Annotated in this window: 97 protein-coding genes and 1 rRNA gene; 41 read left to right on the plus strand and 57 right to left on the minus strand. The window is 55.1% G+C overall.

The window, feature by feature from the left end; genetic code table 11:
- Positions 1-426 precede the first annotated feature (426 nt).
- From GS12_RS06920 to GS12_RS06945, 7 genes are all read right to left on the minus strand, one after another.
- Positions 427-897 carry a DUF943 family protein gene (locus GS12_RS06920; protein WP_052118377.1) on the minus strand — a complete coding sequence of 157 codons (471 nt, stop codon included), beginning with the start codon at positions 895-897 and terminating at the stop codon, positions 427-429.
- 13 nt (positions 898-910) lie between these two features.
- On the minus strand, positions 911-1750 hold the full coding sequence (locus GS12_RS06925; RefSeq protein ID WP_034945273.1) for a DUF3289 family protein: 840 nt from the start codon (positions 1748-1750) through the stop codon (positions 911-913).
- A gap of 303 nt (positions 1751-2053) precedes the next feature.
- On the minus strand, positions 2054-2536 hold the full coding sequence (locus GS12_RS06930; RefSeq protein ID WP_034945276.1) for a DUF943 family protein: 483 nt from the start codon (positions 2534-2536) through the stop codon (positions 2054-2056).
- A complete protein-coding gene (locus GS12_RS23210) occupies positions 2523-3038 on the minus strand; it encodes a DUF3289 family protein (RefSeq protein WP_160279909.1) in 516 nt (171 codons plus the stop codon). Before GS12_RS23210 ends, GS12_RS06930 begins: the two co-directional genes overlap by 14 nt.
- A complete protein-coding gene (locus GS12_RS25115) occupies positions 2996-3376 on the minus strand; it encodes a DUF3289 family protein (RefSeq protein WP_052118379.1) in 381 nt (126 codons plus the stop codon). Before GS12_RS25115 ends, GS12_RS23210 begins: the two co-directional genes overlap by 43 nt.
- 238 nt (positions 3377-3614) lie before the next feature.
- Entirely contained in the window at positions 3615-4586 is a 972-nt protein-coding gene (locus tag GS12_RS06940; protein ID WP_034945278.1) for a hypothetical protein, read from the minus strand.
- Between the two features lie 3 nt (positions 4587-4589).
- Positions 4590-5021 (minus strand): CesT family type III secretion system chaperone, encoded by a 432-nt coding sequence (locus tag GS12_RS06945; protein ID WP_034945281.1) that lies wholly within the window; start codon positions 5019-5021, stop codon positions 4590-4592.
- Between the two features lie 240 nt (positions 5022-5261).
- On the opposite strand from GS12_RS06945, the gene GS12_RS06950 reads away from it, so the two are divergent.
- The 4 genes from GS12_RS06950 to ghrB are packed head-to-tail and all read left to right on the plus strand — an operon-like array spanning position 5262 to position 9250.
- Positions 5262-5993: a sugar phosphate isomerase/epimerase family protein gene (locus tag GS12_RS06950; protein WP_034945424.1), complete on the plus strand. Its 732-nt coding sequence runs from the start codon at positions 5262-5264 to the stop codon at positions 5991-5993.
- Between the two features lie 2 nt (positions 5994-5995).
- Positions 5996-6952: a sugar kinase gene (locus tag GS12_RS06955; RefSeq protein WP_034945284.1), complete on the plus strand. Its 957-nt coding sequence runs from the start codon at positions 5996-5998 to the stop codon at positions 6950-6952.
- A gap of 2 nt (positions 6953-6954) precedes the next feature.
- On the plus strand, positions 6955-8235 hold the full coding sequence (locus GS12_RS06960; RefSeq protein ID WP_034945286.1) for an MFS transporter: 1281 nt from the start codon (positions 6955-6957) through the stop codon (positions 8233-8235).
- A 40-nt stretch (positions 8236-8275) separates the two neighbouring features.
- A complete protein-coding gene (gene ghrB / locus GS12_RS06965) occupies positions 8276-9250 on the plus strand; it encodes a glyoxylate/hydroxypyruvate reductase GhrB (RefSeq protein WP_034945289.1) in 975 nt (324 codons plus the stop codon).
- A gap of 117 nt (positions 9251-9367) precedes the next feature.
- On the opposite strand, the gene kduD is transcribed toward ghrB, so the two are convergent.
- From kduD to GS12_RS06985, 4 genes are all read right to left on the minus strand, one after another.
- On the minus strand, positions 9368-10129 hold the full coding sequence (kduD, locus tag GS12_RS06970; protein WP_034945291.1) for a 2-dehydro-3-deoxy-D-gluconate 5-dehydrogenase KduD: 762 nt from the start codon (positions 10127-10129) through the stop codon (positions 9368-9370).
- A 44-nt stretch (positions 10130-10173) separates the two neighbouring features.
- On the minus strand, positions 10174-11010 hold the full coding sequence (kduI, locus tag GS12_RS06975) for a 5-dehydro-4-deoxy-D-glucuronate isomerase (protein ID WP_034945294.1): 837 nt from the start codon (positions 11008-11010) through the stop codon (positions 10174-10176).
- Positions 11011-11059: 49 nt separating this feature from the next.
- Positions 11060-12061, minus strand: coding sequence for a 2-keto-3-deoxygluconate transporter (gene kdgT, locus GS12_RS06980; protein ID WP_034945427.1), 1002 nt, complete (start codon positions 12059-12061; stop codon positions 11060-11062).
- Between the two features lie 87 nt (positions 12062-12148).
- Complete coding sequence (locus tag GS12_RS06985) at positions 12149-12622, minus strand: YhcH/YjgK/YiaL family protein (protein ID WP_052118380.1); 474 nt, start codon at positions 12620-12622, stop codon at positions 12149-12151.
- Positions 12623-12950: 328 nt separating this feature from the next.
- Here GS12_RS06985 and GS12_RS06990 point away from each other — a divergent pair, with 328 nt between their 5' ends.
- Positions 12951-14201 (plus strand): valine--pyruvate transaminase, encoded by a 1251-nt coding sequence (locus GS12_RS06990; RefSeq protein WP_034945297.1) that lies wholly within the window; start codon positions 12951-12953, stop codon positions 14199-14201.
- 42 nt (positions 14202-14243) lie between these two features.
- Here GS12_RS06990 and GS12_RS06995 read toward each other — a convergent pair whose 3' ends face one another.
- The 5 genes from GS12_RS06995 to ibpA form a co-directional block, all read right to left on the minus strand.
- Positions 14244-14912: an amino acid ABC transporter permease gene (locus GS12_RS06995; protein WP_034918117.1), complete on the minus strand. Its 669-nt coding sequence runs from the start codon at positions 14910-14912 to the stop codon at positions 14244-14246.
- Between the two features lies 1 nt (position 14913).
- Positions 14914-15639 (minus strand): amino acid ABC transporter ATP-binding protein, encoded by a 726-nt coding sequence (locus GS12_RS07000; protein WP_034945300.1) that lies wholly within the window; start codon positions 15637-15639, stop codon positions 14914-14916.
- Positions 15617-16318, minus strand: a complete 702-nt coding sequence (locus GS12_RS07005; RefSeq protein ID WP_034945303.1) for an amino acid ABC transporter permease — start codon at positions 16316-16318, stop codon at positions 15617-15619. Before GS12_RS07005 ends, GS12_RS07000 begins: the two co-directional genes overlap by 23 nt.
- A 5-nt stretch (positions 16319-16323) precedes the next feature.
- A complete protein-coding gene (locus GS12_RS07010) occupies positions 16324-17082 on the minus strand; it encodes a transporter substrate-binding domain-containing protein (protein ID WP_034945306.1) in 759 nt (252 codons plus the stop codon).
- Positions 17083-17394: 312 nt separating this feature from the next.
- On the minus strand, positions 17395-17811 hold the full coding sequence (gene ibpA, locus GS12_RS07015) for a small heat shock chaperone IbpA (protein WP_034918126.1): 417 nt from the start codon (positions 17809-17811) through the stop codon (positions 17395-17397).
- 288 nt (positions 17812-18099) lie between these two features.
- On the opposite strand from ibpA, the gene GS12_RS07020 reads away from it, so the two are divergent.
- Positions 18100-18447 carry a YceK/YidQ family lipoprotein gene (locus GS12_RS07020; RefSeq protein WP_034919568.1) on the plus strand — a complete coding sequence of 116 codons (348 nt, stop codon included), beginning with the start codon at positions 18100-18102 and terminating at the stop codon, positions 18445-18447.
- Here GS12_RS07020 and GS12_RS07025 read toward each other — a convergent pair.
- Positions 18444-19715, minus strand: a complete 1272-nt coding sequence (locus GS12_RS07025) for a DUF3748 domain-containing protein (RefSeq protein WP_152601372.1) — start codon at positions 19713-19715, stop codon at positions 18444-18446. The two genes, GS12_RS07020 and GS12_RS07025, sit on opposite strands and share 4 nt — an antisense overlap.
- Before the next feature lie 448 nt (positions 19716-20163).
- Here GS12_RS07025 and GS12_RS07030 point away from each other — a divergent pair, with 448 nt between their 5' ends.
- A complete protein-coding gene (locus GS12_RS07030) occupies positions 20164-20394 on the plus strand; it encodes a hypothetical protein (RefSeq protein WP_034945312.1) in 231 nt (76 codons plus the stop codon).
- Positions 20395-20646: 252 nt separating this feature from the next.
- Here the strand turns inward: GS12_RS07030 and yidA are convergent, their stop codons facing one another.
- A complete protein-coding gene (yidA, locus tag GS12_RS07035; protein ID WP_034945315.1) occupies positions 20647-21456 on the minus strand; it encodes a sugar-phosphatase in 810 nt (269 codons plus the stop codon).
- Positions 21457-21813: 357 nt separating this feature from the next.
- Here yidA and GS12_RS22965 point away from each other — a divergent pair, with 357 nt between their 5' ends.
- Positions 21814-22416: a helix-turn-helix transcriptional regulator gene (locus GS12_RS22965; RefSeq protein WP_052118381.1), complete on the plus strand. Its 603-nt coding sequence runs from the start codon at positions 21814-21816 to the stop codon at positions 22414-22416.
- Between the two features lie 58 nt (positions 22417-22474).
- Here GS12_RS22965 and gyrB read toward each other — a convergent pair whose 3' ends face one another.
- From gyrB to dnaA, 4 genes are all read right to left on the minus strand, one after another.
- Entirely contained in the window at positions 22475-24883 is a 2409-nt protein-coding gene (gene gyrB / locus GS12_RS07045; protein WP_034945318.1) for a DNA topoisomerase (ATP-hydrolyzing) subunit B, read from the minus strand.
- Between the two features lie 17 nt (positions 24884-24900).
- Complete coding sequence (gene recF, locus GS12_RS07050; RefSeq protein ID WP_034945320.1) at positions 24901-25986, minus strand: DNA replication/repair protein RecF; 1086 nt, start codon at positions 25984-25986, stop codon at positions 24901-24903.
- Between the two features lie 161 nt (positions 25987-26147).
- The gene (dnaN, locus tag GS12_RS07055) at positions 26148-27248 is read right to left on the minus strand and encodes a DNA polymerase III subunit beta (protein WP_034918148.1); all 1101 of its coding nucleotides are present in this window, start codon (positions 27246-27248) and stop codon (positions 26148-26150) included.
- Positions 27249-27252: 4 nt separating this feature from the next.
- Entirely contained in the window at positions 27253-28641 is a 1389-nt protein-coding gene (gene dnaA / locus GS12_RS07060; protein WP_034945322.1) for a chromosomal replication initiator protein DnaA, read from the minus strand.
- Between the two features lie 598 nt (positions 28642-29239).
- On the opposite strand from dnaA, the gene rpmH reads away from it, so the two are divergent.
- The 12 genes from rpmH (at position 29240) to GS12_RS07110 (ending at position 38735) form a co-directional block, all read left to right on the plus strand.
- The gene (gene rpmH / locus GS12_RS23215; protein WP_000831330.1) at positions 29240-29380 is read left to right on the plus strand and encodes a 50S ribosomal protein L34; all 141 of its coding nucleotides are present in this window, start codon (positions 29240-29242) and stop codon (positions 29378-29380) included.
- 17 nt (positions 29381-29397) lie between these two features.
- Positions 29398-29757: a ribonuclease P protein component gene (rnpA, locus tag GS12_RS07065; protein ID WP_034918154.1), complete on the plus strand. Its 360-nt coding sequence runs from the start codon at positions 29398-29400 to the stop codon at positions 29755-29757.
- Positions 29721-29978: a membrane protein insertion efficiency factor YidD gene (gene yidD, locus GS12_RS23220; RefSeq protein WP_072016849.1), complete on the plus strand. Its 258-nt coding sequence runs from the start codon at positions 29721-29723 to the stop codon at positions 29976-29978. Before rnpA ends, yidD begins: the two co-directional genes overlap by 37 nt.
- A gap of 2 nt (positions 29979-29980) precedes the next feature.
- Complete coding sequence (yidC, locus tag GS12_RS07070) at positions 29981-31618, plus strand: membrane protein insertase YidC (RefSeq protein WP_034945325.1); 1638 nt, start codon at positions 29981-29983, stop codon at positions 31616-31618.
- 74 nt (positions 31619-31692) lie between these two features.
- Entirely contained in the window at positions 31693-33054 is a 1362-nt protein-coding gene (gene mnmE, locus GS12_RS07075) for a tRNA uridine-5-carboxymethylaminomethyl(34) synthesis GTPase MnmE (RefSeq protein WP_034945328.1), read from the plus strand.
- Between the two features lie 216 nt (positions 33055-33270).
- On the plus strand, positions 33271-34281 hold the full coding sequence (cuyA, locus tag GS12_RS07080; RefSeq protein WP_034945331.1) for a D-cysteate sulfo-lyase: 1011 nt from the start codon (positions 33271-33273) through the stop codon (positions 34279-34281).
- Entirely contained in the window at positions 34274-34996 is a 723-nt protein-coding gene (gene cuyB, locus GS12_RS07085) for a cysteate racemase (RefSeq protein WP_034945334.1), read from the plus strand. Before cuyA ends, cuyB begins: the two co-directional genes overlap by 8 nt.
- 127 nt (positions 34997-35123) lie before the next feature.
- Positions 35124-36134, plus strand: a complete 1011-nt coding sequence (locus tag GS12_RS07090; RefSeq protein ID WP_034945337.1) for a taurine ABC transporter substrate-binding protein — start codon at positions 35124-35126, stop codon at positions 36132-36134.
- Positions 36131-36901: an ABC transporter permease gene (locus GS12_RS07095; RefSeq protein WP_034945340.1), complete on the plus strand. Its 771-nt coding sequence runs from the start codon at positions 36131-36133 to the stop codon at positions 36899-36901. The genes GS12_RS07090 and GS12_RS07095 overlap by 4 nt, the downstream gene beginning before the upstream one ends.
- On the plus strand, positions 36901-37689 hold the full coding sequence (locus GS12_RS07100) for an ABC transporter ATP-binding protein (protein ID WP_034945343.1): 789 nt from the start codon (positions 36901-36903) through the stop codon (positions 37687-37689). The genes GS12_RS07095 and GS12_RS07100 overlap by 1 nt, the downstream gene beginning before the upstream one ends.
- A gap of 108 nt (positions 37690-37797) precedes the next feature.
- Complete coding sequence (locus GS12_RS07105; protein WP_052118382.1) at positions 37798-37986, plus strand: hypothetical protein; 189 nt, start codon at positions 37798-37800, stop codon at positions 37984-37986.
- Positions 37986-38735, plus strand: coding sequence for an SDR family oxidoreductase (locus GS12_RS07110; protein ID WP_034945346.1), 750 nt, complete (start codon positions 37986-37988; stop codon positions 38733-38735). Before GS12_RS07105 ends, GS12_RS07110 begins: the two co-directional genes overlap by 1 nt.
- Positions 38736-38763: 28 nt before the next feature.
- Here the strand turns inward: GS12_RS07110 and GS12_RS07115 are convergent, their stop codons facing one another.
- Positions 38764-40077: an NCS2 family permease gene (locus tag GS12_RS07115; protein WP_034918170.1), complete on the minus strand. Its 1314-nt coding sequence runs from the start codon at positions 40075-40077 to the stop codon at positions 38764-38766.
- Between the two features lie 180 nt (positions 40078-40257).
- Here GS12_RS07115 and yieH point away from each other — a divergent pair, with 180 nt between their 5' ends.
- On the plus strand, positions 40258-40920 hold the full coding sequence (gene yieH, locus GS12_RS07120; protein WP_034945349.1) for a 6-phosphogluconate phosphatase: 663 nt from the start codon (positions 40258-40260) through the stop codon (positions 40918-40920).
- Here yieH and GS12_RS07125 read toward each other — a convergent pair whose 3' ends face one another.
- The 6 genes from GS12_RS07125 to pstS all read right to left on the minus strand — a co-directional run bounded on the left by GS12_RS07125 (position 40921) and on the right by pstS (position 46791).
- Positions 40921-42150, minus strand: a complete 1230-nt coding sequence (locus GS12_RS07125) for an MFS transporter (RefSeq protein ID WP_034945353.1) — start codon at positions 42148-42150, stop codon at positions 40921-40923.
- Between the two features lie 114 nt (positions 42151-42264).
- On the minus strand, positions 42265-42999 hold the full coding sequence (gene phoU, locus GS12_RS07130) for a phosphate signaling complex protein PhoU (protein WP_034918177.1): 735 nt from the start codon (positions 42997-42999) through the stop codon (positions 42265-42267).
- A gap of 17 nt (positions 43000-43016) precedes the next feature.
- Positions 43017-43784, minus strand: coding sequence for a phosphate ABC transporter ATP-binding protein PstB (pstB, locus tag GS12_RS07135; protein ID WP_034918179.1), 768 nt, complete (start codon positions 43782-43784; stop codon positions 43017-43019).
- A gap of 43 nt (positions 43785-43827) precedes the next feature.
- Positions 43828-44715: a phosphate ABC transporter permease PstA gene (gene pstA, locus GS12_RS07140; RefSeq protein WP_034945355.1), complete on the minus strand. Its 888-nt coding sequence runs from the start codon at positions 44713-44715 to the stop codon at positions 43828-43830.
- Positions 44712-45674 (minus strand): phosphate ABC transporter permease PstC, encoded by a 963-nt coding sequence (gene pstC / locus GS12_RS07145; RefSeq protein ID WP_034918184.1) that lies wholly within the window; start codon positions 45672-45674, stop codon positions 44712-44714. Before pstC ends, pstA begins: the two co-directional genes overlap by 4 nt.
- A 76-nt stretch (positions 45675-45750) precedes the next feature.
- A complete protein-coding gene (pstS, locus tag GS12_RS07150) occupies positions 45751-46791 on the minus strand; it encodes a phosphate ABC transporter substrate-binding protein PstS (protein WP_034945358.1) in 1041 nt (346 codons plus the stop codon).
- 300 nt (positions 46792-47091) lie between these two features.
- On the opposite strand from pstS, the gene rhaT reads away from it, so the two are divergent.
- On the plus strand, positions 47092-48126 hold the full coding sequence (rhaT, locus tag GS12_RS07155) for an L-rhamnose/proton symporter RhaT (RefSeq protein ID WP_034945361.1): 1035 nt from the start codon (positions 47092-47094) through the stop codon (positions 48124-48126).
- A gap of 1 nt (position 48127) precedes the next feature.
- On the opposite strand, the gene rhaR is transcribed toward rhaT, so the two are convergent.
- Positions 48128-48976: an HTH-type transcriptional activator RhaR gene (gene rhaR, locus GS12_RS07160; protein WP_034945364.1), complete on the minus strand. Its 849-nt coding sequence runs from the start codon at positions 48974-48976 to the stop codon at positions 48128-48130.
- Positions 48977-49048: 72 nt separating this feature from the next.
- Positions 49049-49885, minus strand: coding sequence for an HTH-type transcriptional activator RhaS (gene rhaS / locus GS12_RS07165; RefSeq protein WP_034945367.1), 837 nt, complete (start codon positions 49883-49885; stop codon positions 49049-49051).
- On the opposite strand from rhaS, the gene GS12_RS24255 reads away from it, so the two are divergent.
- The 6 genes from GS12_RS24255 to rhaM all read left to right on the plus strand — a co-directional run bounded on the left by GS12_RS24255 (position 49871) and on the right by rhaM (position 55257).
- Positions 49871-50149: a hypothetical protein gene (locus GS12_RS24255; RefSeq protein ID WP_152601373.1), complete on the plus strand. Its 279-nt coding sequence runs from the start codon at positions 49871-49873 to the stop codon at positions 50147-50149. The two genes, rhaS and GS12_RS24255, sit on opposite strands and share 15 nt — an antisense overlap.
- Before the next feature lie 78 nt (positions 50150-50227).
- Complete coding sequence (rhaB, locus tag GS12_RS07170) at positions 50228-51700, plus strand: rhamnulokinase (RefSeq protein WP_034945370.1); 1473 nt, start codon at positions 50228-50230, stop codon at positions 51698-51700.
- Complete coding sequence (locus GS12_RS07175) at positions 51697-52953, plus strand: L-rhamnose isomerase (RefSeq protein WP_034945372.1); 1257 nt, start codon at positions 51697-51699, stop codon at positions 52951-52953. The genes rhaB and GS12_RS07175 overlap by 4 nt, the downstream gene beginning before the upstream one ends.
- Positions 52954-52962: 9 nt before the next feature.
- Positions 52963-53787 carry a rhamnulose-1-phosphate aldolase gene (gene rhaD / locus GS12_RS07180; RefSeq protein WP_034945373.1) on the plus strand — a complete coding sequence of 275 codons (825 nt, stop codon included), beginning with the start codon at positions 52963-52965 and terminating at the stop codon, positions 53785-53787.
- 10 nt (positions 53788-53797) lie between these two features.
- Complete coding sequence (gene fucO, locus GS12_RS07185; protein ID WP_034945375.1) at positions 53798-54946, plus strand: lactaldehyde reductase; 1149 nt, start codon at positions 53798-53800, stop codon at positions 54944-54946.
- Positions 54943-55257: an L-rhamnose mutarotase gene (rhaM, locus tag GS12_RS07190; protein ID WP_034945377.1), complete on the plus strand. Its 315-nt coding sequence runs from the start codon at positions 54943-54945 to the stop codon at positions 55255-55257. Before fucO ends, rhaM begins: the two co-directional genes overlap by 4 nt.
- A 106-nt stretch (positions 55258-55363) precedes the next feature.
- Here rhaM and GS12_RS07195 read toward each other — a convergent pair whose 3' ends face one another.
- The 5 genes from GS12_RS07195 to GS12_RS07210 form a co-directional block, all read right to left on the minus strand.
- Entirely contained in the window at positions 55364-55546 is a 183-nt protein-coding gene (locus GS12_RS07195; RefSeq protein WP_152601374.1) for a hypothetical protein, read from the minus strand.
- Positions 55547-55799: 253 nt separating this feature from the next.
- The gene (locus GS12_RS24260) at positions 55800-55979 is read right to left on the minus strand and encodes a hypothetical protein (RefSeq protein ID WP_152601375.1); all 180 of its coding nucleotides are present in this window, start codon (positions 55977-55979) and stop codon (positions 55800-55802) included.
- 50 nt (positions 55980-56029) lie between these two features.
- Positions 56030-57859, minus strand: coding sequence for a glutamine--fructose-6-phosphate transaminase (isomerizing) (gene glmS, locus GS12_RS07200; protein WP_034945382.1), 1830 nt, complete (start codon positions 57857-57859; stop codon positions 56030-56032).
- Between the two features lie 163 nt (positions 57860-58022).
- Complete coding sequence (gene glmU, locus GS12_RS07205) at positions 58023-59393, minus strand: bifunctional UDP-N-acetylglucosamine diphosphorylase/glucosamine-1-phosphate N-acetyltransferase GlmU (protein WP_034945385.1); 1371 nt, start codon at positions 59391-59393, stop codon at positions 58023-58025.
- Positions 59394-59563: 170 nt separating this feature from the next.
- Positions 59564-60142: a TetR/AcrR family transcriptional regulator gene (locus GS12_RS07210; RefSeq protein ID WP_034918206.1), complete on the minus strand. Its 579-nt coding sequence runs from the start codon at positions 60140-60142 to the stop codon at positions 59564-59566.
- A gap of 153 nt (positions 60143-60295) precedes the next feature.
- On the opposite strand from GS12_RS07210, the gene GS12_RS07215 reads away from it, so the two are divergent.
- Positions 60296-60787: a nuclear transport factor 2 family protein gene (locus GS12_RS07215; RefSeq protein ID WP_160279910.1), complete on the plus strand. Its 492-nt coding sequence runs from the start codon at positions 60296-60298 to the stop codon at positions 60785-60787.
- 173 nt (positions 60788-60960) lie between these two features.
- Here GS12_RS07215 and GS12_RS07220 read toward each other — a convergent pair whose 3' ends face one another.
- The 17 genes from GS12_RS07220 to ravA all read right to left on the minus strand — a co-directional run bounded on the left by GS12_RS07220 (position 60961) and on the right by ravA (position 81456).
- Positions 60961-61380 (minus strand): F0F1 ATP synthase subunit epsilon, encoded by a 420-nt coding sequence (locus tag GS12_RS07220; RefSeq protein WP_034918211.1) that lies wholly within the window; start codon positions 61378-61380, stop codon positions 60961-60963.
- Positions 61381-61404: 24 nt separating this feature from the next.
- Positions 61405-62787: a F0F1 ATP synthase subunit beta gene (atpD, locus tag GS12_RS07225; protein WP_034945391.1), complete on the minus strand. Its 1383-nt coding sequence runs from the start codon at positions 62785-62787 to the stop codon at positions 61405-61407.
- 74 nt (positions 62788-62861) lie between these two features.
- Positions 62862-63728, minus strand: a complete 867-nt coding sequence (gene atpG / locus GS12_RS07230; RefSeq protein ID WP_034918215.1) for a F0F1 ATP synthase subunit gamma — start codon at positions 63726-63728, stop codon at positions 62862-62864.
- A 52-nt stretch (positions 63729-63780) separates the two neighbouring features.
- Entirely contained in the window at positions 63781-65322 is a 1542-nt protein-coding gene (gene atpA / locus GS12_RS07235) for a F0F1 ATP synthase subunit alpha (RefSeq protein ID WP_034945394.1), read from the minus strand.
- A gap of 14 nt (positions 65323-65336) precedes the next feature.
- Entirely contained in the window at positions 65337-65870 is a 534-nt protein-coding gene (gene atpH / locus GS12_RS07240) for a F0F1 ATP synthase subunit delta (protein WP_034918219.1), read from the minus strand.
- Between the two features lie 14 nt (positions 65871-65884).
- A complete protein-coding gene (atpF, locus tag GS12_RS07245) occupies positions 65885-66355 on the minus strand; it encodes a F0F1 ATP synthase subunit B (RefSeq protein ID WP_034918222.1) in 471 nt (156 codons plus the stop codon).
- Between the two features lie 96 nt (positions 66356-66451).
- A complete protein-coding gene (gene atpE, locus GS12_RS07250) occupies positions 66452-66691 on the minus strand; it encodes a F0F1 ATP synthase subunit C (protein WP_003849523.1) in 240 nt (79 codons plus the stop codon).
- Between the two features lie 51 nt (positions 66692-66742).
- Positions 66743-67561 (minus strand): F0F1 ATP synthase subunit A, encoded by an 819-nt coding sequence (gene atpB, locus GS12_RS07255; RefSeq protein ID WP_034918225.1) that lies wholly within the window; start codon positions 67559-67561, stop codon positions 66743-66745.
- 8 nt (positions 67562-67569) lie between these two features.
- Positions 67570-67950 (minus strand): F0F1 ATP synthase subunit I, encoded by a 381-nt coding sequence (atpI, locus tag GS12_RS07260; protein WP_034945397.1) that lies wholly within the window; start codon positions 67948-67950, stop codon positions 67570-67572.
- Between the two features lie 658 nt (positions 67951-68608).
- Positions 68609-69247, minus strand: a complete 639-nt coding sequence (gene rsmG, locus GS12_RS07265) for a 16S rRNA (guanine(527)-N(7))-methyltransferase RsmG (protein WP_034918230.1) — start codon at positions 69245-69247, stop codon at positions 68609-68611.
- Positions 69248-69303: 56 nt separating this feature from the next.
- On the minus strand, positions 69304-71193 hold the full coding sequence (gene mnmG / locus GS12_RS07270; protein ID WP_034945400.1) for a tRNA uridine-5-carboxymethylaminomethyl(34) synthesis enzyme MnmG: 1890 nt from the start codon (positions 71191-71193) through the stop codon (positions 69304-69306).
- Positions 71194-71627: 434 nt separating this feature from the next.
- Positions 71628-72071, minus strand: a complete 444-nt coding sequence (gene mioC / locus GS12_RS07275) for an FMN-binding protein MioC (RefSeq protein ID WP_034918233.1) — start codon at positions 72069-72071, stop codon at positions 71628-71630.
- A gap of 168 nt (positions 72072-72239) precedes the next feature.
- Positions 72240-72701 carry a transcriptional regulator AsnC gene (gene asnC, locus GS12_RS07280; protein ID WP_034918236.1) on the minus strand — a complete coding sequence of 154 codons (462 nt, stop codon included), beginning with the start codon at positions 72699-72701 and terminating at the stop codon, positions 72240-72242.
- A 99-nt stretch (positions 72702-72800) separates the two neighbouring features.
- Positions 72801-74924, minus strand: a complete 2124-nt coding sequence (gene ovoA, locus GS12_RS07285) for a 5-histidylcysteine sulfoxide synthase (RefSeq protein WP_034945402.1) — start codon at positions 74922-74924, stop codon at positions 72801-72803.
- A gap of 74 nt (positions 74925-74998) precedes the next feature.
- Positions 74999-78298, minus strand: coding sequence for an autotransporter outer membrane beta-barrel domain-containing protein (locus tag GS12_RS07290; protein ID WP_034945405.1), 3300 nt, complete (start codon positions 78296-78298; stop codon positions 74999-75001).
- Between the two features lie 207 nt (positions 78299-78505).
- Positions 78506-79969, minus strand: a complete 1464-nt coding sequence (viaA, locus tag GS12_RS07295) for an ATPase RavA stimulator ViaA (protein ID WP_034918243.1) — start codon at positions 79967-79969, stop codon at positions 78506-78508.
- Positions 79966-81456, minus strand: a complete 1491-nt coding sequence (gene ravA / locus GS12_RS07300) for an ATPase RavA (protein WP_034918246.1) — start codon at positions 81454-81456, stop codon at positions 79966-79968. Before ravA ends, viaA begins: the two co-directional genes overlap by 4 nt.
- Positions 81457-81709: 253 nt before the next feature.
- On the opposite strand from ravA, the gene kup reads away from it, so the two are divergent.
- Positions 81710-83578, plus strand: coding sequence for a low affinity potassium transporter Kup (gene kup / locus GS12_RS07305; RefSeq protein ID WP_034918248.1), 1869 nt, complete (start codon positions 81710-81712; stop codon positions 83576-83578).
- A gap of 17 nt (positions 83579-83595) precedes the next feature.
- On the opposite strand, the gene qseC is transcribed toward kup, so the two are convergent.
- Positions 83596-84933: a quorum sensing histidine kinase QseC gene (qseC, locus tag GS12_RS07310; protein WP_034945408.1), complete on the minus strand. Its 1338-nt coding sequence runs from the start codon at positions 84931-84933 to the stop codon at positions 83596-83598.
- The gene (gene qseB / locus GS12_RS07315) at positions 84930-85592 is read right to left on the minus strand and encodes a quorum sensing response regulator transcription factor QseB (RefSeq protein ID WP_034918254.1); all 663 of its coding nucleotides are present in this window, start codon (positions 85590-85592) and stop codon (positions 84930-84932) included. Before qseB ends, qseC begins: the two co-directional genes overlap by 4 nt.
- 182 nt (positions 85593-85774) lie before the next feature.
- Between qseB and GS12_RS07320 the strand changes: the two genes are divergently transcribed.
- Complete coding sequence (locus GS12_RS07320; RefSeq protein WP_034945409.1) at positions 85775-86173, plus strand: YgiW/YdeI family stress tolerance OB fold protein; 399 nt, start codon at positions 85775-85777, stop codon at positions 86171-86173.
- Positions 86174-86190: 17 nt separating this feature from the next.
- Here the strand turns inward: GS12_RS07320 and GS12_RS07325 are convergent, their stop codons facing one another.
- Positions 86191-87084, minus strand: coding sequence for a LysR family transcriptional regulator (locus GS12_RS07325; RefSeq protein WP_034945410.1), 894 nt, complete (start codon positions 87082-87084; stop codon positions 86191-86193).
- 103 nt (positions 87085-87187) lie between these two features.
- Between GS12_RS07325 and budA the strand changes: the two genes are divergently transcribed.
- The 9 genes from budA (at position 87188) to rbsR (ending at position 96450) form a co-directional block, all read left to right on the plus strand.
- Entirely contained in the window at positions 87188-87970 is a 783-nt protein-coding gene (budA, locus tag GS12_RS07330) for an acetolactate decarboxylase (protein ID WP_034945411.1), read from the plus strand.
- Positions 87971-87987: 17 nt separating this feature from the next.
- The gene (alsS, locus tag GS12_RS07335; RefSeq protein WP_034945412.1) at positions 87988-89667 is read left to right on the plus strand and encodes an acetolactate synthase AlsS; all 1680 of its coding nucleotides are present in this window, start codon (positions 87988-87990) and stop codon (positions 89665-89667) included.
- 19 nt (positions 89668-89686) lie between these two features.
- Complete coding sequence (locus GS12_RS07340) at positions 89687-90460, plus strand: (S)-acetoin forming diacetyl reductase (protein ID WP_034945413.1); 774 nt, start codon at positions 89687-89689, stop codon at positions 90458-90460.
- 194 nt (positions 90461-90654) lie between these two features.
- Entirely contained in the window at positions 90655-91074 is a 420-nt protein-coding gene (rbsD, locus tag GS12_RS07345) for a D-ribose pyranase (protein WP_034945414.1), read from the plus strand.
- A gap of 7 nt (positions 91075-91081) precedes the next feature.
- Positions 91082-92590, plus strand: coding sequence for a ribose ABC transporter ATP-binding protein RbsA (rbsA, locus tag GS12_RS07350; RefSeq protein WP_034945415.1), 1509 nt, complete (start codon positions 91082-91084; stop codon positions 92588-92590).
- Complete coding sequence (gene rbsC, locus GS12_RS07355) at positions 92590-93558, plus strand: ribose ABC transporter permease (RefSeq protein WP_034945416.1); 969 nt, start codon at positions 92590-92592, stop codon at positions 93556-93558. Before rbsA ends, rbsC begins: the two co-directional genes overlap by 1 nt.
- A gap of 21 nt (positions 93559-93579) precedes the next feature.
- Complete coding sequence (rbsB, locus tag GS12_RS07360; protein WP_407637852.1) at positions 93580-94461, plus strand: ribose ABC transporter substrate-binding protein RbsB; 882 nt, start codon at positions 93580-93582, stop codon at positions 94459-94461.
- A gap of 54 nt (positions 94462-94515) precedes the next feature.
- Positions 94516-95445 (plus strand): ribokinase, encoded by a 930-nt coding sequence (gene rbsK, locus GS12_RS07365; RefSeq protein WP_034945417.1) that lies wholly within the window; start codon positions 94516-94518, stop codon positions 95443-95445.
- A 3-nt stretch (positions 95446-95448) separates the two neighbouring features.
- A complete protein-coding gene (rbsR, locus tag GS12_RS07370) occupies positions 95449-96450 on the plus strand; it encodes a ribose operon transcriptional repressor RbsR (RefSeq protein WP_034918281.1) in 1002 nt (333 codons plus the stop codon).
- Here the strand turns inward: rbsR and mdtD are convergent.
- The gene (gene mdtD, locus GS12_RS07375; RefSeq protein WP_034945418.1) at positions 96447-97853 is read right to left on the minus strand and encodes a multidrug transporter subunit MdtD; all 1407 of its coding nucleotides are present in this window, start codon (positions 97851-97853) and stop codon (positions 96447-96449) included. The two genes, rbsR and mdtD, sit on opposite strands and share 4 nt — an antisense overlap.
- 543 nt (positions 97854-98396) lie before the next feature.
- On the opposite strand from mdtD, the gene GS12_RS07380 reads away from it, so the two are divergent.
- Positions 98397-98561: ribosomal RNA gene (locus GS12_RS07380) — 16S ribosomal RNA — on the plus strand; the annotation flags it as partial.

The following is a 98561-nucleotide window of genomic DNA, read 5'->3' on the forward strand; positions in this document are numbered from 1 at the left end:
GTCGGCAAAGTAGTCATCCATACGTTTTTGGCTGCGAAAAAGGGTACAGGGAAGGCGTACTGCGCCGGTGTCAGACATGGCTAATTCCTTTTAGCATTGCGGGCGTCACTGCCCTTTGCCTGCTCAGCATAAGCAGGCATCTGCGCATCGTCTTTCTGTTTAACCGTTTTAGTGCGGAAAATTGCTCACAGCGTGAAGGCGCTCATAAAACCCTGAGCGCTTTTTAACGTTAAAAACGGATGTTGCTAAACATTTTATTTACATCATGCCACACTGGAAAAGGTCATCGCACGCATAGAGAACGATCGCACGCCGCCTGACAAGCAGATCTTCTCGGGCGAACTGGTGGTGCGGGGTTCGACAGCGTTAACTTAATAATGCGTTTAACATCTAAAAAACGTTAATTAAACGCAGGCACAGGATTCATCAATCTTTTATTTCTGTGAGTTTTCCATCGCCTTCATCCATATAGTATTTATATAGCGTATCAAAATAGGTTACGCCGTAAGCGTTTTTATGGATCCTGAATAAAAGATTCTTTTCGATGCAGTTTTCTTTTACGCTCATATCATCAAAACAGAGTAAATCTGCTGTTTCAGAACTTAAGCGCGGCACGCTCTTCGGCATTTCTTTATAACCTTTATCAAAATCTAAAAAGCTAACGTGATAACTGCCATCTGTTTTTGTTAAGGGCACATAATAAGAATTTTTTAATAATCCTTTATTTTCCTTCCACCAGTCAATTTTTCCTCTGGTTGTAAGAGGAAAGTTTTTTACCAGGATCATACTGAAGTTATCTTTTTTATGAACCGCAACAATGATAACTGGCTGGGATATTTTATAGAAAAAAAAACACCCCAAATCATTAACAGGAGAGAAGTTGTTACAATAGTCCACTTGTTAATAACCATTACTTTCTCCTCCCCATAACTTTTATTGTTGCATTCATATTAACCATAAATGGCTTATACGCCATTTTATTCCAGCGTTGTAAAGTAAACCAGATACGAAAAAGCGGCATATTATGATAAGGCTGCGTCATGATATCATTGTCGTCAAGACCAAAATGGTCCTGAGCCTTATAGTTTAAGATAACCGTATAATTTTCATCCTCGATTTGAAGCGACTTAAGCGTTATACATGTGGCATGAATAGCATGGACTGAAATACCTAAGCCGTTAATTCTATCAATCCAGCGATCAAAGCGCGGCAAATATGATTCATTTAATAGCATTCTTATCTCATTTATTTTATCTGGCGGTAAAATTTTCCTTTCCCAGTCTATAAACTCTCTAAGATTATCATTTATTACTTTAAAAGTACTTTTCTCGCTCCTGTCATTTCTGATCTGCTGCTCATAAGCAAAATTCAGCGTCGAATCGCTGAATGGCATGCCGTTGCCGTGTTGCATAGGGTTAACCATTCTGAGAAAAAGCTCCCGGTGACCAAAAAACGAGACCAGCCATGAATGCTGGCGCATTTCATCAAAAAGCTGATTCGCCACCTCCTGATAGTTGATGCGTTCTTTTATCGTTGCCGGACGCGCAAAAGCATAATTACCGAAAGGATAACGCAACCGTTCGCCACTCCACGGATCGATGGTTTCAGAAACGTTCTTCAGCGCGTATTGCGCTTTCAAAATCTGCTCGCTGAGATCGCCGCAGCGCATATCGTCGGCAAAGTAGTCATCCATACGTCTCTGGCTGCGAAAAAGGGTACAGGGAAGGCGAACTGCGCCGGTGTCAGACATGGCTAATTCCTTTTAGCATTGCGGGCGTCACTGCCCTTTGCCTGCTCAGCATAAGCAGGCATCTGCGCATCGTCTTTCTGTTTAACCGTTTTAGTGCGGAAAATTGCTCACAGCGTGAAGGCGCTCATAAAACCCTGAGCGCCTTTTAACGTTAAAAACGGATGTTGTTAAACATTTTATTTACATCACGGCGCGCCGGAAAAGGTCATCGCGCGCATAGAGGGCGATCGCACGCCGCCTGAAAAGCAGGTTTTCTCCGGCGAAGGGGTGGTGCGGGGTTCGACAAAGAGAATTATAACGGGACTATTCAATTTTCACGATTTCGCCACCAGAACGCTGTAGATATGTTCCGTTATACACGGTAAAGTAAATATTACCTTCGCGATCCCGACTTACGGTGAACAGTAATTTTTTACTGATGCATTTTTTTTCTGATTTAATATCATCGAAGCAAAGAAGATCGCTGTCTTCTGAACTCAGGCGAAGATCACTCTTTGGCATTTTTTTATAGTTACCATCGAAAGCCCAAAAGCTGACCGAATACGTTCCGTTTTTACCCACAACAGGTAAATCATATTTTTCTGCCAAAAATTTATTATTTTCCAACCACCACGCTAACTTTCCATTATCAGAAAGGGGAAAGTTTTTCACCAATAAACTACTAAAATTCTCATCCTGATGTATAGCGTATATTTTAACAGGCAAAGTAAAACAATATATTAAAATCATTAAAATAAACGTCATAAAAAATAAAAAAACGGCCTTTCGTCTTTTACTTATTTTCATATTTTAATTTTACTCCGGATATTTCAATTGTGGCTTCCATATTTACCATAAATGGCTTAAAAGCCATTTTCTGCCAGCGCTGTAGAATAAACCAGACACGAAAGAGTGGCATGTTATGATAAGGCTGAGACATAATATCCCTGTCATCTAAACCGAAATGATCTTGCCCCTGGAAGTGAATCAAAGCAACGTAAGCACCTTCACTCACATTTAAAGATCTCAACGTAATAGTCGTTGCATGAATACCATGAACTGATATTCCCAACCCGTTTATTCTGTCTCTCCATCGGTCAAATTGAGGAAGTACAGACTGCTTAATCGACCTTCCAATATCACTTATACCATCCATATCAATATTTTTATCATTAAAATTAATTGACTTTGATAGAGTGTTTTTAATTTTTATCAAAGCGCTTTCATCAGTTCGGTCATTTCTGATCTGCTGCTCATAAGCAAAATTCAGCGTCGAATCGCTGAACGGCATACCGTTGCCGTGCTGCATATGGTTAACCATTCTGAGAAAAAGCTCCCGGTGACCAAAAACGAGACCAGCCATGAATGCTGGCGCATTTCATCAAAAAGCTGATTCGCCACCTCCTGATAGTTGATGCGTTCTTTTATCGTTGCCGGACGCGAAAAAGCATAATTACCGAAAGGATAACGCAACCGTTCGCCGCTCCACGGATCGATGGTTTCAGAAACGTTTTTCAGCGCGTATTGCGCTTTCAAAATCTGCTCGCTGAGATCGCCGCAGCGCATATCGTCGGCAAAGTAGTCATCCATACGTTTTTGGCTGCGAAAAAGGGTACAGGGAAGGCGTACTGCGCCGGTGTCAGACATGGCTAATTCCTTTTAGCATTGCGGGCGTCACTGCCCTTTGCCTGCTCAGCATAAGCAGGCATCTGCGCATCGTCTTTCTGTTTAACCGTTTTAGTGCGGAAAATTGCTCACAGCGTGAAGGCGCTCATAAAACCCTGAGCGCCTTTTAACGTTAAAAACGGATGTTATTAAACATTTTATTTACATCACGGCGCCGTGAGAATGGGTGATGACGTCATACGCTGATTGCTCAGCGCAATTAAAAACGCTTAGCATTCCCGTAACCATCCGGGTCTTCTGCCGCTGCGCGATCGTATTTTTCAATATCACGCCGTGCTCTGGACAACGATGAGCCCGACATTTTATCGAAAGATTTACCTGAACGACTGGGATCGTCGGTAAAGCGGGTGCTGGGATCTTTCGCCAGCGAGCGCACATCATAACGCCCCGGTTCTCTTCCTCGATGGCTCTCCACCATGTGGTTAACGAACTCCTTGCCAATGCGCGGATAGGTGGTGGCGGTGAGAATTCCTTCAATTTCATTCAGGTTCATGGTGCGCACATGCCGCAGCGCCCACTGCGCATGCGGATCGGGACGCGCATCGTTGCGCTGCTGAAAAACGTCGAGCCTGCCGGGATCGAGCACGCTGTTATCCAACGTGGTGACAATGGGCAGATGCTGCCACGCATCCAGCACCACCGGATCCTCCTGACGTTTATCACCCAGCAGCACCACGACATGGTCGTTGTTGTAAAGCGCATTCATTACGGGTTTATTTACGCCCTTTGCGGCCAGTTTTGTATAGGCCAGATCGGAAAACTCCTGACAATGTCCGCCTTCCACCCTTAACCCAACGTGCGCCTGAGCATAAGCTCTGTCCATACTGGCTGCGGGTTGGTGAAAACGGTGTTTATATTCAGCACGTACCTGATTACCAAAACGCTCCGTGGCGCGTACCGCCATGATACCGCGCATTGCGCTTTCCCCTTTGTCTGCGACAAGCGGCAGCCACTGATTTCCGCCACGGCCCAATTGCGCACGCACTTCCTGTTGAGTCTGCGCGGCCAGGTTCATGCTTTGTAGCGTTTGCGGAGAAACCAGCCTGACCTGATGCTGAAAGGGGCCGGTCGCATGCATTTGCGCGGCGGTCAGCCCTTCGTGGGCGGATTGCGAAGAAGACTGGCTGTGCTGAGTCTGACGGCTATTGCCGATGTTAAATATGCGCATCATAAATCAGGCTCCCTTGGTTTCTACAGGATCGGGCTGGCTCACCACGCCCAGACGACGACCCAGTGTATGGGTATAAAATGCCATTCTTTCGTACAGTGCAATCAGGGCCTGAGGCTCTGCGGCACCTATCGGCAAACGCGACCATACAACAATTTCTTCACTGTTCGCCGAGGCCGCCAGCACGATGGGAGGAGACAACTCATCCATCAAATTAACCTGTAACAGTTCCCAGAGAGTGTTTGCAGCGGTTTCTTCGTCTGCCCGAAAGGAGATCATGCAACTCAGCGTGATGTGATCGTCAGGATAATGCAGGATGCGAAGCGACAGATCTGACCACATCACCAGTTCGAATGCCTGCTCATCTCCCCGGATCTCATTTCCGGTCTTAAGATAGCTAAATAATGGGTGAAGAAGATCGCTAAACGGGTTCGACACAAACTCTCCTTGCGTTACGGAATTATAGGTGAGACTCAATATGGAATACTCTGTGGCCCCTGCTCCTGCTTTGTTCCGCCGCCTGCCGAAAACATAAACTCTGCTTATCTTCTCCCGATTTAGTCTGAAAAATTCCCCACAGCGTGAAGGCGATCATAAAACGCTGAGCGCGTTCTTTCTTTTGGAACCGGTTCCATCTACCGTTTTATGGATATTACGCCGACGTTCAGCGAGGAAAAGATGAAAAGAGAAGTGATCGTGGTTGCCAACGCCTATAACAAAGAGCGGCTTGCACGACCCGGCGGCCAACAGGCGTTGTTACCGATCGTCGCCGCAGCGGGCGCAGACGGCATTGAGATCCGCCGTGAACTGTTCGACGACGCGGCGCTGCGCCAGTTGTCAGAAACCGGCGCGACGATACGCGAGCACGGGCTTATCGCTTTCTATTCCGTGCCCGACACGCTGTTTAACGCCGGGGGCGCGCTGAATCCTAACCTTGCGCGCTTTTTCAACGAGGCAGAGCAGCTTGGCGCGCGCCAGCTAAAATTCTCATTAGGCCATTTTTCACCCGGCACGGACTGCCAGCAGCTTCGTGCAATAGTCGATGCCAGCGATGTGCGTCTTTTGGTCGAAAACGACCAGACCGATTGCGGCCGCATGGCGGCGCTGGAGGCCTGGTTTGAGGACGGCGGCACGGCATACAGCGGCATGACCTTCGATACCGGTAACTGGCTGTGGGTGTCTGAAAATCCGCTTGAGGCCGCCGCGCGTCTTGGCAAGTTTGTCAGCTATATCCATGTTAAAGCAGTAAAAGAGGGCCGCGCCGTTGCGCCGGATGGCGCCGACGATCTCTGGCGCAGAGCGCTGGCGGCGCTGCCCGACAATGTGCCGCGCGGCATCGAATTTCCGCTGGAAGGCAGCGACCCGATCGCCGTTACCCGCCACTATGTTGACCTGCTGCGTGAGGTGTAACGATGCGTATTAATGCAAATGCCGCGCTGGACGTCGTTACCTTCGGCGAAGCCATGGCGATGTTCGTCGCCGGTGAAACCGGCGATCTGGCTGCCGTCGAACGATTTACTAAACGTGTTGCCGGTGCCGAGCTGAATGTCGCGACGGGCCTTGCGCGACTGGGCTTGAAAGTGGGTTGGGTCAGCCGCGTCGGAAACGACAGCTTCGGGCGCTTCGTTTGCCAGCAGTTAGAAAAAGAAGGCATCGATCGCCGTGGGGTGGTGACCGACGCGCGCTATCCGACCGGTTTTCAACTGAAGTCGAAGGTGGAAGATGGCACCGATCCGCAGGTGGAGTATTTTCGCAAAGGTTCCGCCGCCAGCCACCTGTCGGTCGCCGATTTTAAGCGGGACTATTTTAGTCAGGCCCGCCATCTGCACCTGAGCGGCGTGGCGGCAGCGCTTTCGCCCTCGTCGCTGGCGCTGTCGCGCCACGCGGCGCAGGAGATGAAGCAGATGGGCAAAACGGTTTCCTTTGATCCGAATCTGCGTCCGGTGCTGTGGCCCGATGAGGCAGAAATGATTAAACAGATTAACGCGCTGGCAGGCTTCGCTGACTGGGTGCTGCCGGGCCTTGGCGAAGGCAGGATATTAACCGGTCACGATACCCCGGAGGCGATTGCTGATTTTTATCTGTCGATGGGCGTCAGCGCAGTGGTGATCAAAACCGGCGGCGACGGGGCCTGGTACAAGACAGCGCAGGGCGAGAAGGGCCAGGTCGCGCCATTTCTGACCAAAAACGTTGTGGATACGGTGGGCGCGGGCGATGGTTTCGCCGTTGGCCTGATCAGCGCGTTGCTTGAAGGAAAAGCGTTGCCGCAGGCTGTCAGGCGCGGCAACAAAATTGGCTCACTGGCGATTCAGGCCATTGGCGACAGCGAAGGGTTACCGACCCGCGCGCAGCTTGATGAAGAGGATTAACCATGAATACGCACACAATTGCGCCAAAACGCTGGTGGTACATCATGCCCATCGTGTTTATCACCTACAGTCTGGCGTATCTCGACAGAGCCAACTTCAGTTTTGCTTCTGCCGCCGGGATCAATGAGGATTTAGGCATCACCAAAGGCATGTCTTCGCTGCTGGGCGCGCTGTTTTTCCTCGGCTACTTCTTCTTTCAAATCCCCGGCGCTATCTATGCCGAACGTCGTAGCGTGAAAAAACTGGTGTTTATTTGCCTGCTGCTGTGGGGCGTTTGCGCCTCGCTGACCGGCGTGGTCAGTAATATTCCGATGCTGGCGGCGATCCGTTTCGTGCTCGGCGTGGTTGAGGCGGCGGTGATGCCCGCCATGCTTATTTATATCAGTAACTGGTTTACCAAATCAGAACGCTCCAGAGCCAATACTTTTCTGATCCTCGGTAATCCGGTCACCGTTTTGTGGATGTCGGTGGTGTCCGGCTATCTGATTGACGCCTTCGGCTGGCGCGAGATGTTCATTTTTGAAGGATTTCCGGCGGTGATTTGGGCGGTGGCCTGGTGGTTTATGGTGCAGGACAAACCAGCGCAGGCAAGATGGCTGAGTAACGAGGAGAAAGCGGCGCTTCAGGCGCAGTTGGAGAAAGAGCAGGAGAACATCAAAGCAGTGCGCAACTATGGTGAGGCTTTTCGCTCGCGCAATGTGATTATCCTGTGCGCTCAGTACTTTACGTGGAGCATTGGCGTATACGGCTTCGTGCTCTGGCTTCCTTCAATCCTGCGCAACGGCAGCCAGATGGGAATGGTCGAAGCGGGCTGGCTTTCCGCTGTGCCCTATCTTGCCGCCACGGTAGCGATGATCGTCGTCTCTTTTTTGTCGGACAAGCTGCAAAATCGCAAGCTGTTTGTCTGGCCGCTGCTGCTGGTTGGCGCGCTGGCGTTTTTAGGATCGTATCTGGTGGGTGCCGGAAATTTCTGGCTGTCATTTACGCTGCTGACCATTGCCGGTGCGGCGATGTACGCGCCCTATGGCCCATTTTTCGCCATCATTCCCGAGATGCTGCCGCGTAACGTGGCCGGTGGCGCGATGGCGTTGATTAACGCGATGGGCGCGCTGGGTTCTTTCCTCGGCTCATGGGTGGTAGGTTATCTGAACGGCGCCACCGGCAACCCTTCAGCGTCGTATATCTTTATGGGTGCGTCGCTGCTGATTTCCGTCTGGCTAACGCTTATCGTCAGGCCCGCTAAAAACCACCAGCCTGTCGTTCCCCATGAAGCGACACGATAAGGCTGACGCCTTTCCTCTAATTGACCAACAGGGAGATAACATGAAACCTTCTGTGGTGCTGTATAAAGCGTTACCCGACGATTTGCGTGCGCGGCTGGATGCGCATTTTACCGTGACTGAAATCAGCGCACTGACGCCGGAAACGCTGAGCCAGCACGCCGATCTGTTCCGCGAGGCCGAAGGTATTTTAGGCTCCGGCGGCAAAGTTGATGGCGCATTTCTGGAAAAGGCGCCAAAGCTGCGCGCCGCCTCCACCGTGTCCGTTGGCTTTGATAATTTTGATGTCGATGCGCTGAACAACCGCGGCGTGGTGCTGATGCACACGCCGACCGTGCTGACCGACACCGTCGCCGACACCATGATGGCGCTGGTGCTTGCTACCGCGCGCCGCGTGGTGGAATCGGCCGATCGGGTCCGGGCGGGCGAATGGCAGGGCAGCATCAGTGACGACTGGTTCGGCATTGACGTGCACCATAAAAAAATGGGCATTCTTGGCATGGGCCGCATCGGCCTGGCGCTGGCGCAGCGTGCGCACTTCGGCTTCAACATGCCCATTCTCTATAATGCCCGTAAGCATCATGAAGAGGCGGAGCAGCGCTTTGATGCGCAGTATTGCGATCTGGATACGCTGCTGAAAGAGTCTGATTTTCTCTGTATCAGTCTGCCGCTGACCAATCAGACGCACCATCTGATTGGTCGCGAAGAACTGGCAAAAATGAAACGCAGCGCGGTGCTGATCAATGCCGGTCGCGGACCGGTGGTTGATGAAGAGGCACTCATCGCCGCGTTGAAGGATCGCACGATTTACGCCGCCGGGCTGGATGTATTTGAGAAGGAGCCGCTGCCGGTTGATTCACCGTTATTGACGATGCCGCAGGTTGTGGCGCTGCCGCATATCGGCTCCGCAACGCATGAAACCCGCTACGGCATGGCAAAGGATGCGGTGGAAAACCTGATTGCCGCACTGACGGGCAAGGTAGAGAAAAACTGTGTGAATCCGCAGGTGCTTAAATAGCAGCAAGGTCGGGGAAGGCAGGCCGATCGTAAGACGCAAAAAAGTCATCCATGAAGGCCCGTCACGCGGCCTCCCTGCGCGTGACGTTTTGCGCTACCTTCCACCGGCCGTTATCCTTTAGCGCGCCAGCCAGCCGCCGTCGACCGCCACGGTGTAGCCGTTGATGTAGTCAGAAGCGGAAGACGCCAGGAACACCACCGGGCCTTTCAGATCCTCCGGCAGGCCCCAGCGCCCGGCAGGAATACGCTCCAGAATCGCCGCGCTGCGTTCTTCATCAGCCCGAAGCTGTTGCGTATTGTTGGTCGCCATGTAGCCAGGCGCTATAGCGTTGACGTTAATGCCGTGCTGCGCCCACTCGTTGGCCAGCAAACGCGTCACGCCCATTACCGCGCTTTTCGATGCGGTGTAGGAAGGAACGCGAATACCGCCCTGATAGGAGAGCATCGAGGCAATATTGATGATTTTCCCGCCCGTTCCCTGCTTAATGAACTGCTTTGCCACCGCCTGCGACATAAAGAATACCGATTTGATATTCAGATTCATGACGTCGTCCCAGTTCTTCTCGCTGAACTCAATGGCATCCTCCCGGCGAATAATGCCTGCGTTATTCACCAGGATATCGATGTTGCCACACTCAGCAACCGCCCGCTCAAGCAGGCCGGGGATGACATCTGTCTTGCTGAGATCCGCGGTCAGGCTGAGGAAGCGGCGGCCCAGAGCGGTCACACGCTCAATCGTTTCCACCGGCTCCACAATATTGATGCCGACGATGTCGCAGCCTGCTTCCGCCAGACCCACCGCCATACCCTGACCTAAACCGGTGTCGCAACCGGTCACCACGGCCACGCGTCCCTGTAGTTCAAATGCGTTTAAAATCATAAAAAGCTCCTTAAATCAGCAGATTAATGTCAAAGGGAGAAGCCTTAGCGAATATCGCTGACTTTTACATGATCCATGTCGTCGAAGACCTGGTTTTCGCCCACCATGCCCCAAATAAAGGTGTAGTTCTTTGTACCGACGCCAGTGTGAATCGACCAGCTTGGTGAAATGACGGCCTGCTCGTTATGCACCAGCAGATGACGCGTTTCCTGCGGTTGTCCCATCATGTGGAACACGGCGGTTTCATCATCCATATTGAAGTAGAAGTACACTTCCATGCGGCGGTCGTGGGTATGACACGGCATGGTGTTCCACAGGTTGCCTTCCGCCAGTTCCGTCAGGCCCATTGTTAACTGGCAGGTGGTGAGCACGTCGGGCACCAGGTATTTATTAATGGTGCGCAGGTTGCTGGTTTGCGGGCTGCCCAGCGTTTGCGGCGAAACCCGATCGCGGGTTACCAGGGTAGTGGGATACGTGGTGTGCGCCGGTGCGCTGTTGTAGTAAAACTTCGCCGGCTGCGCTGCGCTGGTGCTGCTGAACACCACCTCTTCCGCGCCTTTGCCCACGTACAGCGCCTCTTTATTGCCCACTTCGTAGCAGTGACCGTCAACGGTTATCGCGCCCGGCCCGCCGATGTTGATCACCCCTAACTCACGACGCTCCAGGAAGTAGCTCACGCCAAACGCTTTGCCGGCGTCCGCCGCCAGCGCGACGGTTGTGCTGACCGGCATCACACCGCCGATAACGATGCGATCGATATGGCTGTAGGTCATGGTGTAAGTATCAGCGTCGAAGATTTTTTCGATCAGGAACTCACTGCGCAGCCCTTGGGTATCGAGACGTTTTGCGTGATCGCTGTGAATGCTTTGACGAACTTGCATAGTGTTACCTTTTTGTCAGGGACGGCAGCCGCCGTCCGTTACGAATACGTTAGCGCTTGCCGCTCTGCGTGGCGTTAACGATCACCACACGCTTGTCATGCTGCGGCGCGCTACAGTGTTTTGACCACAGGGCGGTGAAGATCGGCACCAGCACCGAGGTGACGATAACCGAGGTGGCGACCAGCGCCGTGGCGGCCGGCGCCATCGGACTGAAGTGCGGCACCATCTCTGCAATCAGCACCGGCGTGGCCACGGCAGCGCCTGCCGAACTGGAGGCCGCCACGCCCGCCGTACCGTTACCGCCACCGATAAGCTTGTCGGCGATAATCAGCGGAATACCGGTCACGATGATGACGCCCAGGCCCAGCAGGCAGCCCAGCAGGCCGGTATCCAGAATCACGCCCAGGTTGATGGTGTTGCCCAGTGCGAAGCCAAAGAAAGGGATCAGCGTTTGCACGGCTTTGCTGAAGAACTCGCGCAGATCCTCATCCAGATTGCCCAGCGCGAAACCCGCGAGGAAAGGCAGCACCGCACCAACAAAGACGTGCGGTTCAAAGGAAGCGATGCCTGCCGTGCCGAGGATCACCATCGTCATCAGCGGACCAGACTCAATCGACATCAGTACAAAGGCGCCCGCTTCTTCTTTGCTGCCGTACTGCTGCATCAGCGAGGCATACAGGCCGCCGTTGGTCATATCCATGGCAGCGACAATCGCCAGCGTGGACAAACCGGCAAAGAAGCCGACCTCCACGCCGTTTTCGGGAATAACGCGCGATGCTATCGCCGCCACGACCCAGGCGGTGGCGATCTTCGTCACCACCAGCGTGCCGGACTTACGCAGCACGGTGCCGGTCGCCTTCAGTTTGATCGAGGCGCCCATGCACAAAAACCAGACGGCGAGGATCGGCACCGTGCCGCTCATCAGTCCGTTGGTGAACGATCCGAAATATTTGCCCGAACCGGGCGCCAGCGTATGAATAATTGCACCAAGGAACAGAGGAACCAGCATCATCCCGCCAGGGATTTTTTCAATGCTTTGTTTGATTTTCATAATCATTTCACCCGGTTTAATTTTTTGGCGTAGGGGAATACCGCCACGTATGTGGTTTAAAGAGAAAAGCCTGAGTAATAGGGCTGTTTATTCGAGAATAGTCATTCTGACTTTTAAGACGGCTTTTTTAATTTTCTCTGAGGTGTCGTTTACGGCACATAACGGACGGTGTAATTCATGCGGGAAAAACACCACAAAGTTGCCGGGCCGCATCGTTAAAAACTGCTCGCCGGGAATATGCTGAAAGAAAGCGATATCCTGCTCCTCAAGGCGATCGTCATCCGCTGCCTCAACGCACTGCGTCAGGCCAAACCCCATCTTCTCCGTGCCTTCTAACAGGATTTGCACATCCAGGTACTGATGATGAAGCTCCGCCGCTCGCGCCGCCTGCGGCTCAGTCATCGGGCTGGAGACAAGCAGGAAAACGTCATCACCCTCAATCTGATAGCGTCCATCGGCGGGACGGGTCTCAATGACGCTGAGCGCCTGCTCAACGAAATGCTTAAGTTTTTCAGAAAGTCCCTTTACCTGCTGATAATCCAGAATACTGGCCGCTATCATCGTTTTCTTTCCGCAGAGAAGTTAATCCCAACAAGCGATACGGCTGGCTTGCCCTTATTTTCTGCTGCCAACTATAGCGAAACCACCCACAGGAAAAACGTGATCGTTGTCGAACAAAATATATTTACGGTACATTATTTTTATAAAAATAAAACATTGTTTCATTTTTACATTCATTTGTTGTTAAAAACAAAGATTTAGATTAACAACGCTTTTACAGATTAAAAGCGCAGCATTAACAGCGCCCGGCATTGGCCCGGGTTTGCATCATCACCGGCCTGACGCTAAGGTGAGCGTCTGGATAACATTAACAGGCTGTTGACACGCTATGAGCTTTTCCGCCTTCGGTGACAAATTTACGCGGCATACGGGCATTACTCGCCTGATGGAAGATATGGGTGAAGGACTACGCACGCCGGGCGCGGTGATGCTTGGCGGCGGAAATCCCGCGCAGATCCCTGAAATGAATGCCTATTTTCAGCAGTTGTTACAGGAGATGCAGCAAGACGGCTCGCTGACGGAGGCGCTTTGTAACTATGACGGGCCGCGCGGCAAATCTACGTTACTGGTCTCGCTTGCCAGGCTGCTGCGCGACGAGCTGGGCTGGGAAGTCAGCCCGCAGAACATCGCCCTGACCAACGGCAGCCAGAGCGCCTTCTTTTATCTTTTTAATCTTTACGCCGGCCGACGTGCCGACGGCAGCAGAAAGCGCGTGCTGTTCCCGCTGGCACCGGAGTACCTTGGCTATGCCGATGCCGGGCTGGATGAGGAGCTGTTCGTCTCCGTCAGGCCGGATATCGAAATGCTGCCGCACGGGCAGTTCAAATATCACGTGGATTTTGAACATCTGCATATCACCGACGATATCGGGCTGGTCTGCGTTTCCCGCCCGACCAACCCGACCGGCAACGTCATCACCGATGAAGAACTGATGAAGCTGGACGTGCTGGCGCAGCAGCATGACGTTCCCCTGCTGATTGATAATGCCTATGGCGTTCCCTTTCCCGGCATTATCTTCAGCGAGGCGCGGCCGCTGTGGAACCCCAATATTATTCTCTGCATGAGCCTGTCCAAACTGGGCCTGCCCGGCACGCGCTGCGGCATTGTGATTGCAGATGAAAAGATCATTAACGCAATCAGCAATATGAACGGCATTATCAGCCTGGCGCCGGGCAGCATTGGCCCGGCGATTGCCCATCAGATGATCCAGCGCGGCGATCTGCTGCGGCTGTCGGAAACGGTGATCCGCCCGTTTTACCAACAGCGAGTGAATGAAACCATTGCGCTAATCCGTCGCTATCTGCCGGAAGATCGCTGCCTGATACATAAACCGGAAGGCGCGATTTTTCTCTGGCTCTGGTTCAAAGATCTGCCAATTACCACGGAAGTGCTTTATCAGCGTCTTAAAAAGCGTGGCGTGCTGATGGTGCCGGGCCACTTCTTCTTTCCGGGGCTGGAGCATGAATGGCCGCACACGCATCAGTGTATGCGCATGAACTACGTGCCGGACAGCGACATCATTGAGAAAGGCATCGCGATACTGGCCGCGGAGATTGCGAACGCGCATCGTGAAGGATAAAAAAAGGCCGCTGATGCGGCCTTTTTTTGCGGTTCCAGCCCGTTACTGCTGATAAAGCAGCCGACGCTCAACCGTTCTGGCCAGTATCACAACCACGGTGATAATCGCCAGATAGACCAGTGCGGCAAACAGATAGGCTTTAAAAAACTCGAAGTTTGCAGAGGCCACCTCCTGAATACGCGCAAAAAATTCAGGATATTGAATAAGAAAGGCGATGGTGCTGTCTTTAATATTATTAATGATCTGATTGGTCAAGGCGGGTACAGAGGTGATCAGCACCTGCGGCAATAAAATTAAGCGAAAACACTGCCAGCGGCTGAATCCCTGTACCGTCGCGGCTTCGGCCTCTGAAGGGCTCAATGAGTTAAAGGCGGTTGTCATATAGGCCGCATTATAGGCGCCTACGTTGAGGGTGAAACCGACCAGCGCCACGGTGAAAGAAGAGAGAAACAGACCGGCCTGAGGCAGGCCGTAGTAAATAACAAACAAAATAATAATCAGCGGCGTCCCGATAAAAAAATCCATGTAGAACGCCGTCAGCTTTTTAATAAGCGGTCGCGGGCTGAGGCTCAGGAAAAAAATAATAATTCCCCAAAAAAAACCGGTCACTGAAACCGCGACGGCCAGTTTCAGCGTTTCTTTCACACCGTCCAGCACCAGCGGAAATTGCTCTTTCAGCTCACTGAAAAAATCCACCCATCCGGCCAGCATATTACTCGCCCCCAAAAAAACGGCGAATGTCCGCATCCGATCCGGATGATGAGAGTTGTTTAAACGAACCTTCGGCAGCGATGCGGCCATGATTAAGGAAAGTGACCCGGTCAGAGAGTTGCTCAGCAAGTCTTACGTCGTGCGTTACGCATAAAATGGTCACTTTTCGCCCGTGCAGGCTGCCAATCAGCGATCCCACCTCACGCGTCATCAGCGGATCGAGTGCCGAAGTGGGTTCGTCAAAAACGATAACTTCGGGATCGGTTGCCAGGGCACGGCTCAGCGCCACACGCTGCTGTTGCCCGCCGGAAAGCTGAGAAGGATATTTTTTACTGTGGGGCGCCATTCCCAGTTTCTCCAGTTCATCCAGCGCCTTATCTCTGGCGCGGGCAGGCGACATATTAAACACTTTCCGCAGCGCCAGCGTAATATTATCGGTGACGTTCAGATGCCGATAGAGCGCATAATTCTGGAAAACAAAGCCAACTTTTTTTCTGAATTCAAGCGTATTAAAATTTTTGTCGTGGATGTTTTTTTGGTGAAAAAGGATGTCGCCTGCATCCGGCTTATCGAGTTTCGCCAGGCAGCGCAGGAGCGTGGTTTTGCCGCACCCTGACGGGCCCATGATGATTTTCACCTCGCCAGCTTCGATGGTTAAACTAATGCTGTCGAGTATTTTTTTATTGCCCAGTGTCTTACTGACGTTATTCAGTTCTACCAGCGCCATAGGTTTTTACCTTAATATCTTTCAGTTCCTCATCGGTCATATGTAATTTATTTTCAATCATTCTTGTTACAGACGCCGAGAGTTTATAAATAATGAAATAGAGTATGCCGGCCAGCGTATAGATCTCGAGCCCACTCATGGTCACGGCCGTAAGGTTCATTGCCTGTTTGGTCATTTCCGGCATACCGACGGTATAGGCGAAAGGAGACGCTTTTAATACGGATGAAAATTCGTTGAGGATGCCAGGAATAGCAAAACGGAACATCTGAGGCAGCTCAATATATTTTATTATCTGGAACTTACTCATGCCTGATGTCTGCGCGGCTGCAATTTCTGAACGCTCAACCAGCTGAAGCGCGCCGCGAAAGACTTCCGCAAGATAGCTGCCGCTGATTAAACCAATACTGATATTGAGTGCAAGCAGAGGTGAAATGGTCAGGCCCGTCGAGGGAAGACCAAAGTAGACGAGGAAAACAGCGATCAGGACCGGAATACTGCGAAAAATGTAGACCAGCGCATTCATTAACGCCGTGAGCGGCGCAAAATCAAGTCGCCGTAAAACGGCGACGATAACGCCAATAATCAGGGCTGAAGTAAAACACGTGAACGTCACAATCAGCGTGTTAACCAGCCCTTCAGCCAGTAAACTCAGCACGTTAAGCATGGTGGACAACTGCATAAGTGCTATTTCATCCATTTATCCACAACGGCCGCGATCTTCGCTTCACCCTGTTCATTTAGCCATGCATTAAAATCATCACGCACGGGCGATCCTTTTTTGAAAGCAAAGCCAAGATGGTCGACGCCTTTGAAAACATAGCGGCTTTCAATCGGCAATTTTTGCTTATTTTTATAATTGAAATAGACCGGATCTTCGATGAAAGCCAGATCCAGGTTGCCGTTTTTCAGATCGGTAATCGTTTCATTATAGGATGGATAAAGTTTTACTTTACTCAGGGTGTAATACCCTTTTGGCTCAAGATCTGACTTAATCAAATCAGCATATGCCATGCCGCGAGGATAGCCGACAGAGTATTTCTTTAATTCTTTCAGGTCGTCCAGGTTAATTTTACGATCTGACATGCTGACAAGATTAAACGAGTTAACATAATAGGGTGCGGAGAAGTCCATCACTTTTTTACGTTTGTCCGTTATGGATATACCTGAAAAAGCGACATCTGACTGCCCGCTGGCCACCGCGCCTAACATACCATCCCACGAATATTCAGTGATTTTCAGCTGACAGTGTCGCTCTTTACAGTAGGCGGAGAAAAGCTCGAGATCGATACCCTCTATTTTACCGTCGGCGCTTTTAAACAACATCGGCGGCGACGCAGGCGAAACGGCAATATTCAGGGTTTTTCCATCGACCGGGTTAGCCGCAAAGGCCGCGCTGGACGATACTGCCAGCAGGATCGCCAGGGAGATTTTTTTAAAAAACATTGGATACTCCGGATGTTAATTATCAGAGGTAACGATAATACCGCCACAGGTATGAATCAGAGATGCCCTGCTCCTGACCGCACGGTTCTTGAGAGCATGACGACGCTGTTTCTCATGTTTTATCTTTCTGCTAAAAAAGTAACAGCTATGTGGCAAGTTTTTCAGGGAAGTTCCATACGATTTTATTATGAAGTGTAGCTGAAAATAAAAGCGCTGAGGATAGGGTGATGGCGAAACGATTAATGCAGACCTGGCGGAGAATATTTTGGCGGGGCGGAAAAAGTCGGGCCGCACAATGCGGCCCGACATCAATTATTTAACGATCTCAATACGGCGCGGCTTGTTCGCTTCCGGCACCACGCGCTCCAAATCAATATAGAGCAGGCCGTTTTCCAGACGGGCGTCGCGAATATTCACGTGCTCAGCTAACTGGAATTTCCGCTCAAAGTTGCGTTCGGCAATGCCCTGATACAGGTAAGTGCGCTCCTGTTGCTCTTCGGGGTGCGCGCCGCGAACGGTCAGCAGGTTGTCATGGGCGGTGATTTCCAGCTCTTCCTGAGCGAAACCGGCCACGGCAATGGTAATACGGTACTGGTTCTCTGCTACCAGCTCGACGTTATACGGAGGGTAGCCGCCATTGCTCTGATTCTGGTTGGATTCCAGCAGGTTGATAAGGCGGTCAAAACCAATTGATGAACGATAAAGTGGGGCAAGATCGAAATTACGCATTGTAACGACTCCTGAGTTTCAGCGAGAAGATGATTCAGACCCTCCACAATGGACGGGTCACCGGCCCCAAAGCGGTACCCTGTCGGCGTACGCTGTGTGACCTGATAAGTAAAATGGTGACGGGTAAGCCGCTTTCAAGAGGCGCAAATGCAATTTTTTTTACCCTCGCAGCGTGGATGACATACACTCAGAGAAGAATTTGCCGGGCCTCTGCATAAATCACCAAAGAGTGACCGTCCGGTAATCATAATCAGACCGGCGCCTGCCGTGACTGAAGGGATGATGAATATGATAGCTTTCAAAACGTGCCGTCTCGCCGGGCTTTTGGCCTGCCTTTCCGTAACCAGCTGCGCCAGCGTTATGTCCCACACCGGGCCGGATCAGGGATATTATCCCGGCACCCGCGCCAGTGCAGCAACGGTTGCCGACAGCAACAGCGGCTGGGTGATGCGTCCGCTTGCCGCCATCGATCTTCCTTTTTCCGCCGTTCTCGATACGCTGCTGCTGCCGTGGGATTACTATCGTTCCGACAGCGACAGAGCGAATGATTCACCGCGTGCGCGCGTGCTGCGCAGCGAAAAACTGAATCATACCGATGAAGGCCTGGCGCAGTCGGCACCGTTTCCGAAGCATTAACGCCCCGTATCGGCAGTAAAGATTTGCTGCCAGCCGTTGATGTTGCGCAGGTAGGCCACCTTCCTTCCATCCGGCGAGCACACCACCGCATCCGCCAGCGGTGCTTCCGCCGTACGAGCGGTAAGCCGCTGCATCTCGCCGTCAGCAACGTGGCAAAGCATCACGCTGTTATCCTGAATCAACGCGACGGCCGTTCCTTCCGGGTGCCAGCTAAAGGCGGACTGAATATCGCTCTTCACCTGTGAAACCTGCCGCGGCTCGCCGCCGTTAGGCGATATCGTCCAGAGCTGTACCACGCCATGTTCATCTTTCATCAAAAAAGCGATGGCGCTGCCGTCGGGAGCGCTGCGTAGCCAGTAGCGCGGCGTCTGTGCCAGCCCCGGAAAGACGCGCGAGTGGGTGAACGTCAGCCTGCGCTGCTGCACGCCCTTCGGCGGTGCGGGAAGCTGGCTTTCGGTGCCCTCCAGCGGCCTGCCGCCCGCCAGCGCATAGTCAGCCATCTCTTCCGGCAGATCGACAATAAACACCTCCGGCACCTTTTCGCCCTTCTCCGACAGCGTATCGCCAATAAACGCCAGCGCCCAGCGCTGCCGCTGGCCGTCGGCGCGCAGATAGCCGGTCTGACCTGTCCAGCCCTCTTCATAAGCGCGGTTGATCTCATCACTGCCCTGACGAGGCGAAGACGTTGTCTGGCTGACCAGCACGCAGAAATGGCTGCCGTCGTACTCGCGAGGATGCTGTTTGGGCGGGCACACCGCACGCAGCGGCACCGCCACGCCAACGTTGCGCAGATCTTCGCGGGTGTCGCGCTCGTGCATGACGTGATCGTTATAGGTGAAGCTCAGCCGCGAACCGTCAGGGCTGAAGACGTGAACGTGTGAACCGCCTCGCAGCGCGCCCGGGGTAAAGGGCGGCGTGATATCACAGGCATCAAGATTTTCCGCCCGGCCCTGCCGGATAATCACGCCGCGACGGTGGTGGAAATCGTACGTCCAGCCCGCGTCGGGATGTTCCGGGCCGTGAATACAGACGTAGCGCGGCGGCAGATCGGGGCTGACGGTAACCACGCCGACGTGCGCGCCGTCTTTCGCCTGCCAGATCGTCTCCGTCTGGCCGCTGGCGACGTTAACGCGCTCAACGGTCAGACTGGTGAATGAGGCGCCGGAAGGTCGCAGATCGTAAACCAGCCATTCGCTGTCGGCGGTCCAGATATTGATATTGGTGAGTTGATGATGACGCTCATCAAAGGTGATTTGTTTCATAACGATAAACCCTGACGCGGTTGAATAGCATCAGGGTAAATCATTCAGGGTTATTCGCCTACCCGCTCCACTTTACCGACCAGGTGATTGAGGCGAAGCCGTTGCCGAAAAAGGCCAGCGCCAGCAGCGCCCCCGAACAGTGAGCGTCTCGCCAAACGGTTTCCGCCTGTCGCAGTCAGCCAGGAACCAGCACCCAACCCATGCTCAGCATTGTTAGCTGATGGAATTACGCGGCATAAAGGGGGAAAAATCAGGATTTTATTTTCACAAAATGATGAATAAGTGGAATGTTGATTAATTTTTTTACCACTCACGGCAATCTTGAGTTGAGAAAGGTATATCGGTCATTGAGGTAAGCCAATGGTTTTCCTGAGTGGCCTGAATCGGTTTGCATTATTTATCAGGAGAATCAAAGAGGCGCGCTCAAGGGCAGGCTGGCATCGGAGGAGAAGGCTTGTCTGGCTGGGGCACTGACGCCAGACGAAAATGGCTCATCGTCAGGCCTAACAGCGGCGATCCCGGAGAGGATGTAAACCACAACGGAGACAAAAATCTTTGGGCACGCCTCCAGGCAGATGACGATAAGAATATTGTCTCTTTGAGGGCGGAAAATAACAGAGGCGAGAAGAACTTCGATAGGGAAATTGCAGTGAACGGCCTCCCTGATGCGCTTGATTTTAGCTGACCGCCCGGGAACATTCCTGCTGGCGCACTCTTCGGGAGAGGTAAACGGCCTTATCACCCTGGAGGAGAGCGTTATCAGGTGATGTCTTAACAGCCCCGACAAATCTGTGGTGGTACATCCCGGACGGGCGTATTGAGCCCAGCGGTCTGCATTTTGCCCGTTCAGGCGCATCAGGGACACTGAGCCAAAAATTGCCCCTACGTATCGCTCGTTACGCGATGCATCAGCAGGGATAATTTTTAAGGTATGGCCTTACAACACAAACTTCTCGATGGCGTGCGCCACGCCATCTTCACTATTGGTTTTAGTGACAAACTGCGCCACGGCCTTCACGCTGTCAATCGCATTGCCCATGGCAACGCCCGTACCGGCAAATTCGAGCATCGCGATATCGTTTTCCTGATCGCCAAGCGTCATCACCTGATCGCGCGTCAGTCCCAGCTTTTCTGCCAGCGCCTTCACGCCCGCGCCTTTATTAACGCGTTTATCCATAATTTCAAGGTAATAAGGCGAGCTTTTCATAATGGTATAGCGTTCGCGCGCCGCCTGTGGGATACGGGGTATCGCCTCGTCCAGCTTTTGCGGGGGATCGATCATCATCACTTTGGGAAACGTCATGGCCGGGTCCATCTCTTCAACGGCGCGATAACGCAGCGGAATACCCGTAATGGCCGATTCGTGTACGGTATATTCGCTGATATCCTTGTTCGCGGTGAACAGCAGGGATTTGGTCAGCGCCTGAAAATGAATGCCAAGGTCGCGTGCCAGCTTTTCAAAATAGAGGTAGTCGTCAAAGGTCAGGGAGATATCCGCCACGCATTCGCCGTTGGCCGCTTGCTGAACCAGCGCGCCGTTATTGGTGATGCAAAACTGCCCTTCCTGCTGTAAATCAAGCTCCATCAGATAACGCTGCACGCCAATAAACGGACGCCCGGTCGCTAATACAATCGCCACGCCTTTGTCGCGCGCGGCACCAATTGCCTGCTTCACGCGCGGGCTTATCTCATGCTGTGGGTTAAGCAGCGTCCCATCCATATCAATCGCAATCAGTTTTACTGCCATAGTTTCCTCGCCAGCCCGATAATTTGTTTCATGCTAACGCGATTCAGCGCGCATTGACCAGCGCGATTGCCGCCGCACTTTATCCGACAGGCGGTGGCGAGAGTAAATTTTTCCGGGAAATTGTGGCGTAATCAGCAGCTTTGCGCGTAAAGTAACCTGTGTGACAATCATCGAAGGAAATTTCTTTGCTTTCCTGATATCGGGTTGATTCCCGGTGAATCAGGTCGCTATTACGTCAAACAACATCCATTAACGATCGACATTTCACACCGGTAGCTCTACAGGATCCGTTACAGCGGACCGGCAAAACGCAGGAAAGCGTAAAACGTAGAGAAGACTATTTCATGGAGGAAAGTAATGAATATTCTGATCGTCAGCAGAAATAATTTTTTCATTTCAGGTGCCATCGCGTTGATTTCTAAAGCGTGGCCGACCAGTGTTGCTTCCGGCCTGGTTTTTATGGTTTCCACAGACGATCGCGCGCCGCTCGAACCGGACATCATTATTCGCGACGTCTGTATCCCGCCGGCGGTGCCCTTGCCCGCCGCCAACGCTGCTCGCCAGAAACTATTGTCAAACAGAACCACGTTAACCTGGGTAACCCTTTTTTTTGCGAAACAGTGTTCGGAAAAGCATGGCGCTCACTGTCCGCTCCACTATTTTTATCTGGAGAAAAGCGAATCGGCCAACGGCCTGCTGACGTTATTCAGGCGGCGGCATCCGGCGCTGGCCAGCCATGCCGTGCAGCACTGTGGTCAGCGGACGCTTCCGCTCAGCAAGCAGCAGGCAATGGTGGTCAGATACACCAGAGAAGGCATGTCGTTGACCGATATTTCACGCATGACGCACCTGAGCGTTAAAACTATCAGCACGCATAAGCGCGCAGTCATGCGGAAGCTTGGAATAAAAAATAACAGCGAATTTTATCAATTTGCGCTGGCCGGTTACGTTCAGCGATAGGCTGAAACCATAAAAAAAGGCAAATCATCAGATTTGCCTTTTTTGCGTTTCCGCTGCGTTAAATATCGATGTTCGCCGCTCTCAGGGCATTTTCCTCGATAAAGGCGCGGCGCGGTTCAACCGCATCACCCATCAGCGTAGTGAATAGCTGATCGGCGGCGATAGCATCTTTTACCGTTACCCGCAGCATACGGCGGCTGTCGGGATCCATCGTCGTTTCCCACAGCTGTTCCGGGTTCATTTCGCCCAGACCTTTATAGCGCTGCACAGAGAGGCCACGACGCGACTCTTTCACCAGCCACTCAATTGCCTGTTCGAAGCTGGCGATCGGCTGACGACGCTCGCCGCGCTCGATAAAGGCGTCTTCCTCAATCAGGCCGCGCAGCTTCTCGCCCAGCGAACAGATTTTTCGATATTCACCCGCCACCAGAAACTCATTTTCCAGTGGATAATCAGTATCGACGCCGTGTGTGCGTACGCGCAGAACCGGTTCGAAAATGTTCAGCTCACGGTTTTCACGCACCAGGCCGTTATAGGTGCTGCCATGCTGTTCGTTCTCATTGAGGCGAACAACCAGCCCATCCAGCCACTGTTGAACCGGCGCTTCGGCGCTGATATCGCTCAGCGTCGCGTGGTAAATCAGCGCGTTAAGCAACGCCACAGGATAGCGACGCTCCATGCGTTTGATCATTTTGCGCGTGCTGTTGAATTCAGAGACCAGTTTTTCCAGCGGTTCGCCGCCGAGCGCAGGCGCGCTGGCGTTAGTGTGCAGCGTTGCGCCGTCCAGCGCGATGGCAATCTGATACTGATCCATCGCTTCGTCATCTTTAATGTACTGCTCCTGCTTGCCTTTTTTCACTTTATACAGCGGCGGCTGGGCAATATAGACGTGGCCGCGCTCAATGATTTCCGGCATCTGACGGTAGAAAAAGGTCAGCAGCAGCGTACGGATATGCGAGCCATCCACGTCGGCATCGGTCATGATAATGATGCTGTGGTAACGCAGCTTGTCCGGGTTGTACTCGTCGCGACCAATGCCGCAGCCCAGCGCGGTAATCAACGTGGCGACTTCCTGCGAAGCGAGCATCTTGTCGAAGCGCGCTTTTTCAACGTTAAGGATTTTACCCTTCAGCGGCAGGATGGCCTGATTTTTACGGTTACGCCCCTGTTTGGCTGAACCGCCTGCGGAGTCACCCTCCACCAGGTAGATTTCAGACATCGCGGGATCGCGCTCCTGACAATCTGCCAACTTGCCCGGCAGCCCGGCCAGATCCAGGGCGCCTTTACGGCGTGTCATTTCACGCGCGCGGCGGGCCGCTTCACGGGCGCGCGCCGCATCAATGATTTTGCCCACGACGATTTTTGCGTCGCTGGGGTTTTCCAGCAGGTATTCCGCCAGCAGTTCGTTCATCTGCTGCTCAACCGCTGATTTCACCTCGGAAGAGACCAGTTTGTCCTTGGTCTGTGAGGAAAATTTAGGGTCCGGCACTTTTACCGACACCACCGCAATCAGACCTTCGCGGGCATCATCGCCGGTTGCGCTGACCTTGGCTTTTTTGCTGTAGCCTTCTTTGTCCATATAAGCGTTCAGCGTACGGGTCATCGCGGTGCGGAAACCCACCAGATGCGTGCCGCCGTCGCGCTGCGGAATGTTGTTGGTGAAGCAGTAGATGTTTTCCTGGAAACCATCGTTCCATTGCAGCGCCACTTCCACGCCAATGCCGTCTTTTTCCGTAGAAAAGTAGAAGACGTTGGGATGAATAGGCGTTTTGTTCTTATTCAGGTATTCAACGAAAGCCTTGATGCCGCCTTCGTAATGGTAGTGATCGTTTTTGCCGTCGCGCTTGTCTTCCAGCTTGATCGAGACGCCGGAGTTCAGAAACGAGAGTTCACGCAGGCGCTTTGCCAGGATCTCATACTCAAAATCGGTGACGTTGGTAAAGGTTTCATGGCTGGGCCAGAAGCGCACGCGCGTGCCGGTTATATCGGTTTCACCGGTCACGCTCAGCGGGGCCTGTGGCACACCGTGAACGTAAATCTGCTGATGAACCTTGCCTTCACGACGGATCGTCAATTCCAGCTTTTCGGACAGCGCATTAACCACGGAAACGCCCACGCCGTGCAGGCCGCCGGACACTTTATAGGAGTTGTCGTCAAATTTACCGCCCGCGTGCAGTACGGTCATGATGACTTCTGCGGCGGAAACGCCTTCTTCTTCATGAATACCGGTAGGAATACCACGCCCATCATCCTGCACGGAGACAGAGTTATCGGCGTGAATGGTCACGAGGATATCTTTACAGTGACCGGCGAGTGCTTCGTCAATGGCGTTATCCACAACCTCGAATACCATGTGATGCAGACCGGTGCCGTCATCCGTATCGCCGATATACATACCGGGGCGTTTGCGTACCGCATCCAGCCCTTTTAGAACTTTGATACTTGAGGAGTCATAAGAATTCGACATCAACGTTTCTCGCTCGTTTAATCTTCAGGTTGAACCGCTATTTTACCCTGTTCTACGTGGAACATCTTGCCCTTTTCGTCAGCCATATCGATCACATGTTCGGCGCCGATGGCGCTGACGAAAACCTGGGCCTGCGTGGCCTTCAGGCGGGAAGCAAGCAGCTGACGACGCGTCTCGTCAAGCTCAGAGGCAAAATCATCTATCAGATACAGGCAACGTCGCCCGCTCTGTCGGGTAAGGAACTCACCCTGCGCCAGTCTCAGGGCGCACATCAAAAGTTTTAACTGGCCGCGTGAGAGCAAATCCTCCACCGGCGTGCCGTCGGCGCGGATGCGAAAATCCGCCTTGTGCGGCCCGCTGGCGGTGTAGGTCAGCGCGCGATCGCGCTCGAACTGCCGTTCGAGCAGTTCGAAGTAATCCGTTTCTTTATCCCAGCCGCGTTGAAAGGAGAAACTGAGGGAAAACTCCGGTAAAAACCGGGCGCAGGTGGCAGTAATATCCCGCGCAATCGCTTCGCTGTAGGCCGCGCGCCAGCGGCTGATCTGTTCTGCCAGCGGCGCCAGCTCCTGATCCCAGGCGCGAAGCTGCTGGTAGCGCGACACCTGCCGCAGCGCGGCGTTACGCTGCTTCAACAAGCGGCGGAGATTGCTCCAGGCGTTGAAAAAAGCAGGTTCGTTGTGAAAGCAGCCCCAGTCGATATAGGCACGTCGATATTTAGGGCCGCCGTTTAATAACGTAAAACCTTCCGGCGTAATTAGCTGCATCGGCAACATCTGCGCCAGCTCGGCAACTTTATGGCCGTCGCTGCCATCGATGCGCACTTTGCTGTCGCCCGCACGATTTTTGGTCAGGCCGACAGATATTTCCCGCTCCGCGCCCTGAATGCGGCCATGCAGCACAAAGGCATCCTGCTCGTGACGAATAACGCGCCCCGCCTGCAAACTGCGAAAGGCGCGCCCGTGGCCCAGCGTGTAGATCGCCTCCAGCACGCTGGTCTTGCCGCTGCCGTTGGCGCCAACTAAAAAGTTGAAACCGGGCGCCAGGGCCAGATCCGCGTTTTCAATGTTTCGGAAGTCTTTGATCAGAAGGCGGGTTAAAGCCATAAATATGAATTATCCAGTGCGGCAGACGGCATCATCACCAGGGCGTTATCGGCGCAGCCAGTTTGGGTGCGTCCAGCGCGCAAAAACCGGAACGTACTGAAGTACGTGAGGATTTTGAGCACTGCCCAATCCCAAAATGGCAAGCAAGATAGCCCGATAAACTACAACCTCATCGGCATGACGACATAGGCGGCACTTTGACTGGCCGCATCTTCGATCTGCACGCTCGACACGGAATCCGTTAGCAGCAGACGCACGTTCTCGCACTTCAGCGCGTTAAGCACGTCGAGCACGTAGCTGACGTTGAAGCCGATCTCCAGATCGGTGCCGCCGTAGGTAACATCAAGGATCTCTTCCGCCTCTTCCTGTTCAGGATTATTGGCGGTGATCTTGAGCTGATTTTCGCTGACATAGAGGCGAACGCCGCGAAACTTCTCGTTAGAGAGAATGGCCGCGCGAGCGAAAGCCTGCTTCAGCAAATCGCAGCCTGCATCCAGCGTTTTGTCGGGGTTCTTCGGCAATACGCGGCGATAATCGGGGAAACGGCCATCGACTAACTTGGAGGTAAAGATAAAGTCGCCCACGTGGGCGCGAATGTTGTTGCTGCCAATCTGCACCCGCAACGGCGTGTCGCCGCCGTCCAGCAGGCGAACCAGTTCAATCACGCCTTTACGCGGCACAATCACCGAATGACTGGGCAGCGCAACGCCCACCGGCATCGAGCACACCGCCAGACGGTGGCCGTCGGTCGCCACGGTACGCAGCTCTTCGCCTTCGGTTTCAAACAGCATGCCGTTAAGGTAGTAACGCACGTCCTGATGCGCCATTGAAAACTGCGTGGCTTCAATCAGGCGCTTCATGGTCGCCTGGGGCAGGGTGAATTCGACTTCGCTCTGCCAGTCGTCCAGATTGGGAAAATCGCTGGCAGGCAGGGTGGAGAGTGAAAAACGGCTGCGCCCGGAGCGCACCAGCATTCTCTCACCGTCGAGGATCACCGTGATTTCGGCGCCTTCGGGCAAACCACGGCAGATATCAAAAAATTTGCGGGCCGGTACGGTGGTGGCGCCGGGTTCATGATCCTGCGTCAGCGCGACGCGGGCCACCATCTCCATTTCTAAATCGGTGCCGGTCAGCAGCAGATTGCCGTCATTCACCTGGACAAGCAAATTGCCAAGAATTGGCAGCGTCGGGCGACCGCCCAGCGGGCCGCTGACCTGCTGTAAGGGCTTCAGTAAATGCTCACGTTCTACAATAAATTTCATAGCGTCAGGAGGATAATGTTCTGATTAAATTAGAGAAATCTTCTTTAATATCGTGACTTTCTTCACGCAGCTGCTCGATTTTACGGCAGGCGTGAAGCACGGTTGTGTGGTCACGACCCCCAAAAGCGTCACCGATTTCCGGCAGGCTGTGATTCGTCAACTCTTTCGCCAGCGCCATCGCCATCTGACGAGGACGGGCAACCGAGCGCGAACGGCGCTTTGACAACAGGTCAGCCACCTTGATTTTATAATATTCAGCGACCGTTTTCTGAATATTATCAATAGTGACCAGCTTCTCCTGAAGCGCCAGCAGATCGCGCAACGCCTCGCGCACAAAATCGATAGTGATGGCGCGTCCGGTAAAATTGGCGTTGGCAATGACGCGGTTCAGCGCGCCTTCCAGTTCGCGCACGTTGGAACGCAGGCGCTTGGCAATAAAAAACGCCACTTCGCCCGGCAGACGAATATCGTTTTCATCGGCCTTTTTCATCAGGATCGCCACGCGGGTTTCCAGCTCCGGCGGCTCAATCGCCACCGTCAGGCCCCAGCCAAAGCGCGACTTCAGGCGATCTTCCACGCCGTTGATCTCTTTCGGATAGCGATCCGACGTCAAAATGATCTGCTGATTGCCTTCCAGCAGCGCATTAAAGGTGTGAAAAAACTCTTCCTGCGAGCGCTCTTTATTCGCAAAAAACTGAATGTCATCGATTAACAGCGCGTCAACCGATCGATAATAGCGTTTGAACTCTTCAATGGCGTTATTTTGCAGCGCCTTAACCATGTCCTGCACGAAGCGCTCGGAGTGCATGTACACCACTTTGGCGTTGGGCTTGCGTGCCATAATGCCGTTGCCTACCGCATGCAGCAGGTGGGTTTTGCCGAGGCCGGTGCCGCCATAAAGGAAGAGCGGGTTATAGGCGCCGCCAGGGTTGTCCGCGACCTGACGCGCCGCCGCGCGGGCCAGCTGGTTCGATTTACCCTCAACGAAGTTGTCGAAGTTATGCTTGGTATTCACGTTGGAGCGGTAGGAGAGTTCTGCCGGGGCAGGCAGGTTATCCCAGCTTGGACGCGAAGGCGCAGGGCGAGCCGGTGCGGCGCTGGTCTGCGCGCTGGCCGCCATGGCGGGCTGGCTTATCTGCCTTGTTACGGGCTTGCTGCCCACTTCAAAACGCAGCAGCGGCGTGTCGTTGCCGCAAAAATCATTTAGTAGCGCATTGATATTATTAAGATATTTATCGCGAACCCAGTCGAGCACGAAACGGTTTGGCGCATACAGGGCAAGCGTATTGTCGTTTAATTCGGCCTGCAACGGACGTATCCACATGCTGAATTCAGTGGCAGGAAGTTCATCCTGCAAACGGGCAAGGCACTGTTGCCAAAGCGTAAGTGACACGGCGGACTCCACTCGAAAAAATTCGACAAGAAAAAAGGCGCTGAAGCGATAAATTCATCATTGTTGACGCATGCAGATGGGTAGCATACGAACCGCTGTCTGCGGTTTCTCCGCCGCTGTCTGACCCGAAGGATCGCAAACGGAAGGGCGGATCATAGCGTAAAGCGCGGCAGAGATCTTCACTTTCTACACAGTTTTGATCCAATTTATCCACAGGCAATGAAAGCCGGGATAAGTTTACGCTTTCACGGGTAAAAGGCATTCAGGATCGTCCGTATTCGTTTAAAATTCACGGCGCCATCACGTTCTCGTTGGAAATTTATGTAAGGGGATCGCGAGAAGATCCCGGCGATCCTTGCGCTTTATCCCGCACGCCGTATAATCCTCACCCCGGCGTATTGCGCGCTGGCCCTTATCGACTGTTTTACGGTTGAATGGGATACCCGGTCGCGACTTTAACGCGAAGTAAATTGACTCTGGACTGTACAATTATTACAATCCCGCCTCTTTATCAAAGACACACTTGAGGCGTCGGTTGGTTTACTGACCATGAAACGCGTCATCCAGTGAAATTTTTCAAGTTTAGGTAGAAATCGCCATGAAACGCACTTTTCAACCGTCCGTACTGAAGCGCAACCGTTCACACGGTTTCCGTGCTCGTATGGCAACAAAAAATGGTCGTCAGGTTCTGGCACGTCGTCGTGCTAAAGGCCGCGCTCGTCTGACCGTTTCTAAGTAATAAAAGCTAACCGCTGAGTGGTTAAGCTCGCATTTCCCAGGGAGTTACGTTTGTTAACTCCCACTCAATTCACTTTCGTCTTCCAGCAGCCACAAAGAGCTGGCACGCCGCAAATGACAATTCTCGGCCGCCTGAACTCGCTGGGACATCCCCGCATCGGTCTTACCGTCGCCAAAAAACACGTCAAGCGCGCACACGAACGCAACCGGATCAAGCGACTGACCCGCGAAAGCTTTCGTCTGCGTCAACATGAACTGCCCGCAATGGATTTTGTGGTGGTGGCGAAAAAAGGGGTTGCCGACCTGGATAACCAGGCGCTAACGGAAGCGTTGGAGAAAATATGGCGTCGACACTGTCGCCTGGCTCGCGGCTCCTGATTGGGCTGATTCGCGTCTATCAGCGCGTTATCAGCCCGCTCTTAGGACCTCACTGTCGCTTCCATCCAACCTGTTCTCAATACGGAATTGAGGCATTGCGCAGGTTTGGTGTGATAAAAGGCAGTTGGTTGACGATAAAACGCGTATTAAAATGCCACCCTTTGAACCCGGGTGGCGACGATCCGGTGCCGCCAAATAACATTGATACCAGAGAACATTAACGATGGATTCGCAACGCAATCTCTTTCTCATCGCTTTTCTGTTCGTGTCTTTTATGATCTGGCAAGCCTGGCAGACGGACCATGCTCCGCAGCCTGTGCAGACTCAGACCACACAAAACACGACCGGCGATGCCGCAAATCAGGCCGTGCCTGCCAGCGGACAGGGCAAAACGATCACCGTGAAGACAGACGTTCTGTCTTTGAATATCAATACCCGCGGCGGTGATATCGAGCAGGCCAGACTGCTGGCGCATCCGGACGAACTGGGTTCGACGCAGCCGTTCCAGCTGCTGGAAACCAAACCGAACTTCCTTTATCAGGCGCAGAGCGGCCTGACCGGACGTAACGGCCCGGACAATCCGGCCAACGGTTCGCGTCCGCTGTTTACCACCGCGCAGGATAGCTTTGAGCTCTCCAACGACCAGAGCGAACTGCGTATTCCGCTGACGTTCACCGCTGAAAACGGCGTGATCTGGACCAAAACCTTCGTGCTGAAGCGCGGCGAATACGCCATCGGCGTTGAGTATCAGGTTAATAACACCACCCAGCAGCCGCTGGAAGTGGCGATGTTCGGCCAGCTCAAGCAGACCATCGATCTGCCGAAGCATCGCGATACCGGCAGCAATAACTTTGCGCTGCATACGTTCCGTGGCGCGGCTTACTCCAGCAGTGAGACCAACTACGAAAAATATAAGTTCGACAAAATCAGCGATAACGAAAACCTGAACGTCACCACCGGCAACGGCTGGGTAGCGATGCTTCAGCAGTATTTCGCTACCGCGTGGGTGCCTCGCACCGCGGGCAATAACACGCTGTACACCAGCAACCTGGGCAACGGCGTGGCGGCAATTGGCTATAAGTCTGCGCCGGTGACCGTTGCGCCAGGCAGCCAGCAGAACCTGGCCGCGACGCTGTGGGTTGGCCCGGAAATCCAGGACAAGATGGCTGCCGTGGCGCCCCATCTGGATCTGACGGTGGATTACGGCTGGCTGTGGTTTATCTCGCAGCCGCTGTTTAAGCTGTTGAAATTCCTGCACAGCTTTATCGGTAACTGGGGCTTCTCCATTATCGTTATCACCTTCATCGTACGCGGCATCATGTACCCGCTGACTAAAGCGCAGTACACCTCGATGGCGAAAATGCGCATGTTGCAGCCGAAAATTCAGGCAATGCGCGAGCGTTTAGGCGAAGACAAGCAGCGCATGAGTCAGGAGATGATGGCGCTGTATAAAGCAGAGAAGGTGAATCCGCTGGGTGGCTGTCTGCCGCTGGTTATCCAGATGCCTATCTTCCTGGCGCTATACTACATGCTGATGGGCTCGGTTGAGCTGCGCCATGCGCCGTTCGCGCTGTGGATCCACGACCTCTCCGCGCAGGACCCGTATTACATCCTGCCGATCCTGATGGGCGTGACGATGTTCTTTATTCAGAAGATGTCGCCAACCACCGTGACCGACCCAATGCAGCAGAAGATCATGACCTTCATGCCGGTCATCTTCACCGTCTTCTTCCTGTGGTTCCCGTCAGGCCTGGTGCTGTACTATATCGTCAGCAACCTGGTGACCATTATCCAGCAGCAGCTTATTTATCGCGGGCTGGAAAAACGCGGGCTGCACAGCCGTGACAAAAAGAAAGCATAACGACCTCCGCATCTGAAAGATGAAGGGTGGCAAAATAAGGCGGTCGGTTGACCGCCTTTTTTATGGAGCAAACTATGAATAGCGAAACCATCGTTGCGCAGGCGACGCCGCCAGGCCGAGGCGGCGTGGGCATACTGCGCGTGTCGGGAAGCAGAGCCGCTGAGGTGGCGCAGGCGCTACTGGGCAAGCTGCCGAAGCCACGCTACGCCGACTACCTGCCGTTTCGCGACGAGGACGGCAGCGCGCTGGATCAGGGCATTGCGCTATGGTTTCCCGGCCCGAACTCCTTCACCGGCGAAGACGTGCTGGAGCTTCAGGGCCACGGCGGCCCGGTGATCCTCGATCTGCTGCTGAAACGCATCGTGGCGATACCCGGCGTACGCATCGCGCGCCCCGGCGAGTTCTCTGAACGCGCCTTTCTTAACGACAAGCTGGATCTGGCGCAGGCGGAAGCCATCGCCGACCTGATCGACGCCAGCTCTGGCCAGGCCGCACGCTCGGCGCTGAACTCGCTACAGGGCGTCTTTTCGCAGCGCGTTAATCATTTGGTGGAAGCACTTACTAACCTGCGAATCTTTGTTGAAGCGGCCATCGACTTTCCCGATGAGGAAATTGATTTTCTTTCCGACGGTAAGATAGAGGCGCAGTTAGCGCAGGTCATCGCCGATCTTGACGGCGTGCGCGCCGGGGCGCATCAGGGCAGCCTGCTGCGCGAAGGCATGAAGGTGGTGATCGCCGGACGACCCAATGCCGGAAAATCCAGCCTGCTCAACGCACTGGCCGGGCGCGAAGCCGCTATCGTCACCGACATTGCGGGCACCACGCGCGACGTGCTGCGTGAACACATCCATATCGACGGTATGCCGCTGCATATTATTGATACGGCGGGACTGCGCGAGGCGGGCGATGAAGTTGAGCGCATTGGAATTGAACGCGCCTGGCATGAAATCGGGCAGGCCGACCGGGTGCTTTTCATGGTGGATGGCACCACCACGGCTGCCACCGAACCTGCCGAGATTTGGCCTGATTTTATCGCCCGTCTGCCTGCTGCGCTGCCGGTCACCGTGGTACGTAACAAGGCTGATGTAACCGGTGAAGCCGCAGGTATAGAAGAAGTGAATGGTCACTCACTTATTCGTCTTTCCGCACACACCGGCGCAGGCATTGCTGCGCTACGCGACCTTTTGAAGGCGAGCATGGGATTCTCTGGCAACATTGAAGGCGGTTTTATTGCGCGTCGCCGCCATCTTCAGGCATTAGAGTTAGCGGCCACTCACTTACTTCAGGGACGATCGCAGCTGATTGACGCGCGCGCGGGAGAACTGCTGGCCGAAGAACTGCGCGTCGCTCAGCAGGCGCTTAGCGAAATCACCGGTGAATTTACCTCAGACGACCTGTTAGGCCGGATTTTCTCCAGTTTTTGTATCGGGAAATAACCTGCCAACTGCGCCTTCGTTCCGCACAGTGCTTTGCTGTGCGGGATTTTTAGCGATAAATCACGCGCTTCTGTGAATAACACCACGTTCATGAATTTAATCGCTATCTAAAGCAATAAATGTTTTTAAGGACCTGATGCAACCCGCTTTACACTGGAGAAAAGGCGGCCTGGATTCTTTTCATGGCCCGCCAGTGTTTAAAATAAAGGAGTTCTCATGCATCTGGCCCGCTTCCCCCGCCTCAACCTCGGACATTTTCCCACCCCGCTTGAGCCGCTGAATCACCTTACCCGCTTACTGGGCGGCCCGCAGTTATGGATTAAGCGCGACGACTGCACAGGCCTCGCGACCGGCGGCAATAAAACGCGCAAGCTGGAATTTTTGCTGGCTGATGCATTGGCGCAAAAGGCCGACGTGATTATTACGCAAGGCGCAACGCAATCTAACCACGTGCGTCAGACCATTGCCGGTGCGGCAAAACTTGGACTAAAGGCGAAAGTGTTTTTGGAAAAGCGGGTAACGGATTTTGGCGAAGACTATCAGCAGTCGGGCAATGTTCTGCTGGATCACCTTCTCGGAGGCGAAGTGGTGGCGCATCTGGAGGCTGGCACTGATATGGCGCTGGCGATGGAGGAATATGCACAGTCGCTGCGTGAGCAGGGACACACGCCATATATTATTCCTGGCGGCGGCTCTAATCCTGTTGGCGCGCTGGGTTATGTGGCCTGCGCGGAAGAGCTGTTATATCAGTCAAGCCAGCAGCGCTTACGCATCGATCACGTAGTGCATGCCACAGGCAGCACCGGTACGCAGGCCGGGCTGGTCGCGGGTTTCACCGCCAGCAACAGCGGCATTCCGGTATTGGGAATTAGCGTTCGCGCGCCGAAAGAGAAGCAGGAAGAAAACGTTCGTCAGCTTGCCGAGCGCACGCGTGAACTGCTGGGCGTAAAAGGCGAACTGCCTCGCGAGGCGGTGAAAGCGAACAGCGATTATGTTGGCGATGGTTACGGCCTGCCGACAGAAAGCATGCTGGAAGCCCTGACGCTGCTGGCACAGCACGAAGGCATTTTATTGGATCCGGTTTACTCGGGTAAAGGTATGGCGGGCCTGATCGATCTGATACGTAAAGGGCATTTCCGTCAGGACGAAAACGTGGTGTTCATTCACACCGGCGGCGCGGCGGGGCTGTTCGGTTATCGCCAGGTGCTGGACGCATACCGTGGCTGACCGCTTTTTATTGGGCGTGTTGGGCGGCATGGGCCCGCTGGCTACCGTGGACTTTCAGTATAAAATCCTGCTGGCGGTTGGCGCAGACAGCGATCAGCAGCAAATCCCCATGGTTATCTGGAACGTGCCACAAATCGCCGATCGGCAAAAAGCGCTGGCGGGCCGTGGTCCCTCACCGTTGCCCCAGTTACTGACGGGAATCGAACAGCTCAACCGTATTGGCGCCACACATATCGTTATTGCATGCAACACTGCTCATCACTGGTTTGCGCCGCTGGCCGAGGCAAGCAGAGCGCCGCTGCTGCACCTTGCCGACGCCACGCTTGAGGCCGTGCTCAATTTGCCGCAGCAGCCAGCGCGCGTTGGCATGATCGCCACTGAGGCAACCTGCGCGGCCGGATGGTTCCAGCAACGTTTTGACCGACACAATATTGCCACGCTCACCCCAACGGCACAGGAAATGAACGAATGGTTCGTCCCGGGCTGTTACGCGGTTAAGCGGGGCGCTTTACAGGAAGGCGGCGAGTACCTGGCAAAGCTGGCACAGGCGCTGTGCGATCGCGGCGCTGAACGACTGGTGCTTGCCTGCACTGAAGTGCCGCTGGCGCTCAACGCTGTCAAGTGGTCGCCGGCGCAGCCGACAATTGATCCTGCCGAAGCGATGGCAATGTTGTGCGCCAATATATGGCGACAGCGACGTGCGGAAATAGTATGAGTCGCAGAAATATAAATAAACATCGGGCAACTGCTATTTCCAATAATCGATATCCGCTATTCATATAAATGATTAAGCGGTAACTCTTTATAATGCCGTCACATATTATTTATTGCGCCCGGAAAAAATGAAAAAACACCTTATTCTACTGTTGGCGACTGCCAGCCTGTGGAGCAGCCTGAGCCAGTCGGCTGATAAACCTGAAGAAGTTCGCGTTGCCTACAGCGGCGGATCGCAGGTCATTATGCTGGCAAAAGCGGATGGCTCACTGGAAAAAGAGCTGGGTAGCAAAGTGAAGTGGGTACAGTTTGCCTCCGGCGCGGACGCGCTAAGTTATTTTGCCAGTGGCGCTATTGATATTGCTAATTTTGGCTCAAGTCCGGCAACGGCGGGCGTGGTGCGAAAACTCCCTGTGGAGATCATTGGCGTTTCCGGCGTCATTGCCAGCTACGAACGTTTAATTGGCAAAAACGGTATCCGCACAATTAAAGATATTGAAGGTAAACGCGTGGCTTATCCGCCAAATTCTACGGCGCAATATGCGCTTGAGGCCGCGATTACCGTTAATAAACTCGATCGCAGTAAAATTACCCTGTTAGCTTTACGCCCGGCGGAAATGGTGGCGGCATGGCAACGCGGCGATATCGATGCAGGATACGTCTGGGCGCCCTTTGCTCAACAGCTTGAATCCAACGGCGGACATCAGGTCTTCGCCACGAAAGATCTGCAAAAAAGCGGCTACCTGATTTATAACAATTACGTTGTTCGTAAAGCCTTTGCAGAGAAGTATCCGCAGACCGTAAGCGCCTTCCTGCGCGTGCATCAGCAGAAGGTTGATGCGTTCCGTAAAGATCCCGAGCGCGCATCGGCCATCGTTGCGAAAGAGGTTGGCGCACCGGTAGCCACCGCAGCCAATACGTTGGGTGGCCTGGAGTATCCGTCACTGAGTGAACAGACGACCGCGGCCTGGCTGGGCGATGGAACCGATGCGGATAACAGCGGAATCGGTAAAGCACTGACCAAAACCGCAGGCTTTCTTGCCGACATTGGCGAAATCCGTAAGCGCGATATTCCCGGTCACTGGAACAACGCGATCAACTCGCGCTATATCCGTGAAGCGGCAGCGCCTGCCAAATGAAACTGAGTCAACAGGTCGCAATCGGTACGCTTTCAGTCACGCTGTTTTTTATTCTGTGGCAAGTGGCAGCAACGCGGCAATGGGTTGATCCGCTATTGCTGCCGTCGTTGACTGACATTGGCATTACGACGGAAGAGCTGCTGGCTGACGGTTATCGACAGGTGCCGCTGTGGCAGCACATTTCTGTCAGCCTTGCGCGGGCGCTGGGCGCCTTTGCCGTGGCGATTTTATTGGGCGTTCCCCTCGGCCTGCTGATGGGCCTGTCGGCGACGCTTGCCGCCGTGCTCAATCCCTTTGTCCAGTTTCTGCGGCCATTGCCGAAAATCGCGTTGATCCCGCTGGCTGTGGTGTGGCTGGGGATTGGTGAAGCATCGAAATTCTTTTTAATTTTCATCGCCACTTTCTTAAGCGTGGTGGTGGGCGCAAGCGCGGCGGTAGAGCGCATTGGACGCTCGCGCATCCGCGTGGCGCAAACGCTGGGCGCCAGCCGCAAACAGATATTTTCTCGCGTGGTGCTACCGGATGCGCTGCCGGAGCTGTTTACTACCGTTCGTCTCTCTATCGGCATCGGTTGGACCTCGCTGATTGCCGCTGAAATGGTGGCGGCCAGTTCAGGCCTGGGCTGGATGGTGATTAACGCCAGCTCTTATCTACGCACCGATATCGTTATGCTCGGCATTCTGCTGCTCGGCGGAATTGGTTATTTACTGGATTTAATACTGCTGGGCCTACAGCGCTGGCTGGTGCCGTGGGCGGGAAAAGAATAATGCCGCACATTTCTCTTGATAACGTCTCTCTGCATTACTCAGCGAAACCGCAACCGCTAACGGTTCTGGAAGATATCACTCTGGCTATTGCGGAAGGCGAGTTCGTGGTGCTGCTCGGTCCTTCGGGCTGCGGAAAATCGACCATTCTCAATCTGGTGGCGGGGTTCCAGACGCCGCAAAGCGGCTCCGTTGTCTGCAACGGTAAAACGGTTCAGAAACCAGGACCGGATCGCGGCATGATTTTCCAACAGCCGAACCTTTTTCCCTGGCTCTCAGTACTGGAGAATGTGACCTTTGGGCCACGCCTGCAAAAACATCAAAAAACGAAGGTTACAGAGCAAGCCAGGCAGTGGCTCGATCGCGTGGGGCTGGCAGGGTTTGAACATCATGCTCCGTGGCAGCTTTCCGGCGGCATGAAACAGCGCGTAGCGCTGGCGCGCGCCTGGCTACCGGGGCCGGACGTGTTGCTGCTGGATGAACCTTTCGGCGCGCTGGATGCGCAGACCCGGATAATGATGCAGGAACTGCTGCGCAAAGCATGGACAGAAACATCCACCACGCTGCTGTTTGTTACTCACGACGTTGAAGAGGCGCTGTTTCTGGCAGACAGGATCCTGATCATGTCTGCCAGGCCTGGAAAAATCGTGGATGAAATCGTGCTGCCTTTTGGCCGCGAGCGCGACATCGAAACGCTGGCAGAGCAGCCAGACTACCGTGAGATTAAACATCGCGTGTTACATCGGGTACGGCAGGAGGCCAGACGGCATCTGAGCTGGCGTCTTCCATAAGTTAAAAAATTCCGAAAAAACGATCGGCTGCGTAAAGCATCGTGAAATAAGCTAAGAAGATTCCTATACTATTGCCGATTGCAGCTGATTGTTATCACGGAGTGACCAATGGCAAATTATTTTGCGCGCTGGACGCTGGTTATTTTAGGCTTATCGCTCGGCCCGTTCGTGGGCGGCGCGTTGCTTGAATGGTATGGAAAAGCGCTTTTCTGTGCGATGGCGCTTTGCTGCCTTGGCATTGCGGCATTAATGCTGGTGGGGAAATCCCGTACTAACGCCCGACTGGAAGAACAATAATGAAGAAAAATATTACGCTCATCACCGGCGGCGCTCGCGGTATTGGCCGGGCGACAGCGCTGAACCTGGCGGCCAAAGGCCATAAGATCTGCATCGGCTACCATTCGCGCGAAACGTGTGCGCAGGCCGTGGTGGAGAGCATTCGTCAGCAGGGCGGCGAAGCCCTCGCCATTTGCGCTGATATTGCCAGCGAAGATCAGATTGTCGCTATGTTTCAGCAGATAGATGAACAGCTCGGCCCGCTGACCGGCCTGGTTAACAACGCCGCGATGCTTCAGCAACAATCCTCCATTGAGCAGTTGACCAGCCAGCGGCTGGAAAGGGTGCTCGCCACTAACGTGACGGGCAACATTATCTGCGCTCGCGAGGCGGTGAAGCGTATGTCGTGGCGTCATGGTGGCCAGGGCGGCGCGATTGTTAATGTCTCTTCCGCCGCCTCGCGGCTTGGCGCGCCGCACGAATATCTCGATTACGCCGCGTCAAAAGGCGCAATCGATACGTTTACCATTGGGCTTTCTTTAGAAGTGGCGGCACAGGGCATACGTGTGAACGCCGTGCGGCCCGGCTTTATCTACACGGAAATGCATGCTGACGGCGGCGAACCGGGTCGCGTTGATCGGGTGAAGGCGCTGATCCCGATGAAGCGCGGCGGCACGCCGGAAGAGGTTGCGCAGGCGATCGTCTGGCTACTCTCCGACGACGCCTCTTACGTCACCGGAAGCTTTATCGATCTTGCGGGTGGCAAATAACGCACGTCAAGGCGGCCGGGCGCTCAGGTTAATGCGCGTCGATAAATACGATCTTCAGCACAAACAGCAGCGCGACAACCACCACACACGGGCTGATTTCCCGCCAGCGGCCGGTGCCCAGCTTCATCACGCAATAGGAGATAAAGCCCAATGCGATCCCCTCCGTGATGGAGAAGCTGAACGGCATCATGGCGGTAGTGACAAAAGCGGGCACCGCTTCGGTCAAATCTTCCCACTTCACCCGCGCCAGGCTTGAGGTCATCAGTACGCCAACGTAGATCAGCGCGCCTGCGGTAGCGTAAGGCGGCACCATGCCCGCCAGCGGCGAAAGGAACATCACGGCCAGGAACAGGATGCCGGTGACCACCGCAACCAGGCCGGTGCGGCCACCGATTGAAACGCCGGAGGTGCTTTCAATGTAGGCGGTAACGGAAGAGGTACCGATGTAAGCGCCCGCTACCGAGCTGAGGCTGTCGACATACAGCGCCTGCTTCATGCGCGGGAAAGTGCCTTTTTCATCGGTCAGACCGGCTTTGTCCGTTACGCCAATCAGCGTGCCGGACGAGTCAAAAAGGTTAACTAACATGAATGAAAAGATGATACCGGCCATACCGATATTGAACGAACCGGCTAAATCGACCTCACCCAGCACGGCAGTCACGCCGGTTGGCATCGAAAACACGCCGCCATATTGGACGTCGCCGGTCACCAGGGCGATCAGCGTCACCACGACGATGGAAACCAGCACGGCAATATGCACGTTACGCGAAGCCAGCACGGCAATAATAAAGAAACCCAGTGCGCCCAGCAGCACGCTGTGCGAGGTCAGATCGCCGACGGCCACCAGCGTGTCTTTATTAGGTACCACGATACCGGCGTTTTTCAGTCCAATCATCGCAATAAACAGGCCGATACCGGCGGTGATCCCCACGCGCAGGCTGAGAGGAATATTGGCGATCATCCAGTAGCGAATGCGGAAAATGGTCAGCAGCAGCAGACCAACAGCGCCCCAGAAAATAGCGCCCATGCCCACCTGCCAGGAGATGCCCATGGCACCCACCACCACAAAGGCAAAAAAGGCGTTCAGCCCCATCGCCGGTGCCAGCGCCACCGGCAGATTGGCAATCAGCCCCATCAAAATACTGCCGCCAGCGGCAATCAGGCAGGTTGTCACAAATACCGCCTGGGTATTCATGCCCGCCACGCCGAGGATCTGCGGATTCACGAAAACGATATAGACCATGGTGAGGAACGTCGTGAAGCCTGCTATCACTTCGGTACGCACCGTCGTGCCGTGCTCCTGGAGTTTAAAAATCCGCTGCATCAGACCGGAGTTATTCATTGTTTCATTCCAAAACGGAGAAGGATTTTTCGTCGGCTATCCTAACCTATTCATCGAAATTTGGTAGACGGACGAACGGTTTTTTCGCAACCGATTGCGCTGCTGAGTGTTGATTAACGGGTCGCATTTCGCCGTGAGTTAAGTAAAGTGTCGGAACAGGGCAACAAGGGAGAACCGCCGATGTCTGTTGAATGTGTCTTTTTTGATTGCGACGGGACGCTGGTTGACAGCGAATTGTTATGTACGCAGGCCTACGTCAATACCTTTGCACGGTTCGGCGCAGAGCTTTCGCTCAACGAGATGTTTGAAAAATATAAGGGCGTGAAGCTCTACGATATTATCGATGATGTCTGTGCGCAGCATCAACTCTCCGCCACGGTAGACGAGCTTGAACCCGCTTATCGTAAAGAGGTCGCCAGACTTTTTGATCGTGAACTGAAACCCATCGCCGGCGCCCGCGCGCTGCTGGAAAAGATGAACGTGCCCATTTGCGTGGTATCGAACGGCACCGTCGGTAAAATGCAGCATTCGCTGGGCCTGACGAAAATGCTGCGCTTTTTTGATGACCGGTTATACAGCGGCTATGACATCAACAGCTGGAAACCCGATCCCGATTTGATGCTGCACGCGGCCAGCGAGATGGGCGTGGCTATCGATCGCTGCATTTTGGTGGACGATTCAGAAGCGGGCGCAAAAGCCGGTATCGCGGCAGGCATACCGGTTTTCTACTACTGCGCGGATGCGCACAACAGGCCGCTGGCGCATCCGCTGGTGACGTCTTTTGATGATATGGCGCAACTGCCCGACCTGTGGAACGCGCGCGGCTGGACGCTGACGACCTGATCAGCCAATCGCGCCCAGCCGATCCTCGCTGCCCTGGGTTTTGGGTAACAAAAACAGCGTGGCGACGATATCCAGCAGGTAGATAAGCGCCAGCAGAGTAATGGCGGCAACAAAAGAGAGCTGGCTGGCGAGCATACCGATCACCAACGGGCCGAAGCCGCCGACGCCGCGCCCCAGATTAAACAGCACGTTCTGCGCCGTGGCGCGCGCCTGCACCGGGTAGGTGTCGGAAATCAGCGCGCCGTAGCCGCCAATCATGCCATTAACGAACATCCCCATAACCGCGCCGCTGAACAGCATAATCGTGGGGTCGCGGAGCTGCGCGTAAATCACCACCATAATCACTGCGCCGAACTGATAAAGCAGGAAGATTTTCCAGCGTGCGAAGCGATCGGCCAACATGCCGAACAGCCAGATACCAAAGATCATGCCGACGACCGTCACCGCCGTCCACAGGCCTGATTTTGTCAGCGTAAAACCAAAACTGGACGAGAGATAGCTCGGCATCCAGATCATCAGCCCGTAATAGCCGAAGTTCTGTACCGAGCAGAGGATCAGAATGCCAAGGCTGGCCTTCGCGGTGGCGGCATCTCTGAACAGCAGCTTCAGGCGTGCGGAGAACGACAGCGTCTGGGTGTTTTTTTGCGCGCGGGTGAAGCCTTCAGGCTCGCCTGCGCCCCGTCGGATAAAAAATGACACCAGCGCAGGAAACAGCCCGACCAGAAACATACCGCGCCAGCCGATAACGTCCAGCAGCAGCGGCGTAATAAACGCCGCCAGCAGCACGCCGAGCTGCCAGCCAATACCCACCCACGCCGACGCGCGATTGCGCTTATTGGCCGGCCAGGCTTCGGCGATCAGCGCCATACCGATACCGAACTCGCCGCCCAGCCCGACGCCCGCCAGCGTGCGGTAGATCAACAGATCCCAGTAGCCCTGCGCCACCGCACACAGGCCGGTAAACAGCGAAAACATCAGAATGGTGAAGGTCAGCACGCGAATGCGCCCCAGCCGATCGCTGAGGTGGCCAAAAATGATGCCACCCGCCACGGCGCCAATCAGCGTCCAGGTGACCAGCGAACCGGCCTGAGAAGCATCCAGCGCCAGCGAAACGCTGATGGCAGGCAGCATAAAGCCAAGAATAAGCAGATCGAAGCCGTCCATTGCATAACCGCTGACGGCGGCCAGCATGGCCTTCGCGGGCGTGGTGCCCGGCTGCTGAGAAGTCATGTGCGTTCCCTGTCTGAATAAATGTGCGGCAAGTATAATTTTGCAGACGCAGCCATTCCAGAGGAAAACGCGGAGGCGGAGAAATCAGGCCGGATTAATCCGGCCTGATAAGGATCAGGCGGGCGTGCTGCTGCTGTCGTCGCCGGTAAGCAGTTTATCAAGCTGGTCGCCACCGACGTGGCGGAAGTCCTGACCTTTCACGAAATAGAAAATGATTTCACAGATGTTCTGACAGCGGTCGCCAATACGCTCAATGGCGCGTGCGCAGAACAACGCGGTCAATACGCTGGGAATAGTGCGCGGATCTTCCATCATGTAGGTCATCAACTGGCGGACGATGCCTTCATATTCCTGATCCACCTTTTTGTCTTCCCGATAGATTTCGATCGCCGCATTCAGATCCATACGCGCGAAAGCGTCCAGCACGTCGTGCAGCATCTGGATGGTGTGGTGCCCCATCGACTCCAGACTCACCAGCAACGGCTGGTGCGACTGACCAAATTTTTCCAGCGCGGTGCGGCTAATTTTTTCCGCCACGTCGCCAATACGCTCCAGTTCGGAGATCGTTTTGATGATCGCCATCACCAGCCGCAGATCGCTGGCGGTGGGCTGCCGCTTGGCGATAATGCGCACGCAGGCTTCATCAATCGACACTTCCATCATATTCACTTTCTGATCGCCGTCTATGACCTGCTGCGCCAGTTCGCCGTCCTGATTATGCATCGCGGTGATCGCATCGGTCAGCTGCTGCTCCACCATGCCGCCCATGGTCAGCACCTGGGTACGAATGTGCTCCAGCTCGGCGTTAAACTGCCCGGAGATATGTTTGTTCAGATTCAGGTTATCCATCGTGTTCTCCAGTCAAATTAACCGTAGCGGCCGGTAATATAGTCTTCAGTCTGTTTCTGGTGCGGCTTGGTAAACAGCGTGTCGGTATCGCTGAACTCAATCAGCTCGCCCAGATACATAAAGGCGGTATGATCGGAGCAGCGTGCCGCCTGCTGCATATTATGCGTCACGATCACCACGGTATAATCCTGCTTCAGCTCGGTGATCAGCTCCTCAATGCGACCGGTTGAGATCGGATCCAGCGCCGAGCAGGGTTCATCCAGTAGCAGCACTTCAGGACGAATGGCGATGCCGCGCGCGATGCATAAACGCTGCTGTTGTCCGCCGGAAAGGCTGTAGCCGCTCTGATGCAGCTTGTCTTTGGTTTCCGTCCACAGGGCTGCCTTGGTCAACGCCCACTGCACCCGCTCATCCATATCGGCGCGCGAAAGCTTCTCAAACAGCCGCACGCCAAAGGCGATATTATCGTAAATCGACATCGGAAACGGCGTGGGCTTCTGAAAGACCATACCGACGCGCGCGCGCAGCAAAGCAATGTCCTGGCTGGCGGTCAGGATGTTTTCACCATCCAGCAGAATTTCACCCTCGGCGCGCTGTTCGGGATAGAGCGAGAACATCTTATTGAAGGTGCGCAGCAGGGTTGATTTGCCGCAGCCCGACGGGCCGATGAAGGCGGTCACCTGGTTTTTCGCGATATCCAGATTGATACTCTTCAGCGCATGGAATTTCCCGTACCAGAAGTTTAAATCACGCACCTGAATCATCTTACCGCTATTGTCAGCCATTCTCTTTCTCACTGGTTCGCGCCGCCGCAGCCGCGCTTCTTCATTAATGTTTGCCTTTGGCGAAGATCACCCGCGCCAGAATGTTCAGCAGCAGTACGCAAAGGGTGATCAGCAGCACGCCAGCCCAGGCCAGGCTTTGCCATTCGGCAAACGGGCTCATGGCGAATTTAAAGATGGTTACCGGCAGGTTGGCCAGCGGCTGCATCATGTCGGTGCTCCAGAACTGGTTGGAGAGCGAAGTGAACAGCAGCGGCGCGGTTTCACCCGCAATGCGCGCAATCGCCAGCAGCACGCCGGTCAGGATGCCGGATACGGAGGCTTTCAGCGTAATCGCCGAAATCATCTTCCACTTCGGCGTGCCCAGCGCGTAAGCCGCTTCGCGCAGGCTGTCCGGCACCAGCTTCAGCATGTTTTCCGTGGTGCGGATAACAATGGGGATCTGCAACAGCGCCAGCGCCACCACGCCAGCCAGGCCCGAAAAGTGCTGCATCCGGGCGACAACGAGGGTGTAAACGAACAGGCCAACCACGATGGAGGGCGCGGAGAGCAGGATATCGTTAATAAAACGAACCACCTCCGCCAGCCAGGATTTGCGACCGTATTCCGCAAGGTAGATCCCCGCCAGAATACCCAGCGGCGTGCCGACCGCCGTTGACCATAAAATCAGCAGGCCGCTGCCCGCGATGGCGTTCGCCAGGCCGCCGCCGGCTGTATTAGGCGGCGGCGTGTTGGCGGTAAACAGCGACAGCGTCATGCCGTCAATGCCGCGGGTGACCGTTGCAAACAAAATCCACACCAGCCAGAACAGGCCAAAGGCCATGGTCAGCAGGGAAAGCGTCAGGGCGATGCGGTTTTTCATTCGCCGCCACGCCTGCATTTTGCGGCGTGAGACGTTCAGTTCGGCGCGGGCCTGCATTTCCATGGTGGTCATGAGCGCGCTCCTTCATTTTTCGCCAGCCGCAGGATCATAAATTTAGAGCAGGCCAGCACGATAAACGTAATGATAAACAGGATCAGTCCCAGCTCCATCAGCGCGGCGGTATGCACGCCGGATTCCGCCTCGGCAAACTCATTCGCCAGCGCGGAGGTAATGCTGTTGCCCGGCATAAACAGCGAGGCGCTGTCCAGTTGCCAGGTGTTGCCGATAATAAAGGTGACCGCCATGGTTTCACCCAGCGCGCGGCCAAGACCAAGCATGATGCCGCCAATCACGCCGTTTTTAGTAAATGGCAGCACGATGCGCCAGATAACTTCCCAGGTGGTACAACCGATGCCGTAGGCTGATTCCTTCATCATCACCGGGGTTTGTTCGAACACGTCGCGCATCACCGAAGCGATATAAGGAATGATCATAATGGCAAGAATGATGCCGGCGGCAAGTATGCCGATACCAAAGGCCGGGCCGGAGAACAGCGCGCCGACGATGGGGATATTCGCCATCAGGTCGCCCAGCGGCGTCTGGAAATACGTGGCAAACAGCGGGGCAAAAATAAACAGTCCCCACATGCCATAAACAATACTGGGGATCGCCGCCAGCAGCTCTATCGCCACGCCAAGCGGACGACGCAGCCAGGCCGGCGCCAGTTCGGTCAGAAACAGCGCAATGCCAAAGCTCACGGGAACGGCAATGATCAGGGCGATAAGGGAAGTCACAACGGTGCCGTAAATCGCCACCAGCGCGCCAAACTGCTCGCCAGGCGCATCCCAGGTTTTGGTCCACAAAAAGGAAAAGCCGAACTTCTGTATGCTGGGCCAGGAGGAGATGATAAGCGAGACAATAATCCCACCGAGCAGCAACAGCACCACCAGCGCCGCCAGCTTAACCAGCGCGCCAAACAGAATGTCACCTTGCTTTCCGGGAGCCTTGAAAGTCGACCTGGTTGCAGCCATAGCGTTCTCAATGTCGGAAGTGTTGAGGCGGACTGAACGCCGCCTCGCGGTATGGGCGAATAGCTCCGCCGTAGCTTTAGTACAGCGCTTTGCCGCTGCTGTCTTTCACGTTGGTTTTCCAGGCTGCGCGAACCTGCTCAACCACGGTATCCGGCAGTGAAGCGTAGTCAAGGCTGCTGGTGGTTTTGCCGCCGTTTTTATACGCCCAGTCGAAGAATTCGAGCACCGCTTTGCCTTTTTCAGCGTTCGCCTGATCTTTATGCACCAGGATGAAGGTGGTTGAAGTGATCGGCCATGCGTTATCGCCTTTCTGGAAGGTCAGATCCTGGGCGAAAGATTTGCTCCAGTCAGCGCCTTTCGCCGCATCGCTGAAGCTCTGCTCACCCGGTTCGACCGCTTTGCCATCGGCATCTAACAGTTTGGTATAGGCCAGACTGTTCTGCTTCGCGTAGGCGTATTCCACATAGCCGATGGAGCCTGGCAGACGCTGAACAAACGCGGCGACGCCATCGTTGCCCTTGCCGCCCAGGCCGGTTGGCCAGTTTACGGTGTTGCCTTTGCCCACTTTGCTGCTCCAGTCGCTGTTCACTTTTGCCAGGTAGCTGGTGAAGACGAAGGAGGTGCCGGAACCGTCCGCGCGACGCACCACGTTGATGTTGCTGTCAGGCAGTTTCACGCCAGGATTCAGCTTTGTGATCGCCGGATCGTTCCATTTTTTGACCGTGCCGAGATAGATATCGCCAACGGTTTTGCCATCCAGCGTCAGCTGGCCGGATTTCACGCCAGGGATATTTACCGCCAGCACCACGCCGCCGATGACGGTCGGGAACTGGAACAGACCGTTTTTCGCTAAATCTTCATCTTTCATTGGCGCATCGGAGGCACCAAAATCCACGGTTTTGGCGATGATCTGCTTCACGCCGCCGGATGAGCCAATCCCCTGATAGTTAACCTGAGCACCCGTCGCTGCGTTGTAATCTGCCGCCCACTTATTATAAACCGGCGCCGGGAAAGTCCCGCCCGCACCGGTGAGATTGGTGGCGGCAAGGGCAGATACCACGCTCAAGGAAAGAGCCGCTGTCACGCACTGTACCAGGGTTTTTTGCATCAGAGTCATATTCCCTCCGGGGGATTAAAAGTCGGGCCGTATGCCGTTTTAATAAGAATATTGATTGCTGCTGGAGGCAAAATAGGACAGTTTCGTGACAGTAAAATGTACGCAATATGACAGTTTTATTACAGCCCGCAGGGCGATCGGCAAATTGTGATCGCTGTCAGCGGCACCCGCTGAATTCTGCCAGCTTTACCCGTTTAGCGGCACTCCCCTGAAGGTTAGCCTGTTCCCTGCTCTTTAGACTCACCAGCATCAGGATCTGTTTATCCGATCCGGCCACCTCAAAAAGAGTGAGGAAAAAGAATGAGCAACGCAATCACCATGGGAATTATGTGGCACCTGATCGGTGCCGCCAGCGCGGCCTGCTTTTACGCCCCGTTTAAAAAAGTTCGTCACTGGTCCTGGGAAACCATGTGGTCAGTCGGCGGTATCGTTTCATGGCTTATCCTGCCGTGGGTGGTCAGCGCGCTGCTGCTGCCGGATTTTTGGGCCTACTACGGATCTTTCAGCACCGCCACGCTGCTGCCGGTGTTTCTGTTTGGCGCCATGTGGGGGATCGGCAATATTAATTACGGCCTGACCATGCGCTACCTCGGCATGTCGATGGGCATCGGCATTGCCATCGGCATTACGCTGATTGTCGGCACGCTGATGACGCCGCTGATGAACGGGAAATTCGACGTATTGATGGGTACGCAGGGTGGCCGGATGACGCTGCTTGGCGTGCTGGTGGCGGTGGTTGGCGTGGCGATCGTCACCCGCGCCGGGCAGCTTAAAGAGCGCAAGATGGGCATTAAAGCGGAAGAGTTCAACCTGAAAAAAGGCCTGCTGCTGGCGATAATGTGCGGCATTTTCTCGGCAGGCATGTCTTTCGCCATGGACGCGGCGAAACCGATGCACGAAGCGGCAGCCAGCCTTGGCGTCGATCCGCTCTACGTTGCTCTGCCGAGCTATGTGGGGATTATGGGCGGCGGCGCATTAATTAACCTGGGCTTCTGCATTATTCGCCTGGCAACGGTGAAGACGCTGTCGGTCAAAGCCGATTTCTCGCTGGCTACGCCGCTGATTATCGCCAACGTGCTGCTTTCCGCGCTGGGCGGTCTGATGTGGTATCTGCAATTTTTCTTCTATGCGTGGGGCCACGCGCGGATCCCGGCGCAGTACGACTATATGAGCTGGATGCTGCATATGAGTTTTTACGTGCTGTGCGGCGGGCTGGTTGGGCTGGTAATGAAAGAGTGGAAAGCGGCCGGCCGCCGTCCGGTAAGGGTGCTGGGAATTGGCTGTATGGTTATCATTCTGGCGGCGAATATTGTCGGTCTGGGAATGGCGAACTGAATCAGGACGTTAACGCAAACTGTTGACGCCACAGCCGTGGCGTCACGCCCGTCTCTCGGGTGAACGCGACAGAAAAATAGTTACTGTCTTCAAAGCCACACTGCGCAGCGATGTCGCTGATTAACAGGTTACTGTGGCGGAGTAAGTACTGCGCCTGGCAAATGCGCATCTGGCGCAGATACTGACTGATGGTCATGCCGGTTTGCTGACGGAAAAGCTGACGTAAACTCCGTTCCGCCACCTTATGATGATGGCAAAAAAGCGCAAGATCGAACGGCACATCGAGACTGTTTCCCAGCGCGGCCATCAGCAAATCCAGCTTCTCTTCCTCCCGCAAACCCGTCGCATTCACCGCCTGATAGCGATGCCGACGCAGGTTAATCACCAGTTGCAAAAACAGGCTTTCCGCCAGGCAGCATGACAGGGCATCCGTCTTTGAGCTTTCCTGCGCCAGCTGGCTGATGATTTGCCGTGCCTGCGCCATACCCTGACTGCTCAGTCGCCAGCGCGGATCGCCGCTCTGCGCGGTTCCGCTGCTTAACAGATCCTGCCAGTCGACGTTGAGTTGCAATCGCTCCGGACAGTAAATGATGTTGTGCAGCACCAGGCCGTTTACCGATTCGTAGCGGTGGCGATCGTCGGCGCGGATATAAAACAGGTCGCCGCAGGTGATAAGCCACGGGCGATCGTTAAGAATATGCAGCCCGTTGCCGCGCCATACCAGCACCAGCTCGCAAAATTCATGGCTGTGTTCGGCAAAAACATTTTGCGGATAGCGATCGGCCACCACCACCGACTGCGCGGCAGACGCAAAGAAATCGGTTTTTTTGAGGATTAACTGAGTTGACACAGCGTATCTCCGCAGCTCGACAGCCCGCGATTATTACCCATCTGCGCAAAAAAAACGGTGACTCGATTCGCGTTACGGCCCGTGCCGCTCCAACCCCTGACGAACGGCGCGCGGAGAGCAGCCAAACTCACGCTTGAACAGCGTTGAGAAGTGATTGCTGTCGCCAAAACCGCATTGAAACGCGATATCCGTAACGCTCTCCTCGCCGTGACGCAGCAGATGGCGCGCTCTGATCAGGCGCAGACGATTGAGGTAGCGCTGCGGCGTCAGTCCCGTTTGCTGTTTAAGCTGGCGATGGAGCGTACGCAGGGAGAGCGTGAAGTTGTCGGCAAGATATTCCCAACACACCTCCTCGGCGAAATGCTCCTCCAGCCAGGCGATCAGGTGGTTCAGACGTCCCTCAGGCTCGTCGGTCTTCTCCGCCAGACCGGCCTGACGCAGCAGCACCAGCAACTGCATAAAAAGAATTTCACGGTTAGCGACGGTGTGAGGATCGCTTTCGTTATCCATGCCAACAAAGCGTTCGATAATCTCTTTCACCTGATGCAGCACGCGCTGATTCACACGCCAGTGCGAAGGATAAACGCTGTCCTTCTCAGCGGGCAGCAGCTTTTCAACCCCGGACAGGAAACAGAAGGCATCCGGCGCGCGATAAAGCACGTTGGTCAGAAACAGATTTTCAGTATGTTCATAGAGATGGCGATCGTGATCGCGCACGAAGCAGACCGATCCGCCGCTCAGCGTGTAGGGCAGGCCGTTAAAAACATGCGTACCGGTACCGCGTTCGACGATAACGATTTCGAAAAAATCATGATGATGTTCAGGAAACGCCGACTGCGGAAGACGAGGTTCAATCGCCACTGAAGCCTGCGCGGAAGGGAAAAAATCAACGCCATGCAGTACCGTCATCGTAACCTCCCATCACCAAAAGATGGGATGATGGTAGAGAATGCTTCTCAACTCCACCTTAAAATCCTGACAAAAAAAAGCGTAAAACCTGTTTTTTTTCAAAGAAATGCTGTCATTTATCCAGAAATGCGAGTGGGGTCACAGGCGGATTTTTATCCAACGTGCATCCGTTTTCAGGCAGGCCAGGCGCGCGCGTCGACTGGCCTGCCTGAAAACTGTGAGCTCTCTCGCATCTATCTTTGCTTCCTTGCCAGCCTGTTCTGACGGCTGTCAGTAGCATGAAGGCACCCCCAGACGCCGGTTTTTACACTGATGGGAAACGATCCCAATAAGGACTCCATCATGACTCTTCGCCATAGTGTTGCCGTTGACCTGGGCGCCTCCAGCGGCCGCGTGATGCTGGCGCGTTTTGATACTCTCACTCAGCGGCTCTCTTTGCGGGAGATCCACCGTTTCGCCAACTGCCTGAAACGCGTTGAAGGCCATGACACCTGGGACGTGGACGCGCTTGAAGCTGAAATCCGTTTCGGCCTGCAAAAAGCCTGCGATGAAACCCCGCATATCGACAGCATCGGTATCGACACCTGGGGCGTGGATTATGTGCTGATCGATAACGCCGGAAACCGCGTCGGTCTGCCTTTTTCCTATCGTGATAACCGCACCGACGGCGTGATGGCGCAGGCATGCAACGAAATCGGCCGTGAGGAGATCTATCACCGCAGCGGTATTCAGTTTTTACCCTTTAATACCCTTTATCAGCTTCGCGCGCTGGCAGAGCAGCAGCCGGCGTGTCTGGACGCCGTCGCTCACGCGTTGCTGATCCCGGACTATTTTTGTTTCCGCCTGACCGGCGCGCTGAACTGGGAATACACCAACGCCACCACCACGCAGATGGTGAACATCAACACGGACACCTGGGATCGACGGCTGCTGGCGTGGACGGGCGTGCCTGCGCACTGGTTCGGCACGCCAACGCATCCGGGCAATGTGATTGGCGAATGGCGGTGCCGCGCGGGAAGAAGCGTGCCGGTGGTCAGCGTGGCAACGCACGACACCGCCAGCGCGGTGTTCGCGGCGCCGCTGGCGGGCAGCGATGCCGCCTGGATCTCTTCCGGCACCTGGTCGCTGATGGGGTTTGAGAGCAAAACGCCCTGCACCAGTGAAGCGGCGCTGGCCGCCAATGTCACCAACGAAGGCGGGGCGGAAGGACGCTATCGCGTGCTGAAAAATATTATGGGTTTGTGGCTCCTTCAGTGCGTCATGCGAGAGAGAGCGATAACCGACCTGCCCGATCTGATTGCCCGCGCGCAGCAGATCCCCGCCTGCCGCTTTGTTATCAATCCCAACGACGATCGCTTTATCAACCCGGCAAGCATGTGCGGTGAAATTCAGGCCGCCTGTCGTGAAAACCACCAGCCGGTGCCTGAGTGCGACGCTGAACTGGCGCGCTGCATATTTGACAGCCTGGCGCTACTTTACGCCGATGTCTCAGCCGAACTGGCCGCCCTGCGAGGGCGTCCATTCAGCAGCCTGCATATCGTTGGCGGTGGCTGCCAGAACCATTTTCTTAACCAGCTTTGCGCCGATGCCTGCGGTATCGAGGTGATTGCCGGGCCGGTAGAAGCCTCCACGCTGGGCAATATCGGCTGCCAGCTTATGGCGCTGGACGATATCCACGATGTCGATGCCTTCCGCGAGGTGGTACGCCACAACAGCGATCTCACCCTGTTTTCTCCTGATTCAGAGAGCGAAATTGCCCGCTTCGTCGTGCAGTTTCGGCAAAACCGTCAAACACGTAAGGAGCTTTGCGCATGACCACTCACATCGAAAAAGCCTGGGAACTGGCAAAACAGCGTTTTGCCGCAGTAGGGATTGATACCGATGAGGCGCTGCGGCAACTGGATCGCCTGCCCGTTTCCATGCACTGCTGGCAGGGCGACGATGTTGCCGGGTTTGAAAACCCGGAAGGCGAGTTGAGCGGCGGAATTCAGGCCACCGGCAACTATCCGGGCAAAGCGCGTAACGCCATCGAGCTTCGTGCCGATCTCGACCAGGCGCTGAGCCTGATCCCGGGCCCGAAGCGCCTGAATCTGCACGCGATTTACCTGGAATCCGACGCGCCGGTCGCACGCGATGAAATCAAGCCGGAACACTTTAAAAACTGGGTCGAATGGGCGAAAACCCGCAAAATGGGGCTGGATTTTAACCCTTCCTGCTTCTCGCATCCGCTGAGCGCGGACGGCTTTACGCTCTCCCATGCCCGTGACGACATTCGCCAGTTCTGGATCAACCACGTGAAGGCAAGCCGCAAAGTCTCGGCCTGGTTCGGCGAGCAGCTCGGCACCCCGTCGGTGATGAATATCTGGGTGCCGGACGGGATGAAAGATATCACCGTGGATCGTCTTGCGCCGCGCCAGCGACTGCTGGCGGCGCTGGACGAGGCGCTCGCTGAGAAGCTTAACCCGGCGCACCACATTGATGCCGTGGAAAGCAAGCTGTTTGGCATCGGCGCGGAAAGCTATACCGTCGGCTCCAACGAGTTTTGCCTCGGCTATGCCGCCAGCCGCCAGACCGCGCTCTGTCTGGACGCAGGCCACTTTCATCCCACGGAGGTCATCTCCGATAAAATCTCCAGCGCCATGCTTTACGTGCCGCGTCTGCTGCTACACGTCAGTCGCCCGGTGCGCTGGGACAGCGATCACGTGGTGCTGTTGGATGACGAAACCCAGGCGATCGCCAGCGAAATCGTTCGTCATAACCTGTTTGACCGCGTCCATATCGGCCTTGATTTCTTTGATGCCTCAATTAACCGCATCGCCGCCTGGGTTATCGGCACCCGCAATATGAAAAAAGCCCTGCTGCGCGCCCTGCTGGAACCCACGGAACAGTTAAGACAGCTTGAACAGGCAGGCGATTACACCGCCCGCCTGGCGCTGCTCGAAGAACAGAAATGTCTGCCGTGGCAGGCGGTGTGGGAGATGTACTGCCTGCAACACGATACGCCAGCGGATGCCACGTGGCTTGCCGCCGTTCGTCACTATGAACAACACATATTAACCCAGCGTTAAGGAGCCGCCATGCAACGCATTCTTTCTTCATGGTTTATTCAGGGGATGGTGAAAGCCACCAGCGATATGTGGCTGAAAGGCTGGGACGAACGCAACGGCGGCAATATCAGTTTGCGCATTGATGCAGAGGACGTTGAACCCTGGCGCGACGAGTTGGTAAAAGCGCCGCGCGTGGTTGAACTGAGTCAGCCTGCCCGCGATCTGGCAGGCTGCTGGTTCCTGGTCACCGGCTCCGGAAAATTTTTCCGCAACGTTCAGTTCGATCCGGCGGACAGCCTGGCGCTGCTGCAAATTACCGAAGACGGCATGGCTTACCATATCCACTGGGGATTGGTTAATGGCGGACTGCCGACCTCCGAGCTGGCGTCGCACCTTCAGTCTCATGCCGTACGTAAAGCGGTGTCCGGCGGCCTTGACCGGGTGATCATGCACTGCCACGCGACGAATTTAATCGCCCTGAGTTACGTGCTGCCGCTTGATGTTCCCACCTTTACCCGAAAACTGTGGGAGGGCAGCACCGAATGTCTGGTGGTATTCCCGGACGGTATCGGCATCGTGCCGTGGATGGTGCCGGGCACAGACGGCATCGGTTCCGCCACGGCGGAGCAGATGCGCGCGCACAGCCTGGTGCTGTGGCCGCACCACGGCATTTTTGGCACCGGCCCAACCCTTGACGAAGCCTTCGGCCTGATTGATACCGCAGAAAAAGCGTCAGAAATCCTGGTGAAGGTTTACGCGATGGGCGGCATGAAGCAGACCATCACCACCGCGGAACTGATTGCGCTTGGCGAGCGTTTTGGCGTGACGCCGTTGGCGTCAGCATTGAAGGATTAAGGAGCAGATCATGAGCTTTATGCTGGCACTACCTAAAATCAGCCTGCATGGCACGGGCGCAATCGGCGACATGGTTAAGCTGATCGCCGACAAAAACTGGGGCAAAGCGCTGATCGTCACCGACGGACAACTGGTGAATATGGGGCTGCTGGACAGCCTGTTTTCGGCGCTGCATGCGCACCAGCTTGCTTATCAACTTTTCGATGAAGTGTTCCCTAATCCGACCGAAGCGCTGGTGCAAAAAGGGCTGGCGGCTTTTAACCATTCAGCCTGTAACTACCTCATCGCCTTTGGCGGCGGCAGCCCGATTGATACGGCAAAAGCGATAAAAATACTCACGGCCAATCCGGGCGCGTCCATCGATTACGCCGGTGTCGGTCACGTCACGCATTCCGGCGTGCCACTGGTGGCCATCAATACCACCGCCGGAACCGCCGCAGAGATGACCAGTAATGCGGTGATTATTGATGCCGCGCGCCAGGTGAAAGAGGTCATTATTGATGCGAACATCATTCCTGACATTGCCGTGGACGACGCCAGCGTGATGCTGGATATTCCGCCTGCGGTGACGGCGGCAACCGGTATGGACGCGCTGACACACGCTATTGAGGCTTACGTCTCGGTGGGGGCGCATCCGCTAACGGACGCCAACGCGCTGGAAGCAATCCGCCTGATAAGCCAGTGGCTGCCAAAAGCGGTGGAAGAGGGCCACAACGCGCAAGCGCGCGAGATGATGGCCTGTGGGCAATATCTGGCAGGCATGGCTTTTAACAGCGCCGGACTTGGCCTGGTACATGCGCTGGCCCACCAGCCGGGCGCGACGCACAATCTGCCGCACGGCGTCTGCAATGCCATTCTGCTGCCGATTGTCGAGGCCTTTAACCGACCCAACGCCGTCGCGCGCTTTGCGCGTATCGCGACCGCAATGGGCGTGGACACGCAGGCGCTCAGCGAGGAGCAGGCGAGTATTGAGGCCATTAATGCCATTTACGGACTCTCTGCCCGTGTCGGCATCCCGTCCGGCTTCAGCAACCTTGGCATAACCTCTTCAGATATTGAAGGCTGGCTGGATAACGCCCTCGCCGATCCGTGTGCGCCGTGCAATCCGCGAACCGCTTCCCGCGAGCAGGTGCGCGCGCTCTATCTGGAGGCGTTATGATCCGCAAAGCCTTTGTCATGCAGGTGAATCCCGATGCCCATGAAGCGTATCAACGGCGTCATACGCCGATTTGGCCGGAGCTGGAAACGATTCTTAAACAGCACGGTGCTCATCACTACGCTATCTACCTTGATGCTGAGCGCAGCCTGCTTTTTGCCACGGTAGAGATTGAGTCTGAAGATCGTTGGGCGGCGGTGGCAAAAACGGAGGTCTGCCAGCGCTGGTGGAAGTATATGCGGGAAGTGATGCCGACGAATGCGGATAACAGCCCGGTGAGCAGCACCCTGAAAGAAGTTTTTTATCTCGCCTGATCTATGCTGCTTTAAATCAGGCAAGCCCTGCTGAAGCGGGGCTTATTACTGACCGCCGTTAAACTTTCGAAACAGCCCACTCTTCAAAATATTGCCGTCGCTGAGCTTACAAAGGCCAATTTTGCTGCCGCTGGCCTGCTTTACGATCTCTGTTACACCGTCCATTTTTTTTAAAAAAAGAGGCGGGGTTTACTATCGCCAATGCTTCCGAAACGGTGCCGGTGAACAAAGCCATAGCCAAAACTATTTTTTGAGCGGCATTCATCATTCGATTTACTTGTTGCTGCATTTCTCTACTTCTGAATGAAACAGCAAAGCACAGTTCGCCTGCCATAGCGTCGACGATAAAAAAGAGTTTCATTTGTTCTGTATCAATAAAAAAGCTGCGTTTTAATTTAAGTCTACAAAAGCTCACCCTTTCGTTAAATTAAAAAACATACATGACAAAATTATATAATTTTATTATTCCAACCGCTGCGAACCAATTTTATATTCGAGCCTCCCAACAACACAGCAAGGAGTATGTTTGAATGCGTGCAGCATCACGTTAACAGACCGAAAATTATGAAAAATTTATTTATTGCCCTAACTTTAATTGCAGGATTTTCATCAGTAGCAACTGCTTCTGCTTCTGCTTCTGCTTCTGCTTCTGCTGGCTGTAGCCCCAACGCCAAGCACTGCATTTGCTGGCCCGATGGCCGTTGCGCAGATTTTGGTGACATTGGTATTTTCCCATAAATATTAAATGCCCCCGGAATTCGGGGGCGTTTTTTTATTCTACAGTAACTGATTTCGCCAGATTACGCGGCTGGTCAACATCGGTGCCTTTAATCAGCGCAACGTGATAGGAGAGCAATTGTAGCGGCACGGTGTAGAAGATCGGCGCAATAATATCCTCCACATGCGGCAGTGGAATAATACGCATCCCTTCTGAACTGCTGAATCCGGCATCCTGATCGGCGAACACGTAAAGTAAACCGCCGCGCGCGCGCACCTCTTCAATATTGGATTTCAGCTTCTCCAGCAGATCGTTATTCGGCGCCACCACGATGACCGGCATGTCCGCATCAATCAGCGCCAGCGGGCCGTGCTTCAGCTCGCCCGCCGCATACGCTTCGGCGTGAATGTAAGAGATCTCTTTCAGCTTCAGCGCGCCCTCCATTGCAATCGGATACTGATCGCCACGACCGAGGAACAGCGCATGATGCTTATCCGAGAACTCTTCAGCCAGCGCCTCGATCAGTTTGTCCTGCGACAGCATCTGTTCAATGCGGCTCGGCAGCGCCTGAAGCCCGTGTACGATATCGTGCTCAAGCTGCGCGTCAGCGCCCTTCAGACGGCCAATTTTCGCCACCAGCATCAGCAGCACGGTAAGCTGGGTGGTGAACGCTTTGGTGGAGGCCACGCCGATTTCGGTGCCCGCTTTGGTCATCAGCGCCAGGTCGGATTCACGCACCAGCGAGGAGCCGCCAACGTTACAGATAGCCAGCGAACCCAGATAGCCGAGATCTTTCGACAGACGCAGCGCGGCAAGGGTATCCGCCGTTTCGCCCGACTGGGAAAGGGTGATCATCAGGCTGTTTTTGCGCACGGCAGATTTGCGATAGCGGAACTCGGAGGCGATCTCCACGTCGCAGGGCACGTTTGCCAGCGACTCGAACCAGTAGCGCGAAACCATGCCGGAGTTGTATGACGTGCCGCAGGCGACAATCTGAATATGCTCGACCTGGCTGAGCAGCGCGTCAGCGTTAGGGCCAAGCTCGGAGAGATCGACCTCGCCGTGGCTGAAACGCCCGCTCAGGGTGTTTTTGATCGCCACCGGCTGCTCGTAAATCTCTTTCTGCATGTAGTGACGATAAACGCCTTTGTCGCCCGCATCATACTGCGCGTTGGATTCGATTTCATTGCGCTGTACCTGCTCGCCGCTGCGGCTGAAAATAACCACATCGCGACGGGTCACTTCCGCAATATCGCCCTCTTCGAGGTAGATAAAGCGGCGGGTAACCGGCAGCAGCGCCAGCTGATCGGAAGCAATAAAGTTTTCGCCCACGCCACGACCAATCACCAGCGGGCTGCCGGAGCGGGCGGCCACCAGCACGGCAGGATCGCGGCTGTCCATGATCACCATGCCGTAAGCACCGCGTAACTGAGGGATCACCCGCTGCACCACAGAGCTGAGCGTACCGCCCTGTTTCTGCTCCCAGTGAACCAGGTGAGCAACCACTTCGGTATCGGTTTCAGAGGCAAAGGAGTAGCCGCGGGCGATCATCTGCTCGCGCAGCGGCTCATGGTTTTCAATGATGCCGTTGTGCACGATAACGATATGTTCAGAGATATGAGGATGCGCATTGGCTTCAGAGGGTTCGCCGTGCGTTGCCCAGCGCGTGTGCGCGATGCCCGTGCCGCCCGGCAGCGGCGTGGTTTCCGCTGCTTCCGCCAGTTTCTGCACTTTACCTAAACGGCGAAGGCGGGAGAGCTGACCATCGGCGGTCACCACCGCCAGTCCGGCGGAGTCATAACCGCGATATTCAAGACGACGAAGCCCTTCCAGCAGGATCTCGGCGATATCGCGCTGCGCTACTGCACCTACAATTCCACACATAGTAATGTTTTCCTGACATTTATGGCGCTATGGCCATGAGTATTGTCTTTGACCCGATCAGTCCGGTATTTTCCGGTTCCCCAAGCCTTGTAGAGAGCGGGGATTATTATTATTCACTGCACGAACGCGGGCGGGATGCACTCCGCCCGTTAAAATCTGAACGTTACTTCTTTTTAACCGGGCGCTGCCAGTCAGCTTTCAGTTGCTGATCTTTGCGGTTGTAAACCAGGCCGCGTGCGGCAACGTCTTTCATCACCGTGGTGCCTGCCGCAATGGTGGCGCCGGCGGGAACGGTGACCGGCGCCACCAGTTGCGTATCGGAACCGACGAAAACGTCATCGCCAATCACGGTTTTGGATTTGTTGACGCCGTCGTAGTTGCAGGTGATGGTGCCCGCGCCGATATTGACGTTAGCGCCAATCTCGGCATCTCCAAGGTAACTCAAATGGCCCGCTTTGGAACCTTTACCCAGCGTGGCTTTTTTCATTTCAACGAAGTTGCCGACGTGCGCGCCTTCCGCCAGTTCGCTGCCCGGACGCAGCCGCGCAAATGGCCCGACGGTGCAGGCAGGCGCCAGCTCTGCATCTTCCAGCACGCTGTAGGGGCTGATGTCGCAATCATCGCCGATAACGCAGTTTTTGATAACGCAGCCGCTGCCGATTTTCACACGGTCGCCCAGCGTGACCTTGCCTTCGATGATCACATTGGTATCAATGACCACGTCACGACCGTGCGTCAGTTCGCCCCGGAGATCGAAGCGGGACGGATCGCGCAGCATCACGCCCGCCAGCAGCAGTTTTTCGGCCTGCCCGGCCTGAAAAACGCGTTCCAGCGTTGCCAGTTGCAGACGATTGTTCACGCCGTCGGTTTCGGTGGTGCGGGAAGGTTGGACCGCTTCAATAACACGGCCTTCCTGGTGGGCGAGGGCGATGATATCAGTGATGTAATACTCACCCTGTGCATTGTTGTTGGTGAGCTTGCTCAGCCAGCGTTTCAGATCGGCGCCGTTTGCCAGCAGAATGCCGGTATTGATTTCGTTAATGGTTAACTGGTCGGCCGAGGCGTCTTTCTGTTCCACGATGCCCACAACTGAGCCGTTTTCGCGAAGGATGCGCCCATAACCCGTAGGATTATCCAGAATGACCGTCAGCAGCGCGATACCGCCTTCAGGTTTAGCGGCACGCAGTCGTTTCAGCGTTTCTACAGAAATCAGCGGCACGTCGCCGTACAGCATCAGAATGTCTTCGTCATCAGCAAAGTGCGGCGCGGCCTGCTGCATGGCATGCCCGGTTCCCAGTTGCTCAGCCTGCAACACCCAGTTTAAAGAGGGATCGGTTAAGGTTGACTGCAAAAGCTCGCCACCATGGCCATACACCAGGTGAACCTGATCGGCACCCACACGGTTGGCAGCATCAATGACATGCTGCACCATTGGCTTACCAGCAAGCAGATGCAGAACTTTAGGCAGGTCGGAATACATACGGGTTCCCTTGCCAGCAGCAAGGATCACTACGCTTATAGCGGTGTCAGACATACAAATCCTGATAGTTCGGTAAGTAAAAAGGAGTAAAGCGTTTCAGGGAGGAAATTACTACATTTTTTTCGGCTCAAAAATAGCTAAACAGGCAGGATAGCGCCTGCGTGATGAACGTGTCGCCTGCGCAAGCCTCCCGTCCGCGACACCGTTTTATACTCTCACTATCATCAGACGGAAGAATCTTTGAGCAGCAACCCGACCAACGCGACGCAGTGCTCTTTCCACATCAAATCAGGTCTGATGGTGGCCACCCCGGCAATGGCTCTCAACAGATCAAGCGGCGCTATTACGATTTTGCTCTCTCTCTCCCTGTTCACTGCCTCAACAAGCATGGTGACGGATGGCGACAGGCTTGCAGGCGTAGCGCCGTACAGCTCTTCTGGCCCGCCAATCAGCGTATCTAAAACATCGCCGATATTCTGTTTCGTCTCAAGAAAGTCGATAAACAAATACAACCATGCTCGCAAAGCATCAATGGGCGGCCTGATCCTGACAAGTTCGGCGGCAGCGTCATTAAGTCTGATGGTTTCCTGTAAATAAACCGCCTGAATTAAATCATCGCGGGTGGGGAAGTGGCGATACAAGGTGCCAATCCCCACCCCTGCATCGCGGGCTATCTGCTCCAGGCGAGCGGCGGCACCCTGCGTTTCAAAACACACTTTGGCGGCGGCAATGAGTTTGAACCTGTTACGTTCCCCATCCGCACGTGGCCGTCGCGCCCTGGCGTGGGTAATTTTCTCTGACACAATTTACACCCTTGATAAACGGAGGCGTCCTCCGTATATTTATAAGCGGAGGATCCCTCCACATAAGGTCTCGTCTCTTTATTCACTCTATTCCGAAAGGAGATTTCATGTCCACGTTTATCAATGCGGCCACACAGCTTGCCCGGCTACGTAATGCCGAAGGATCAGAAGCTTAATTACCTTCTTGACTACATAGCGATTGCTGATTTGGTACAGCGATATGGGCACGCCACCGACACGCATGATTTCAGGTTGTTGCGAACCTGCTATGGCGATCGCATCGATATCGATCACACTCCAACAATTGGCATGGGCCGGATACGCGTTTCAGCCGACAAATGGTGCCAGCTTGCTGAAAAGTTTCATGGCCAGCTTGACGGCGACGAGCACATCATGATCCCTCAAAATATTGTGATTAATGGTGACACAGCTTCCTGCCACGTGCTCATGCATGCCAGCCATTTTTATCGTGGCGCAAACGGCAGCCCGTATCAGACGCTTGTTGGCACTTATGATCTCAAATTTGTCCGAAGTGAAGAGGGATGGAAAATCACTGAATCTGTCCAGGGAGTAAGCTGGACGGAAGGAAACTGGCAATTTCACAATGACATCAAGGACTCTCTGGGGACGCCGGATTTGAGCTGATCTTCCGTGTCTGGCGCCGATATGAGCAGCCCTTCTCTCAGGGTGATGCGCTGACCCTAAAGGCCGGGTTTAGATTAAAAAATCGGCGGCGATAATGACGGCGATCCCGTTTGCTGAACATAAAAAAATGCCGCTCAGTTTCCTGAACGGCATTCTGCATGCTTAAACCTGGGTTACATCGCTTTTTTGGTTAACTCGATTACGCGCAGTTTGGCAATCGCTTTAGCCAGTTCAGCCGACGCGGTGACGAAGTCCACATCGCCATGCGAGCTGTTCATATGCTCTTCGGCTTTGCGTTTCGCTTCCAGCGCGCGCGCTTCGTCAAGGTCAGCACCGCGGATCGCCGTATCAGCCAACACGGTAACCGAACCCGGCTGTACTTCGAGCAGGCCGCCGGAGAGATAAATGTACTCTTCCTCGCCTTTCTCTTTAACGATGCGAACCATACCCGGTTTAATGGCGGTCAGCAGCGGGGCATGGCCGGGGAAAATACCCAGTTCACCTTCGCTACCTGACACCTGAATTTTCTGCACCGCGCCGGTGAACATCTGCTGTTCTGCGCTGACAACGTCCAGGTGATATGTCGTGGCCATAATTAACCTCCCGTGAAACCGTAATTACAGCTTCTTCGCTCTTTCCACGGCTTCGTCGATAGAACCCACCATGTAGAAAGCCTGCTCTGGCAGATGGTCGAATTCACCGTCCATAATACCTTTGAAGCCGCGGATGGTGTCTTTCAGCGTCACGTACTTGCCCGGAGAACCGGTGAAGACTTCTGCCACGAAGAACGGCTGTGACAGGAAGCGCTGAATTTTACGCGCACGGGCCACCAGCAGTTTATCTTCTTCAGAAAGCTCATCCATACCCAGAATGGCGATGATGTCTTTCAGCTCCTGGTAACGTTGCAGAATGGACTGCACGCCACGCGCGGTATCGTAGTGCTCCTGGCCCACAACCAACGGATCCAGCTGACGGCTGGTGGAATCCAGCGGGTCAACGGCCGGGTAGATACCCAGAGAAGCAATCTGACGGCTCAGGGTAACGGTGGAGTCAAGGTGGGCGAAGGTGGTCGCCGGAGACGGATCGGTAAGGTCATCCGCAGGAACGTAAACGGCCTGTACGGAAGTGATCGAACCGGTTTTGGTGGAGGTAATACGCTCCTGCAACACACCCATCTCTTCTGCCAGCGTTGGCTGGTAGCCTACCGCTGAAGGCATACGACCGAGCAGCGCGGAGACTTCCGTACCGGCCAGGGTATAACGATAGATGTTGTCGATGAACAGCAGAACGTCACGGCCTTCATCACGGAATTTTTCCGCCATGGTCAGACCGGTCAGCGCCACGCGCAGGCGGTTTCCTGGCGGCTCGTTCATCTGGCCATACACCAGGGAAACTTTATCGATAACGTTCGAGTCGGTCATTTCGTGGTAGAAGTCGTTACCCTCACGAGTACGCTCGCCCACGCCAGCGAAAACGGAGAAACCTGAGTGCTCGGCCGCGATGTTACGGATAAGCTCCATCATGTTTACGGTTTTACCCACGCCCGCACCGCCGAACAGACCCACTTTACCGCCCTTAGCGAACGGACAGATCAGGTCGATAACTTTGATGCCGGTTTCCAGCAGTTCCTGGGAGTTAGACTGATCTTCGTAGGAAGGTGCTTCGCGGTGGATCGCCCAGCGCTCTTCTTCGCCGATGTCGCCTTTCATGTCGATCGGCTCGCCCAGCACGTTCATGATGCGGCCAAGGGTTGCCGTTCCAACAGGAACTTCAATCGGGTGCTCAAGGTCAACCGTATCCAGACCGCGTTTCAGGCCGTCGGAAGAACCCATGGCGATGGTACGAACCACGCCGCCACCCAGCTGCTGCTGAACTTCCAGCACCAGACGTTCATCACCATTTTTCACCTCAAGCGCGCTGTATACCTGCGGTACCGCATCCTGAGGGAATTCGACGTCTACTACGGCGCCGATAATCTGGACAATCTTTCCAGTTGCCATCTTGAATCCTCTACCTAATTCGTTTATATCCAGCGCCGCGCCGATGCTGCTCACTGCTGCCGGATATACCTGGTTTAAACCGCGGAGGCCCCCGAGACGATCTCGGTAAGTTCCTGGGTGATGCTGGCCTGACGAGCTTTGTTGTATACCAACTGAAGCTCTTTAATCAGGTTGCCGCCGTTGTCGGTTGCGGCTTTCATCGCCACCATACGCGCGGCCTGCTCGCTGGCCAGGTTTTCCACAACACCCTGATAAACCTGAGACTCGACGTAGCGGCGCAGTAAGGTATCCAGCAGCGCTTTCGGATCGGGTTCATACAGATAATCCCAGGTTTTTCTCTCCAGCTCTTCTTCGCCTTCTGCTGGCGGTAACGGCAGCAGCTGGGTGATAGTTGGAGTCTGAGACATGGTGTTATTAAATTTGTTGCTGACGATATACAGCTTGTCGAGGCGACCTTCGTCGTAAGCCTGCAACATCACTTTCACCGGACCAATCAAATCAGACAAGGAAGGTTTATCTCCCATGCCGGTTGACTGAGCCACGATGTTGCCGCCCACGGAACCGAAGAAGGCCAGACCTTTCGAGCCGATGATCGCCAAATCGCTTTCAACGCCTTTATCGGACCAGGCTTTCATATCCGCCAGCAGTTTTTTGAACAGGTTAATGTTCAAACCACCACAAAGCCCGCGGTCAGTCGAAACGACCAGGTAGCCGACGCGCTTGACGTCGCGCTCCTCAAGGTAAGGGTGCTTGTATTCCAGATTACCCAACGCAATGTGACCAATCACTTTGCGCATGGTATCGGCATACGGACGGCTGGCCGCCATGCGTTCCTGCGTTTTACGCATTTTGGAGGCGGCGACCATTTCCATCGCTTTGGTGATCTTCTGCGTATTTTTAACGCTGCCGATCTTGTTACGTATCTCTTTTGCGCCGGCCATCAGCTTCTCCTCAAAGCCTTGCGGCCTGCCTTTTCAGACAGGCCGCCAGACATTACCAGGACTGGGTTTTCTTAAACGCGTCGAGGAGAGCTTTCAGCTTCTCTTCGATATCGTTGTTGTAGTTACCAGACTGGTTGATTTCCGCCATCAGCTCAGCGTGATCGCGGTCGGCGTAGGCCAACAGCGCTGCTTCAAAGCTGCCGATTTTTGCCAGCTCAACGTCGGTCAGATAACCACGTTCGGCTGCAAACAGCACCAGACCCTGCTGCGCAACGGACATCGGCGCATACTGTTTCTGTTTCAGAAGCTCGGTCACTTTCTGACCGTGGCTCAGCTGCTTACGGGTGGCTTCGTCCAGATCGGATGCAAACTGCGAGAACGCCGCCAGTTCACGATACTGCGCCAGCGCGGTACGAATACCGCCGGACAGTTTCTTGATGATCTTGGTCTGAGCTGCACCGCCTACGCGGGAAACCGAAATACCGGGGTTAACGGCCGGACGAATACCGGAGTTGAACAGGTTGGTTTCCAGGAAGATCTGACCGTCAGTGATTGAAATCACGTTGGTTGGAACGAACGCGGAAACGTCGCCCGCCTGCGTTTCGATAATCGGCAGCGCGGTCAGCGACCCCGTTTTACCGGTTACGGCGCCGTTGGTGAAGCGCTCAACATAGTCTGCGCTCACGCGAGATGCACGTTCCAGCAGGCGAGAGTGGAGATAGAACACGTCGCCAGGGAACGCTTCACGTCCTGGTGGACGACGCAGCAGCAGAGAAACCTGACGGTAAGCAACGGCCTGTTTAGACAGGTCATCGTAAACGATCAGTGCATCTTCGCCGCGATCGCGGAAGTATTCGCCCATGGCGCAACCGGCATACGGCGCCAGGTATTGCAGCGCCGCAGATTCGGAAGCGGTCGCCACCACCACGATGGTGTTAGCCAGCGCGTTGTGCTCTTCCAGTTTGCGTACCACGTTAGCGATGGTTGACGCTTTCTGGCCGATGGCCACGTACACGCACTTGATGCCGGAATCGCGCTGGTTGATGATGGCATCGATAGCCATGGCGCTCTTACCGGTCTGACGGTCACCGATGATCAGCTCACGCTGACCACGGCCGATTGGGATCATCGCATCGACGGACTTGTAGCCCGTCTGTACAGGCTGGTCAACGGACTGCCTGTCGATAACGCCAGGCGCGATGACTTCGATTGGCGAGAAGCCATCGTTTTCGATAGCGCCTTTACCGTCGATAGGCGCGCCCAGCGTGTTGACCACGCGGCCCAGCAGGCCACGGCCAACCGGCACTTCGAGGATACGACCGGTACACTTAACCTTCATGCCTTCGGCAAGGTCAGCGTATGGGCCCATCACCACGGCGCCTACGGAGTCGCGTTCCAGGTTCAATGCGATAGCAAAACGGTTGCCCGGCAGTGAGATCATCTCACCCTGCATAACATCGGCCAGGCCGTTTACGCGGATGATGCCGTCACTGACGGAAACGATAGTACCTTCATTGTGAGCTTCGCTCACGACATTGAACTGAGCAATGCGCTGCTTGATCAGTTCGCTGATTTCGGTGGAATTCAGTTGCATATGCTCCAGTCCCCTTAAGACTGCAAGACGTCTGCAAGACGCTCAAGACGGCCGCGTACGCTGCCGTCAATGACCATATCACCCGCTCGGATGATTACGCCTGCCATTACAGACTTATCAATTTTGCAATTCAGCTTAACTTTGCGTGACAGACGTTTTTCCATAGCGGCGCTGATTTTCGTCAGCTGTTCGTCACTCAGTGCAGAAGAAGAGATTACCTCAACGTCGGTGGTCGCATCATAAGCGGCACGCAGTTGAATAAACTGTTCAAATACACCTGGAAGTGCTGGTAAACGTTTGTTTTCAGCCATAACCTTAATCAGGTTCTGACCGGCTTCGTCCAGTTCTGAGCCGCAGATAGCAATAAACCGCTCAGACAACGCTTCCGGCGCAAGCGCGCCGGAGAGAAGTTCTGCAACCTGTTCATTGCTGGCTACCTGGGCAGCGAACGCCAGCATCTGCTGCCAACGATCGATACGTTGATGCTCAACAGCAAAGTCAAACGCTGCTTTGGCGTAGGGGCGAGCTACAGTAGTAAATTCAGACATCAGCCCCTCCCTCCTTACAGTTCAGCGACCAGTTTATCAACGATGTCGCTGTTAGCAGCTTCATCCACGGAACGTTCAATGATTTTCTCGGCGCCGGCAACCGCCAGCATTGCCACCTGCTTACGCAACTCTTCACGTGCACGTTTGCGTTCGGCGTCGATTTCTGCCTGCGCCTGGGTGACGATCTTGTTACGTTCCTGCTCAGCTTCAGCTTTCGCTTCGTCCAGGATCTGGGAACGGCGTTTGTTAGCCTGTTCGATGATTACCTGAGCTTCTTCTTTCGCTTTTTTCAGCTGATCGGTCGCATTAGCCTGTGCGAGATCCAAATCTTTTTTGGCACGTTCGGCGGAAGCAAGGCCTTCGGCAACTTCTTTCTGGCGCTTTTCGATGGCAGCCATCAGCGGCGGCCATACGTACTTCATGCAGAACAGGACAAACAGGATAAACGCGATGGCCTGGCCGAGGATTGTTGCATTAATGTTCACAGCACAATGCCTCTTGTTAAGTTAACTTTTTTCTGCGGTCGTAATGACGAACAGAAGCCGTTCATCGTCAGGCGAACCTGACGATGAACATTCGGTTTACGCGACGGCGAACATCACGTACAGGCCCAGACCAACGGCAATCATTGGGATTGCATCCACCAGCCCCATGACAACAAAGAACTGCGTACGCAGCAGAGGGATCAGATCCGGTTGACGCGCGGCGCCTTCCAGGAATTTACCTCCGAGGATGCCGATACCGATCGCAGCACCGATTGCCGCTAAGCCCATCATCACAGCGGCAGCCATGTACAGCAGATCCATATTCAGGTTTTCCATGACAGTCTCCAGTTTGTTTCAGTTAAAACGCAGTTTGTGTTGAGATAAAAATCAATGTTCTTCAGACGCCATCGACAGATAGACAATCGTTAAGACCATGAAAATGAATGCCTGTAGCGAAATGATCAGGATGTGGAAAATGGCCCATGGCACATTCAGAATCCACTGTGACCACCACGGCAGCAGGCCGGCAATCAGGATAAAAATCAATTCACCCGCGTACATGTTGCCGAACAGTCGCAAACCAAGAGAAACCGGTTTGGACAGCAGGCTGACGCCTTCAAGGATCAGGTTGATCGGAATGAAGATGGGGTGATTGAAAGGTTGCAGAGTCAGCTCTTTCGTAAAGCCGCCAATGCCTTTCATCTTGATGCTGTAGAACAGAATCAAAATAAATACGCCCAGCGCCATTGAGAGCGTAATGTTTACGTCGGCGGAGGGAACAACGCGCAGTGCTGGCAGGCCCAGAACATGCTCACCGATGAACGGCAGCAGATCGATAGGCAGCAGATCCATAAAGTTCATCAGGAAAACCCAGACGAAAATGGTCAGCGCCAGCGGAGCGATAACTTTGCTTTTTCCGTGGTACATATCGCGCACGTTGTCGTCAACAAAGCCGACGACGAGTTCAATGGCAGCCTGAAGCTTGCCCGGTACGCCGCTGGTGGCGGATTTTGCCACTTTACGGAACAGCACCAGGAATATCACTCCCAGCAACACAGAGAAGAACATGGAGTCGATATTCAGTAACCAGAACGTCGCCGGAGCGTCGTGCGGATTCACCAGCTCGAAGGTACGCAGGTCAATCTGAAGGTTGTTCAGATGGTGCCCTATGTATTCCTGCGGCGTAGAGATTTCTCCTGCTGCCATGATGCCTCTTACCCTTTATTGTTAATTACAGTCGGCGCGACGATTTGCACAATCACCACCGATAACCAGGCCAGTCCGAGCGGTTTAAATACCGCCCCGAACACCGCCAGCGCCACGATAAGCAGAAGGAGGGTGGTCAGCACTTTAAGCACTTCTCCCAGTGCAAAGCTCCAGGCCATGCGCCCCTTAACGGGTTCTCCTGCCTGATGGCGCCAGGCAAAATTCATAAATACTATGTTCGGCAGCCAGGCTGCCAGTCCGCCAGCTAACGCAGACAAGCCCCAGGTCAGATCATAAAGTGCGAACAGCGCGCCGATTACGACAAACGTCACCAGCTGAATCAGCAGCACGGTTCGGGCAAATTTGACTCTGTACAATGACACTGACATGACGCTCTCCCGCCCCACAAGGGGTATGTCGCGTGTCGTATAAAACTGCCTTTACTCTTTTGAGTCAAGCAGCAAAAAACGAGCAAATTATACGGTGCGCCCCTGCAATTTCAATGCATAAGTAGCGAAAAGGTGAACAATTATTTAAATTTCTTTCTATCGCCCTGTTTTTTGAAATTTTGACCAACCGCGATTCGGATATGATTAATCTTAAAAGCAGGGCTTGTGCGCTTATAAAGCGTGCTAAGGATCACACTTCAAAAAATTAATGGTTAAAAATTCATCGCACCCCCGAATGCTGAATGGGAAAAAAATAATTAAAAACCATTTAAAAACAATAATTTGAATTTAGTAACTTTAAAAACAGAGAACAAACCACAAAAAATCCACTTATTGACATCCTCAACAATTATTCATTGTCAATGAGCCGTTGCCTTTCACGATTTATATAACAGATATATTTTCAATCGTGACTATCAGGCGTCGGATTATATCGCCGACTCGTGACGATACTGATAAATCCATGTAAATAATTAGTTAAATATGACAAAGCGTATCCGATAATTTCAGCGTGCTTTTTTAACGATTGTGAAACGTGCTTTCTGGAAAGCAGATTTGAAAAAAAGTGCACAACTGATGTTTTTGCAAACAATTCTCGCTATGACGCGCGATCGGTAACCACCCTGTCATTGATAATAATCAGATGGCGCTCGCCTTCCAGTTCCGGTACTGACAGTTTCACGACCCGATCGCAGAAAAATCCCGCCGGTAACGCAGCCAGTTCCTGTTCAGGAACTACTCCTTTCAGAGCATAAAACTGACCCCGTTCGCCGGGTAAATGATGACACCAGTTGAGCATATCCGTCAGGGAGGCAAATGCGCGGCTGATAACACCATCAAACGGCGGCTCTGCCGGAAAATCCTCTACGCGGCTCTGTACAGGATGAATATTATCAAGTTGGAGTTCATGCTGAACCTGCTTCATAAAGCGGACGCGCTTACCCAGGCTGTCCAGCAGCGTAAACTGCGAGGCCGGTCGGACAATCGCCAGCGGAATGCCCGGCAGGCCCGGTCCGGTTCCCACATCGATAAAGCGTTCTCCGCGCAGGTAAGGTTCGACGACGATGCTGTCCATAATATGCCGCACCAGCATCTGCTGCGGATCGCGCACCGAGGTGAGGTTATATGCTTTATTCCATTTGTGCAGCATGTCTACATAGCCGACCAGCTGCTGTTTTTGCCGATCGGTCAGGGAAATATCAGCCGCTTTCAGCAGTGAAGAAAGTTTGTTAATCACAAAGAGATCCAGAAAAAGGGGCGAGAAACCCGCCCTGATTTAACGCGGCAATACGGTCATGCGCTTTTACGCAGCAGCCCCTGTTTTTTCAGCCAGATGAGAAGAATTGATATCGCAGCAGGCGTAATCCCGGAGATGCGCGACGCCTGACCAATCGAAACCGGTTTATGATCGTTCAGCTTAGCGATGACTTCATTGGAAAGCCCGCTCACCTGGCGATAGTCAAGTTCAACCGGCAGCAGCGTGTTTTCATTGCGCAGATGGCGGTCGATCTCCTCCTGCTGACGCGCGATATAGCCTTCGTACTTCACCTGAATTTCAACCTGCTCAGCGGCCTGGGCATCCTCCAGCGCGGGTGCGTACTGGCTGACGGTCATCAGTTTCGCGTAGTCCATTTCAGGACGGCGCAACAGATCTTCACCGTTGGCCTCTTTGGTCAGCGGTGCGCTGAGCACGCCGTTGACCTCTGCCACGTGCTCTGACTTTGGATGCACCCAGATATCACGCAGACGCTGGCGCTCCTGCTCGATGCGCTCCAGCTTCTCGCAGAAGCGGGCCCAGCGTGCATCATCCACCAGTCCCAGTTCGCGTCCGGCTTCCGTGAGGCGCAGATCGGCATTGTCTTCACGCAGCAGCAGGCGGTATTCCGCGCGCGAGGTGAACATGCGGTAGGGTTCTTTGGTACCCAGGGTGCAGAGATCGTCCACCAGCACCCCCAGATACGCCTGATCGCGACGTGGTGCCCAGCTCTCTTTATCAGCAGAAAGACGTCCTGCATTGAGACCGGCAAGCAGTCCCTGGGCAGCCGCTTCTTCATAACCGGTGGTGCCGTTGATCTGTCCTGCAAAGAACAGGCCCTGAATATATTTGCTCTCCAGCGTCGGTTTCAGATCGCGCGGGTCGAAAAAGTCGTACTCAATGGCGTAACCGGGACGCACGATCTTCGCGTTTTCCATCCCCGGCATTGAGCGCACGATCTGCATCTGTACGTCAAACGGCAGGCTGGTGGAGATGCCGTTCGGGTAGATTTCATTGCTGGTCAGGCCTTCCGGCTCCAGGAAGATCTGATGGCTGTTGCGATCGGCAAAGCGCATCACTTTGTCTTCGATCGACGGACAGTAGCGCGGCCCGATCCCTTCGATCACGCCCGCGTACATTGGACTGCGATCGAGGTTTTTGCGGATCACATCATGCGTGCGATCGTTGGTGCTGGTTATCCAGCACGGAACCTGCTGTGGATGTTGATCCACATTGCCCATGAATGAGAAAACCGGCAGCGGCGTGTCGCCATGCTGCGGCGTCAGCACGCTGAAGTCGATAGTGCGTGCATCGATACGTGGCGGCGTGCCGGTTTTCAGGCGGTTAACGCGAAGCGGAAGCTCACGAAGCCGACGCGCCAGCGGAATGGAAGGCGGATCGCCAGCGCGGCCGCCGCTGTAATTATCCATCCCGATATGAATTTTGCCGTCGAGGAAGGTGCCAACGGTCAGCACCACCGTTTTCGCCCGGAACTTCAGTCCCATCTGGGTGACCGCGCCGGTTACACGATCGTTCTCAACGATAAGATCCTCAACCGCCTGCTGGAAGATCATCAGGTTAGGTTGATTTTCCAGCGCGGTACGAACGGCCTGCCGATAAAGCACGCGATCCGCCTGAGCGCGGGTTGCCCGAACGGCAGGGCCTTTGCTGGCGTTTAATATCCTGAACTGAATACCGGCCTGGTCAATCGCGTGGGCCATCAGCCCGCCAAGTGCATCCACTTCTTTAACCAGGTGTCCTTTCCCAATGCCACCGATCGCCGGATTGCAGGACATTTGTCCAAGCGTATCAATGTTGTGGGTCAATAACAGGGTTTGCTGACCCATTCGGGCAGCGGCCATCGCGGCTTCTGTGCCCGCATGACCACCACCAATTACGATGACGTCAAAAGGATCCGGATAGAACATGGTACTGCACCTCACGGTTGAGCGAATCAGGGATTGCTGGTCGGGGCGTGGATTCTACTCAACTTTAGACGATGGTGAAAGCGCAGGCCCGAAGCGTAATTAAAAAGAAGATCTTTTTTATTTAAAGATCTCTTTGTTAGATCTTCTATTAGGATCGACGATCCCTGTGGATAAGCGTAATTAGCCAAGAAGGATCAAGGCATTATGCGGGATCGTTTGCTGTGAAAGATCGGTGATCCTGTTCCGTATAAGCTGGGATCAAAAAGCAGAGTTATACACAGGGCCAGTTCGGTATGCGCGTTGTCCTTTGGATAACAACCGGTTATTACCCGGTAATAAGCCTACTTATCCACAACTGAACGCTGTTTTTATCAGCAAAAAAGGGCATTCTTTACAAAACCCGCTTCAGAAAAGCACTTTTTGAACGACGATCTTTACCCCAGGTGCGTCTTCCACTCTTCCAGCCAGACGCCGGCGGGATCTTCGGGGATCTCATGTTCCAGCACGTCAATTTCCAGACGATCGCCCAGTCGTTTTGCACCACAGGCGGTGAGCGCGCTATCCATTTTTACAATCGCACCGCAGAAAAGGTCATACTCTTTATTACCAATGCCAATGGCGCCATAGCGAACCTGGCTTAAATCCGGCTTGTTCTCTTCAAGCTCATCAAACAGTGGCTGAAGGTTATCCGGTATGTCTCCGGCGCCGTGCGTTGACGTGACCACCAGCCAGATGCCGTGCTGGCTTAACTCATCCAGGCCGGGGCCATGAAGCACTTCTGTAGAAAAGCCGGCTTCATCTAACTTCTCGGCCAGATCCTCAGCGACATATTCTGCGCTGCCCAGGGTGCTGCCAGTGATAAAGGTTACGTCGGCCATAAAGGGATCTCTGTCTCTCAAAGGCCGCTATTGTACGCTGTGATCAATCTGGGATCTACCTGTGGGTAAGTAAGGTTAATCAGCAAGGTGCGCGGCACTGGCTGCCTGTTAATACAGGCAGTCCGCGTAAAAAGCGGGGAACGCGGTGTGGATAATTGTGTGCACCGATCAGGGCTTAATGCCGCGCATGATCGGGTTCTGAAGGGAGATCAACGTTTCGGTGGACTGAATTTCATCAATGGTCTGGATCTTGTTGATCAGCACCTGCTGGAGCGCATCAATCGATCGGCACATCACCTTAATAAAGATGCTGTAGTGCCCGGTGGTGTAATACGCTTCGACCACCTCATCAAGGCTCTCAAGGCGGGCCAGCGCGGAAGGATAATCTTTTGCGCTTTTCAGAATGATGCCGATAAAACAGCAGACATCATAACCAAGGTGTTTGGGATCGATCTCCACGCGCGTGCCTTTGATAATGCCGGCCTGTTTCATCTTCTCCACGCGCACGTGGATGGTGCCGGGGCTGACGTTAAACTGTTTGGCAAGTTCAGCGTAGGCGGTGCGGGCGTTCGCCATCAGGGCGTTGAGGATGCCGCGATCCAGGTTATCGATTTGCAGCGATTCAGACACGTTAACTCCGCTATTCACATTTACGCGGCTTACTGTGCAGCAAAGTGTGGAAAGTGGCAATCACCGGCATCGCGGGTGCCTGCCACACCCGCGACACGTTCAGCGCTTACGCCATACTGTAACCTGCGCCACGCTGTGCTGATATTTGCGTGCCGTTTCGCGTATCACGAAAGGGACATCCTGCGGGACGGCGAGTTCTTCAAAATCCGCCGCCAGCAGTCGCTGAAGCGCCTGATAAGTGGTCAGCGCCTCGCCATTTTCGCGAATGCCGCCCAGCCAGTTCTCTTTTGGCGTGTATGCTTCCAGCCAGGTATAAGGGGAAGAGAGCAGCAGGATGCCGTCAGAGCGGAGCATGTGCGTCACATCGTTTAAAAAGCGCGTCGGCTCTCGCAGGCGATCGATAAGGTTCGACGCCAGCACCAGATCGAAAAGATCGGCCTGCGGCTTCAGGTTGCAGGCGTCGCCCTGAACAAAGCGGATACGGCGGGCCTGCGCTTCGCCTAAGCCGACATCCTTCAGCCGAACCTGACGATAGTCCACCAGATCGCCCTCTTGCTGAACCACATAGCGGAAGTCTTCGCCATGCGTTAACTGAAGCGCCACGTCAATAAAGCGCGCCGAGTAGTCCATCCCTGTGACCTGATCAAAATGGCGAGCCAGTTCGAAGCTGGCGCGGCCGGTCGCGCAGCCAATATCAAGCGCCGCGCCGCGTTTTTCGGTCAACCCGCAGGCAATCTCAACCAGCGCGCTGGCGTAGTTCCGCGTGCCGAAATAGTCCGGGCCGTACTGGAAATCGAGATATTGCGACACCATTTCGTCTGTTTCATAGGGATTGAGTGACATCTTTTCCTGATGCGCAGAGACAACATAGCGAAAACCGGCGTGCTGGAAAAAGTGCCGACGGAAAGCGTAGCGGGCAGATTTCAGCGCCTCGTTGCCGGTTGAGATCCAACTGCCGCCCTTGATCAACGCATGCTTGCCGTCGAACGTCGGCGTGGAGAAATCATCATAGAGCGGATGCACCCTGAAGCCTTCCAGACCGTTGGTTGGCGTGGTGGTCCACTGCCAGACGTTGCCGATCAGATCGAAAAACTCGCCCTGCCTGAAGCGATCGACCGGGCAGGATGACGCCCACCAGTCGAGATTGATATTGCCCGGCGCCTGCTGCCAGTCAGGCTGATCGCCCTCCACCTGTTCCCGCAGCAGCAGCCATTCGGCCTCGGAGGGCAACTGGACGGATTGTCCTGTCTGGCTGGCTTTCCAGCGGCAGAAGGCGGTGGCTTCCAGCTGATTAACCTCAACCGGCCAGTCCCACGGCATCGGCACCTCTTGCGCCATCAGACGCAGGCGCGGCGCATCGGGCGAACCCACCCAGAACGTTGGCATCGTCGCCTGCGCGAAGCTACGCCAGCCCAGCCCCTCCTCATCCCACCAGCGGTCGTCCTGATAGCCGCCAGCGGCGATAAAATCAAAAAATTCTGCGTTGCTGGTCAGCAGCTGGCTGGCTTTAAACGGTTTGACTTCGGTGGTCAGCGTGCCGTATTCGTTATCCCAGCCGTAGGTATCATCGGTTTTCCCCTGCGTTACCGTGCCGCCTGCCACCGGCAGTAGCGCGTTCGACGGCACGCTGGCGCGATTGTGTCGCGCGTCAGGGCAAACCGGCCAGTGCGGCTGCGGTTTTACCCACGCCAGCGGTAGCTGGCGGATCAGCACGCTGGAGGTTTCCAGGTGGATGCGTTCGTGCTCAATGCCCATCAGGATCACCCAGGCGGGGCTTTGCCAGTCGACAGGTAAGGTCAGCGGCATCCGTTGGATAACGGCTTCAACCTGCGCGCGTACGCGGCCACGGTAGTCACGCAGCTCTGCCACGCCCGGCCAGGCATAATGGCTGTTGTCGAGGTCATCCCAGCTCATCTCGTCCACGCCTATCGCCATCATCGCTTCAATATGCGGATCGACGCGGCTGTCAATCAGACCGCCCGCGATCAGCTTATTAATATAAAAGGTGGCGGTATGGCCGAAATAGAAAATCAGCGGATGCCGTAGCGAAATCGCTTTGGTGTAATACGCCTGCTCGTCGGCCAGGCAGTCAAACAGGCTTTCGTACAGCGTCCAGGTTTCTCTGAAATAGCCGAGCAGTTCCTGACGTTTCAGTTCTGCGTCGCCGCCGCTCAGCAGCGGCGTACGGGTGGAGGGGGGTAGTCCCGCTTGCGGTAATGACACGTTTGCTCCCGGTATGAATAGCGTTGTTTTTTACTAAAACTATAGCAGGCGCTCTGCCGGGAGCGAGGTACCGCTTAAAAACGCCAGGTGGCCGAGAGGTTGCCGGAGACGGAATCGTAGCCGGAGCGGAAAAGATCGCTGGCGATGGCCGCGCCCAGTTCGACCTCTTTGCCCATCAGATAATACAATCCTGCCTGCGCACCCAGCGAGTCACGCCCGACGACGCGGTTTTTGCTGTTGAAACGGCTGTTGTTGTAATCAACAAAGCGGGCGTTTTGTACCAGTTCGGTATCAAGCAGCTCGTGATCCCAGGTCAGTTGCAGATTGGCTTTCAGCGCATCAGCCGATGAAAGCGACTGATCCCAGTCGCCGCTTACGCCAACGCGTGAGCGTAATGCGTCAAACGTGGTTGAATCGAGCGTTAGTTGGCTGCCGTCGTCGCCGCTTTCGTTGAGTCCACGACGAGAAAGCGCAGTGTAGTTCAGCGCTGCCAGCGGCCCGGCGCTCAGGCTATCACTGAGTGCCCAGCGATAGCCGCCGCCCGCCGTTACCGCGCCGCTGAAGCCGGTCCAGGTAGCGCTAGTGCGTGCCCGATAATCATCGACATTGATAGTACGATCCATCTCGCCGTCTTCGATACCTGCGCGGCCGCTGCCAAAGAGGTAAGCGCCCGCCAGCGGATCGGGGGCATAGCGTGCCTGCACGCCCAGATCGAAAGCCGTGGTTTTGCCCTCTCCCGTCTCCGGTGAGTTCACCTTGACCGACTGGCCGCTTACCGCGCCGTGAAAGCCCAGCGTCAGGTTATCTGTACGCTGTTTTTCCGCACCAAACACGACGCCGTAGCTGGAGGCGTCATAACCCACGCTGCCGTGCTGGCGGTCTTGCCAGAAGCCACCGCCGAAAGGTATGGCGAAACTGCGCCACTCGTCGGTGGTAACTTGCGGATCAAGCGCGCGGTCTGCGCTGATGATGTCGTCGATCTGATGCTCGCGGTTAAGCGAACTGGCGAACATGGCGCTGTAGCCAGCAGGTGAAAGCTGGTTTAACGCGCGGGCGACGGTGCTGCCGTCCGCGGCCGAGAAATCCAGCGTGCGAAACAGCGGCTGCATGTCTTCACGCGCGTTGGTTACAATGCGGTCCAGCGCCTGGCCTGCCTGCCGGGCGTTCCGCTCCTGTCCGTACTGGCTGTAGGCGTTGTCGGCGCGCAGCAAACTGAACTGATACCCGTTTTCTCCCTGCGGCGTCACCTGCACTTGCAGCGTCGGCGAGCTTAACTGACCATTAACCTCGTTGAAAACGCCGCTGAGGGTATCGGCCTGTATCAGGCTGGCCGAATTGATTTGCCAACCGCTGGCGTACCAGTCGCGTAGCGGAACAACGGTCAGCTGGCCCGCCAGCGCGGCGTTGCCGTTGACGATAAAGGTATCGTGTCCGCCGCTGCCGTCCACTTCCAGCCGCAGTTGTCCGCTCGTACCCTGTTGATAGTCGCCGTTCACGGTTATCTGCCCCAGAGAGTTGCCCGGCGAAACGGTGCCGTTATTCACAAAAAGCTGGTCGGAATTCAGCGTGTATTCGCTGTTGCCGCCCAGCGTGGCGCCGGGCGCGACGATCATACTGTAAATCTGGTGGGTGCCGTTCAGCGACGTGATGCCGCCCAGCGCGCTCAGCGCAAGGTTGATGCCCGTGATATTCCCCTCGTAGCGTAGCCGGAAATCGGGATCGGTCTGACCGGTCGCACGACCCTGCGCATCGGCCAGACGACCAAAGGTGAGCTGCGTCAGACGCTGTTCACCGTCGGGCGTCTTCTGATCGTAAAAGGAGTAAATATCACCCTGCAATTGGGCGCCGTTGAGCACGTTAATGGTATTGACCAACGCGTTTTCAGAAATGGAAATGGCGGCGTAAGTCCCGGCCAGTCGCCCGCTGATATCGACATTGTCTGCCAGCGCGCCTTCCAGTTCCGAGCGGTAAGGCAGGAAGTATTCATAGTTGTCATAAATCCACGAACCGCGATATTCCGTCTCGTCGCCCAGCAGGTTATGGCCAAAATTAAAATCGACGGCAATGCCGCTGTCGCCCAGCGCCTGAATATCGCCTCGCTGGATGAAATTGTGATCCTTGCCATAGGCAAACAGCACGCCGCGTCCGTTGAGGCCGTCGGCGTAAATCCGCGTGCCCGGATTGACGATTAAGGTGTTGCCCTGGCCGTCAATACGCACCCCTGCGCCGCCGTCGCCGCGCGTCAGCAGATCCGCCTGCTGGAAAATAGTGTTATTGCTGCCGTAAACGTGCAGCCCCAGACCGAGCGTGGCGGTGTTGTAGGTGCCGGGAAGATAGGCCGTGCCCGCCGCGTTGCGCTGAAAGTAGCCGTGTTGGTTAACCAGCGTCTGGCCGTTGCCATACACTGAAAAACCGAAGAAATTGCGCCGGTCGATCTGATAACCCATATCCTGCATCAGCGCCAGTTCTGCTTCCATAAAGGTGGTGTAGTTGCGATAGTTCTGATGGCTCATCATGCTGTTTTTGAGCTCGCTGTGGCTCATAAAATCGGTATCGATTGAGCCATCAACGCCCAGAATTTTAACCGGCACGCCGCGCATTGCCCCCGCCAGCACCTCGGTGACGTGCTCGCCGGTGAAATAACCTTGATCGCGGCGTACGTCGAACGCCGCAGGATCGTAAGCATTGTCGCAGCCTTGACAGAGAATGGCCTGTTCATACTGCGCCGCGTTGCCGTTGTCGTCGCGCAGATGCTCCGTCCAGGTGCCGAACGTGTCCTCGTAAAACGGGCTGATGGTGGTGCCCGCCTCGTTGGTGAAATAGCCAACGCTGTTAGTGATCCCCAGCCCGTGCGCCAGTTCGTGCCTGACGGTCGCCACCAGATCGAAATCTGTGGCGCGAGGCTGCTGCGAGGGCACATAGGTAATTTTATCGAAATTGAGCCTGCCGAGCACAAACTGACCGTGAGAGCCGTAGGTCAACGCGCCGGGATTATTGCCCGTCATAACGGCCTGAAGTTTGGTCAGACTGAAGCTGTTATCAGAGACGTTATCGCTGAAGCCGGCAGCATTTTCGTCATTGAAGGTACCGACGTTGATAATGGCAGGAAGATATCCCTGCGGTGGCCTGATGATTTCCGCCCAGTATTGCGCCGCCGCCAGAATTTTCGCTTTGTGCTCCGCAGAGATATTTCGCGTTGATTCATAACCTGTGTCGTCATCATTGGGCATAAAGGGGCCATCACCAACGTCAAAAAAACGCACCTGGAAAACAGCGTTGCCCTGAGGGTTATAAACAAGGTGATTTTCGATAGCAGATGTCGGAAAAGCGAACGCCACAGACAATAGCGAAAGCGCTGGCAGGCATTTCATCATTTTAACGTCCTTACGCGAATAAAAAATTCAGGCACAGAAGCACCGTACTGATTACCCGGCGTTTTTTAATTAAAAATGAGGAAATACCGCTAATGACCAACCACTCTCTGTTTTATGGTTTGAAATTATAGGTCATATATTGCAATAACTAATAACGAAAAAATAACGTTTTCCTGACGCGCTTCCGGAGTCGGGGGAGAAAAGGCGTCAGGCTTTCTGCCAGCGGCGCAGCAAACGGCTTTTCAGGCCGGTGTCAAAGCGCCAGATATGGTCAAAGATACGCATGATGGCTGGTTTTCCATGATCGGACAGCGCAACCGCGTGGAAGCGCTGCTGCTGCTGGCGCTGATGCTGCTTGATTCGCTGCACCAGCGCATCGGGCAGGCGCTGAGCGATAAAATCAGAGAGGATCACCGCGTCGGCGTCGCGCCAGTCGGGTGAACCCAGCCGCTGGAGAACCGCATCCAGGCAGGCCGCCAGATCGGTGCCGCCGCGAAAACGCTGGCTGAGAAAGCGAATCGCCTGGCTGATACCGTCAGCGGCGGTCAGCTCATAAGCCACTACGTCATGGGCAAACAGCATGATGTAGCAGCGTCGGTTGTCGGCCAGCGCGACCTTTAACAGCGCCAGGCAAAAAGCTTTGGCGCAGCGCTCATTAAAGCCGCCCATTGAGCCGGACGTGTCCACGCAGACGATGAACGGGCCGCGCGGCTGCTCATCGTGCTGCTGATGGGTAACGGGGCGCCGGACGACTTTATCGTGCCAGGCGTCGCCCTGAAGCCGGTAAGTAAGCAGCCGCTTCTCTACCAGGCGTCGATAAAATTCCAGCTCAAGCTCGCCGATGCCCAGCGTCGCCAGTTCCGGCGGCAGCAGCCGCAGAATGTCATCGCTCTGATGCAGACCGCTCACCTCTTCGGGCACGTTATCCGGTTCGCGAACCCACTGATGAAATGCCGCCAGCGGCGCGTCCTGCGACGGGACGGCTTTCGCTTCACGGCTCCGACCCAGCTGCTCTGCGATTTTTTTTAAGGCAGGCTGGTCGGCAAGAAAATCGCCGTAATCAACGATGAGCTGATAGTCATCGTGCTGAAGCGCGCCGCGTGAAAGATCCCACAACCGGCCCGCCGCCGCCTCGTCGTCATCTGAGAGCACCGGTGAGAGCTGGCCGCTCATCGCCATGCGCTGCTGAAGTTCTTCCAGCAGCTTTTCCCGCTCCCGATCGAGCAATTGCTGATTCAGCGCCAGCGTTTGCAGCGTCAGGCTCAGCCGCCAGCGCTGAAGAAACAGGGTTTGCTGCGGGGGACTGAGATCGCATGACCCGGCGGCATCCACCAGCGCGCAGGCTTTTTCAGCGAAAGGCGACGCGTGTTGGGTAAGATGCGCAACCAGCGCAGGAAGCTGGCGGCAAAAATCCCTGTGGCTCAGGAGCTGAAAATGGCGGAAGCGGCTGAATTCATCGGCCAGCGCCTCCGGCACGGCGCTCACCTTTAGCTGTTCGTGGACCGCCGCCTTCCAGCGCGGCAGATCCTTCAACAGCGCTTTTTTCAACGCGGGGAATTTTTCGAAAAACAGCACCAGCTGCGGGCTGGCGAGAAGGGCGAGCACCACGTCCTCGATCAGCTCATTTTCACTGACGGCGAGGAACAGGCTCAGCGTTTCTAATGAGATCAATGACGCGCCTGCTTAAGCGCGTCCGCCACCTGTTGCAGGCTCTCCTCAATACGCGCCAGCCAGTCGTCGCTGATAAACAGGCAACGGTGCTGCTGGCTGAACCGCGTGCGCTGGGCGTGAAGCCGCGCTTCCACTTCGTCCAGAGCCTGCACGATCTCTTCCGGCAGCGTGCTGCTCTGTGCGCTGCCCGGCAGCGTCAGGCGCGAGGCTTGCAGGCTGACGTCGCGCAACGTCAGGCAGCCGCTGCTGTCGACGTGCAGATCCAGCGACTGCGCGAAGCCGATGCCGTTCAGCTTGCCGCGCGCCTCGCCGCCTTTTTGCAGCCAGTGATCCAGCGCCTCACGGGCCAGGGTGATGTGCGTCACCTGCATATCGTGCAGCTTCAGTGGTTTTTGCAGCATCAACGTCAGCGTTTCCGCCGCCAGCGCGTCAGGCAGATCGTAATGCGGCCTGCGGCTGAACATACCGCTGTGTTTTTCCAGCCGGATTGCCCTCTGCTCGCTCTTTTCCTGCTCCAGCGCGAGGCGGCGCGAAGCGATCTGCTGCAACGTCATCAGCATTGCCTGCTGCTGCCAGCCCTGCTGGGTGATCAGCGCATCGATTTCACTGTCGAGCAGCTTCATTGACGTCACGTCGTGCCACAGACAGTCTTTCAACAGGATCAAATCGACCGGCGCAATGCTCTGCCGTCCGCTGTAAAACGCGCTGGCCTGAAGCAGATGAATCGCTTTTTTCCAGCGGCGATCGGAGATGTAAGGGGCATCGGGTTGGTTTTCCAACTGCTGGCGCAGCGTAAAGATCAGTTCAAATACCTCGTCAGGCAGCGTGACCTGCGCAATCCCTTTCAGCCACTGGCTATACTCTTCATCAGTGATGCAAAGCGATTCCGCCACCGGATTGTCGTTTTCGTCCTGATGGTGCGTCAGCATACTGCGAAAGTTCTGCTTCTCATGCACGTTGTCCAGCCACAGACGAATGAGCATGCGGTCGTAGAGCGCTTCCAGCCCGCTGTCGGCTTCGGGCAGCTCGTTGGACGCGGTGACCAGCAGACGCATCGGAATGGTTTCTTCACCATCGCCATTGCGGAAACGGCGTTCGTTAATGGCGGTCAGCAAGGTATTGAGAATGGCCGGGCCGGCTTTCCAGATCTCATCAAGGAAGACGATTTCTGCTTCCGGGAGATAGCCTTTGGTCAGCCGCTGATAGCGGCCTTCGTCCTTCAGCGCCTGAATAGAGAGCGGGCCGAAAACCTCTTCCGGCGTGGAGAAACGCGTCATCAGGTATTCAAACGCGCGGGCATGGCGGAACGCGTATTTCAGGCGTCGGGCAATCAGGCTTTTGGCAATGCCGGGCGGGCCGAGCAAAAAGACGCTCTCGCCGCACAGCGCAGCCAGCAGGCAAAGGCGGATCGCATGATGGCGCTCGTAAAGACCTTTTTCCAGCGCGTTGCTCAGGCGTGAGATTCTTTCTGCGATCGGGTAAGGCATAATTAAGCAATCATCCTTCTCTGGCTAACCAGCGTCTTACTGGCAAGCGTAAACACTACTGGTTATGATGCTTGAAAGCGTTGATACGAGTCAGCTTTTTTCTTTACAAAGGGTGACACAGACCATTGAAATTCTTTTCTTCATGAAATCCGGGGTGGGTATTAATAATGAATCGTGCATACTGTGCGCTTTTTGAAGGCCTTAAACGGCGTGCGCAATCCCGCGTCTGCCGACTCCCATACAAGATTAGTCTATGAGTAGTGAAAAGAAACAGTCCCTTAGCGCCGTGACGCTGGCGGCAATCGGCGTTGTCTATGGCGATATTGGTACCAGTCCCCTTTATACACTCCGCGAATGCCTGTCCGGCCAGTTTGGCTTTGGCGTTGAACATGATGCGGTGTTCGGCTTTCTCTCACTGATTTTCTGGCTGCTGGTGCTGGTGGTTTCGCTGAAATATCTCAGCTACGTAATGCGCGCCGACAACGCAGGCGAGGGCGGCATTTTAACGCTGATGTCGCTTGCAGGCCGCAATACAGGCGCAAAAGCCACCGCGGCGCTGGTGATCATGGGACTGATCGGCGGCAGCTTTTTCTATGGCGAGGTGGTCATAACGCCGGCGGTATCGGTGCTGTCGGCAATGGAAGGGCTGGAAATTATCGCCCCCAACCTCGATAGCTGGATCGTGCCGCTGGCTATTGGCGTGCTGACGCTGCTTTTTGTGATTCAGAAACACGGCACCGGCATGGTCGGCAAGCTCTTCGCGCCGGTGATGCTGCTGTGGTTCCTGGTGCTGGCCGTGCTCGGCGCGCGCGGTATTATGGCTAACCCCGACGTGCTGCACGCGCTGAATCCGTACTGGGCGATGCACTTCTTTGTTGAATACAAAGAGGTTTCATTCTTCGCGCTGGGCGCGGTGGTGCTGGCGATAACCGGCGTGGAGGCGCTCTATGCCGACATGGGCCACTTCGGGAAGCTGCCGATTCGTCTGGCCTGGTTCACGGTGGTGCTGCCGTCGCTGGTGCTGAACTACTTCGGCCAGGGCGCGCTGCTGCTGAAAAATCCGCAGGCGATCAAAAACCCGTTCTTCCTGCTGGCGCCGGACTGGGCGCTGATCCCGATGCTGATCCTGGCGACGCTGGCGACCGTTATCGCCTCGCAGGCGGTGATTTCCGGCGTGTTCTCGCTGACCCGCCAGGCGGTGCGGCTTGGCTATTTGCCGCCGATGCGCATCGTACACACCTCGGAAGAAGAGTCCGGGCAGATCTACATTCCGGTGATTAACTGGATACTCTTTTTTGCCGTAGTGATTGTGATCGTTGCTTTCGAGCACTCCAGCAATCTGGCGGCGGCCTATGGTATTGCGGTCACCGGCACGATGGTGCTCACCGCCATTCTCTGCTCCACCGTGGCAATCAAAAACTGGCACTGGAACCGCTATCTGGTGCTGGCGATGCTGGTCGCGATGCTCTGTATCGACCTGTCGCTGTTCTCCGCCAACCTGGTCAAAGTGTTCTCCGGCGGCTGGCTGCCGCTCTGTCTGGCTATCGTGATGTTTATTATCATGACCACGTGGAAGAGCGAGCGTTTCCGCCTGCTGCGCCGCATGCACGAGCACGGCAATTCGCTTGAGGCGATGATTGCCTCGTTAGAGAAATCGCCGCCGGTGCGCGTGTCCGGCACCGCCGTGTATATGTCGCGTGCGCTCAACGTCATTCCGTTCGCGATGCTGCATAATCTCAAGCACAACAAAGTGTTGCACGAGCGCGTGGTGCTGCTGACGCTGCGCACGGAAGATGCGCCCTATGTGCATAACATCCGACGCGTGGCGATTGAGCAGCTTTCACCCACCTTCTGGCGCGTGGTGGCCAGCTACGGCTGGCGTGAAACGCCCAATATGGAAGAGATTTTTCACCGCTGCGGGCTGGAAGGCCTGAACTGTCGGATGATGGAGACGTCGTTTTTTATGTCGCACGAGTCGCTGATTATTGGCAAGCGTCCGTGGTATCTGCGCCTGCGCGGCAAGCTGTTCCTGATGTTACAGAAAAATGCTCTGCGCGCGCCGGATCAGTTCAAAATCCCTCCAAACCGGGTGATCGAACTGGGCACGCAGGTGGAAATTTAAAGGGCCGAAAGGCCTTTTTACCCGCTGAGCGTGACAACAAAGCCGCCCGTCGGCGCATTGTCAAAGCTGACGCGCATGCCGTGCAGCTGCGCGATGCGGCCGACAATCGACAGCCCCAGGCCGCTGCCGGAAAGTTCCTGACCGGGCGGACGATAAAACCGCTCGCCGATGCGGGCCATCGCCTCATCACTGACGCCTGCGCCATTATCACGCACCTCAATGGCGTTCTGTTTCAGCGTCACGCTGACCAGACTGCCCGGTGGAGTGTAGCGAATGGCGTTATTCAGCAGGTTTCGTATCATTAACGTCAGCAACAGCGGTTCGCCCTGGCGCAAAACCGCTGTTGGCGGCGCGTGCAGCGAAATCTCCACGTTTTTTTCCTGTGCCTGCGCGTAGTGATCGACAATCGACTGCTGTAGCAATGCAGTAAGATCAACGCGTTGCGTGTCCAGCTCGCTTTCGCTCTCCAGCCGTGAGAGCGTTAACAGCTGATCCACCAGCCGGGTGGCGCGATCGATCCCGACGTCCAGATTGCTCAGCGCATGGCGGCGCATCGCGTCATCATTTTCCGCCAGCTGCGCCACTTCGGCCTGCACCTTCAGCGCGGCCAGCGGGCTTCTCAGTTCATGCGCGGCATCCGAGGTGAAGCGCCGTTCGCGGTTGAGCATGTCGCCGGTGCGGGCAAACAGCGCGTTCAGCTCTTCCAGCAGCGGACGCACCTCCTGCGGAATACGCTGTTCGATCAGCGGTGAAGCATCATCAGCGGCGCGTGTGCGAAGTTGGCGGGCGATGCGTTTCAGCGGGGCCAGCTCGCGGGTGACCAACCACAGTAGCAGCAGCAGCATCAGCGGCAGGGCGATCAGCCATGGCAGCAGGTTAGTTTGCACGATGTCGCGGGTCATATCATCGCGATACTCCCACTCCTGGCCAACCACCACCACGTAGCGATTGTCCGGTGTGGTCAGCCAGACCATGCGCCATAAATCGTTGTCGCCTTTGAGTTTGCCGTCAATAAAGCCGTTGCGGCTGTAATGAAAAAGAAAGTCTTTGCCGTTATCGCCGTCGTTCATCACCATTTCACCCGCTTTGGTGAAAACCGCGAACGCCAACGCATCATCTTCCTGATCGCCGCGATGATGGCGAAGCAGTTTTTTCGTTTTCGGCAACGTAAGCGGATCGCGGCTTAGCTGCTCCGGATTGAGGGTCGCCAGCCGTTTCGCAAACAGCATCTGCTGCGTATCGAACAGCTCATTGATTTTATCGCGCGTCTGCCACCAGGCACCGACGCCGGCCGCGCCCCAGCAGATCAGCGTCAGCACGATAAAACCGGCCATCAGGCGCAGGCGCAGGCTCATCCGACGTCTCCCAGCGTGTAGCCCACGCCATGAATGGTGCGGATAAAGGTGCTGCCAAGCTTTTTACGCAGATGATGAATATGCACCTCAACCGCGTTGCTGGAGACGTCATCGTCCCAGCCGTAAAGTTTCTCTTCAAGCTGCGCACGCGTCAGCACGCGGCCCGCGCTCATCAGAAACAGCTCCAGCAGGGCCAACTCGCGCGCCTTCAGCGTCAGGGGTTCGCCGTCGAGCGTCACCGTGTGCGAACGGGTTTCCATTGTTACCGGGCCGTGAGTGAGGGTTGGCTGAAGCTGACCGTGGCGGCGGCGGATCAGCGCCTGAAGCCGCGCGGCCACTTCGCTGAGCGCAAACGGTTTACACAGGTAGTCGTCCGCGCCCGTATCCAGGCCCGCGATTCTCTGCGCCAGCGCGTCTCTGGCCGTGAGGATCAGCACCGGCACGTCTTCCTTTTGCTGACGCCACGCGCGCAGGATAGCCAGGCCGTCAACGCCCGGCAGCGTGAGATCTAACACCACGGCGTCATAAGGCGCGCTGCTCAACGCCGCCTGGCCGGTTTTGCCGTCGGTGAACCAGTCCACGCTGAAGCCCATTTTTCCCAGACCGGCGCGAATGCCGTCGCCAATCAGCCGATCGTCTTCAATGACTAAGATACGCATTGCCCTGTCCTCATCTCATTTCCTCGGGCTGTTTTACCCTGTGAAGGCTGACATTTCACGGCTTTTCGCTACGTTTCGCGAAATAGTTTTGCCTTAAGATCCTGTTAAGAACCCTGTGGTGTAATCAGCATCGAACGCAACGAAAATGCGGTAAACGCCGCCGAACGCATTGAGGTAAAACGATGAAAAAACATGCTGCTTTATTGGCTATCGCTACCCTGGTTTCCACACCGGTTCTTGCCGCACACAGCGGTGGATTTGTCGATCCGAACGCGCCCGCCGCCGCTGTGCAAAAGGGAGGCTTCAGCGGCCCGAACGGCACGCAGGCAACGATCAAACAGGCGCAGGATCTGAAAGACGACGACTGGGTGACGATGCGTGGCAATCTTGAAAAGCGCGTGGGCGATGAGGAGTATCTTTTCCGTGACGCCACCGGCACGATGACGGTGGAGATCGACGATAAGCGCTGGGAAGGACAAACCGTTTCGCCCGGCGATAAAGTCGAATTACAGGGCAAGCTGGACAAGGATTTCAACTCGCTTGAGCTGGATGTGAAACACATTAAGAAGATTCAGGGCTAATCGGTACAGGCAGGGGATCATGTCTCCTGCCTGTCACCGTCCAGCAAGGCAACCAGATGCAATATCGCCGGTGAGCGGTCCAACCTGCGCCATGCCAGCGCGATATCACTGTGTAACGTGACGTCATTAATGCGATGAAACGTCACGCCAGGATGGCGGATACAGTTCAGCGATTCCGGCACAATGGTAAAACCAAACCCGTTCGCCACCATGCCAATAGCTGGCGCGATCTGTGGCGCCTGCTGCCCGGCATGCGGCTGAAACCCTGCTCGCAGGCAGGCGCTGACGATCAGTTCATACAGGCTGGGCGACACCTCCTGAGGAAAGAGAATCAGCGTCTCGTTCCTCAATTGCTCCAGCGATACGCTTGATTTCCCGGCCAGCGCATGTCCCGGCGGCAGCACAGCCACCATTTTCTCACTGGCAATCACCTTCAGATTACAGGCATTGCTGCTCTCACAGGGCAAGCGAATAAACGCCGCATCCAGCACCCCTTCATGCAGATCATGCATCAGCGCAGCCATATTTTGTTCACGGGTATCCATCGCCATCTGCGGATACCTGGCCTGAAAGCCCCGCAGCAAGCTATATACCGACGCATGAAACGTTACCGAACTGGCAAAGCCCAGCGAGAGTTTGCCGATAACGCCCCGTGCGATGCCCTTCGCCTTCTCTAACGCGTGGCCGCTCAGTTCAAGGATCTGGCAGGCATCCTGATAAAAGGCCTCGCCTGCCTGCGTCAGCTCAACGCTACGGGTAAGCCTTTTCAATAACGGTAAGCCGATCTCCCGCTCAAGACGCAGGATTTGCTGGCTCAGCGGAGGCTGGGAAATCCCAAGCATTTCAGCAGCTCGGGTGAAATTGTGGGTCTCAGCGACGGCCACAAAATAGCGCAGGTGTCGAAGCTCCATATTAAAAACGTCTCAAGGTTGTGCCTTTTCTATATTGGTATCAGCGGCTGAATCGAGTCAACATTCTATTAATTATTCTTACCTTTTCAAGAGCGAGGTTGACATGAAACATTCTGTAACTGATTGTTTATGTGAGCAACAACTGGCGACAACCCTTAGCGGGCTTCAGCAAAAACATCCAGAAAACGTAATTTATCAGACATCGTTAATGAGCGCGCTGTTGAGCGGCGTTTACGAAGGCAGCACCACCGTTGCTGACCTGTTGAAAAAAGGCGACTTTGGCCTGGGCACCTTCAATCAGCTGGATGGCGAGCTGATTGCGTTTGATAACGGCGTCTATCAATTACGTGCCGACGGCAGTGCCCGTGAGGCCGGAAAAGATCAAAAAACGCCGTTCGCGGTGATGACTTTTTTCCGGCCGCAGTACCGTCATCCTTTCAGCCAGCCCGCCAGTCGCCAGGCCATTCATGATGTTATCGACAGCCAGGTCACCTCAGATAATCAGTTCTGCGCGTTGCGCATTGACGGCCATTTTTCATCAGCGCAGACACGCACCGTTCCCTGCCAGCACCGCCCTTATCGCTCGATGCCGGAAGTGCTGGATCAGCAACCCGTCTTTCACTTTAACCAGCGCAACGGTGTGCTGATTGGTTTCCGCACGCCGCAATATATGCAGGGCATTAACGTTGCGGGCTATCACGAACACTTTATTACTGATGATCGCCAGGGCGGCGGACACCTGCTTGACTATCAGCTGGAGCAGGGCGTCCTGACCTTTGGCGAAATCAGCAAACTGATTATCGACCTGCCGCAAGACAGCGATTTTTTGCAGGCAAATTTGAATCCTGACGATCTGGATGCTGCCATCCGTTCCGTTGAAAGCTAATGTCTTAAGGAGTCGTAATGAAAAACCCAACTGATGTTCAGATCTGGCAGCATGGCGCTGATTTAGTGGTGGCGCAGCTGGAAGCGCAGGGCGTGAAGCAGGTTTTTGGCATTCCGGGCGCGAAAATCGATAAGGTATTCGATTCGCTGGTGGACTCCTCTATCCAGACCATTCCGGTACGTCATGAAGCCAATGCCGCGTTTATGGCGGCGGCGGTGGGAAGACTGACCGGCAACGCGGGCGTGGCGCTGGTCACCTCAGGCCCTGGCTGTTCAAACCTGATTACCGGTATGGCAACCGCTACCAGCGAGGGCGATCCGGTGGTGGCGCTGGGCGGAGCGGTGAAGCGTGCGGACAGCGCAAAACAGGTGCATCAGAGCATGGACACGGTTGCCATGTTTCGCCCGGTCACCAAATATGCGGTGGAAGTCACGGATGCTAACGCGCTCTCTGAAATCCTTTCCAACGCTTTTCGTCACGCTGAATATGGCCGTGGCGGCGGCGCCTTTGTCAGCCTGCCGCAGGATATTGTTGACCAACCGGCGCGAGGCAACATGCTGGTCAGCAAAGGGCATATGCTGGCTGGCCCGGCGCCGGATGTGGCGATTGAGGCGGTGGCCGCACAAATCGCGCAGGCGAAAAATCCTGTTTTATTGCTCGGTCTGATGGCCAGCCAGCCGGAAAACAGCGAAGCGCTCCATCGCCTGTTAGAACGCAGCCATATTCCGGTTACCAGTACCTATCAGGCTGCCGGTGCCGTGCGGCAGGAGCATTTCTCGCGGTTTGCCGGTCGGGTTGGCCTGTTTAATAACCAGGCGGGGGATCGTCTTCTGCGCCAGGCCGATCTGATTGTTACCATCGGCTACAGTCCGGTGGAGTATGAGCCCACCCTGTGGAATAGCGGAACCGCGACCCTGGTTCATATTGATGTGCTCCCTGCGGATGTGGATAACAACTATATGCCGGATGCCGAACTGATAGGGAATATCGCCGCTACGCTGGAGAAACTGGCAGCCCGCATCCCTTCACCGTTGCAACTCAGCGCGCAGGCTGCCTCAATTTTGCAGGATCGCCAGCAACAGCGGACGTTGCTGTCGCTTCAGGGGCAGAACCTTAACCAGTTTGCTCTGCACCCGTTACGCATCGTGCGGGCAATGCAGGACATCATCAATAGCGACGTCACCCTGACGGTAGATATGGGCAGCTTCCATATCTGGATCGCCCGCTACCTCTACAGTTTTCGCGCCCGCCAGATCATGATCTCTAACGGTCAACAAACGATGGGCGTGGCGCTGCCGTGGGCAATTGGCGCCTGGCTGGTGGATCCCAGCCGCAAAGTGGTATCCGTATCGGGCGACGGCGGTTTCCTCCAGTCGAGTATGGAACTGGAGACGGCGGTCAGGCTGAAAGCCAACGTTCTGCACATCATCTGGGTGGATGAGGAATACAACATGGTGGCAATGCAGGAGCAGAAAAAATATCAGCGCGTGTCCGGGGTGAAATTCGGGCCGGTAGATTTTAAAGCCTATGCCGAAGCATTTGGCGCCGCGGGTTTTGCCGTGGAAAGCGCCAACGCGCTGGAGCCGGTGCTGCGTAAGGCAATGGATGTACCAGGGCCGGCCGTGGTCGCGATACCGGTGGATTATAGCGACAACCCAATGCTCATGGGTCAGTTGCATCTGAGTCAGATTCTTTAAATATGGTTAAGGAGCAGGTATGAAAAACAAAGTAGCATTCGTTACCGGCAGCGGTCAGGGAATTGGCAAAGCCATTGCGTTACGACTGGCGAAAGACGGTTTTTCCGTAGCGGTGGCTGACTTTAACAGTCAGACCGCCCGGCAGGTTGCCGACGAAATCACCCGGGCTGGCGGCAAAGCCGTGGCGGTAACGGTGGACGTTTCAAAGCGCGATCGGGTGTTTGCCGCCGTTGAAGAGGCGCGGAAAGCGCTGGGTGGATTTGATGTCATCGTCAATAATGCGGGCGTGGCACCGAGCACGCCTATCGAAGAGATCACCCCTGAAATCGTTGATCGCGTTTACGACATCAATGTTAAAGGCGTGATCTGGGGGATTCAGGCGGCGGTTGCGGCTTTCAAAGCCGAAGGACACGGCGGCAAAATCATTAACGCCTGCTCCCAGGCCGGACATGTTGGTAATCCTGAACTGGCCGTTTACAGCTCCAGCAAATTTGCCGTTCGTGGCCTGACCCAAACCGCCGCGCGCGATCTGGCATCTGCTGGCATTACCGTTAATGGCTACTGCCCGGGCATCGTTAAAACGCCTATGTGGGATGAGATCGATCGCCAGGTATCCCGCCAGGCGGGACAACCTGCCGGTTACGGCACGGCCGAATTTGCTAAACGTATTACGCTTGGCCGCCTTTCTGAACCTGAAGACGTTGCCGCCTGTGTCTCCTTCCTGGCGGGCCCTGACTCAAATTATATGACCGGACAGTCATTACTGATTGATGGTGGCATGGTCTTCAATTAAAGCTCTTAACATATGGCCGGTTGACGCCGGTCATTTTCGCGTAACGTGAACTCAGGAAACACGCCCTCAAGACGGTTTTTAACAGCGCAGCGAAACGTTTCGATAGCGATCACATTTCCATAACTTTCCCGTTGAATTCTTAAACGACTCTTTTACACTCATCGTCAGCGAAACGTTTCGCTCTGGAGTGAATGATGAAAAAAGGCGCCTTACTGAATTCTGAAATCTCTTATCTCGTCTCCCGTCTGGGGCATACCGACAGCCTGGTGATTGGCGATGCTGGCCTGCCTATTCCGGCCGGCCCGCAGCGCATTGATCTGGCGGTAACGCAGGGCGTGCCCACTTTTATGCAGGTGGTGAAAGCGGTGACGCAAGAGATGCAGGTCGAGAGCGCTATCATTGCGGAAGAGATCCCTTCTCATAATCCACAGATCCATAGCGAACTGCTCGCGCTGCTCGATTTGCTGCAAAAGCACCAGGGAAACAGCATTAATATTCAGTACGTCAGCCACCAGCAGTTTAAACAGCAAACGCAGCGCAGCAGGGCGGTCATTCGCAGCGGAGAGTGCTCTCCCTATGCGAATATCATCCTCTGCGCCGGCGTCACTTTCTGAGGTCGCGATGCAACCTTTATTGCAACTTAAGGGCATTGATAAATCTTTTCCCGGCGTGAAGGCGCTCTCCGGCGCCGCGTTGAACGTGTGGCCGGGCCGCGTGATGGCGCTGGTCGGTGAAAACGGCGCGGGCAAATCCACCATGATGAAGGTGATGACCGGCATCTATCCACGCGACGCCGGATCGGTGTTGTGGCTGGGTAACGAAACCACTTTCAACGGGCCGAAAGACTCGCAGGAAGCAGGCATTGGCATTATCCATCAGGAACTGAACCTGATCCCGCAGCTCAGCATTGCGGAAAATATCTTTCTTGGCCGCGAGTTCGTTAACGGCTTTGGCTGCATCAACTGGAAAAAGATGTACGCCGGGGCGGATGTGTTGCTGAAGCGGTTGAACCTGCGCTTTAACAGTCACCGGCTGGTCGGCGATCTGTCGATTGGCGACCAGCAGATGGTCGAAATCGCTAAGGTGCTGAGCTATGAGTCAAAAGTGATCGTCATGGATGAACCGACGGATGCGTTGACCGACACGGAAACCGTGTCGCTGTTTCGCGTTATTCGTGAGTTGAAGGCGCAGGGCTGCGGCATTGTTTACATCTCTCACCGCATGAAAGAGATCTTTGAAATTTGCGACGACGTGACTATTTTCCGTGACGGCCAGTTTATCGCTGAGCGCCCGGTAGACGGCCTCGATGAAGAATCGCTGATTGAGATGATGGTCGGGCGCAAGCTGGAAGAGCAGTATCCGCGGCTGGATAAAGCGCCGGGCGACGTTCGCCTGCGGGTGGACAACCTGAGCGGGCCCGGCGTCGATAACGTCAGCTTCTCACTGCGTAAAGGCGAAATTCTTGGTGTGGCCGGGCTGATGGGCGCGGGCCGCACCGAACTGATGAAAGTGCTTTATGGCGCGTTTCCCCGTACCAGCGGCAGCGTGACCCTTGACGGTAAAAAGGTCATCACGCAGACGCCGGAAGACGGGCTGCGCAACGGCATCGTTTATATCTCTGAGGATCGCAAGCGCGACGGGCTGGTGCTGGGCATGTCGGTAAAAGAAAACATGTCGCTCACCGCGCTGGACTATTTCAGCCATCGCGGCGGACGCCTGAAGCATGCGGAAGAGCAGATGGCGGTCGGCGATTTCATCACCCTTTTCAATGTAAAAACGCCCTCAATGGAACAACCTGTTGGCCTGCTTTCCGGCGGTAACCAGCAGAAAATTGCCATTGCGCGCGGGCTGATGACGCGGCCGAAAGTGCTGATCCTCGATGAACCAACGCGCGGCGTTGATGTGGGCGCGAAGAAAGAAATCTATCAGTTAATCAATCAGTTTAAAGATGAGGGGCTGAGCATCATCCTGATCTCCTCGGAAATGCCGGAGGTACTCGGCATGAGCGATCGCGTACTGGTGATGCATGAAGGCCGCCTGAGCGGCGATTTCTCCATTGAACAGGCCACGCAGGAAGTGCTGATGGCGGCGGCAGTAGGTAAGCAAAATAGCGCGGAGCTGGCAATATAATGAACACCCAATCTCTTCAGGCCAATCGTATATTCAGTAAAACCTGGCTGCTGGAGCAGAAATCGCTGATCGCGCTGATCGTGCTGATTGCGATTGTTTCCAGCATGAGCCCGAACTTCTTCACCGTGAACAATATGTTCAATATCCTGCAACAGACCTCGGTCAACGCCATTATGGCCGTCGGGATGACGCTGGTGATCCTGACATCAGGTATCGATCTCTCGGTGGGTTCGCTACTGGCGCTGACCGGCGCGGTAGGCGCGTCGCTGGTCGGCATGGAGGTGAACGCGCTGGTGGCCGTTGCGGCTTCGCTGGCGCTCGGCACCGTTATTGGCGCGGTAACCGGCAGCATTATCGCGAAAGGCAAGGTGCAGGCGTTTATCGCCACGCTGGTAATGATGCTGCTGTTGCGCGGCGTCACCATGGTTTATACCGACGGCAGCCCGATCAATACCGGCTTTAACGACAACGCCGATCTGCTCGGCTGGTTTGGCATCGGTCGTCCGCTGGGCATCCCGACGCCGATATGGCTGATGGCGATTGTCTTCCTGCTGGCGTGGTACATGCTGCATCACACCCGTCTGGGACGCTACATCTATGCGCTGGGCGGTAACGAGGCGGCAACCCGTCTCTCCGGCATCAGCGTCAGTCGCATCAAGATCGTTGTTTACGCCCTCAGCGGCATGCTGGCCGCGCTGGCCAGCACCATCGAAGTGGCGCGTCTCTCCTCGGCCCAGCCAACGGCGGGGACGGGTTATGAACTGGATGCGATTGCGGCGGTGGTACTTGGCGGCACCAGTCTGGCGGGCGGCAAGGGCCGGATAATGGGTACGCTGATTGGTGCACTGATCCTCGGATTTTTGAACAACGGGCTGAACCTGCTCGGCGTGTCGTCTTACTACCAAATGATCGTCAAAGCTGTCGTCATTTTGCTGGCGGTGCTGGTAGATAACAAAAGCAGTAAATAACTCTCCCTACAGGAACTGATGATGAAAATGACCAAACTGACTGCACTTGCTGTTCTGCTCGGCGCCACGCTGAGCGCTAATGCGATGGCGAAAGAGACTATCGCGCTGGTGGTATCCACCCTCAACAATCCGTTTTTCGTTTCATTAAAAGACGGCGCGCAGAAAGAAGCCGATAAGTTGGGCTACAACCTGGTGGTGCTGGATTCGCAAAACAACCCGGCGAAAGAGTTGGCCAACGTGCAGGATTTGACCGTGCGCGGCACTAAACTGCTGCTGATTAACCCGACTGATTCCGATGCGGTGGGCAACGCGGTGAAAATGGCTAATCAGTCTAAAATCCCCGTGATCACCCTTGACCGCGTGGCATCCCAGGGCGTCGTCGTCAGCCATGTGGCTTCTGACAACCGCTTTGGTGGTAAAATGGCCGGTGATTTTATTGCGAAGAAAGTTGGCGAAAACGCCAAAATCATTGAGCTTGCCGGTATTGCGGGCACCTCTGCCGCACGCGAGCGCGGCGAAGGCTTCAAAACCGCCGCTGATGCGCACAAATTCAACATTCTTGCCAGCCAGCCAGCGGATTTCGATCGCACTAAAGGGCTGAACGTGATGCAGAACCTGCTGACCGCGCATCCTGACGTGCAGGCGGTGTTTGCGCAAAACGACGAAATGGCGTTGGGTGCAATGCGTGCGTTGCAGACGGCCGGTAAATCAGACGTTGTGGTGGTGGGTTTTGACGGCACCGCCGATGGCGTAAAAGCCGTTGAGGGCGGCAAACTGGCTGCTACCGTGGCGCAGCAGCCGGAGCAGATCGGCGTTATTGGCGTGCAGACCGCTGATAAAGTGTTGAAGGGCCAGAAAGTTCAGGCGATCAACCCGGTTGATCTGAAGCTGGTAACGAAATAAAAGACGCCATGCGCCGCCTTTCAACGGCGGCGCCTTTTTCAGGACGATGCCTTTATGAAAAAAACCGGCAGGCTGGCCGTGCTTGGCAGCATCAACGCAGATCATATCCTCAATCTTGCGCAGTTTCCGCGGCCAGGTGAAACGGTGATCGGGAAGCAGTATCAGGTGGCATTTGGCGGGAAAGGCGCTAACCAGGCGGTGGCCGCCGGGCGTAGCGGCGCAGACATCGCTTTTATTGCCTGCGTGGGCGATGATGATATCGGGCAACGTATTCGCACCCAGCTTGCTGATGACCACATCGATACCGCGTCCGTTGACGTAGTCGCGGATGAATCCACCGGCGTGGCGCTGATTTTTGTTAACGGTGCGGGTGAGAACTGTATTGCCATTCACGCGGGCGCTAACGCCGCACTGACCACGACCCGTATCGGTAAGCATCAGCAGGTGATTGCCGATGCTGACGCGCTGCTGATGCAGCTTGAGTCGCCGCTTGACAGCGTACTCGCCGCCGCGAAGCTCGCGCATCAGCACAACACGCGAGTGATCCTCAACCCGGCACCGGCCGTCAAGCTTTCCGATGAGATGCTGGCGCTGGTGGATATGATCACCCCAAACGAAACGGAAGCGGAAATCCTTACCGGCGTGCATATCGACTCTGACGAATCCGCAGCCCGCGCGGCGACGGTTTTGCATGACAAAGGTATCGCCAGCGTGCTGATTACGCTTGGCCGCCGCGGTGTCTGGCTGAGCGAGAATGGCAGCGGTCAGCGAATTGCTGGCTTCAACGTTCAGGCGGTGGATACCATCGCGGCGGGCGATACCTTCAACGGCGCGTTGATTACCGCTTTGCTGGAAAAGAAGCCGATGATTGACGCGGTACGTTTCGCGCATGCCGCCGCCGCTATCGCGGTAACGCGACATGGCGCGCAGCCTTCAGTGCCGTGGCGCACTGAAATCGACCAGTTTTTACAACAACAGGGGTAGCGCTTGGCTACGATGAAGGACGTTGCACGACGCGCGGGCGTATCCACGTCCACCGTTTCTCACGTCATTAATAACAATCGCTTCGTCAGTGAAGCGGTACGGGAAAAGATCACCGCCGCCATTGCGGAGCTGAACTATGCGCCCTCCGCGCTGGCCCGCAGTTTGAAAATCAATCAAACCCGCACCATCGGTATGCTTCTGACGGCCAGCAGCAACCCGTTCTATTCAGAAGTGGTGCGCGGCGTGGAGCGTAGCTGCTACGAGCGCGGCTACAGCCTGATATTGTGCAACACCGAAGGCGATGAGGATCGCATGAATCGCAGTCTGGAAACGCTGCTGCAAAAGCGCGTCGACGGTCTGCTGATTATGTGTAACGAAAGCCATATTCCCTCCGCTGCTCTTCTCCATCGTTATCCTTCGATTCCTTCGGTGATGATGGACTGGTCGCCTTTTGATGGCGGCAGCGACATCATTCAGGACAACTCGCTGCTGGGGGGCGAGATGGCAACGCAGTTTCTGATCGCGCGCGGCTACCGGCGCATTGCCTGCATTGCCGGGCCGCAGGATAAAACGCCTGCGCGACTGCGCCTGGAAGGCTTTCGCAAAGCGATGGCACTCGCCGGTCTGCCGGTGTCATCCGACTATATCGTTAGCGGCGATCTCGAGTTCCAGGGTGGTTTTCATGCCATGACGGAATTGCTGACGCGTCGTCCTCTGCCCGAGGCGGTATTTACCAGCAATGACGCAATGGCGGTAGGGGTTTATCACGCGCTCTATCAGGCGGGACTGTCAGTACCGCAGGATATCGCGGTGATTGGCTATGATGATATTGAGCTGGCGCGCTATATGTCGCCGCCGCTGACCACCATTCATCAACCTAAAGATGAACTGGGCGAGCTGGCCATTGATACCCTTATTCATCGCATGGCCAGCCCTGACGCCAGCCAGCAACTGCTGGTGCTGACGCCTGAGCTGATTGAGCGTGGCTCGGTCAGCCAGCGTTAAGCAGCGCTTTTTTTGCGTTTTTCCCGATTGCTGATCAGATGGCGACCGTCGCCAGGTTTAAGCATCCTGAACACCAGGCCTGAGATCACCGTCAATATTCCCATTGTCAGGAAGGTGGCGTGGAAATGCTGCTCGGTACTGCCGTCAAAATTTTCATAGAATCGCAGCACCGCCGCGCTTACCGCCACGCCAAAACCGATGGCGATCTGCTGAGTGACCGCCAGCATGCTGTTGCCGCTGCTGGCGTTGGCGTCATTCAAATCGGCCAGGGTAATGGTGTTCATCGCGGTAAACTGTGTGGACATGGCCATGCCAAGAACGAAAAGCGGCAGCAGCAGCAGTGCCAGACCCATCGTCGGCGTCTGTAAGGCGAAAGAAGCAATCAGCGCGCCGATAATAACGCTAATCCACACCAGCGTGTTGCGGTATCCGAACCAGCGCAACACCTGCGTCACCATCGACTTGGCAAGCAGCGATCCTAACGCCGTCGGTGCCATCATGCAGCCCGCCAGCAGCGCCGAATAGCCAAAACCGACCTGAAGCATCAGCGGCATCAGAAAGGGCACACAGCCGGTTCCAAGGCGCGACGCGACATTACCGAGAATTCCCACCGAAAAGGTACGCGTCCTGAACATCGGCAGCGGAATAAGCGGGGCGGAAGCGCGGCGCGCGTGGAAGATATAAAGAAGCAGCAACAGTACGCCGCCGAACGTTACCGCCACGGCGATGCTGGTGGCGACAATCCTCTCGCCGAACAGCTCAATGCCGCTGGAGAGTAGCACCAGGCCAAAGCCGAAGAGGATAAAACCAATTAAGTCGAAGCGGCGCTTTGGCGTGGTGAAATCAGGCATATATTTTCTGGCATAGATAATACCCAGCACGCCCATTGGAATATTAATCAGAAAGATCCAGTGCCAGGTGGCCCAGGTGACCAGAATGCCGCCCAGCATCGGGCCCAGAACCGGACCAATCAGGCCGGGCATGGTGACAAAGTTCAGCACGGGCAGCAGTTCGCTGCGCGGATAGGCTCTCAACAGCGCCAGCCTGGCAACCGGCATCATCATTGCGCCGCCAATGCCCTGCACCACCCTGAAGCTGACCAGCATCGTCAGCGAGTTCGACAGCGCGCAGGCCAGCGAACCCAGTGTAAAAAGCGAAACAGCAATAATGAACACTTTACGCGTGCCGAAACGATCCGCCAGCCAGCCGCTCACCGGGATCAGCATGGCAACGGTTAGGGTGTAGCTGATAACGGCAGATTGCATAGCCAGCGGCGAGCGGTTCAGGCTCCGGGCAATAGCGGGAAGGGCGGTGTTCAGTATCGTGGCATCCAGCGCCTGCATAAAAAAGGCCATGGCGGCGATCCACGGAAGTCCGGCCATACTGCGCGCGGATTTTATCATTGGGCGTCCTTTTTCGATTATTTTGCGGCTGCGCCGTAATAAGTAGAAGAAAGAATAGCATCCTGAAGAGAGAGTCTGTGACGATGAAAAGTGTGGAATAGCGTCAGACTGATAGAAAATGAGCGAAAAGCGATGCTTTTTTTACCTTTTGGTGAAAAAAAAGACGGTCAGACATTTTTTTGCAAATTGCGCTTGTCTGCCGCAGGGAAGTCCCTATAATGCGCCACCATCGACACGGAACAACGGCTTAACGGTCGCCGGGTTGAGAGATTCTGTAAGAAGGAATCGTCGGGGAAAATTCTGTAAAACAGGGTTGACTCTGCAAGAGGAAAGCGTAATATACGCCACCTCGCGAACCGCCGGTTAAGCCGCGTTCGCACTGCTCTTTAACAATTTATCAGACAATCTGTGTGGGCACTCGCAGGATTGATATCACAGCCTTCGGGCAGATGAACTATCAAGTCTTTGTTGAGTGAACACGTAATTCATTACGACGTTTTAATTCACAGAGCGCCGCCATCCACGTGATGGCAAATCAGACTTTAATTGAAGAGTTTGATCATGGCTCAGATTGAACGCTGGCGGCAGGCCTAACACATGCAAGTCGAACGGTAGCACAGAGGAGCTTGCTCCTCGGGTGACGAGTGGCGGACGGGTGAGTAATGTCTGGGGATCTGCCCGGTAGAGGGGGATAACCACTGGAAACGG

This window comes from Erwinia oleae, from assembly GCF_000770305.1.
GTDB lineage: Bacteria > Pseudomonadota > Gammaproteobacteria > Enterobacterales > Enterobacteriaceae > Erwinia > Erwinia oleae.

Bases quoted from the DNA above. Each gene is read 5' to 3' on its own strand.
- GS12_RS06925 (WP_034945273.1), bottom strand. From the start codon at position 1,750: ATGTCTGACACCGGCGCAGTTCGCCTTCCCTGTACCCTTTTTCGCAGC.
- GS12_RS06930 (WP_034945276.1), bottom strand. From the start codon at position 2,536: ATGAAAATAAGTAAAAGACGAAAGGCCGTTTTTTTATTTTTTATGACG.
- GS12_RS23210 (WP_160279909.1), bottom strand. From the start codon at position 3,038: ATGCAGCACGGCAACGGTATGCCGTTCAGCGATTCGACGCTGAATTTT.
- GS12_RS25115 (WP_052118379.1), bottom strand. From the start codon at position 3,376: ATGTCTGACACCGGCGCAGTACGCCTTCCCTGTACCCTTTTTCGCAGC.
- GS12_RS06940 (WP_034945278.1), bottom strand. From the start codon at position 4,586: ATGATGCGCATATTTAACATCGGCAATAGCCGTCAGACTCAGCACAGC.
- GS12_RS06950 (WP_034945424.1), top strand. From the start codon at position 5,262: ATGAAAAGAGAAGTGATCGTGGTTGCCAACGCCTATAACAAAGAGCGG.
- GS12_RS06955 (WP_034945284.1), top strand. From the start codon at position 5,996: ATGCGTATTAATGCAAATGCCGCGCTGGACGTCGTTACCTTCGGCGAA.
- GS12_RS06960 (WP_034945286.1), top strand. From the start codon at position 6,955: ATGAATACGCACACAATTGCGCCAAAACGCTGGTGGTACATCATGCCC.
- ghrB (WP_034945289.1), top strand. From the start codon at position 8,276: ATGAAACCTTCTGTGGTGCTGTATAAAGCGTTACCCGACGATTTGCGT.
- kduD (WP_034945291.1), bottom strand. From the start codon at position 10,129: ATGATTTTAAACGCATTTGAACTACAGGGACGCGTGGCCGTGGTGACC.
- kduI (WP_034945294.1), bottom strand. From the start codon at position 11,010: ATGCAAGTTCGTCAAAGCATTCACAGCGATCACGCAAAACGTCTCGAT.
- kdgT (WP_034945427.1), bottom strand. From the start codon at position 12,061: ATGAAAATCAAACAAAGCATTGAAAAAATCCCTGGCGGGATGATGCTG.
- GS12_RS06985 (WP_052118380.1), bottom strand. From the start codon at position 12,622: ATGATAGCGGCCAGTATTCTGGATTATCAGCAGGTAAAGGGACTTTCT.
- GS12_RS06990 (WP_034945297.1), top strand. From the start codon at position 12,951: ATGAGCTTTTCCGCCTTCGGTGACAAATTTACGCGGCATACGGGCATT.
- GS12_RS06995 (WP_034918117.1), bottom strand. From the start codon at position 14,912: ATGCTGGCCGGATGGGTGGATTTTTTCAGTGAGCTGAAAGAGCAATTT.
- GS12_RS07000 (WP_034945300.1), bottom strand. From the start codon at position 15,639: ATGGCGCTGGTAGAACTGAATAACGTCAGTAAGACACTGGGCAATAAA.
- GS12_RS07005 (WP_034945303.1), bottom strand. From the start codon at position 16,318: ATGCAGTTGTCCACCATGCTTAACGTGCTGAGTTTACTGGCTGAAGGG.
- GS12_RS07010 (WP_034945306.1), bottom strand. From the start codon at position 17,082: ATGTTTTTTAAAAAAATCTCCCTGGCGATCCTGCTGGCAGTATCGTCC.
- ibpA (WP_034918126.1), bottom strand. From the start codon at position 17,811: ATGCGTAATTTCGATCTTGCCCCACTTTATCGTTCATCAATTGGTTTT.
- GS12_RS07020 (WP_034919568.1), top strand. From the start codon at position 18,100: ATGATAGCTTTCAAAACGTGCCGTCTCGCCGGGCTTTTGGCCTGCCTT.
- yidA (WP_034945315.1), bottom strand. From the start codon at position 21,456: ATGGCAGTAAAACTGATTGCGATTGATATGGATGGGACGCTGCTTAAC.
- GS12_RS22965 (WP_052118381.1), top strand. From the start codon at position 21,814: ATGAATATTCTGATCGTCAGCAGAAATAATTTTTTCATTTCAGGTGCC.
- gyrB (WP_034945318.1), bottom strand. From the start codon at position 24,883: ATGTCGAATTCTTATGACTCCTCAAGTATCAAAGTTCTAAAAGGGCTG.
- recF (WP_034945320.1), bottom strand. From the start codon at position 25,986: ATGGCTTTAACCCGCCTTCTGATCAAAGACTTCCGAAACATTGAAAAC.
- dnaN (WP_034918148.1), bottom strand. From the start codon at position 27,248: ATGAAATTTATTGTAGAACGTGAGCATTTACTGAAGCCCTTACAGCAG.
- rpmH (WP_000831330.1), top strand. From the start codon at position 29,240: ATGAAACGCACTTTTCAACCGTCCGTACTGAAGCGCAACCGTTCACAC.
- yidD (WP_072016849.1), top strand. From the start codon at position 29,721: ATGGCGTCGACACTGTCGCCTGGCTCGCGGCTCCTGATTGGGCTGATT.
- yidC (WP_034945325.1), top strand. From the start codon at position 29,981: ATGGATTCGCAACGCAATCTCTTTCTCATCGCTTTTCTGTTCGTGTCT.
- mnmE (WP_034945328.1), top strand. From the start codon at position 31,693: ATGAATAGCGAAACCATCGTTGCGCAGGCGACGCCGCCAGGCCGAGGC.
- cuyA (WP_034945331.1), top strand. From the start codon at position 33,271: ATGCATCTGGCCCGCTTCCCCCGCCTCAACCTCGGACATTTTCCCACC.
- GS12_RS07090 (WP_034945337.1), top strand. From the start codon at position 35,124: ATGAAAAAACACCTTATTCTACTGTTGGCGACTGCCAGCCTGTGGAGC.
- GS12_RS07095 (WP_034945340.1), top strand. From the start codon at position 36,131: ATGAAACTGAGTCAACAGGTCGCAATCGGTACGCTTTCAGTCACGCTG.
- GS12_RS07100 (WP_034945343.1), top strand. From the start codon at position 36,901: ATGCCGCACATTTCTCTTGATAACGTCTCTCTGCATTACTCAGCGAAA.
- GS12_RS07105 (WP_052118382.1), top strand. From the start codon at position 37,798: ATGGCAAATTATTTTGCGCGCTGGACGCTGGTTATTTTAGGCTTATCG.
- GS12_RS07110 (WP_034945346.1), top strand. From the start codon at position 37,986: ATGAAGAAAAATATTACGCTCATCACCGGCGGCGCTCGCGGTATTGGC.
- GS12_RS07115 (WP_034918170.1), bottom strand. From the start codon at position 40,077: ATGAATAACTCCGGTCTGATGCAGCGGATTTTTAAACTCCAGGAGCAC.
- yieH (WP_034945349.1), top strand. From the start codon at position 40,258: ATGTCTGTTGAATGTGTCTTTTTTGATTGCGACGGGACGCTGGTTGAC.
- GS12_RS07125 (WP_034945353.1), bottom strand. From the start codon at position 42,150: ATGACTTCTCAGCAGCCGGGCACCACGCCCGCGAAGGCCATGCTGGCC.
- phoU (WP_034918177.1), bottom strand. From the start codon at position 42,999: ATGGATAACCTGAATCTGAACAAACATATCTCCGGGCAGTTTAACGCC.
- pstB (WP_034918179.1), bottom strand. From the start codon at position 43,784: ATGGCTGACAATAGCGGTAAGATGATTCAGGTGCGTGATTTAAACTTC.
- pstA (WP_034945355.1), bottom strand. From the start codon at position 44,715: ATGACCACCATGGAAATGCAGGCCCGCGCCGAACTGAACGTCTCACGC.
- pstC (WP_034918184.1), bottom strand. From the start codon at position 45,674: ATGGCTGCAACCAGGTCGACTTTCAAGGCTCCCGGAAAGCAAGGTGAC.
- pstS (WP_034945358.1), bottom strand. From the start codon at position 46,791: ATGACTCTGATGCAAAAAACCCTGGTACAGTGCGTGACAGCGGCTCTT.
- rhaT (WP_034945361.1), top strand. From the start codon at position 47,092: ATGAGCAACGCAATCACCATGGGAATTATGTGGCACCTGATCGGTGCC.
- GS12_RS24255 (WP_152601373.1), top strand. From the start codon at position 49,871: ATGCAGTACCGTCATCGTAACCTCCCATCACCAAAAGATGGGATGATG.
- rhaS (WP_034945367.1), bottom strand. From the start codon at position 49,885: ATGACGGTACTGCATGGCGTTGATTTTTTCCCTTCCGCGCAGGCTTCA.
- rhaB (WP_034945370.1), top strand. From the start codon at position 50,228: ATGACTCTTCGCCATAGTGTTGCCGTTGACCTGGGCGCCTCCAGCGGC.
- GS12_RS07175 (WP_034945372.1), top strand. From the start codon at position 51,697: ATGACCACTCACATCGAAAAAGCCTGGGAACTGGCAAAACAGCGTTTT.
- rhaD (WP_034945373.1), top strand. From the start codon at position 52,963: ATGCAACGCATTCTTTCTTCATGGTTTATTCAGGGGATGGTGAAAGCC.
- fucO (WP_034945375.1), top strand. From the start codon at position 53,798: ATGAGCTTTATGCTGGCACTACCTAAAATCAGCCTGCATGGCACGGGC.
- rhaM (WP_034945377.1), top strand. From the start codon at position 54,943: ATGATCCGCAAAGCCTTTGTCATGCAGGTGAATCCCGATGCCCATGAA.
- GS12_RS07195 (WP_152601374.1), bottom strand. From the start codon at position 55,546: ATGCAGCAACAAGTAAATCGAATGATGAATGCCGCTCAAAAAATAGTT.
- GS12_RS24260 (WP_152601375.1), bottom strand. From the start codon at position 55,979: ATGTCACCAAAATCTGCGCAACGGCCATCGGGCCAGCAAATGCAGTGC.
- glmS (WP_034945382.1), bottom strand. From the start codon at position 57,859: ATGTGTGGAATTGTAGGTGCAGTAGCGCAGCGCGATATCGCCGAGATC.
- glmU (WP_034945385.1), bottom strand. From the start codon at position 59,393: ATGTCTGACACCGCTATAAGCGTAGTGATCCTTGCTGCTGGCAAGGGA.
- GS12_RS07215 (WP_160279910.1), top strand. From the start codon at position 60,296: ATGCCGAAGGATCAGAAGCTTAATTACCTTCTTGACTACATAGCGATT.
- GS12_RS07220 (WP_034918211.1), bottom strand. From the start codon at position 61,380: ATGGCCACGACATATCACCTGGACGTTGTCAGCGCAGAACAGCAGATG.
- atpD (WP_034945391.1), bottom strand. From the start codon at position 62,787: ATGGCAACTGGAAAGATTGTCCAGATTATCGGCGCCGTAGTAGACGTC.
- atpG (WP_034918215.1), bottom strand. From the start codon at position 63,728: ATGGCCGGCGCAAAAGAGATACGTAACAAGATCGGCAGCGTTAAAAAT.
- atpA (WP_034945394.1), bottom strand. From the start codon at position 65,322: ATGCAACTGAATTCCACCGAAATCAGCGAACTGATCAAGCAGCGCATT.
- atpH (WP_034918219.1), bottom strand. From the start codon at position 65,870: ATGTCTGAATTTACTACTGTAGCTCGCCCCTACGCCAAAGCAGCGTTT.
- atpE (WP_003849523.1), bottom strand. From the start codon at position 66,691: ATGGAAAACCTGAATATGGATCTGCTGTACATGGCTGCCGCTGTGATG.
- atpB (WP_034918225.1), bottom strand. From the start codon at position 67,561: ATGGCAGCAGGAGAAATCTCTACGCCGCAGGAATACATAGGGCACCAT.
- atpI (WP_034945397.1), bottom strand. From the start codon at position 67,950: ATGTCAGTGTCATTGTACAGAGTCAAATTTGCCCGAACCGTGCTGCTG.
- mnmG (WP_034945400.1), bottom strand. From the start codon at position 71,193: ATGTTCTATCCGGATCCTTTTGACGTCATCGTAATTGGTGGTGGTCAT.
- mioC (WP_034918233.1), bottom strand. From the start codon at position 72,071: ATGGCCGACGTAACCTTTATCACTGGCAGCACCCTGGGCAGCGCAGAA.
- GS12_RS07290 (WP_034945405.1), bottom strand. From the start codon at position 78,298: ATGATGAAATGCCTGCCAGCGCTTTCGCTATTGTCTGTGGCGTTCGCT.
- ravA (WP_034918246.1), bottom strand. From the start codon at position 81,456: ATGCCTTACCCGATCGCAGAAAGAATCTCACGCCTGAGCAACGCGCTG.
- kup (WP_034918248.1), top strand. From the start codon at position 81,710: ATGAGTAGTGAAAAGAAACAGTCCCTTAGCGCCGTGACGCTGGCGGCA.
- qseC (WP_034945408.1), bottom strand. From the start codon at position 84,933: ATGAGCCTGCGCCTGCGCCTGATGGCCGGTTTTATCGTGCTGACGCTG.
- qseB (WP_034918254.1), bottom strand. From the start codon at position 85,592: ATGCGTATCTTAGTCATTGAAGACGATCGGCTGATTGGCGACGGCATT.
- GS12_RS07320 (WP_034945409.1), top strand. From the start codon at position 85,775: ATGAAAAAACATGCTGCTTTATTGGCTATCGCTACCCTGGTTTCCACA.
- GS12_RS07325 (WP_034945410.1), bottom strand. From the start codon at position 87,084: ATGGAGCTTCGACACCTGCGCTATTTTGTGGCCGTCGCTGAGACCCAC.
- budA (WP_034945411.1), top strand. From the start codon at position 87,188: ATGAAACATTCTGTAACTGATTGTTTATGTGAGCAACAACTGGCGACA.
- alsS (WP_034945412.1), top strand. From the start codon at position 87,988: ATGAAAAACCCAACTGATGTTCAGATCTGGCAGCATGGCGCTGATTTA.
- GS12_RS07340 (WP_034945413.1), top strand. From the start codon at position 89,687: ATGAAAAACAAAGTAGCATTCGTTACCGGCAGCGGTCAGGGAATTGGC.
- rbsD (WP_034945414.1), top strand. From the start codon at position 90,655: ATGAAAAAAGGCGCCTTACTGAATTCTGAAATCTCTTATCTCGTCTCC.
- rbsA (WP_034945415.1), top strand. From the start codon at position 91,082: ATGCAACCTTTATTGCAACTTAAGGGCATTGATAAATCTTTTCCCGGC.
- rbsC (WP_034945416.1), top strand. From the start codon at position 92,590: ATGAACACCCAATCTCTTCAGGCCAATCGTATATTCAGTAAAACCTGG.
- rbsB (WP_407637852.1), top strand. From the start codon at position 93,580: ATGAAAATGACCAAACTGACTGCACTTGCTGTTCTGCTCGGCGCCACG.
- rbsK (WP_034945417.1), top strand. From the start codon at position 94,516: ATGAAAAAAACCGGCAGGCTGGCCGTGCTTGGCAGCATCAACGCAGAT.
- mdtD (WP_034945418.1), bottom strand. From the start codon at position 97,853: ATGATAAAATCCGCGCGCAGTATGGCCGGACTTCCGTGGATCGCCGCC.